This is a genomic window from Pantoea sp. FN0307, from assembly GCF_050113815.1.
GTDB classification, from domain to species: Bacteria; Pseudomonadota; Gammaproteobacteria; order Enterobacterales; family Enterobacteriaceae; genus Mixta; species Mixta alhagi.
Genome location: NZ_JBNJSO010000003.1, coordinates 1 through 115,343, shown reverse-complemented (window position 1 = coordinate 115,343; position 115,343 = coordinate 1). Strand labels below are relative to the sequence as shown.

Sequence of the window (115,343 nt, the reverse complement as noted above, 5' to 3'; positions counted from 1 at the left end):
GTACCTCAAGCTCATGCTCACAGGTCTCAATTTCTTCATCCATCAATGCTTCAACTTCATGCGGACTCATATTGCCGCTGATCATCAAACGCAAATAATCCACCAGAAAATTCATTAGTAATTTATCGGCGATAAGACGCGGATAGTTGGAAAAAAGCGTGCTGTTCTGCGGATCTTCTATATCATTTTCCAGCGCCATCATTCCGTTTTGCCTTGCTTTTGACAGCAATAAAAACATCAGCGCCATTAATTCCATATAAATGGCTTTATTATATTGAGATCCTTTAAACAACAGAGGAAAGGACCTCATGGTGGCAGAAATGGCTTTACCATTGTTACCCACAATAAAGGCACCGACGCCTGCTCCACCGATAATGAGCAGTTCAGTGGGTTGATAAAGCGCACCAAGATGTCCGCCAGATAAAACAAAGCCACCAAAAACAGTGGCAAAAACAACTACATAACCAATAATAACCAGCATGCTGTCTCCTTATTATAAACACGCCTGTTTTTTATATTTATTAATGGTGACTAACGTTTCAGGCGTTAACGTACCTGGATATACAGATACGTTATTCACGATCCTGGTTTCTTACCATCAACGTTATAGTGCAGCGCGCTGGTTAACCGGCAATATCATAAGCTTCACATTTTTTCGCCGCACGTGAAGGCGGACTGCATAAGCTACAGGTAAAAGGATCTTTTGCATGCTCATGGGTAATCACAAAAGCGCCGTGACAGGCAATACATTCCGTACGTCCTATCATGCCACACTCAATAAAACGTAATAATGTCCATGCCCGGGTTAATCCCAGTACCGGTTTTTCCGGGGCTTTAACCGGACACTGTTCCAGATATAAACGGTATGCTTTGATTAATGCTTCAATAGGGCGACAATTTTCAATTTTTTTTATAAAGAGGTAAATATTATAAAACATCGATGAGTGGATATTCTGCTCCCACGACATGAACCACTCCGCAGAAAAAGGCAACATGCCTTTCGGCGGAGGACATCCGCGCAGTTCCTTGTAAAGCCTTAAAAGCCTTCTGCGGCTTAGGCTGATCTCACTTTCCAGCACCTGCATTCTGGCACCGAAAGTAATAAGCTCCATTGCCATCTGAACTTCTTTAATTTCGTCCAGGATACTTTTTTCACTCATGATTGCTAGCTCCGTCAGCAAGTAGAATGGTTTTGCTCGGGAAGTGAGTTGAGCAACTCCGTTGATAAAATAATTCCAGTATGAATTTGTTGTAGCGCATCAATACGCGATGCTTTCGTCAGGCAGTCAATCATCTCTTTATCATCCACGCGCAAACGGCATATCAGTTGGCTGGTTGAAGCCATCTTGATAAGTTGCGGCAGGGTAAGTTCGCTTAGCGTATCAAGAATGGTACTGTCTAATCCCAGACGAAATCCTGCAGCGAACTTATCTTCGCGTATAAGCCTTTGCGCCAAGACTAAATAAGTAAGGTTCAAATCATGTATAGATTGAAGCAGATCGTTAGTATCGGAGCTATGCATATTTATATTCCACATTGGTTTCGTGTTAAATAATCCTGCCAATATTTCAAATATCGGCATTAGAGGAAGGCCAAACAATATGGAATGTCCACTTACTATTTTGCGCAAATCTCAGTGTAAATAAATGGTCTACGCAGCAGGCTAAGTCAAACCAATATCACTAATAAAATTAAAATTATAACTATAAAAGCGTCACTGCTTCTTTAGCATCCGGCAGGCTATTTCCCTGACATTAGCACTTTCAAGACAATTCCTATTTGGATCCCGATTATCATATAATAAATCAACCTTTTTCAAGAACTTTTTAATGTATATTTATTTATAGTGACAATGTTAAACGCAATCAATGCGATAAAGATATCTGCCTCTCGTATTAACGAATCAGTCTAAACCAATCAGCAACAATGAGAGATTTGAATGTTATCACTCGCTTAAAGAAGATAATTAAAATCACTAAAATACTTATCTAATTTAACAATCAAAGCCATCATTGCAAGCGTGCACGTATTCTTTTTATTGCCTGGCTGTGCAACTGGCTTACCCGTGTTTCCGTTATTTCAAGTATTTTCCCGATTTCTTTCATATTTAACTCTTGTTGGTAGTAGAGATTCAACAATACCTGCTCCCTTTCGGGTAGTTTCTTAATCTCATCAGCAATCTTTTTAAGTAGTTTTTGCTGAGTGATTTTATTGAGCGGATTAAACTTTTCATGTTGTATATCAGGTTGTTCGAACCTGTCCGCCAGCTCTTCTTGCAGCTCATCAAGTGAACAGATTTGGCTGACATTAGTATCTGCCAGCATCTGCCTGTAATCACTAAGGGTTATATTCATCTCAGCCGCAATATCCGCTTCTTTAGCGGCTTTGCCAGTGGCTTGCTCAATGCGATGAATCACCCCGGCAATTTCTCTGGCGTTAGTGCGAATACGGCGCGGTACCCAATCACGTTCGCGCAGTTCATCTATTAAAGCCCAACGTATACGCTGTGTAATGTAAGTGCTAAAAACAATGCCTTTTTTAGGATCAAAATGATCGATGGCGTTGAGAAGAGCGATTGCGCCCACCTGAATCAAATCATCCAGTTCCACGGAGGTAGGTAAACGCACCTGCAACCTTAGCGCTTCATGGCGCACCAGGAAAGCATACTTTTTCCATAATGCATTTTTGTCTACCATACCTTCAGGGGTATATAATTCATTCACAATGACATTGTCCATCCTGCCACGGGTATAGTTTAATTATCTTTCATTGGCCAGGGTATATATAGTTCAATAAGGCCGCACAAATTCCACTAATTCCCTACATAAAAACGATTTCCGCACGGCTTATTGGAAAATTATATTACCCTTAACGTTAAAAGTAATTAATTCAAAAGCTTTCCCATTCCTCTACGGGATTAATGTGATCCAGCTCGTTTTTTTTGCGCTGTGTTTCAGGTAAAAGCACAGTGGGTGTTAATAATGGCTGATAGTCTATAGCCGTATAACTTGTTTCATCTTTTAACTTGATATGCGCAACCATACTGCCCAACTGCCCCGCATGCTCTTCCATACTGATTGCCGCCGCTGCCGCCTGCTCGACCATCGTGGCATTTTGTTGGGTAACCGAATCGAGTTCGTTCACCGCCTGAGCAATTTGGTTAATGCCAGAACTCTGTTCGTCGGAAGCGGAAGCAATCTCCGCCATAATATCCGCCACCTGCGAAACTGACTGAATAATATGCTGTATTGCCTTTCCCGCCTGCTCAACTTCCTGCGACCCCGAATGCATATCCGCCACACAGGTATTAATCAGCGAGCGAATCTCCTTCGCCGCATCGGCACTGCGCTTCGCCAGGTTACGTACTTCCCCTGCCACTACAGCAAATCCACGCCCCTGCTCGCCAGCTCGTGCCGCTTCCACCGCCGCATTCAGCGCCAGGATATTCGTTTGATTGGCGATGCTGTCAATCACGCTATTGATATCGTCAATTTGACGTGAGCTGATAATGATCCGATGCATAATGGCATCAAGGCTCTCCATGACCTCACCGCCGTTACGTGCACTGCCGCTGGCGCTTTCAGCTAATTGACGCGCCGTATGCGCATTATCCGCATTCTGTCGCACCGTAATTTTCAGCTCTTCCATACTGGCTGCGGTCTGCTGCAAAGAAGATGCCTGTTGTTCTGTTCGCGAGGAGAGCTCATTATTGCCGCTAACAATTTCCTGCGCTGAAGCGTTAATGCGGCTTACACCATTTCGAATAGACGAGACGGTCATCGTCACCCACTGACGCAATTTCTCCAGTTCAATAAACATCAAGCCGATTTCATTCATCTTGCCCGCAGGGATCTCTTCGTCCAGCTTACCGGTCGCCATAGACTGAAAGGTTTTTACTGTCTCATCCAGACGTCGAAACAGCTCGCGTTTAAGCCACAGGCGCATGCCAATCACCAACCCCAACGCAATAATCCCGGCGCTAATCGCCAGCGTATTGAAGCGGCTGTTGTTGGCGTTCGCTTCCACCTCTATCGTAGTGATTAATGCTTCGAAGCGGGCCCTGTACTGCTTCACTTCGTTTTCAAAAAGGTTGCGAGCGGCGGAAATTTTATTCATTTCGCGAACAGCATTATCAACCTGGTTGATATTTTCCAGTCGCGATACAAGCAGCGCCATTAACGTATCTGCCTGCTGTTTAATTTTATCAACAATTACAAGAGCATCTTGTTGATACGGCTGTGAATAGAAACGCTTTAATTGCTCCTGAGCCAAAGCAAGCGACCGTCGGGCTTCACTAAGCTGCTGTGTCGTTGCCTTTTCTCCTTTGCTGGTGGACAGACTTAACGCGTAAATTTTCTCCAGCAGTCTATTTATTGCCTCATCCGCATCATTCAGAACCGATGCGTTTTCACTGACCTCCATAAAATGTGAAAATTGTTGGCCTGATGTATTGGCGCTGTAATAACCTAAACCCACTATGCCTAATAATAAAAATATCAGGCTAAAGATAGCAATATGAATTCCGGTGGCGATTTTTAAATTATTTAGCATTGATTATCCTTAACCATTCTGCCTGAATTTGTCGTTTTACAGAAAAAAGCCATTATTCCATTAATTTTTCTGTTAAGAGATCACCTTATCATGTTGAATATCGACATTTGTTGCATCGTCTGAAATACCATATATGAGGAGTTTAAGGCGAATTCGGCCATTTTTGATTGACCAATCAGAGTGGTAAAAGTATCGACATCTGCGCCTAACGTTTCCTGCAAAGTGCTTTCAACTTCTATTTTATGCGTGTCAGCGCTGGATCCCAGTATATCTAACTGCTGAAGATTAGTGCCGACCGTAGCCTGTATTTTACCCAGGTTATCGATGTTCTTTTTAATCGAAACGTTAACCTTATCCAGCGTAAGCTGTAATGTTTCACGTCCTGTATCATCTGTTATCGGGGCTTTTAACGCTTCGATCGCGCTGTCCAGGGCGACGAAAAGGTCATCCGACGTGCCGGAGAGAAAAAGATCCTTACCGGTATGGCTAACCTGCATTTCCGTACTGTCGGCCACCACCTGTACAATCGGCGTTGTGCCGCCAACATAGGTGCCATCTTTTGCGAAGGGTTCACTACCGGTGTTATAACCCGCGAAGATATAACGCCCGTTGCTGCTGCGGCTATTGGCCAGGCCCATCAGGTTATTACGAATACCTTCCAGTTCTTTTGCCAGCGCGGCCCGATCTTCCGCTGAATACGTTCCGTTACCACCAGCAACGATTTTCTCTGACAAATTTTTCGTCAACAGCGAGCCAATCGAATTCAGTACTGTGTCCTGTTGCCCCAGCGTATCCTGTGCGTACTGACGCGCGGTTTCATAGTGTTCGATTTTTGCCAGTGTGTTTTGATAAATCACCGCCTGTGATGCGCCGGCAGGATCGTCCGAAGGTTTGAGTAAGGTTTGTCCATATGCCAGCCTGGTAGCAATATTATTAAATTTCGTATTGCTTGTAGACATATTATTTATCTGTTGTTGAAACATATAGAGTGAGCTAATACGCATCTTTTTTCCTTTTTTTCTCGCGGCTTCTGGTGGCCAGAAAAATATTTTTATCGGATATTTAAAATCGTATCAAAGATAGTGGTTGCAGTTTGTAACACCTGAGCATTAGCCTGGTAATACTGGGTATACATCTGCATATAAATAACTTCGTCTGTGGAATTAACGCCCGATATGTCCTGACGCTGCAGAGCAAGCTGATCTTGAACATATCCCGCAACTTGCTGATCGCCTTTCAGGGAATTAACTGAAGAACCCACTGAACTCACCAGGCTGGCATACGCTTCAATTAACGTTGCCTTGCCAATCAGCGCCTCATTTTTAATAGCGATCATATCTTTGATATTTTCGTTATTGCTCTCTGCTTCAGTTTCATCGGAGCTGGAGGCAGCAATTTTATCGCCAGCACCGATCGCTACCGCAATATTTCCAGCTACGCCGCCTGCGGAATTAAAAATAAAGCTGTCGCCTGCCTCAGGCGAGCCCTGTGGCTGAATAGTCATGCCATCAAAAGAGAGTTCGCCCTGCTCGCCGATTTCTGGTGTAATTTTCATGCCGCTGCTGTCGGTGATTAACCAGTCGCTGGCACCCGGCCCTTCATATACCAGAGTGTAATCCTGTACCTTAACCTGTGAAATTTCGTTGAAGCTGATATCAAGCGTGGCATCACCCTGGTTATTACGATTTACCAGGGCTGTTGGATCGACAATAGTGAAAATATCTGTACCAGCTTCGCCATTACTGTCAAAACCGGCTTTATTCACTTCGTTAAAACGATTCGCCATCTGCAACGCCAGCTGATTAAGCTGATCGCGAGCATCAACCAGATCCTCGTTGCGGAATTTGAACAGGCCGCCCAGCTTTCCGCTGCTGATCTTCTCTTCATCCAGCTTGATAGTATTGCCCGACGCGTCGATATAAGACACTTCCAGCTGCGCAGGATTGGCTGCGGAAGGCGCAGCTTCAAACAGGCAGGTACGATCGCCGCTTACCAATGGCAGCCCATTGGAAAGCGCAACATTGACTTCGCCGGTCAGCTGATTTTCATCTACTTTGACGCCGACCAGTTTGCTTAACTCACTCAGCAGCACATCGCGCTTATCAAGCAGGTCTGCGGGCTGTCCGCCGGTTTGAGCATGAGATTTATAGAGCGCCTCATTAACCGTCGCCAGTGCTTTGGCACAGGAGTTAATATCGGTCACGGTCTGGTTAATTTGGGTGTTAGTACTTTTTTCCAGCCCGTTAAGCGTGCGCGAGTTGCTTTGAAACTGATAGGCAGTTGATTTGAATTGCGACATGGCTTCCTGACGCGCGGCCATACTTACCGGGTCGCTACTTATTTTTTCCAGTGCGCCAAAGATATTATTAAGAGAAACGGAAACATTGTTGCTTTTGTCGCCCAGCATATTATCTATTTGACTAAGCTGTTCATAACGACTGGATAAAGTGCTATACGATGTTTGCGCGCCGCGCAACTGATTATTAATAAAACCATCATAAGCACGTTTCACACCGTTAACCTGAACGCCATAGCCAAAGAAGCCGTTTGCTGTTGTTTTCCCCCCTGCCTCGCCCAGAATGATATTCCGACGGCTATATCCCTCTGTAGCAACATTATTCATGTTACTACCCACAACGTTTAATGCTGCCTGGGCGGCACTCAGGCCGCTTTGTGCCAGATACAAGAGATTCATAAATTACCCGCATTCCATGTGTGCGAAATTTCTGAGAAAATCAGAATAAATAGAGCCTATTATATTTATCGGCGTAAATTAAAATCTCTAAAATTTCTACTACTAAAATATTGAGGTCAGATCGACTTTATAAGCATTTGCCGCCTGCGTTAGGTTACTTTTAATTTGTTGAATGATGTCGATCAATTTTTTCGCATATTGTGGGTCGGTTGCATATCCGCCATCCTGTAGCGCTTGCGCTGCCTGTTCCGGCGTTTTAGCCAGCGTAACATTTTGGTAGCGTGAATTATTGATGAGCAATTTGCTATAATCGTGCAACGCATCGGTATAAGAATGGTAAACACGAAATGCCGCCTTCACTTTTTTCGCCACGCCATTGATATATTCTGTTGTGGTTATTTCCGTGGTTTCACCTTTCCAGCCCGGTGTCGCTTTTATCCCAAACAAGTTATAGCTTGGCTGACCATTCTCCCGGGGTATTTCCTTATTTCCCCAGCCCGATTCAAGCGCAGCCTGCGCAAGGATTAATTGATGCGGAATACCCGTCTGACGAGAAACTTCTACCGCAGGCGCTAACAGGCGTGAAATAAATCCGCCGCCTGGCGCGGTCAGCTTCGCTTGCCCGACAGGAACTGCCATGCTGGCGGCAGGCGGTGGGAAGAATATCCGCCCGGCAGGAAGCTGGCGTGAGGAAAATTCAGCTGGCGTACCGCCTGTGGTTGCCGTTGGAACGCCGCCAAGCTGTTGCACCATGACCTCAGCCAGTCCAATTTTCCCGAGAGCCGCCATATCCTGGGACAGCTGCTGATCGTACATAGCGGTAAACATTTCTGACTGCTGCGAGTTAAACAAGCCATCTTTGAAGCTGGCCGCCCGCATGCTCTTCAGCATCATTTGAACAAACAGTCCTTCCATTTGCTGCGCTGCGGCCTGTAAGCCGCGTTGCGCATCCTGTTTGGCCAGATGCTTTAGTGAATCCAGAGATGCGGTGTCAAAAGCGGCACCCTGCATGAAAGCGGTACTTTTCATTAGTTCATCTCCAACTGCGCACGCAAGCAACCCGCGCTTTTCATTGATTGCAGGATCGACATCAGGTCGTTTGGCGTGGCGCCCAGGCCGTTCAGCGCCCTGATAACCGCGTTCAAATCGGCACTGGTATTCACTTTCTGCAAAGCGCCATTCTGCTCACGTAATGAGATTTGCGTATCCGGTACCACAGCCGTTTCGCCTCCGGCCAGCGGCGTATCCGGCTGGCTGACCTGATTGCTGCGGGAAATCTCTACCGTAAGATCGCCCTGCGCTACAGCGCATGCTTCCAGCGTAACGTGGCGGTTGATCACCACAGAACCGGTGCGTGAGTTAACCACCACGCGCGCTTCCCGGGGGCCGGTTTTGACGGAAAGGTTCTGAATACGCGCGATAAAGCGCACTTTTTCCGTATTGTCGCTGGGAGCGAATAACTTGATGACGCGGGCGTTTTCCGCCATTGCGGTGCCTGCGCCGTAGCGATGGTTGATTTCATCACTGATGCGCTGGGCCAGCGCAAAGTCCTCTTCTTTTAGCTGCAGCCTCAGCACATTTTCCAGACCAAACTGCGTCGGCACTTCGCGCTCAACGGTAGCGCCGCCGCTAATGCGCGCGCCGTTGAGCTGGTTAACCTGCACCCGACTGCCGCCGCTTTGCGCGCCTGCGCCGGAAACTAACAGATTGCCCTGAGCAAGTGCATAAATCTGGTTATCCACGCCCTTAAGCGGCGTCATTAACAGCGTGCCGCCGCGTAGACTTTTCGCATTACCCATCGAGGAAACCACCACGTCGATTTTTTCACCGGCGCGGGCAAATGGTGGCAGATCGGCGGTTACCATCACCGCCGCCACGTTTTTTAGCTGCATATTGGTGCCGCTCGGCACGGTAATCCCCAGCTGCGACAACATATTGTTCAAACTTTGCGTGGTAAACGGCGTTTGCATGGTCTGATCGCCGGTGCCATCCAGCCCTACCACCAGCCCATAGCCGAGCAGTGAGTTACTGCGTACGCCCTGTAGCGTCGTCAAATCCTGAATTCGCTCGGCGTAGCCTGGCGGTATCAGCAGCAGGGCCAGGCTAAGACAGAGCCCATGCAGACAAAAGAGGGAAAATGAAATTCTCATAGTCAGCCTGCTAAAAAGGAGAGAAGTTAAGGAACAGGCGCTGCAACCAGCCCATTTGTTGAGCCTCGTTGATGTAGCCGCTGCCGACATATTCAATCCGCGCATCAGCAACCTGCGAAGAGACCACCGTATTGCTGCCGCTGATAGTGCGGGGGTTCACTACGCCTGAAAAACGAATGAATTCAGTACCCTGATTAATGGCGATCTGTTTTTCGCCCACCACTCTCAGGTTGCCGTTTTCCAGCACCTGCTGCACGGTAACGGTAATGGTGCCGCTAAAGGTGTTTCTGGCGGCGGCTCCGCCTTTGCCTTTGAATTCGTTGCTGCCTTTAATAGCCGTTTCTGCACGGTCGCCGCCAAACAGGCCGCTCATAAAGCGCGGCATGGCGCTAAAGCCCAGTCCGGTAGAGCCATCTTTTGAGGCATTAGCAGAAGAGCTTTTGCTGGCACTCACGTTTTCTTTCAGCAAGATGGTTAGGGTATCGCCGATGTTACGCGGTCGACGATCTTCAAACAGGGGCTGGTAGCCGTAATTCATCGCCTGCCCAGCCTGAAATATCGATCCATTGACCGGTCCCGGCATCGTCTGCATCGGGCTGGCGCTGGTTATCCCATCAACCAAAGGTTTATGTGTTATATCCGCGCAGCCTGCCAGCAACGCGCCGGCGATAAACAGCGTTGGCAAGCGAGCTAAGCAGAGAAAGGCAGCACGGTGAGCGGCATCTTGCTGCGCCCCGGACGGCGAAAAGTCAGGCGGATTTATCATGATATTCACTACGTAAGAGCAGATAAAAAGGGCAGCGGCGGTAATGGCTGCAGCCCTGGTCCTTTATCGTCAGAGCTGCGCCAGGCGCTGTAGCATTTGATCGGAAGTGGTCACCGCCTTGCTGTTGATTTCATACGCGCGCTGTGTCTGGATCATATTGACCAGCTCTTCCGCTACGTTGACGTTTGAGGTTTCCACATAGCCCTGTTTCAGTGCGCCCGCACCGTTCATGCCCGGTGTGGTTTCATTCGGCGCGCCGGAAGACTGGGTTTCGCGATACAGATTTTCACCAATGCTCTCCAGTCCGGAATCATTGATAAAAGTTGCCAGCGTCAGCTGACCTACCTGCTGCGGCGCCGTTTGTCCTGCCTGGGTTACGCTGACCAGACCATCACTGCCTATGGTTAGCGTGCCTGCATCCTGCGGCAAGGTAATCGCTGGCTGAATGGGGTAACCATTTGAGGTGACCAGTTGCCCGTTCTGATCGATCTGAAACGCACCGTCGCGGGTATAGGCCGTGGTGCCATCCGGCATCAACACCTGAAAGAAACCCTGTCCGCTGATAGCGACATCTTTCGCATTACTGGTTTGCGTCATTCCGCCCTGGCTATGAATTCGTTCCGTCGCCACCGGGCGTACGCCGGTGCCAATTTGCAAACCAGAAGGGATGGTAGTCTGCTCTGAAGACTGAGCACCCGGCTGACGCAGGGTCTGATAAAGTAAATCTTCAAATACCGCACGCTGGCGTTTAAAGCCGTTGGTGCTCACGTTGGCCAGGTTGTTGGTAATCACATCCATATTGGTCTGCTGCGCTTCCAGACCGGTTTTGGCAATCCATAAGGCGTGCATCATGACGGGCTTCTCCTTGCCTTTATTAACTTACGCTAAGCAGTTGGTTGGCATTTTTTTCGTTATCGTCGACGGCTGAGATCACTTTCATCTGCATATCAAAACCGCGTGCCGTGGCGATCATATCCACCATCGCTTTTACCGGGCTGACATTGCTGCTCTCAAGCGCGCCGGGCATCAGCCTCAGCGCCGGGTCGGCAGGCAAGATCGGGTTTTCATCCACGGTGGGATCGACATGAAACAGGCTGTCATCGCCGTGGCGTAGCAGATAAGGCTGCGCCGTAACCATTTTCAGACGCCCAATCTGGGCCAGTGCGGTTGGCTCATCACCTGCCCCTAAGGCGGTGACAGAACCGTCCGGCGCAATAGTGACCTGTGCCTGCGGCGGAATTTCGAGCGGCCCACCGTCGCCCATCAACGGGTAGCCTTTAACGCGCAGCTGCCCTTCGCTGTCGGCTTCAATATTACCGTCGCGCGTATAGGCTTCGCTGCCGTCCGGAAGCTGAACCGCCAGCCAGCCGTTTTGCGGCATCGCTACGTCCAGGCTGCGACCGGTCTGATTAATCGATCCCATGGTGTAGTCGTTATAGGGCGTGGATTCAGTGGAGAGTACGCGCGTCGCATCCCCAGGACCGTTAACCGGTACCGCACGATAAGCCGTTAGCTGAGCACGAAAGCCGTTAGTAGAGACATTCGCCAGGTTATTGGCCGTTACCGCCTGACGATTTAACGCGGCGTTCGCCGCGCCCATTGCGGTGTAAATTGCACGATCCATGTCAGTCCGCCATTAGCCAAGATTAACCAACGTCTGTAACAATTCAGACTGCGTTTTAATCGTCTGCGAGTTAGACTGATAGTTGCGCTGGAAAATGATCATATTGACCATCTCCTGGCTCAGATCGACATTGGATGCCTCGACCTTATTGCCATACAGGTTGCCCAGGTTGCCGCTGCCGGCGATGCCCACAACCGGCTGGCCTGAGGCCGGCGTTTCGGTCCAGGCGTTATTGCCGCTTGAGGCCAGGCCTCCAGCATTAGTAAAGTTCGCCAGCACTACCTGTCCTAACAGCTGCTGTTGACCATTGCTGTAAGAGGCGATGATTTGACCGCTGTCGCCCACGATAAAGCCATTCATCATGCCCGGCGCATAGCCAGTGGTGCTCGGACTTTCCATGGCCGTCTCGGTGGCCTGCTGGGTCATGCCGGTCATATCCAGCTCGAATTCCAGGGCTTCCGCACCGTTATAAGCTGCACCGGCAATCGGTACCCTCGCCGGATTGGTCGTCAGCTGGCCGGCACTGTCAAAGGCGATATCCATCTGCTGATACTGTGCTTTGCCCGCTTCATCAACCACCGGCGCGGTGGTATCACTGGTATAAATTTTCCATTGATTATTAGCCGTTTTAACGAAGTAAACGTTAATGGTATGGCGGTTACCCAGGCTGTCGTAGGCGTCAACCTGACTGACTGAGTTGTAACTGTTGCTGTCTTTTGGATCGAACGCGATTTCCGGGTCGATAATTTTCGCGCCAGAATCAAGATTCCCTTTCATCGCGCCGCTGTCAGAGGCGCGCGCTGGCATCTGACCGGTTGGGATCTGGATCGGGCCAATCGCCGCACCCGGCTGGATGGTCGGCGGCGTTCCGCTGGCCTGATAACCGGTTAACTGCATGCCCGTATCATTGACGATGTAACCATTTTCATTGGTTTTGAACTGGCCGTTGCGGCTATAAAACACCTGACCGGCCTCGCTCACCAAACGAAAGAAACCGTTTCCCTGAATACCCATATCCAGACTGCCGGTGCCCTGTCCCAGCACACCGTCGCTAAAATTCTGCCTGACGCCGGAAACCTGCACGCCCATACCGATTTGCGAACCGGCAAAAACATCGGCAAATGAGATAGAACCCGATTTAAAGCCGATGGTCTGAGAGTTGGCAATATTATTACCAACAACATCTAAAGCTTGTGAAGCCGCATTCAGTCCGCTAAGACCCTGTGAAAAACTCATACTTAACCTTCCTGGTCGCTAACATTCAACGCTGAAATAGTCATTACTCAATCAAATAAACTTCGCCCAAAGTGGCGCTGCCGCCCAGTCCCAGCTGCAATACCGCACCGGACAAGGTAAAGGAGACGCTTTCTACTTTGGCGTGTTTTAATGAGATAATTTTTGGAGTAGAACCATCCTGATTGGCAGCGGTATAGGAGACTTTATAGATCTCTTTGCCATCAAATCCCGGCTCAGACGGCTGGAAACCGCTTAAATCTTCAAGGGTAAATTTATGCACACCCGCTTCGACATCTTTTAAGTCGGCGGTGTAGACGTTGCCGGACTGGTCGGTTAAGACCACGCTGACTTTATCGACATCATTGTTGACGGAAAAAGCAAAAGTATCGTCCTTAGAGGCGACGCTACTGTCCCCTTCAACATAGATGCCGCGTCCTACCCACTGAGCCGCGTTCATCTGCTGCATACTGTTTACCAGCGTACCGACATTACCGAGCGTACTGTTCAACTGTTGAACGCCTGCAGCGGTATTAAACTGCGCCATCAGCGAAGTAAGCTGATTGTTATCCATCGGATTGGTAGGATCCTGGTTCTGCATCTGCGCAACGAGAAGATTCATAAAATTATTAGTAATATCCTCGATGCTTGAACCATTGCTACTGCTGGGGGCGTTATAGGTACTGGTTACCGGCGAAACGGCCATTTCAACTCTCCTTATTGACCTAACGTCAGCGTTTTAAGCATCATCGCCTTGGCCGTATTCATGACTTCCACGTTGGCCTGATAACTGCGCGAAGCAGAAATGGTATTCACCATTTCGCCCACTACGTTGACATTCGGCATATGCACATAGCCTTTGGCATCTGCCAGCGGATTGCCCGGCTCATAGACCAGACGATCCGGCGCATCGCTTTCAATCACGTCGCTCACCTTTACACCGCCAATTTCCTGGCCAGGCGCCTGATTAACGTGAAAAACAACCTGACGCGCGCGATAAGGCTGACCATCCGGGCCGGCCAGACTATCGGCATTCGCCATATTACTGGCACTGACATTTAGCCTTTTTGACTGCGCCGTCATTGCAGAACCTGAAATATCAAATATGCTGAATAAAGACATAACAATTACCCCTGTGAGATAACACTCATCATCCCTTTAATTTGAGATCCGAGAAGGGTTAAACTGGTTTGATATTTGATGTTGTTATCCACGAAGTTAACGCGTTCACGATCCATATCAACGGTATTGCCATCGGCGCCAGGCTGATCGGGAATGCGATATAATAATTCGTTCCGATTATGCACAGGCGCAGCTGCTGGAATATGTCCTTTTTCCGTCAGGCTAAGGGTTAAAGCGTGCGCCTGATGGCGTTCTTGTACCACAGCCTTTTTAAGCTGCTGAGAAAAATCGATATCCCTGGCTAAATAACCCGGCGTATCGGCGTTAGCGATATTTGATGCTAAAATATCCTGCCTGCGGGTCAGTAAATTCAATGCTTCCTGCTGAAAATATAATGCCTTATCGAGTTTATCCATCATGGAAAGAGTGCCCTTATTTGCTACATAGGGATTAACGCAGAGACTATAAGGTGAATCAGAAATAATCTATACTGCGAAAACAAGACAAATCTCTATCCATTTTATGAAATGATATAAATATCGCCTCAATATTTTTAATAAGCGGCAAAAGCGACATTATTTAGCGCATTAACTTACTTCAGGATAGCGTTACACTACCTTTCCGTAAAACAAGTAAATCACTTTAATCTGATTTCTTTCGCTGCTGGTTGCGTATGAAAAAAACACGTCATATTTGGCGAAGCATAGTATTAACTTTATTTTGTATATTATTTACGTTTGCAGCACAGGCTGATAATAATACGCTAACAGAGAAAATTAATGCATTAGTGAATGACGCATCAAAAAATATAGCAGCCAATGTCACGCGCCATGTAATTTTATTAACCTCTTCTGAAAAATTAGCTGCGCTGTGTGCCGATCCATATCTTTCTTTGAGCGGTAATCAGCGTCTGACCGGCCAGAGAACGGTCATTGCCCGCTGCGGCAATAAAAAGCATTTTCTTCAGGTGCGGATAGAAGCAGAAGGCAGCTGGTGGGTTGCGGCAAGGGATTTAAAAAAAGGCAGTATGCTTGGCCCTGAAGATATCATTCAGCGCAGCGGATCGTTGACGAATTTACCCGCAGATCTCGTTATGCAGCCCAGCGCTCTTCAGGGCGCGGTCTTAACCCGCCCTGTGCGTACCGGCCAGCCGTTAACGAAAAATCAGCTGCGTAAAAGCTGGCGTATCAATCGCGGCGAAGAAACAGACGTGATCGCTTATGGCAACGGCTTTCATATTATGGCCAGAGGAAAAGCGCTTGATAATGCCGCAGTTAACGATCCTGTGCGGGTGCGTATGAAAAGTGGTCAACTGGTAACGGGTAGCGTTAATCACGACGGTAGCGTACGGATAAATTTGTAATTTCATCTTTAGGTATCCGTAAAAACACCGATATTATTAGTAACGCAAAAGGTAAACATCCAGGTTTCGGAGAAAAAATATGAGCATTAACCATACGCTGAAAACGCAACCTGTTACGCCAACCCATGTTCAGCAGGAAGTAAAGCTCGCTCAACGGAATCCGGCTAACAGCGCACCAAAAGAAAATGCCCCGTCTGAAAAAGGCACTGATGTCAAACTCAGCGCCTTAACACAGCAGATCAAAGTCGATGACTCGCGCGATATCAATCTGGATCGCGTCGAAAAAATTAAAGATGCGATTCGTAACGGCGAACTAAAAATGGATTACGAAAAAATTGCTCAGGCGCTGATGCAAAATATTCTCGACGATCGATAAAAGAAACAACGATGCAAACCTTACAGACGACGCTGATTAAACTGCAGGATACGCTTAATGAACTGGACGCAGTGCTGACCGAGGAAATTAAGCAGTTAAGCCACGCTCAGGTTAATGCTGTTGCGCTGCAACAGCTCTCTGATATCAAAAGCAGCCTGTTGGCTACGCTGGCGTGGCATGATGAACAAAGAAAGCAGACAGAAAAAGATCTACAGCTGCAGGCACCCTATGAGCAACAGCCGACGCTGATGGGCCACTGGAACAGGATATTGCAGTCAACCCAAAAAGCACGAGACATGAATCTGCAAGCCAGCCATTTGCTTGATATTCACATGAAGAAAGTGCAAAGCGTCAGCAAAATTTTGAATAAATCCGCCGCGTCGCCCGGGCTGTATACCGCAGGTGGACAGTCCGAAAATAACGGAAAAGCGCGCGCTTACAATATCACTATATAAAAACAATATGACTCTCTTGTGTGACTTGCCAGCTTTCTGACCAGAAAGCTTTTTTTTTGCTATCAAAAATTCAGCAGATCCTAACGGCGGCAGGAAAACTTTCCTTGCCGCTTTTTTATGCCTGCAAATTGGTCCTACCAAAACCAGCTGTTTGTGACTTTTCTTCCATCATTAAATTAAAGCGTTAAGCAAAGATTGCATTCTGTTCACCGCGAGATAAACAATAATTTAACATCTCTATCCCTTTTGGTCAGACCAGCAGCGGGTTATGCCCTGTCTGACGGCGGTATCGCTTTCCGCCGTATCGGATAACAAGGCGTAACGCTCAGGAGAACCGTAAGCATGCAAACATGGCAGCAACTTTACGATCCGCTGGATAATATTTGGCTATCAAGCCTGATTGCCGCGCTTCCCATTCTGTTTTTCTTTTTCGCCCTAACGCGGCTGCGGCTAAAAGGCTATATCGCCGGCACCATTACCGTATTGATCGCGCTGGCTGTTGCCCTGCTGTTTTATCGTATGCCGCTCGATAGGGCGATGGCTTCCGCCGTTTACGGCTTTCTCTACGGTCTCTGGCCTATCGCCTGGATTATTGTTGCTGCCGTTTTTGTTTATAAAATCACGGTGAAAACCGGCCAATTTGAAGTTATTCGTAACTCCATTCTTTCTATTACCGAAGATCAACGGTTGCAGATGCTGATCGTCGGCTTTGCTTTTGGATCTTTTCTGGAAGGGGCCGCAGGCTTCGGCGCGCCGGTGGCGATTACCGCCGCGCTGCTGGTCGGGCTGGGTTTTAAACCGGTTTATGCCGCCGGGCTGTGCCTGATTGTCAATACGGCACCGGTTGCCTTTGGCGCGATGGGTATTCCGATTATTGTCGCCGGGCAGGTCACTGGCATAGATGCGATGGCCATCAGCCAAATGGCCGGACGCCAGCTGCCGCTCCTGACGATGATTGTGCTGTTTTGGGTGATGGCAATTATGGATGGCTGGCGCGGCGTAAAAGAGACCTGGCCTGCGGTAATGGTCTCCGGCGGTTCTTTTGCTATCGCCCAGTATCTGACTTCTAACTTTCTGGGGCCGGAGCTGCCGGATGTGATTTCCGCTCTGGTCTCCCTGCTCTGTTTGACGCTGTTTTTGCGCGTCTGGAAGCCGGTACGCATTTTCCGCTTCGATAATCAGGAAAACGCGGCCGCTTCCGCACGCAGCGCTACCCGATACAGCGCGGCGCAGATTACCCGTGCCTGGATGCCGTTCCTGTTTTTAACCATTACCGTCACGTTGTGGAGTATCCCGCCGTTTAAGGCATTGTTTGCCTCCGGCGGTGCGTTTTACCACTGGGTTTTTACCTTCGCCGTGCCGTTCCTGGATCAACTGGTAATTAAGGTGCCGCCGGTGGTCGACGCCGCCACGCCTTATGCCGCCATCTACAAATTCGACTGGTTCTCCGCTACCGGCACCGCAATCTTTATCGCTGCGCTGCTGTCGATTATCTGGTTAAAAATGCGTCCCGCTCAGGCGGTGAGCGCCTTTACCGAGACGCTGCGCGAGCTGGCATTGCCAATTTATTCTATCGGCGCGGTGCTGGCCTTTGCTTTTGTCTCCAACTATTCGGGCCTCTCCACCACCCTGGCGCTGGCGCTGGCGCATACCGGCAACGCGTTTACCTTTTTTTCACCTTTCCTTGGCTGGCTGGGGGTTTTTCTTACCGGTTCTGATACCTCTTCCAATGCACTGTTTGCCGCGCTACAGGCCACGACCGCCCAACAAATTGGCGTGCCTGAAGTGCTGCTGGTCGCTGCCAATACCACCGGCGGCGTTACCGGCAAAATGATTTCGCCACAGTCGATCGCTATCGCCTGCGCGGCGGTTGGGCTGGTTGGTAAGGAGGCCGATCTCTTCCGCTTTACCGTCAAACACAGCCTGATTTTCACCTGTATTATCGGGGTGATAACTTCGCTACAGGCCTGGGTTTTCCCGTGGATGATCCCCGATGCCGGATGAAATAAGGCTGGCCGATCGGCTGGCAGAGCAGCTGCGTCAGTTTATCGCCGAGCAGGGTTTACAGCCCGGTGCGAGACTGCCTGCAGAGCGGCAGCTGGCGCAGCAGCTGGCGGTTTCGCGCTCTTCGCTGCGTGAAGGGCTACAAAAGTTGATCAGCGAAGGTGTGCTGATGAGCCGACGCGGCGGCGGCAATTTTGTGGCGGCTCAGCGCGACGACTGGCCCTCTGTCCGGCTGGTGATGCCGCTCAGTACGTTGTTGGCTGACGATCCAGGTTATCGCTACGACGTACTGGAAGCGCGGATTGCGATTGAGTCCAGCACCGCCTGGCATGCGGCACGGCGCGCCACACCGGAAGATAAGGCGCATATTCAGCGCTGCTGCCAAATGATGCTGCAGGTCAGCGACCGTGACGATCCTGACCTGGCTGCCCATTCCGACGTACGTTTTCATCTGGCGATCGCTGAAGCATCGCATAACCTGGTGCTGTTGCAGGCGATGCGCGGCCTGTTTGATCTGCTGCAGTCATCAGTCATGCAGAGCCGCCAGCGGATGTATACCGCGCCGGAGATTTTCCGTCAGCTGGCAGTGCAGCATGAAGCGATCTGTCAGGCCATCGTGACAGGCGACGCCGACCGCGCGCGCAGCGTCACTATCCACCATCTTGAATTTGTCGACGCCACCATGCGTAACCTGCATGAAGAAGAGGCGCGACGGGCGCGCAGTATGCGCATTCCGGACAGTAAGCGAGGACAACCGTGATTATCTCATCAGCAAAAGATTACCGTGCCGCCGCCAGGGCTAAAGTACCGCCCTTTCTGTTTCATTACGCTGACGGCGGCGCCTATGACGAATATACCATGCGCCGCAACAGCGAAGATCTGGCGCAAATTGCGCTGCGCCAGCGGATTTTACGCAATATGTCTTCGCTGAGCCTGGAGACCCAGCTTTTTGGCGAAACCCTGTCGATGCCGGTGGCGCTGGCACCGGTAGGGTTGTGCGGCATGTATGCGCGACGAGGTGAAGTACAGGCCGCCAGGGCAGCCGATAAAAAAGGCATTCCCTTTACGCTTTCCACCGTATCTCTCTGCCCGATAGAGGAGGTTGCCCCGGCTATCCAGCGTCCGATGTGGTTCCAGCTTTATGTGCTGCGCGATCGCGGTTTTATGCGCAATGCGCTGGAACGGGCGCAGGCGGCGGGCTGCTCGACGCTGGTATTTACCGTGGATATGCCGGTGCCAGGCGCACGCTATCGCGATGCTCATTCCGGCATGAGCGGTCCAAATGCGGCCATACGTCGCTATATTCAGTCGGCGCTCTATCCGCAATGGGCATGGGATGTCGGGCTGCATGGTCGCCCGCACGATCTGGGCAATATCTCCGCCTATCGCGGCGAACCAACCAAACTGGAAGATTATATTGGCTGGCTGGGCAACAATTTTGACCCGTCGATCTCCTGGCGCGACCTGGAATGGATCCGTGATTTCTGGAAAGGCCCAATGGTGATTAAAGGCATTCTCGATCCGGAAGATGCGCGTGATGCGGTGCGCTTCGGCGCGGATGGCATTGTGGTTTCTAACCACGGCGGACGCCAGCTGGACGGGGTGCTCTCTTCCGCACGAGCGTTGCCAGCCATAGCGGATGCGGTGAAGGGCGAGCTGGCGATTCTGGCCGATGGCGGCGTGCGCAGCGGACTGGATGTGGTACGCATGATCGCGCTGGGCGCGGATACGGTTCTGCTGGGCAGAGCCTTTCTCTATGCGCTGGCGGCAGCGGGCGAAGCAGGCGTGACTAACCTGCTGAATCTGGTTGAAAAAGAGATGCGTGTGGCAATGACCTTAACCGGCGCGCGCTCAATTGCAGAAATCACGCGCGAATCGCTGGTGCAGGCAGTCTCGCCGATGCAGCCGGATGCGCTGGCAAAAGCGGTGGCCAACGGCTAAAGGCGTGATGCCGGAGCCGCCAGCCACAAACGTAAAAGCTCCGCCCTCGGGCGGAGCCTGCAATCAGAACTGCTCCCAACCGCCTGCGGCAGCGGGCGCGGCCTGCTTTTTCGCAGCGACAACGTAGCGTGATTCCTGGGCTACAGCACTACGTGCGGCAACACTCTGCGGGGCCGTTTTGAACACGGCCACCGTCTGTTCCAGCTGCCTCGCCTGTTCTTCCAGCGAAGAGGCCGCAGCGGAAGACTCTTCCACCAGTGCGGCGTTCTGCTGCGTTGTGGTATCCATTTCCGTCATCGCCTGACCGATCTGCGTAATCCCCCGGTTCTGTTCTTCAGAAGCGTGGGCGATTTCATGCATGATGCTGCTCACCTGTGAGACCGAACGGACAATATCTTCCATTGCCTGACCAGCGCTGCTCACCAGACGTGAACCGTTATTCACCTTTTCACCCGCCTGGTTAATCAACGCTTCGATTTCACGAGCCGCCGTTGCACTGCGCTGAGCCAGGCTGCGTACTTCGCCCGCCACCACGGCAAAGCCGCGTCCCTGTTCACCGGCGCGCGCGGCTTCTACCGCTGCGTTCAGCGCCAGGATGTTGGTCTGGAAAGCGATTCCATTAATCACATTGATGATGTCGGCAATTTTGCGCGAGCTGGTGCTGATCTCATCCATCGTGATCACCACATCCTGCACGATTTTACCGCCACGTCCGGCATTCAGCGTAGCTTCCTGCGCCAGACTGCTGGCCTGATGCGCATTTTCCGCGTTCTGTTTCACGGTAGAAGTAAGCTGTTCCATACTGGCAGCCGTTTCTACCACCGCCGCCGACTGCTGCTCGGTACGTGAAGAGAGATCGATATTCCCGGCGGCGATTTCCGCCGAGGCGCGCGCCACGTTATCTACACCCTGACGCACCTGAACGATAATCTCTTTCAGGTTCTGGTTCATGCGGCCTACCGCCTGCATTAACTGGCCTGGCTCATCGCCTCGCTGCGTATCGATATGGGCAGTCAGATCGCCTGCGGCAATTTGGTTGGCTACCTGCAAGGTTTCACGTAACGGCTGGGTAATATTGCGCGTAATTCGCCAGGCGATAATTAACCCTGCGAGCACGCCCAGTATCGCCGCGCCATACATAATGGCATTGGCTTGCGTAATGGTGTTCGTCACATTCGCCATCTGTCCCTCGTAGAGATCGTTGACCGCAGCATTCAGTTTTCCTGCCGTGGCGGTCAACCCTGCGGACTCACTCTCCTGATGAGAAAAAGCAGTCTGATAACTATCCAGCGTTGCGCTCAGGCGCGCCGTATCCAGTATTAACCCGGCAACCCAGCTGGTTTCACCGCTGGTGAGATGGCTTTTCAGCAGCTCGGCACGCTGGGTTACCGCACTGAGCTTATTCACGATATTGGCCTTTTGCGCCTCATCAGGCTTAGCAATGAAGTCAGGCCAGGCTTTTAACGCATGCTGAATAGCACTTTCCAGACGAGAAGCCGCCAGTACGATGCCCGCATCGGTAGCCACCTGGCCAGATAGCGCTTCACTGCTGCGACCATAATCAGCCAGCGTATGAATGTTCATCTCTTTTAACAGCGCGCTACGCTGATTAACGGCGCTGACAAAACTGTCACGCTGCGTAAGGTAGTTTTCTATTACCTGTTTCATCATATCCAGCTTCGCTTTCCCTTCAGGGTGCCAGCTAAACTGGTAAAGCGACTGCCCCAGCTGTTTTACCTGCTGTAAAGCCTGAGTATTCTCAGTACTGTAGCGGCTTTCGCCGGTATATTGATAAAGCGTGCGGTTAAGGCGAGCCACATTAAGCTGCTGCACCATGTTTACGATAATTTGCTGTTTTTGCGCATCCGTCTGGATATTGTCAAAGCCTTTAATACCGGCTCCCGCAATCCCAACCATGATCAATAGCACCAGAATAAAACCAGATGTGAGTTTCTTACCCACGCTCACATTATTAAAACCTGCCACCAACGCCGCCAAACCGCTCATAGCTCACCTTTATGTTAAAAACTGGGACGATGTAGGGTTATCGACTTGGTTAAGCCACGCTTTAGGAAATTTACCAATATAAAGTGAGGTTTTGAGCAAAGAGAGGCCATCAACAGGAGATGAAGCGTTTAATTTCACTTATTGCCGCCAGAAAAGGGCAGTCAGGATAAAAAAGTAAAGTCACTGAATTGTTAAATATAAATAATAAATTTTATAAATAAATATCTTCTGGCATCCCACTGACCTGGCTGTAATGGTGGTCGTCGGGCTGCCAGCAGAGAAGGCGGACAGCCAGATAAAGTTATGTCAGTACACAGTTTGCATCCGGGCGTATCTTTCTGGTCCAGGCCGATCGAGCATTTCACACAGAATAATTTCAATGCCGTTACACAGCGCGCTAAGCGGCAAATCATTAGCCGAAGTGCCAAAGGGATCCTCCAGCTCCTCCGCCAGGGACTCCAGCGACAAAAAGGTAGAGGAGATAAATACCGATATCAGCGGCGTCAGATAATGCACCAGCACAAACGAGCGGTAGCCTGACAGGTGAGCGTCCGGTTTACAATAATTGACGAAGTTGGGGCAGCGCAGAAGAGGAAAAGCGCCCGCGCCGGTGTGCGCAGGCGTAAAGCTTAATATTCGTTGCCGGTAATACGCCCGCGATGACTATCCCAGTTGAAGTTCACCCACAGGCTTTGCCCCAGACGCATGCGGTCCATCACGCGCTCGCCCAGCAGCTTAACCATATTGCTGTGATCGAGGTTGGTCAGCATGCCGGTCGGCCGTTTGGAAGAGGAGCGACGATCAACGATCTGGTTGATAATGACCTTTTCATAGCGTGATTCCGTCTGCATCCCGATTTCATCAATCACCAGCAGATCCACGGTGCTGAAATCGTGCAGCAGATGTTCTTCGGTGCGGTCGCTGTCGCCGTTGAAGGTGCCTTTAATGATCGACATCAGGTCGGCGACCGTCACGATCAGCACGCTTTTACCGCGCAAAATCAGGTGGTTGCCAATCGCCGCGGCCAGATGGTTTTTCCCGGTGCCGGGACGGCCAGAAAACACAAAGCTGGCGATACTGTGATCAAACTCATCAGCATAACGGCGTGCCTGTTCCAGCGCTTTACGTTGCCCTTCGTTTTCTACCCGATAGTTATCGAACGAGCAGTTCATATGCAACTCGCGGATGCCGGATCGACCCAGAATACGCTGCATTTTCATCGCCCGATTTTCACGCGCAATCGCCTCCGAACGCTGGCGACCCTGCTCCTGATTCCAGGCCAACAGCTCTTCGCCGTTCTGGAATTTAGGCTTGATATGGGCCGGCATCATCCGTTGCAGACGGTTAAATAACTCAGCGGGCGTTTTCATTATTCACCTCGGAAACCATCAGGGATTGTGTGATCGGGTTCAGGCAGCTGATTAACATCGCGCTGCGCTCTGCTACCGTTAACTGCCCGGCTCTGCTGGACGCTACGCGCCAGTTTTTGCTGCCACTGCATATGATGGAAAGGACGTCCGTCAGCCTGCCACCAGGTGATAAAGGCGGCCAGCTCGGCGGGCGTAACCGGCTCGCTTAGCGCAATGCCCCAGATGGCGGCCTGGCGCTGAAAATCGGCGTCCGGTCGCCAGCCCGGGTACATCATAAACTTGCCGACCGGCACTGAAACCGGGTGCGTCAGCGTATCATTATAGAGCTGTTCATCCAGCGTCACATCACTTTGCGGCTGGCGTACCGCCGCTTCCAGCTCCAGAAGCTGTGCCAGCCGGTCAGGAGTTACCGCATACAGCACCGGCGCATTATTATCGAACACGGCAACCGCTCCCGCACCTGCAGCAGAAAGCGCGCCGATCGGATCCTGGCGAAACGCGTCGAGGCCAATGACAGTTGAGGTTAAAATCTTGACAGACATGGTGATTTCCGGATTCTGTTGCAGGCAAAACGTAACTGGCTGCCGTAGCCGCCAAAACAGGCGCTATTCTATCAAGTTTAGCGCCTGGAATCGCCTGTTGCTTAATACTGAGACTGCCAGGCGATGCCGATTTTTTCCTGTTTCACGTAGCGTAAATCCCAAAGGTAACGCAGGCTGGCAAGCAGACAAAAACTGTATCCCAGCAGTTCCGTACCCTCCTCCGCCATATTTTTTACCGTGCGGTTATAGCCGTCGAGCATCAGCGTTTCCCACAGTTCATGCATGCCAAACAAACGTGAAAAAATTAAAATTGTCAGTAGGCCCGCAGCCATCATATTCCAGCTGGGATGGTGGAGAAAATGAACCAGCCCTGAGAGCGTAGCGGAGGGATGCAGCACCGCTCGCCAGATGCAGATAAGCGCCACGGATAGCGCCGGCCAGATCCAGGTACCGTGGTGGATGCGATCAAACAGGAAATCCATTTCGCGGATCAGCATACAGGTAAAGAAGCCGCCAATCAGCAACAGGCTGTAGCGCAGATTTTTCTGCCTGAATGCCTGACCAAAGAACATCAGGGCAATCACCGCCAGCTGAATTTCCTGAAAAATTTCGGTAAACGACGTCTCATGCAGCGCGTCGTTCATCCAGTTTACATCAATAAAAACCAACCCCATCATCAACGCAAGAAAGATCGCACAGCCAAAAAAGCCAGCAAATTTTACAGCAATAATTTTTATATCGTCGGACATGAAATCTCCCTGGTAAAGATTAGCGCGCTGATTATATGCGTGCTAAATAACCATATTTCTCATTTCATGCGTTAAAATCGCCGGGCGGCAGCATGATAAGCTGCCAGTCTCGATCAGACTGACCAGACAGGAAGGGACAGATGCAACGATGTGGCTGGGTTTCAACCGATCCGCTTTATCAAACCTATCACGACCGCGAATGGGGCATTGCGCAAACCCAAAGCAGAATACTGTTTGAAATGCTCTGTCTGGAGGGTCAGCAGGCGGGGCTGTCATGGATTACGGTGCTGAAAAAACGAGAAAACTACCGCGCCGCCTTTTATCAGTTCGATCCGCATGCCGTGGCGTTAATGAACGAAAGCGATATCGATCGCCTGATGCAAAACAGCGGGCTGATTCGCCATCGCGCCAAGCTCAATGCCATCGTCACCAACGCGCGCGCTTATCTGGCAATGCAGGAAAACGGCGATGATTTCTCGCGTTTTATCTGGTCGTTTGTTGATGGGCAACCGCAAATCAACCATTTTGCCGATGGCGCCGCCGTTCCCGCCCAGACGCCGGTTTCGCTCGCCCTGTCGAAAGCGCTGAAAAAGCGCGGCTTTAAATTTGTCGGCTCCACCATCTGTTACGCCTTTATGCAGGCCTGCGGACTGGTTAATGACCATATAACGACCTGTTTCCGCCATCCTGATAACCAGCCGCGCTGAATCTTTACAAATCTGAGGAAATTCCTGGATATTTCCTGAAGCACTACGCGGCATAATGACCGCTTTAAGCGGGTGCGCTTGTTAGTTGGTTTTTACAGGATAGAAGATGAAAAAAAATATTATTGCCTTGTCACTGTTATTGAGCGGGGCCGTTGCCCTTTCCGGCTGTACCACTAACCCATACACCGGGGAGTCGCAGGCAGGGAAATCGGGTATCGGCGCAAGTATGGGGGCGCTGGTTGGCGCAGGCGTTGGCGTGCTCTCTTCGTCGAAAAAAGATCGCGGCAAAGGCGCGCTGATTGGCGCAGCTTCCGGCGCAGCGCTGGGTGGCGGCCTGGGTTACTATATGGATGTGCAGGAAGCCAAGCTGCGTGACAAAATGCGCGGCACCGGCGTTAGCGTAACGCGCAGCGGAGATACCATTATTCTGAATATGCCGAATAATGTCACCTTCGACAGCAGCAGCAGCACGCTGAAACCTGCGGGCGCGGAGACGCTGACCGGTGTTGCGATGGTACTGAAAGAGTATCCGAAAACCGCCGTTAACGTGGTTGGCTATACCGATAGCACCGGTACGCGCGCGCTGAATATGCGTCTGTCGCAGCAGCGTGCCGATAGCGTTGCCAGCGCGCTGATCCTGCAGGGCGTTGCCAGCAATCGTCTACGCACCGGCGGCATGGGCCCGGATAACCCAATCGCGTCCAACAGCACGGAAGAAGGCAAAGCGCAAAACCGTCGCGTTGAAATTACGCTTAGCCCGCTGTCATAACACAACTTCAGGGGGCAGGCAGGCCGCAGCCCCCTTTTATCTGTACGCTTTTTCCCTTTTTACCGTTCCTGTCCTGATGCTAACTCCCAACAGTAAGCTGTGTTAGTCTCTCATCGAATTCGCGGAGTGAAGAAAGAGATGAAGCAAAAGGCTATACGCGCCACCATTAGTGATGTTGCCCGGGTGGCAAAAACCGGCAAAACCAGCGTTTCCCGTTACCTCAACGGCGAGCAGCATGCGCTTTCGCCAGATCTGAAACAACGGATTGAGCAGGCGATCGCCGCGCTTAATTATCGCCCTAATCAAATGGCGCGCGGCCTGAAACGAGGGCGCACCCGTCTTATCGGGCTGATTATCGCCGATATTACCAATCCCTATTCAGTGGATGTGCTGTGCGGTATTGAGGCGGCCTGCCGCGCTCATGGCTTTACGCTGCTGGTTTGTAATACCAATAACGAAATCGATCAGGAACAACACTATTTGCAGCTGCTCAGCAGCTATCAGGTGGAAGGTATTGTGGTGAACGCCGTCGGGATGCGCGAAGATGCGCTGAATCGCCTACAGCAGTCGCTGCTGCCGATGGTGCTGATCGATCGCAAAATCCCTGATTTTTCCTGTGACGTGGTCGGGCTGGATAATGCCCAGGCGGCGACCGTTGCAACCGAGCATTTAGTGAAGAACGGCTACCGGGCGTTGCTGTTTCTCAGTGAGCCGCTTGGTCTGGTGAATACCCGTCTGGAGCGCCTGCAGGCGTTCCGCCAGGTTTGTGCGCGTCATACAACCATCATTAGTGAAAATGCAGAGGCAGTGCTCAGCGACGCCAGCGCCATGGATCGTATTATCAATGACTTTTACCAGCGCCATGCTCAACAGCCTGCGGCATTGCTGGTGGCTAACGGCGCGTTGACGCTGCAGGTAGCGCGCTCATTGCGACGGCTGGGCCTGAACTGGGGCCAGCAAATCGGCTTGCTGGGCTTTGACGAACTGGAGTGGGCTGAGCTGGCAGGCGACGGCATCACCACATTGAAACAGCCAACCTGGCAGATCGGCTATGCGGCGCTGGAGCGGGTGATCCAGCGTATTGAAGGCGAAGCCACAACTATTGAAGAGAAGACATTCAGCGGCGAGTTAGTGATTCGCGGCTCCAGCCGTGCTTTAGGTTAATTCATTTTTTACCCCCGCCAGCACAGCTTGTTGCGTCGGGAGCCCCCTTCTGTGACAAATCAGATGATTCGTGGAACAAAATAGCTTACATCGTGAGCGCGATCATAATTCCATACTTTCCAACTTTGCTTTGGAACCGGTTCCAATTAGCTTTTCTTTAGGCGGGTTCACATGCTGTAGCCCCGGAGGAAAAGATGAAACCAGAAATTATTGTCGTGACCGCTGCGTACGGTCATCAAAAAGTTACCGCGCTGGGTGGACAACTGGCGTTATTATCCATCATCGCTGAAGCGGGTGCTGACGGCGTAGAGATCCGGCGTGAACTTTTGGCGGAATCTGAGCTGCAAAGCCTGCCACAGCTGGCTGAAGCCGTTGCTGAACATCGGCTGAAAGCCTCTTATTCTGTTCCCGATGCGCTATTTGTCGAAGGTGGCAAGGTGAATCCACTGCTGGAACGCTATCTGCATGAGGCAGAGCAACTGCGCGCGCAGCGGCTGAAAGTGTCGCTGGGCCCTTATCAGCCGGGCACAGAGATTACGTTGCCTGTCAGCAATGTCAGCCTGGTGGTGGAAAACGATCAGACTGAATACGGTACGCTTGCGGCCATCGCGCCTTTCTTTGAGCAGCCGCATACCCATTTTGAGATGACTTTTGATATGGCCAACTGGCAGTGGACCGGTGATGATGCCATGGCCGCAGCGCGTCGGCTGGCACATTACGTCAGCTATATTCATGTGAAAGCGGCTGTACCTCATAACTGCAGCTGGCGTGCTATTGCACTCGACGATGCCGATAACAGCTGGCGAGAGTTGTTAAACCTGCTGCCCGGTAACGTACCGCGCGGTATCGAGTTTCCGCTCCAGGGTGACGATCTGGTGGCCGTGACGCGCCATTATGTTGACCTGCTGCGTGGGGAGTAAATCATGATTAACCAAAACCAACCGCAGGGCGCGCTGGATGTGGTGACCATCGGTGAAGCGATGGCGATGTTCGTGGCCAGAGAGACAGGCGATCTGGCTGCAGCGGAAACCTTTACCAAACGCATTGCCGGCGCGGAGCTTAACGTCGCTATCGGCCTGGCGCGTCTCGGTCTGAAAGTGGGCTGGGTAAGCCGGGTTGGCGATGATGCCTTTGGCCGCTTTGTTCATCAGCAGCTGGAAAAAGAGGGCATTGACCATCAGCGCGTTACCACGGATAAGCGCTATCCCACCGGCTTTCAACTGAAATCGAAAGTTGAGGATGGCTCCGACCCAATGGTGGAATATTTCCGTAAAGGCTCCGCCGCCAGCCATCTCTCTGTAGACGATTTCGACCGCGACTATTTTGGCGCAGCTCGTCATCTGCATTTAAGCGGCGTGGCGGCAGCCCTTTCCGCCAGCTCGCTGGCGCTGTTAAACCATACGGCGCAGGAGATGCGCGCCATGGGTAAAACCCTTTCTTTCGATCCTAACCTGCGTCCGGTGCTGTGGCCGAGCGAACAGGAGATGGTGAAACAGCTTAATCAGCTGGCCAGCTATGCCGACTGGGTATTGCCGGGCGAAAAAGAGGGCCTGATCCTCACTGGTTACCGCCAGCCAGAGGCGATCGCTGACTTTTATCTCGATAAAGGCGTCAAAGCGGTGATTATTAAAACCGGCGGCGACGGCGCCTGGTATAAAACCGCCTCGGGTGATAAAGCACAGGTTGCAGCCATTCGCGTCGAGAAAGTAGTGGATACGGTGGGCGCAGGCGACGGGTTTGCCGTTGGCGTGATCAGCGCGCTGCTGGAAGGCAAGCCGCTGCCGCAGGCTATCCGTCGCGGCAACAAGATTGGCTCGCTGGCTATCCAGGCGATCGGCGATAGCGAAGGTTTACCGACGCGTGCCGAGCTGGGCGACTACTGAGCGACAAACCCTACGACTCGTTATAACGATGCATGTCGATGACGCCGTCATCAGAATATGCGCCTCAACAGAGGATAAGCTCATGACCAAGCATACAATCGCGCCGAAACGCTGGTGGTATATCATCCCCATCATTTTTATCACCTACAGCCTGGCGTACCTCGATCGTGCAAACTTTAGCTTCGCCTCGGCAGCCGGTATTAATGAAGATTTAGGCATTACCAAGGGGATGTCCTCCCTGTTGGGCGCGCTGTTCTTCCTGGGCTACTTTTTCTTCCAGATCCCCGGCGCCGTGTACGCTGAACGTCGCAGCGTGAAAAAGCTGGTGTTCTGGTGCCTGATTCTGTGGGGGCTTTGTGCCTCGCTGACCGGTGTGGTGAGCAATATCCCGATGCTGGCGGCAATCCGCTTTACGCTGGGCGTGGTGGAAGCAGCAGTAATGCCAGCAATGCTGATTTATATCAGCAACTGGTTTACCAAGTCGGAGCGCTCGCGTGCTAACACCTTTTTGATCCTGGGTAATCCGGTGACCGTGCTGTGGATGTCGGTGGTCTCTGGCTATCTGATCAACGCCTTCGGCTGGCGCGAGATGTTTATTATTGAAGGGCTGCCGGCGGTGCTGTGGGCGGTGTGCTGGTGGTTTTTGGTGCAGGATAAACCCTCTCAGGCAAGCTGGCTGAGCGAAGAGGAAAAAGCTGCGCTACAGGAGCAACTGCGTAAAGAGCAGGAAGGGATCAAAGCGGTACGCAACTATCGTGAAGCGTTTAAATCGCGCAATGTGATTATCCTTTGTATGCAATATTTCGCCTGGAGCATCGGCGTGTATGGCTTTGTGCTGTGGCTGCCGTCAATTTTACGCAACGGTACCGAAATGGGCATGGTTGAAGCGGGCTGGCTCTCTGCCGTGCCATACCTGGCGGCGACGATTGCGATGATTGTGGTGTCGTGGGCTTCTGACCGGATGCAAAACCGTAAACTGTTCGTTTGGCCTTTGCTGCTGATCGGCGCGCTGGCATTCCTTGGCTCATGGCTGGTCGGCTCCAGTAACTTCTGGCTCTCTTACAGCCTGCTGGTGATTGCCGGTGCGGCAATGTATGCGCCTTACGGCCCCTTCTTCGCCATTATTCCTGAAATGCTGCCGCGTAACGTGGCGGGCGGCGCGATGGCGCTAATCAACAGCATGGGCGCGCTCGGTTCGTTTTTGGGTTCATGGATCGTCGGCTACCTTAACGGTGCAACCGGTAGCCCGGCGGCATCCTATATCTTCATGGGCGTGGCGCTGCTGGTGGCGGTATTCCTGACGTTGATCGTTAAACCGGCGGAGAACAAACGCTCCCCCTCGCCCGGGCGCACGGCCAGGCACGCCTGATTAGCCCGTGCGTAAAGGCCGGGCTCGCCCGGCCTCAAACCACCAATCAATCCTTTTCGTTTTACCGCCTGACCGGCGGATGGAGTCTGATATGAAGCCTGAAGTGGTGTTGTACAAAACGTTGCCTGATGATTTACGTGCCCGTCTTGATGCGCACTTTACCGTAACCACCATTAAAGGCCTGACGCCGGAAATCGTAGATGAACATGCGGATCTGTTTGCCCGTGCGGAGGGCATTATCGGTTCCAGTTGTAATGTGGATGACGCGCTGCTGCAGAAAATGCCGAAGCTGCGCGCCGCCTCGACGATTTCCGTAGGCTATGACAATTTCGACGTTGATGCGTTGAACCAGCGCGGCATTGTGCTGATGCATACGCCAACCGTGCTGACGGAGACCGTCGCCGACACCATAATGGCATTAGTGTTAAGCAGCGCCCGTCGTGTGGTGGAAGTCGCCGGGCGGGTTAAGGCCGGTGAGTGGCAACGCAGCATCGGGCCGGACTGGTTTGGCATCGATGTGCACCACAAAAAGATGGGTATTCTGGGCATGGGCCGCATTGGCCTGGCGCTGGCGCAGCGCGCGCATCATGGCTTCGGCATGCCGATTCTGTATAACGCCCGCAGACATCATGAAGACGCTGAAACGCGCTTTAACGCGCAATATTGCGATCTTGATACACTGCTGCAGGAGTGCGATTTTCTGTGTATTAGCCTGCCGTTGACCGAACAAACGCACCATATGATTGGCCGGGAACAGTTGGCAAAAATGAAGCCGAGCGCCATTTTAATTAATGCGGGCCGTGGACCGGTAGTGGATGAGCAGGCGTTGATTGCGGCCCTGAAAGATAAAACCATTCATGCTGCCGGACTGGATGTGTTTGAACAGGAACCGCTGCCAGCCGATTCAGAACTGCTGAAACTGCCCAACGTCGTGGCGCTACCACATATTGGCTCTGCAACGCATGAAACCCGCTACGGCATGGCACGTGATGCGGTAGAAAACCTGATCGCCGCGCTGGCGGGCAAGGTGGAAAAGAACTGCGTTAATCCGCAGGTGCTGCGCTAAGCGAGCCGCTCCAGTAAAAGCGATCGCCCCATGCGATCGCTTGCAACATATTTATTCCACTGCCAGCGGTTTCTCTTCCAGCTGCGGTGCGTTATCGCCCTGTAACGTTTTAACCCGCTGCTCTACTTTTTGCACCGCCTGCGCATCTTTCAGCAGCGTATAGGTCAGGGTGAAGGCCTGAGTTTGCCCCGGCTGAAGCTGTTTTACCCGTCCCTGCTCTTTCTCAATGGTGACCGGATAGGCATAGTTGGTGCCGGGTTCAATACCGGTAACGTAACCCTGTTTCAGGGTATCGGTGTTTTTCCACAACGTCAGCAACGGCAGTTGATGGGTATCAAACTCAATGGCCGCGCCCTTATCGCCTTTACTGTTGATAACCGCCGCCACCGTTTTGCCTTGCGCATCTGCCAGCGGCATCAGGTTGAATACCATCTCATCAAATCCCCTGGTCGGCGCGTCGTAGGTGTTCCAGTTTTTCAGCCCCTGCTTCGCATAATCATTAAAGGGAGAGACACTTTTCACTGGCGCAATAAAGCGGGCATCTTTTTCCAGAATTGGCGTGCCGAAGTTGCTGTGATAGATGATTTGGTAATCCTGCGGATAGTCGCTTTGATTGGTCAACTCATCATGAATGGTAAAGCTGTCGCTGCCAGGGATATAGCGCAGCTCTGTCCAGGTGCTGAAGTTCGCTTTTTTAAAGGTGTGCTCTTTCAGCAGGCCGCGAATACGGATTGCATGTGGCGCATGATCATCAACAACGATCTCAACTCGTGATGCAGGCGTATTTCCCGCTTTGCCGTGCAGCGTATAGAGCATGCCGTCCTTGCTTACCGGATGACCGGTCCATTCAAAGCCGCAGCGCACCATCATTTCGTTAAAGCCATCAAGCCAGCCCAGGCCATTGCGGCTTTCCAGGTTGATATAAGCGGGATTGACCACCTCATCTACCGGCGAATCCCAGCCCATACGCACGCCGTGTCCGTTAACATGCAGCAGATTCATCCCGCGGCTGGGGCTAAGGGTGATAGTCAGCCCATTATCGCTGCGCAGGGTAATCACTTTTGTACCCTCCTGCTTGCCGCCATGCAGAACTTTTTGCTCAATGCTGAAGGGTTGCCCTTCCAGCTTCAGCTGTTGACTGCTGATAGACCAGTTGCCTTTATCCATGCCGCTTTCAGCATCCGTCAGCAACCATGACTGGGCCAGAACAGGTGTGGAAAACAGCATCGATACCGTCATTGCCGCCAGAGTTTTTTTCATTTTTTCATCCTTTAGCTGAATTGATTTAGCCAAACAGCCAGCAGGTTACAAACGGAAGATATGAAAAACAGTGATGACAGTCACCGACAGCGTTTTATCCGCTGTATCAGTCAAAAAATGAGATTGTTAACACATGTTTAGTGATTTTGTTGCAGTTAAGAGAATAAAAAATGTGATCTGTGCATGAAGCAACCTGATACGTTTCAGCTAACACCATCGGCTTCGTTGCTGTATCGGTCAGGTAAGCCGTTTGCATCGGCATTCACCTGACGGTAAGGTAGACCCACACTGCCTATCACAATTGATTTACAGCTATGAGCTTCTCTCTCTTCGGTGACAAATTTACCCGCCATACCGGCATTGCACGTTTAATGGAAGACATGGATGAAGGGTTGCGCACGCCTGGCGCGGTAATGCTTGGCGGCGGTAATCCGGCGCAGATCCCGGCAATGGATGATTATTTTCATCAGCTGCTGCTGCAGATGCACCAGGAGGGAAAACTCACCGAGGCGCTATGCAATTATGATGGCCCGCGCGGCAAAACGCTGCTGCTGGAGGCGCTGGCAGCGTTGCTGCGCGAAGAGCTGGGCTGGCAAATTTCACCCAAAAATATCGCCCTGACTAACGGCAGCCAGAGCGCCTTCTTCTATCTGTTTAATCTGTACGCCGGACGCCGTGCTGACGGCATCAAAAAGCGCGTTCTGTTTCCGCTGACGCCAGAATACCTGGGTTATGCCGACGCGGGACTGGATGAAGATCTGTTTATGGCCGCCCGGCCTAATATTGAACTGCTTCCGGAAGGCCAGTTTAAATATCACGTCGATTTCGACCATTTGTCAATTACCGATGAAGTGGGTCTGATTTGCGTTTCGCGCCCTACCAACCCTACCGGCAATGTCATTACCGATGAGGAGTTGCTGCATCTGGATATGCTGGCGCAGCAGCATGATATTCCCCTGTTGATTGATAACGCCTACGGTCTGCCTTTTCCCGGCATTATTTTCAGCGAGGCGCGTCCGCTGTGGAACCCCAATATTATTCTCTGCATGAGCCTGTCGAAACTGGGCCTGCCGGGCGCACGCTGCGGGATTATCGTGGCGGATGAAAAGGTAATTGACGCCATCAGTAATATGAACGGCATTATCAGCCTGGCACCGGGCAGCGTTGGCCCCGCCATCGCCACAGAAATGATCCAGCGCGGCGATCTGCTGCGGCTGTCGGAAACGGTTATCAAACCCTTCTACCAGCAACGGGTGCGGGAAACCATCAGCATCATTCGTCGCTATCTGCCGGAAGATCGCTGCCTGATCCATAAGCCGGAAGGCGCTATCTTCCTCTGGCTGTGGTTTAAGGACCTGCCCATCACCACCGAGCTGCTCTATCAGCGCCTGAAACAGCGGGGCGTGCTAATGGTGCCCGGCCACTTCTTTTTCCCTGGCCTGGCGCATGACTGGCCGCATATGCACCAGTGTATGCGCATGAACTATGTTCCGGATGGTGAGAAAATTGAGCGGGCCGTAAAAATTCTTGCTGAAGAGATGGATCGCGCCTGGAGTGAGCGGGCGCTGTAATAGCGGCCACCGCGCTCTACCTTATCAGCCATACCTCTCCCTTATGGCTACAAACTCTGTATAGCAAACAGTCAGCTATACGAGTAAGTTAATTAACAATTCATTAACTATGGATAGTGGGAGAGGCAATGTCCGTAAAAGATCTGTTGCTGGCACTTTGTGTTGTTGTCGCCTGGGGCGTTAACTTTGTAGTCATCAAAGTCGGGCTGCATGATATGCCGCCGTTTCTGCTGGCAGCCCTGCGCTTCGCGCTGGTCGCGCTGCCCGCTATCTTTTTTGTGCGTCCCCCTAAAGTTCCGCTGCGCTGGCTGGCACTCTACGGAATTACCATCAGCTTCGGACAGTTCGCCTTTCTGTTTTTAGCTATCAAGCTTGGCATGCCTGCCGGACTGGCTTCACTGGTGCTTCAGGCTCAGGCCTTTTTCACTCTACTGCTTGGCGCGCTGCTGCTGGCGGATAAACTGCGCTGGCATCATATTGCCGGCATGGTTATCGCTTCAGGCGGCATATTTTTGTTAGCCACGACCGCGCATGGCGTTCAGGCCGCCACCGGCGTGACGGTAACCACGATGTTACTGACGCTGGCCGCCGCGCTCTGTTGGGGCATGGGCAATATCACCAATAAGGTCATTATGCGTAACGGTAACGTACCCATTATGTCACTGGTGGTCTGGAGCGCCCTGATCCCCGTGGGGCCTTTTCTGCTTTGCTCATGGCTGTTCGAAGGTCAGGCTGCGATTATGCACAGCCTGGTGCATATCCAGCTACAAACGGTGCTGGCGTTGGTTTATCTGGCATTTATCGCCACTATTATAGGCTACGGCATTTGGGGCACGCTGCTGAGCCGTTATGAAACCTGGCGCGTAGCGCCGCTCTCGCTACTGGTGCCGGTGGTAGGCATTCTTAGCGCGGCGCTGCTGCTGGGAGAGACGCTCTCTATGCGTCAGATTGCTGGAGCCATGATCATTGTGGTCGGTCTGGTGGTTAATATTTTCGGCGGGCGCTTAACGCCGCTGCGTACGGTGCATGCGCAGCGTGATTAATGTTTTGCAGTGTGCAAATACAACAACGCCGCGTTTCCGCGGCGTCAGGTTTGCTTATTAGCTCAGGATTTCGATACGGCGTGGTTTCATCTCTTCCGGCACGATGCGTTCCAGATCGATGTACAACAAGCCGTTTTCCAGGCGGGCGTCGCGTACCACAATGTGATCAGCCAGCTGGAATTTACGTTCGAAATTACGTTCAGCAATCCCCTGATAGAGATATTTACGCTCGTTTTGATCTTCAGGATGTGCGCCACGCACAATCAACATATTGTCATGTGCGGTAATATCCAGTTCGTTCTGTGCGAAACCCGCTACGGCAATCGTGATGCGGTAATGGTTTTCCGCCACCAGCTCTACGTTGTACGGAGGGTAACCGCCGTTGCTTTGGTTCTGGTTAGACTCCAGCAGATTGAACAGGCGATCAAAACCAATAGATGAACGATAGAGCGGAGAAAGGTCAAAGTTACGCATAATACAAAGCTCCTGATTTTCAGCGAGTAGGTTAAACGTAGCCTTCCACGATGGACAGGCTATCTGGTCACGCTGGCAAACCCATTCGGCGAATGCCGCGCTGACCGTAATAAAAAAATGGGGATAGCTAACTATCTTTCAAGGGGGGTTTTGCGATTTTTTTAAGCAAACACCAGAGAATGTCATACACTCAGGGGAAAATGTCGTCATACATCCAGACGAGAGTCACCACAGAGTGACCGGGATTTTCCTCGTCGCAGATAATGAAACTCAGTCAGGCAATCTGCTATGGCTGAAGGGATAAAAAGATGAAAGCGATAATGAAATACCGTTTAGCAGGGCTTCTGGCCTGTAGCCTATTGGTCGGCACCTCCGGCTGCTCCAGCATGATGTCACACACCGGCGCCAGTCAGGGCTATTATCCCGGCACCCGCGCCAGCGCGGAAATGTTGACCGACGATCAAAGCAGCTGGGCGCTGAAGCCGCTGGCACTGGTGGATCTCCCTTTCTCAGCCGTGCTGGATACCCTCCTGCTGCCCTGGGACTATATGCACGCTGACGATAGTCCATCCATCGATTCACCGCGCGCGCGCGTTATAGAAGCAGAGAAGCTGGCGCATACCCAGGAACATCTGGCAGCAGCCGCGCCGTTGGCAATTAACTCAACGCAACCGTAAAAATTTGCCGGTAGCCGTCCAGGTCACGCATAAAGGCGACCTGGCGGCCATCGGGCGAAAACACCACCGCATCGCCTGAAGGCGGCGTTTCACTTCGTGGCGTCAGACGCCGCATCTTTCCGCTGTTGCGCTCGCACACCATTACGCTGTTATCGCAGATAAAAGCCAGCCGATCGCCATCGGGATGCCAGCTAAACGCTGACTGAATATCATGCTCACCGTGCGTGATCTGGCGCGGTTCGCCGTGGCTGGTCGGGATGCCCCATAGCTGTACCACGCCCTGGTCATCACGCATTAAACAGGCAATTTCACTGCCATCCGGCGCGCTACGTAGCCAGTGACGCGGGGTTATCGCCAGCCCAGGGAAACGGCGCTGATGCGTAAAGGTTAAGCGGCGTTGAACGACACCGCGTGGCGGCGCGGGCAAGCTGGTTTCGGTGCCTTCCAGCGGTGCATCGCCCGGCTGAGCGTAATCATTCAGCTTCTCCGGCAGATCGACAATAAATACTTCCGGCACCGTGCTGCCATCGATGGCCCGCGTATCGCCAATAAAAGCAAGCGCCCAGCGCTGACGACAGCCATCCGCCCGCAGATAGCCCTGCTGGCCGATCCAGCCTTCTTCATAAGCGCGATTGATCTCATCGCTGCCGGGCTTTGGCGTGGAGGTGGTTTTGCTGACCAGCACGCAAAAGTGGCTGCCATCATACTCACGCGGATGCTGTTTCACAGGACAAACCGCATGCAGCGGTACGGCAATCCCGACGTTACGCAAATCCTCTTTGCTGTCCCATTCGTGCATCACATGATCGTTATAGGTAAAGCTGATCCGGCTGCCGTCCGGGCTAAAAACGTGAACATGCGAGCCGCCGCGCAGCGCGCCGGGCGTGAAGGGCGGCGTAATATCACAGGCGTCCAGATTTTCCGCCTTGCCGTTTTGAATAATCACGCCACGGCGGTGATGAAAATCATAGCGCCAGCCTGCGTCCGGATGCTCCGGCCCATGAATGCAGGCATAGCGCGGCGGCATATCGGGGCTAACGGTAACCACGCCAACGTGAGCGCCGTCCCGAGCCTGATAGAGGATTTCCGTCGCCCCGCTGGCTACATTCACGCGCTCAATGGTTAAGCCGGTAAAAGAGGCACCGGAAGGGCGCACATCATAAGCCAGCCATTGACTGTCGGCGGTCCAGACGTTGGTATTGGTCAACTGATGATTGCGCGCCGCATGAGTTATCTGTTTTTCCATGGCTTACAGCACAAATTTTTCGATAGCGTGCGCCACGCCATCTTCCGCATTGGTTTTAGTGACAAACTGGCTAATAGCGATCACCGAGTCGATCGCATTGCCCATCGCCACGCCGGTACCTGCATATTCAATCATTGCCAGGTCGTTTTCCTGATCGCCGATAGCCATTACTTCATGCTGCGCCAGATGTAGCTGCTGCGCCAGCGCATGCACGCCGGTGCCTTTATTGACCTTCGGATGGAGGATTTCAAGATAATAAGGCGCGCTTTTCATGATGGTGTAATTCTGCTGCGCTTCTTGCGGCAGGCGGGCAATCGCCGCATCCAACAGTTCGGGATGATCGATCATCATCAGTTTCGGGAAGGTGAGCGAACGCGCCATCTCCTCTACCGCGCGATAGCGCACCGGAATGCCGGTTAAATACGCTTCATGAATGGTGTATTCGCTGATGTCTTTGTTCGGGGTATACAGCGAGGATTTATCCAGCGCCTGAAAATGCACGCCCAGCTCACGCGCCAGCTGTTCAAACTTCAGATAATCGTCAAACGAGAGGGTGGTTTCTGCGACGCAATCGCCATTTACCGCCCGCTGGACCAGCGCGCCGTTATTGGTGATGCAATACTGGCCTTCCTGCTGCAAATCCAGCTCCATCAGGTAGCGTTCCACGCCGATATAAGGACGTCCGGTGGTCAGCACGATATGCACGCCTTTATCACGCGCCTGCCCGATAGCCTGCTTAACGCGCGGCGTAATCTGGTGTTGGGGATTAAGCAGCGTGCCGTCCATATCAATTGCAATCAGTTTTATCGCCATAACGTCCTCGTTCGTTTTTCGGTTTGGTTTAATGCTAGCGCGATCCAGTTCACAATGACCAGTATGACGCAAACTTAGGACGCGCCAGATAAAAAAAACGCCAGTCACAAGGACTGGCGTCAGGCTGCTGAAAACGCTGAACCGGTTAAATGTCGATATTGGCCGCTTTCAAGGCGTTTTCTTCAATAAAGGCGCGGCGCGGCTCAACCGCATCGCCCATCAGCGTGGTAAACAGCTGATCGGCGGCAATCGCGTCTTTAATGGTTACGCGCAGCATGCGACGGCTATCCGGATCCATAGTGGTTTCCCACAGCTGCTCCGGGTTCATCTCGCCCAGACCTTTATAACGCTGTACTGACAGGCCGCGACGCGACTCTTTTACCAGCCACTCCAGCGCCTGTTCGAAGCTCTCTACCGGCTGACGACGTTCGCCGCGTTCGATATAGGCATCTTCTTCCAACAGACCGCGCAGTTTCATGCCCAGCGTACAGATTTTGCGATATTCCGGGCCCTGAATAAATTCGCTATCCAGCGGATAGTCAGTATCCACGCCGTGCGTACGCACACGCAGTACCGGCTCAAAAATATTCAGTTCGCGGTTTTCGCGTACGCTGGCAACATAGGTGCTGCCGTGCGTCTCTGTTTCATTCAGCCGGGCAACCAGCGTATCGATCCACTCGGTGACCGTCTGTTGGTTATCCAGGCTTTCCAGCGTCGGATGGTAAACCAGCGATTTAAGCAGCGCCATCGGGAAACGACGCTCCATACGCTTGATCATGCGCTGCGTGCTGTTGTACTCGGAAACCAGACTTTCCAGCGGCTCGCCGCCCAGCGCAGGGGCACTGGCGTTGGTATGGAGCGTTGCGCCATCCAGCGCAATGGCGATCTGATACTGATCCATCGCCTCATCATCTTTGATGTACTGCTCCTGCTTGCCTTTTTTCACCTTGTACAGCGGCGGTTGCGCAATATAAACGTGGCCGCGCTCGATGATTTCCGGCATCTGACGATAGAAGAAGGTCAACAGCAGCGTACGAATGTGCGAGCCGTCGACGTCCGCATCGGTCATGATAATGATGCTGTGATAACGCAGCTTGTCCGGGTTATATTCGTCACGGCCAATGCCGCAGCCCAGCGCAGTGATCAGCGTTGCCACTTCCTGCGAAGCGAGCATCTTATCGAAGCGCGCTTTCTCTACGTTCAGGATTTTACCCTTCAGCGGCAGAATCGCCTGGTTCTTACGGTTACGACCCTGCTTGGCTGAACCGCCTGCGGAGTCACCCTCCACCAGGTAAATTTCTGAGTGCGCCGGATCACGCTCCTGACAGTCGGCCAGTTTGCCCGGCAGACCGGCCAGATCAAGCGCGCCTTTACGACGGGTCATTTCACGTGCACGACGTGCCGCTTCGCGCGCGCGCGCCGCATCGATAATTTTGCCAACGACGATTTTCGCATCGGAGGGGTTTTCCAGCAGGTATTCCGCCAGCAGCTCGTTCATCTGCGATTCAACTGCCGATTTCACCTCGGAAGAGACCAGTTTATCTTTGGTCTGAGAGGAGAATTTCGGATCCGGCACCTTCACGGAGACTACCGCAATCAGGCCTTCACGTGCGTCGTCGCCGGTGGCGCTGACTTTCGCTTTCTTGCTGTAGCCTTCTTTATCCATATAGGCATTCAGCGTACGCGTCATCGCCGCACGAAAGCCCGCCAGGTGCGTACCGCCGTCGCGCTGCGGAATGTTGTTGGTGAAGCAGTAGATGTTTTCCTGGAAACCGTCGTTCCACTGCAGCGCCACTTCCACGCCGATGCCATCCTTCTCGGTAGAGAAGTAGAACACGTTGGGATGGATAGGCGTTTTGTTTTTGTTCAGGTATTCAACAAAGGCCTTGATACCGCCTTCGTAATGATAGTGATCGCTTTTATCCGTGCGTTTGTCTTCCAGACGGATAGACACGCCGGAGTTCAGGAACGACAGCTCGCGCAGACGCTTGGCCAGGATTTCATATTCGAATTCCACAACGTTGGTAAAGGTCTGATGGCTTGGCCAGAAACGCACGCGCGTACCGGTCAAATCGGTTTCGCCTGTGACCGCCAGCGGTGCCTGCGGCACGCCGTGCACATAGGTCTGCTGATGCACTTTACCTTCGCGACGAATGGTCAGTTCCAGCTTTTCAGAAAGCGCGTTAACTACCGAAACGCCCACGCCATGCAGGCCGCCGGAGACTTTGTAGGAGTTGTCATCAAACTTACCGCCCGCGTGCAGGACGGTCATGATCACTTCCGCTGCCGAAACGCCTTCCTCCGGGTGGATCCCGGTAGGAATGCCACGGCCATCATCCTGCACCGAAACGGAATTATCAGCATGGATGGTAACGGTGATCTCTTTACAGTGGCCTGCGAGCGCTTCGTCGATGGCGTTATCCACGACCTCGAATACCATGTGATGCAGACCGGTGCCGTCATCCGTATCGCCGATATACATTCCCGGGCGTTTGCGTACCGCATCAAGTCCTTTCAGGACTTTGATACTTGAGGAGTCATAAGAATTCGACATCAACGTTTCTCGCTCATTTAATCTTCAGGTTGAACCGCTATTTTACCCTGTTCTACGCGGAACATCTTGCCCTTTTCGTCAGTCATATCGATGACATGATCGGCACCAATAGCACTAACAAAAACCTGGGCATGCGTGGCTTTAAGCCGGTCCGCCAGCAGGCGGCGACGGCTCTCATCCAGCTCGGAGGCAAAATCATCGATCAGGTAGAGGCAGCGGCGTCCGTTTTGCCGGGTAAGAAACTCACCCTGGGCCAAACGCAGCGCGCACATCAGTAATTTCAGCTGTCCGCGAGACAGTAAATCTTCAACCGGCGTCCCCTCGGCGCGAATACGAAAATCGGCCTTATGGGGACCGCTGGCGGTATAGGTCAGCGCCCGGTCGCGCTCAAACTGCCGCTCCAGCAGTTCGGCGTAGTCGCTCTCTTTGTCCCAGCCGCGCTGAAAAGAGAAATCCAGCGCAAACTCCGGTAAAAACTGGCTGCAGGTGGCAGTAATATCCGCCGCTATCGCCGTGCTGTACTCCGCGCGCCAGCGGCTGATCTGTTCCGCCAGCGGCGCCAGTTCACGATCCCAGGGTTCAATTTGCTGGTAGCGCGACACCTGACGCAGCGCGGCATTACGCTGCTTGAGCAAGCGCTTCAGATTGCTCCACGCCAGAAAAAAGCCGGGCGTGTTGTGAAAACAGCCCCAGTCAACGTAGGCGCGACGGTATTTCGGCCCGCCGTTCAGCAGCGTAAAGCCCTCCGGCGTAATCAACTGCATCGGCAGCAGCTGCGCCAGCTCGGCAACTTTATGACCATCGCTGCCGTCAATACGCACCTTGCTGTCGCCGGCACGGTTTTTTGTCAGGCCCACCGCCGTTTCCCGCTCGGTGCCGTCAATCCGACCATGCAGGACAAACGCGTCCTGCTCATGGCGAATAATGCGGCCCGCCTGCAGACTGCGAAACGCGCGCCCGTGCCCCAGCGTGTAGATGGCCTCCAGCACGCTGGTTTTACCGCTGCCGTTTGCGCCAATCAAAAAATTGAAGCCCGGCGCCAGCGCCAGGTCGGCTTGCTCGATATTACGGAAGTCTTTAATCAGCAGGCGGGTTAAAGCCATGAAATAATCCAAAGAGATGGAGTGACAGCAGGCAGCCTTATCTCAAGGCTGACTTTGCTTAGCGCACAGGCAATAAGCAAAGGCTTACTTATCTACAGAATATGGGGATGATCCGGCATTTTACAAGGGCTGGAGCCGCTTTGGCAGCGGGAAAAACACGCTCTGAGCGAATTATTCCAGCCTCTGTTTCCTTGTGCCTGAACGGTTAATCTGGCCGCTGGATAACCTGCTCCAGCGCGCCGGGTTAACTAGAGACGCATCGGCATCACAACATACGCAGCGCTCTGGCTGGCCTCATCCTCAATCTGTACGCTGGAGACGGAGTCTGTCAGCAGCAGACGCACATTTTCGCATTTCAACGCGTTAAGCACGTCCAGCACATAGCTAACGTTAAAACCGATTTCCAGATCGCTGCCGCCGTAGGTAACGTCCAGAATCTCTTCCGCTTCTTCCTGCTCCGGATTGTTCGCCGTAATTTTCAGCTGGTTCTGGCTGATATAGAGTCGCACACCGCGGAATTTTTCATTGGATAAGATAGCGGCGCGCGCAAACGCCTGCTTCAGCAGATCGCAGCCCGCTTCCAGCGTTTTATCCGGGTTTTTCGGCAACACGCGACGATAGTCCGGGAAACGGCCATCAACCAGCTTGGAGGTAAAGATAAAATCGCCGACGTGCGCGCGAATATTGCTGCTGCCGATCTGGATTTGCAGCGGCGTATCGCCACCGTCCAGCAGGCGTACCAGCTCGGAAACCCCTTTACGCGGCACAATCACCGAATGATTCGGCAGCGACTGGCCGACCGGCATAGAGCAGACCGCCAGGCGATGGCCATCAGTCGCCACGGTGCGCAGCTCTTCCCCTTCGGTTTCAAACAGCATGCCGTTAAGGTAATAACGCACATCCTGATGCGCCATGGAGAACTGCGTCGCCTCAATCAGACGTTTCAGCGTCGCCTGCGGCAGGGTAAATTCAACATCGCTCTGCCAGTCATCAAGATTCGGGAAGTCGCTGGCAGGCAGCGTAGAGAGCGAAAAGCGGCTGCGCCCGGAGCGCACCAGCATTCTGTCGCCTTCCAGCACTACGCTGATCTCCGCGCCTTCCGGCAGGCCACGGCAAATATCTAAAAATTTACGCGCCGGTACGGTAGTAGCGCCCGGTTCGTGCGGCTGCGTTAATGCTACGCGCGCCACCATTTCCATTTCTAAATCAGTACCGGTCAGCAACAGACTGCCATCATTCACCTGCAGCAGCAGGTTGCCAAGGATGGGCAGCGTCGGACGGCCACCTAACGGACCGCTCACCTGCTGTAGCGGTTTAAGTAATTGCTCGCGTTCTACAATAAATTTCATAGCGTCAGGAAGATAATGTTCTGATTAAATTTGAAAAATCTTCTTTAATGTCGTGACTTTCTTCACGTAGCTGCTCGATTTTACGGCAGGCATGCAGCACGGTAGTATGGTCGCGACCCCCGAAAGCATCACCGATTTCCGGCAGGCTGTGGTTGGTAAGCTCTTTTGCCATCGCCATCGCCATCTGACGCGGACGCGCAACCGAGCGCGAACGACGTTTAGAGAGCAGATCGGCCACTTTGATTTTGTAATATTCCGCCACCGTTTTTTGGATATTGTCGATGGTGACCAGCTTTTCCTGCAGCGCCAGCAGATCGCGCAGCGCTTCGCGCACAAAATCAATGGTAATGGCGCGGCCGGTAAAGTTGGCGTTGGCAATCACACGGTTCAGCGCCCCTTCCAGCTCACGCACGTTAGAGCGCAGGCGCTTGGCAATAAAGAAGGCGACCTCGCCCGGCAGACGAATATCGTTTTCATCCGCCTTTTTCATCAGGATCGCGACGCGCGTTTCCAGTTCCGGCGGTTCGATGGCAACCGTCAGGCCCCAGCCAAAGCGTGATTTCAGGCGATCTTCCACACCATTGATCTCTTTGGGATAGCGGTCTGAGGTTAAAATAATTTGCTGATTCCCTTCCAGCAGCGCATTGAAGGTATGAAAAAACTCTTCCTGCGAACGCTCTTTATTGGCAAAGAACTGAATATCATCGATAAGCAGCGCATCCACCGAACGGTAATAGCGTTTGAACTCTTCGATCGCGTTATTCTGCAACGCTTTTACCATGTCCTGCACAAAACGCTCTGAATGCATGTAAACCACTTTTGCATTGGGTTTACGGGCAATGATGCCGTTGCCGACCGCATGTAACAGGTGGGTTTTACCAAGGCCGGTGCCGCCATACAGAAAGAGCGGGTTATAGGCGCCGCCGGGGTTATCGGCAACCTGACGCGCCGCCGCGCGCGCCAACTGGTTCGACTTACCTTCGACGAAGTTATCAAAGTTATGTTTGGCGTTAACGTTTGAGCGCCAGGAGCGCTCAGCGGGCGCAGGCACGCTGTCCCAACTGGGACGTGCCGCTGGCGCCGTTGGCGGTATGCTTGCCATCAATGGCGCCGCCACGCTGGCGCTGGTCATGCTCGCCTGCGGCATCGTCTGTACCACCGGCTTGCTGCCCACCTCAAAACGCAGCTGCGGCGCTTCGGTGCCACAGAAGTCATTAAGCAGAGCATTGATATTATGGAGATATTTATCTCTTACCCAGTCGAGTACGAACCGATTCGGGGCATATAAGGCCAGCGTATTGTCGTTCAGTTCAGCCTGTAGCGGACGGATCCACATGCTGAATTCAGTGGCAGGTAGCTCATCCTGCAAACGGGCAAGACACTGTTGCCAAAGCGAAAGTGACACGGCGGACTCCACTCGAACAAAATCGATAAGAAAATAGGCGCTGAAACAGATCAATCATCATTGTTGACGTATGCCAGTGACAGACATACGAACCGCTGTCCGCGGTTGCTCCGATCCCGATCGCAGAGAGGATCGTTAGCGGAAGGGCGGATCATAGCGCAAAGCGAGACAGAGATCTTCACTTTCTACACAGTTTTGATCCATTTTATCCACAGGCATTAAACGAGGCTAAGTTTACTCCAGGCTGAGTGAAACACATGCCGGGATCGCGCTCCTTAATGCAAATTTCTGGCAACCGTCACGTTATTATCGCAACGTTACTGCAAACGATCGGCAGAAGATCCCGTGCGATCCTTGCGCTTTATTATGGACTCCGTATAATTCTCGTCCCGGCGTGATGCGCCTTGTCGATTTCGACAGGATTTGCAGGTCGATTCGGGCAGCAGGCGCGCGCAATAAGCGAAGTAAATTGACTCGGGACTGTACAATTATTACAATCCCGCCTCTTTATTAAAGATACACTGAGGCGTCGGTCGTTTTACTGAAACGGGTACGCGTCACCACGTGAAATTTTTCAAGTTTAGGTAGAAATCGCCATGAAACGCACTTTTCAACCGTCCGTACTGAAGCGCAACCGTTCTCACGGCTTCCGTGCTCGTATGGCAACTAAAAATGGTCGTCAGGTTCTGGCACGTCGTCGTGCTAAAGGCCGTTCTCGTCTGACCGTTTCCAAGTAATAAAGCTAACCCATAAGTGGTTAAGCTCGCATTTCCCAGGGAGTTACGTTTGCTAACTCCCACTCATTTCACTTTCGTCTTCCAGCAGCCACAACGGGCTGGCACGCCGCAAATTACCATACTCGGCCGCCTTAATTCGCTGGGGCATCCCCGTATCGGTCTTACCGTCGCGAAAAAAAATGTTAAGCGTGCGCATGAGCGTAACCGGATCAAGCGATTGACCCGCGAAAGCTTTCGCCTACGCCAACACGAACTCCCTGCAATGGATTTTGTGGTCGTGGCCAAGAAAGGGGTCGCTGACCTCGATAACCGTGCGCTAATGGAAGCGTTGGAGAAATTATGGCGTCGTCACTGTCGCCTGGCGCGCGGCTCCTGATTGGGCTGATCCGCGTTTATCAACGCGTCATTAGCCCTCTTTTGGGACCACACTGCCGTTTTAACCCGACCTGCTCGCAATATGGAGTTGAAGCATTGCGCAGGTTCGGAATGATAAAAGGCAGTTGGTTGACGGTTAAACGCGTATTAAAATGCCACCCTTTAAACCCGGGTGGTGACGATCCGGTGCCGCCAAAAACCGACGATAACAGAGAACATTAACGATGGATTCGCAACGCAATCTTTTTCTCATCGCTTTTCTGTTCGTGTCTTTCATGATCTGGCAAGCCTGGCAAACGGACCACGCTCCGCAGCCGCAGCAGACTCAGACCACGCAAAACACGACAGTAGCCGGTGATGCCGCTAACCAGGGTGTGCCTGCCAGCGGTCAGGGCAAAACGATCACCGTTAAGACTGATGTCCTGTCTTTGCACATCAACACCCGTGGTGGCGATGTGGAACAGGCGCAGCTGCTGACTTACCCGGATAAACTGGGCTCTTCTCAGCCTTTCCAACTGCTGGAAACCACTCCTGCCTTCCTGTACCAGGCGCAGAGTGGCCTGACCGGCAGAAACGGGCCGGATAATCCAAATAACGGCGCGCGTCCGCTGTATAACACCACTCAGGATAGCTTCCAGCTCACTGACGGTCAGAGCGAACTGCGTATCCCGATGACCTTCACCGCAGAGAACGGCGTTGTTTATACCAAGACGTTTGTGCTGAAGCGCGGCGAGTATGCCATCAACGTTGAGTATCAGATCAACAACACCTCACAGCAGCCGCTGGAAGTGGCGATGTTTGGTCAGCTGAAGCAGACGATTGAACTGCCGAAGCATCGTGATACCGGCAGCAATAACTTTGCTTTGCATACTTTCCGTGGCGCGGCGTACTCCACCAGCGACAGTAAATATGAGAAGTACAATTTCGACACTATCGCGGACAACGAAAACCTGAGCGCTACTACCACCAACGGCTGGGTTGCCATGCTGCAGCAATATTTTGCGACCGCATGGGTACCGCGTACCGCCGGTGCGAATACGCTCTATACCAGCAACCTGGGCAATGGCCTGGCGGCAGTAGGCTATAAATCCGCGCCAGTAGCGGTTGCGCCAGGCAGCCAGCAGACGCTGGCCGCTACGCTGTGGGTTGGCCCGGAAATTCAGGACAAAATGGCGGCGATTGCTCCCCATCTTGACCTGACCGTTGACTACGGCTGGCTGTGGTTTATCTCTCAGCCGCTGTTTAAGCTGCTGAAGTTCCTGCACAGCTTTATCGGTAACTGGGGCTTCTCGATTATCGTTATCACCTTTATCGTACGCGGCATCATGTACCCGCTGACCAAAGCGCAGTACACCTCGATGGCGAAGATGCGCATGCTGCAGCCGAAAATTCAGGCGATGCGTGAGCGTTTAGGTGACGACAAGCAGCGTATGAGTCAGGAAATGATGGCGCTGTATAAGTCAGAGAAGGTTAACCCGCTGGGCGGCTGTCTGCCTCTGGTTATCCAGATGCCGATCTTCCTTGCGCTTTATTACATGCTGATGGGCTCGGTAGAGCTGCGTCATGCGCCGTTCGCATTGTGGATCCATGACCTCTCTGCACAGGACCCGTACTATATTCTGCCGATCCTGATGGGCGTAACGATGTTCTTCATTCAGAAGATGTCGCCAACCACCGTCACCGATCCGATGCAGCAGAAGATCATGACCTTTATGCCGGTCATCTTTACGGTGTTCTTCCTGTGGTTCCCGTCAGGTCTGGTGCTGTACTACATCGTCAGCAACCTGGTAACCATTATCCAGCAGCAGGTGATTTACCGCGGGCTGGAAAAACGTGGTCTGCACAGCCGCGACAAGACGAAAGCGTAACGGCCTGAATTAATTCAGTTTCAGGCAGTACCTAACAGGGGCGGATTTTACCGCCCCTGTTTATTTGTTGCCGTCCGGTCATCATAATGAATGTTATTACCGTATTGAGAGAGTTTCCATGAGCCACAGCGATACCATTGTCGCCCAGGCCACACCGCCAGGACGTGGCGGCGTGGGTATTCTGCGTATTTCCGGCAGCAAAGCGGCAGAGGTTGCCCAACAGCTGTTGGGTAAACTGCCGAAACCGCGCTACGCTGATTATCTGCCGTTTAAGGCCGCAGATGGCAGCACGCTCGATCAGGGCATTGCGCTCTGGTTCCCCGGCCCCCACTCCTTTACCGGTGAAGATGTACTGGAGCTACAGGGGCATGGCGGCCCGGTTATCCTCGATCTGCTGTTAAAACGCATTGCTGCGTTGCCCGGCGTGCGCATCGCCAATCCTGGCGAATTCTCTGAACGCGCGTTTCTGAACGACAAGCTGGACCTGGCGCAGGCCGAGGCAATAGCCGACCTGATTGATGCCAGTTCAGAACAGGCTGCCCGCTCGGCGTTGAATTCCTTACAGGGCGCTTTTTCCACGCGTGTTAATCATCTTGTGGAAGCACTTACTCACCTGCGAATCTATGTAGAAGCGGCTATCGACTTCCCGGACGAAGAGATTGATTTCCTTTCCGATGGAAAAATTGAAGCGCAGCTAAACGCCGTGATGCAGGACCTGAACGCGGTACGTGCGGAAGCGCGCCAGGGCAGCCTGCTGCGTGAAGGGATGAAGGTGGTGATTGCCGGGCGTCCTAATGCCGGTAAATCGAGCCTGTTAAATGCGCTGGCCGGACGCGAAGCCGCTATCGTGACCGATATTGCCGGCACCACGCGTGACGTGCTGCGCGAACATATCCATATCGATGGGATGCCGCTGCACATCATTGATACCGCCGGTTTACGCGATGCCAGCGATGAAGTGGAACGTATCGGTATTGAGCGGGCATGGCAGGAGATTGAACAGGCGGATCGCGTTTTGTTTATGGTAGATGGCACAACCACCGAGGCTACCGAGCCTGCGGCGATCTGGCCCGATTTTATTGCCCGTCTGCCATCGTCGCTACCGATTACCATAGTACGCAATAAGGCTGATGTAACCGGCGAAATCCTGGGCCTGACAGAAGTAAATGGTCACTCACTTATTCGCCTTTCCGCCCGTACTGGTGAAGGGGTTGATGTGCTGCGCGATCACCTGAAACAGAGCATGGGCTTTAACGATAATATGGAAGGTGGTTTCCTGGCACGCCGCCGTCATCTCCAGGCTCTGGAGATAGCGGATACTCACTTACAGCAGGGCAAAGCACAGCTGCTGGGTGCCTGGGCGGGCGAGCTGCTGGCGGAGGAGCTGCGTCTGGCACAACAGGCGCTGAGTGAAATCACCGGCGAGTTTACCTCTGACGATCTGCTGGGCCGCATCTTCTCCAGCTTCTGTATAGGTAAATAAGCGCGCCGCTGAAGGTAGCCAGAACTCAGTAACCAAAAAGAGGCCGACGCAGTAACCTGCCCGGCCTCTTGTTATGGCAACATCATCAGAAGCTATACTTTGCGCCCAGCATCAGGCTGGCGTCCTGATAGTGATAACGCCCCTGCTGCAAGGCAATGCTGCCGTTAAGCTGTAAGTTATCACTCACTTTCCCTTCTACGCCGGTTTTAAGCTCCGCCACATTGCGCCCGCTGTTTTGCTGTACCTTGAGCTGATTCAGCCTCACCTGATAAGGATCGCTGTTACGCAGCCAGTTAAGCTCAACATAGGGCCTCAGATCGCTTTCGCCGGGCTGTTTTGATTCCGTTATCCAGCCACGCATCCCAATGCGGCTGATAAAATTATTATTTTTATTGGTGATGCGGGTACCGTTCTGCTCCGTTAAACGTACGGATTTCAGGCCGTTGAAAATAAGCTGCGCATGCGGTTGCAAGTAAAAAGCGTAGCGACGTTGGTTATCGCCCTGCCGCTCCAGCGCCTTCCATGCATACCCACCTTCCAGCGAAGCGCTAATACCCTGCATATGGTAGTTTTCAGTTCGCAGCCCTTCTCCCGCCACATTGCCGGTAAACCAGTTATATTGCAGCCAGCTATCCAGCCACAGTCCGCTATCGCTGTTCTGGTCAGCAAACCAGGTGGCATATGCGCCCAGACTGTAGCCGGAAATAGCGCTATTCGCGGTGTAGCCGCTCAGGGTTGAACGGATATTGGTCGCCTGACGGCCATAGCCCAGCATCGGCCCAATATGCAGTCGTCCCGTATCTGCCGTCATCTGCCAGAGATCGCCGCCTAACTGTACGCTATAGCGATTGCCCTGCGCTTCCAGCGTATCCGCGCTGTAAGCACGATTGTGGCCTGCGGTCTGACGTAGCCACAGGCTGCTGCCGCGTTGCTGGTCGCTCTCGCTCAGGCTGCGGTTACCCAGACGATCGTAAAGACTAAGATTAAATAAGGTGGCGGCGGCTGCGCTGTTAGCGATATAACCGCCTACTTCAGGGCGAAACACCGGCGCTTTATCAGCAGCATGGTTCATGAGATACCAGTTACCGGCACTGGCACCTGTGCCCCGCCCCAGCTGATACTCGTAAGCACCGGCAACAACTCTTCCCTGTTGTACAAACTCACCGGCAGACAAACCGTTAACCTCAATCAGCTTAATTCCATGAAGTGTTTTAGCGCCGACGCCGCCCGCGTTAAGCACCCTGACCTGGGTTGATCCCGAGGTATTACCCTGGACGATCAGCCTGTTGGTCGCTGAGCTATCGTTCCCCAGACGCGTATTAAAAATCAGCGCGCCGTTATTACCAGCATAGTTACCGGCGACAACCAGATCATGGTTAACAACGCCCTGTTTAAAGGCCACGGTGCCCTGATTGATAATATTCTGTACTGAAGAGGCGCGCGGTATGCGCCAGAGGCTCTGAGAATAAACGGCGATATCCGCATTATTAACCGCGCCGGTAAGCTGTGATTGATCCCGTAATATCAGCGAGGCGGTGCTGCCGGGATCGACCTTTACATCACCATTCAGCAGGGTTCTGTTGCTTGCTTCCAGTTCAACATGGGAAGCGGTAACGGTGCCTTTTTTGGCGTCGTTAACCGTAACCACCTTTAACAACTGTTGGTTGCCGCCCTGCAAATAAGCGCCATTGCTGGCCTGCATGTGAAGACGGGCCGCCTTGACGTTGATCGCTTCCTGCTTCACGCCGATCAGCCTGACGTTATCCAGCCGAACCTGACTAAGCTGCGTTGAAGAACCACTGCTGGCGGTAGCCTCGCTTTTCACTGTCAGCACTGGCGCATTTCCTGCGCTGATTAGGGTACTATTATCAATGTTAAGGCTGGCTGCCTGCGTGAACAAAGCGCTGGCATCCTTGCCGTGCGTCATCACCTTTATTCTGCTGCCCTGTACCCTCGCCTGGCTAAAAGCCCCAATACCGGAAGCGGAAGCGCCCTGAGTAGTAATTGTACTGTTGGCGATATCAAGCTGACCGCCCCTGGCGCTGATAGCGCCCCAGCCACGTTCGCCGCTGGTTTTAATAGAGAGATTTTTACCGGCCACCTGGTTTGTTGTATAGATAGCGTAGCTTCCGACGCCGGAGGTGGTTAACGTCACGTTCTTCGCCTTCGCTGTTCCCGCCAGCGCATTCAACGCAATAGAGGCATCGCCAGAAGTTTTCAGCGAAGCATTACTGATCGTTAACTGCGTGTCCTGATTCGGTAGCCAGACGGCATCAGCGTATTTACCAAAAGTGGTATAGCTGCCGCCGTCAGCAATCACGCTGGCGTTCTGATTAATATCTAATGCCCGAACATTATCGCCGGTGGCAATCACATCAACGTTATTCAGCGTCGACAGAGAATTACGAATCAGCAGAGCGTACTCATTTTCAACCTGGATATAACTGTTTGCCAGTGTTGTGCGGGTCAAAGGCCCCCAGTCGCCAATACGTACGCCGCCGCTTTGGCCTTTGGCGATGATGGTTACCCCGTCGGCAATCAATTCGCCAAGATTTTGTTGGATGCCGTAGCTCACCGAACCACCGTCAAGATTAAACTGACTATTGGTAATTCTGGCCGTCGCGTCCGCGCCGTTTAACGTCACGCCTGCCGAAACGGACTTGCCCTTCACATTGACATTTAATCCATCGGCGATCAGAGAGGAGTTATCACGTACCTCGACGCCGTAACCGTTGGTTCCGGACAGCGTAATATCGGTATTCCTGATATTCACTACCGAGCGACCATTGGCAACCACACCATGGGAGCCGCTTTGCCAGGTGCGAATACTGCTGTTAGCCATATCAAGATAACCTGATGAGACATTAAGCGCGGGATAAGCTGCGGCGTTATTTTCAAAGCTGGCCCCGTTGATGGTCAGCGTGCCCTTGTTTTCCACCAGAGCCGCTGAGGTGGCTTCGCTATAAAAGCGCAAAGCAGGGTTAACGACCAGTTCGCTGCCGGCACCAGAGACATGCAGCGGATATGTTCCCGGCTCATACGTGGCGTAACCTGAGGTGACATCTGTGCGGTGCCCGCTGTTTTCATGCCAGGGTGAAACGCTGCTGGCTGAAAAAGGCAGTAGTGTGAGCAGCAGGCAAACATTGCCAGTGCCATCACCGATAAAAGGAAAGCAACGCAAATAATTTCTGCTCATAGTCATTCCTTTGTGTTTTTCCATATATTAAAAAGCCATTAAAAATGCGTCTTTTTCAAACGATAGCGATCTTCGCGCCTGGCAATAATAAAAGTCAAGCCACTATTTCTTACCATTACATATAATTAATAGTGTAAGTTACCGTTCCTGTTAATTCTCCCGGCGTCACTTTTTCCTTTGTTCGGTAATAGGCAGCTCTTAAAGGAACTGTTAATACATGAGAGCTTGATGAAAAGCTGCCTATTTTAAACCACGCATTATTTTCACTTTCAACAAAAGCGCCTGTACTATCCTGATGCAGGATCTGAAATCCAATACCTTCCGCCATGTTTCCGGCACGATTAAAAAAGGGGTAAACGCCATTTCTTTCTAACCCTGCCACCGGCGTACCGCTGAAAGCCATATTAATGGAAAGCGTACTCCATATATTTCCGTTACATTGCAGTGAAACTGAAAAATCGGTGACATGATTATCTGCCCGGCCACTTTGCGGTAGCTCAGCAACATTCAGACCCGGCAATGTTTGATAGATATTTGGTGTGGTTGTATTGCAGGTATATTCAGAGAAAGAGAGCTTTCTGACATTGGTGGCCCAATAATGTATATAACCATAACCCGCATCGCCAATAGAAAACAGGCTTACATCATTGCGAAACGGAGAGATAGCCATGCTCTCACCTGTTTTTACCAGCTCAACACGCACCGGAACGCTGATTTTTGTATAGTTTGAGGTGGAAATGCCCGGCACAAAAACTTTATCGGTAGAGTAGCCACTGTCATAACTTTTACTGACGGCATCCCTTTCGCCATTAATCGTGACAAAGAATGTTAATCCGCTTTTGTTTCCTAACGCATTTGTGGTATTTCCCCGATTGATATATATTTTTGCTTTTTCTGGCCCTGCGATTATGGTGCCCGTATTAAGCTCTTTGGCACACCACAAATCCAGGTTCATAGTGACATCATAAATCGTTGTCCCTATGGGCACCTTGTTAGGTATCTGGTTGGGGAGCTTATTAAAATCAAAGGCGAAAACATTATTAGAGGTATTAGAGTCAGGCGCGCATCGCACGGTTGTGGCATAGCTTGTATGGCAAATAAAACCGGAGGCCGCCAGTAAAATTACATATCCAGTATTGCGCGAGCCTTTTTTTATCAGGTCATTCATGATTTTCTCCCAATTTCAGCGCCAGATTTATCGTACCGCTTTGGCTAACGTTTCTTGTCTGGCAACCGGTGTAGGGTAACGACATGTTGTATTGAACCGCTGGAATTGACGTTGTCTTTTATCTGTTTTTTCCGGCAGGTTAACATCGAATAAACAGGTATAGCGGCTGTGCGGCCCCCAGCTAACCTGTAAACGATTCATGGTCTCCTCAAGGCGGATATACATTTGGCCCCCCTGGGCCACGACACCCACATCGCGTCCATCTTCGGTTTTTACGCTGGCACCAAAAGGCAGGGCTTCGCCGTTTGGCAACTGCGCCTGGATCAATACTGCATTGCCCTGTTTGGTTGGATAATTAACTTTTACTATCGCCCCGGCGCGCGGCACCACCTGCTTAACAGTGGATTCGAGTTCAACATCCAGCGGCATGCCAGTGGGATTAATAGCGATTTTATTGATGCGATAAGGGGTGAGCCAGGGAACCAGCGCATAGCCGGCATCGTTAACGATGACGCCCGGATAACCTTCAATTGATGCGCCCGCCGCGCCTTTGGCCTGAACCACAGCCTGCGTATCACCGGTGTAAGGGCTGGCGACCAGCGCATCCGGTAACAGCACGAAACTGCCATTCATTCCGGCCGTATAAGAGCGATAGCTTTTGCCTTTCGCGTAGCTGGCTTTCAGCTGTGTATTTCTGAAACGATAAGAACCCGATATATTTCCTGAGCTGTCGCCATTATTTTCACGCGCTACGCCAACATTATAATCTAACTGATCTTTTTCACCCAGGACGCCGCTTAACGCCAGCTGCGTAGTGATACCGTCATCACTACGCGTGGTATAGCTGTTAACATATGGTATATGGGATCCCCGCCCCAGCGGCAGCGAGAAAGAGAGAAGATATTGCGTTTCGCTGTAGGAAGCGTTTCTGGCGCGATTAAGGCTGATGCCATAATTAACTAACTTAAAACGATTGGTATAACCCAGCTGGTACTGCACATCGCTGCCCTGCCTGCCCCAGTAATTTTCTACATAACCGCTGGTGTAAATATTGCCGCCGTTCTCGCCCAATTGCTGATTTAACGTAAGAGATAAACGATTCTGAGGACGGTTTAATTGCAGCCCTTGCGCCTGATTCTCTTTCTGGTGGAAATCCACAAGCTGCGTAGCGTTATTCAAGTCCAGATAACCTGAAGAAGAAAACCGGTAGGCAGCCACGGAAATCGTGCTGTTAGTGGTCGAAATGAACTTGCTATAGCTGGCACGAACGCTAATGCCGTTTTGCGCGCTGGTGCCATCATCAAAGCTGGCCCCGGTAGCATCCAGAGCAAAAGCGCCCGCAGGCGTGCTGATGGCTCCGCCGACCAAACCGGCAAGGTAGTCACCGGAGCCCAACAGGCCGCTGTAACCAGTAAGCCAGTTGTTTATCCCGTACTGAAAGGTTGCCTGAAATACTTTAGGCGTATAGCTGAGATTTTGATTGCGCAGGGTTCCCATCAGCAGGCTGTAACGATAGCTGCCAGGGCGGATCATTTCCGAAACGGCCGCATAAGGCACGACAAACTCCGCTTCCCGGCCATCAGATTCCGTTACCGTCACGCGAAGATCGCCGCCATAGCCAGAGGGATAGATATCAATGATAGCAAACTCGCCCGGCGGCACCGTAGTTTCATAAATCAGGGCATTATTTTGCCGAATCTGTACGCGTGCGTTGGTTTGAGCAATACCGCGTACCACGGGAGCATAGCCACGTTGTGAGTCAGGCAACATCTGTTCAGAGGTTGCAAGCCTGACTCCCCGGAACATAAAAGAGTTAAACAGGGCGCCCGAGCTGTTTGCATCGCCGATTAAAATCCGCGCACGTAGTGATGTAATATCCCGCTGCAGGTTATTGCTCAGAACAGAGTAGCTGTTGCCGTTATTTTTACTCCACCTCCACGCGCCAGAATGCCGAAACATCCAGCCATGAATATTAAGGCTACCACCCAACTTGCTGTAAAAAGATTCCGAGCCGAACCTGCCCGAATCCTGTTTAAAGTAGCTGTTATCATAACTGGCATAGAGCGCATTGCTGCCCTCTTCCCATAGCTCAGGATCAACATAGCCGCGTGCGGTTCGGTTAAGCCATGCCTGTGGGATTTGAAGATTAAGGCGCATATCGGCAAGCACCATCTGCGCTTTAGAGGAAGGCTGGAGCGATTCCAGCGCCGTACAGTTACTTTCCTGACGCAGGGCATTCTGCAGCTCTGATGAGAGCTGGCCTGTGCGAAAACCGGTCAGGTTAGCCAGCGCCGGGCTAAAGCAAATCACAGACTCCCCCCTTTTCTCACGGACGGTCACGTTTTCGCGTCCCAACAGTTGATCATTTAAATAGATATCGCTGGCATAGATGCCTGGCGGGATCCTGAACTTGCCGTTAAACCGGGAAATATCGATATAATCCCCGGCAGTCTGATCAAGAAAGATAGGATCAAAAGAAACCTCCGCGCGGGTTGATGTCGAAAGCATACAGAAAATAAGCGCGGTAAAATGCCATGAAATGACGTAATTTCTTTGGTGATGGCAATAATGGTGAAAGAAAGAAAAAAATGACATAAACATACCCTTCATTATGTGAGTTATTTAAGTTAATAAATCTCTCTTTCTATCGTAACGCTGGCCCCGTAATCGTTAATATAAATGTATTTAAACTTACTCAAAGCAAACTTATTACCTTTGAAGGCATAAGTCACTCTGGAGAAAGGGGCGATCATCTTCCCCTCAGCATTAAACGTTTTATTCCCTGAGTTAGCCTCAACTGAAGTAATTGAAACATGGAAAGGGGAACGATTTTCTGCCTCAAGTATGGCTTTTTTATTATCCTTCACTACTCGCCAGATAACCTTTTCTGCAGCCTCAGCCGGAGAGATATCCTGAAGCGATTTCGGCCTGAAAAACAGTTTAATACGAGTACGGATTGCCATTTGCAATAAATTTTCCATCTTACCCGACGGTTTAGGTGGAATATCCAGCACGTTTAACCAAAAAACAGATTCTCTGTCTGCAGGCACATCAAAACCTTCGCCAAGATAATTAATTCGCAGCGTTCGCCCCTGGTGTGGCTCGATGCGAGTTACAGGAGGAAGAAGAATAAAGGGCACCTTAATGTTTTTTATCGCTTGATTCTTATCCCCGCTATCAATCCATGACTGAATCAAAGAAGAATAATCGTTCTGACTCTCCAGACGTACGGTAACCTCACTTTTTTCTTCAGGGTAAATGACGCGCGTACTATTAATTACAATACCGGCCAAAGCAGAGGTTATATTTAACAACAGACCGCAAAAAAGCAGTAAGAGAGATTTTATATTCATTCCTGATGCTATTCCTGAGGGTAAATATCCAAAATGAATAAATGCAAGAGCATAACTCCTGCATTTTTATCAAAGGGCAGGAATAGGCGTTACTGGTAGTCGATAGAATAGGTCACTGACGTTGCCAGTTCACCAGCGGTCGCCTTGCCGGTCGCATAGTAGTAAGCGCTGTAAAGCAGATTGGCTGTACCGGCTGCCGACAACGCAGTCGCGGGATTATTACGCTGGCTGGTGTTACCGACATACACATCATTTTCATCGTTGTCTCGCAGCTGAACCTGAACCTGCTGAGCACCAGAACTGATGGTGTTATTCAGACGTCCTGTTGCAGCATCAACCGTTGGGCCGTGTTCAAAATAGGCACGTACGCTGCCGGTGGCGGGCGTACAACCGGTCAGGTTCATGGTAAAAGCCGTGCGACCTGCCATCTTGCCAGCTTCATTCAGAGCAGAAGTGGAGAGTGAAGGCAGGTTAATAACGGCGTCAGCAGCGCCGCCATTAACTTTTACAGTACAGGTCTGCTGTGTCAGTTTGCCATTGATAGTGATTGTTCCATCCGCCGCACCGGCCGGAAGCACCATGACAGAAACTGTTAACGCAATCGCTGTACCTAATATTGTTTTTTGCATCTTAAACTCCATTTTATTTTTTAATGAAAAATGAATGCCGAGTAAAAAACCGTACAAGTTACTCGCGTGATCAATTAAGCCGAAAAAATAAAATCCATCCCATGAAATTTTATTTAATGACTTATAAATATTTATATCTTTACTGCAGAGGGCATTAACAACTAATGAATAATCGCATTAAGAATGCCCAGTACAGCAACGACGATTAAACATTAAATGAAAACGTTCATTTTCACATTAAAATTTATTTCACTAACTTTTTTCCATGCTAACGTGTGAGGTAAACCAGCATCCGAACCATTAACGCATTTATTATTTCACTTTCAGAAAGAGTATAAATAAACAATTAACACCCCGAGAGGATAGTTTCATGTTATTTTGGAAGCGGCAAAATAAGATTAAACCATTGCTCTGCGGTGGCGTTAAACCATTCGCACGTTTTATCCCAGCCATTTACCATACCGTACATGGTACCGAGCATACTGCCAGCGACGCTGCCGACAATCACGCCGCCAAGATTGCCTATGATTCCTATGCCCAAAATGCCTCCACTATTACCGCCCACCGTAGCCGCTTTTAACAGGCCGGAAGACGCGCCGGTAAAACTGCCAATCACCATAGAGCCTATCGTTTCGAAGAATTCACCGCCTGACACCTGGCTAATTTCATTTAATTCTAAATATCGCACAATCGCTCCTTATTAGCTGTTTCAATTACTGAATTATAAAATCTCAATGACAACGCATTAATAGCATTTATATGCTATTTACTGTAAGGGCATGCAACAATAGTAAACAATCTATTATTGACAGCGCCCTATATTGATGATTTTTACGCGGGCAAACCTATTATTTCCATGAACGATAAATAATTAAATCATTTCCACCACTTATCTACTGACTATTGTTTTTATGTAACAGCGCATACTGGCTTTTATCAACTTCGACTACGCTACCCTGATTTAAAAGAATAATTCTATCCGCGCTACAGATAGTTTCAGGCCGGTGGGCGATGATAATTCGGGTAACAGGCATATTTTTTATTGCCTCATTAATGCTGCGTTCACGATCAACATCAAGATGACTGGAGGCTTCATCAAGAATAAGCAGAGAAGGTTGACGATAAAGCGCCCTTGCCAATAACACGCGTTGAATCTGACCACCGGACAGGGAGGAGCCCATATCCCCTACCAGACTATGATAGCCCATCGGCATGGCCGCGATATCTTCATGTATTTGTGCCAGTTTTGCGGCAGCCTCTATGTTTTCCTGTGCGGGAGAAGCATCAAAAAAGCTGATATTGTCGGCAATGGAACCGGCGAACAGGATATCGTCCTGCATGACGCAGCCAAGACGATCGCGGTAGTTACGCATACCCAGTTTTTTAATGTCGATGCCATTTATTTCTATGCTGCCTGACTCCGGTTTCAACAGTCCCATAATCAGCTTGGCCAGAGTGGTTTTGCCCTGTCCGGATGGGCCGATAATCGCTACTGATTCGCCAGCCGCTACGGAAATAGAGCAATGATGGATAACGTACGGCTCTGTTATCGCATAACGAAAACAGAGATCGTTAATGGTTAACGAAGGTGGCGCACCATCCGCTTTAGTGATGGCTGGTAACCGTGTTTCCATATCAGCCTCCGGCTCGGTTAACACGATATCTGCCAGACGTTCGCCATGCAGACGCAACATAGTGAAATCGATAACAGCATCAACCAGCCCTGAAGCACGCCCAATAAACTGGTCGGAAAAGCTGATAAAAGCGACCAGCATCCCGCTGGTAAAATTGCCTTCCAGTACCTGTAAAGCCGCCATCCATATCAGGACAATCCGCCCGACGCCTGAAATCAAGCTTTGCAAGGTACTAAAACCGATCGACAAGCGCTGTATCGCCACGCCTTTATTCGTGCTTTCAACCAGCGCATTAGCATACGCCGCGACGCGAATTTCCTGTTTGTTATTAAGCTTAACCGCCTTTACGCCGCGAATAGATTCAAGCAGCTGGGATTGTGCCCGCGCCGAAGCGGTAATTTGATCTTCATTGGCCTGACGGAAAGGACGAAATGAAACCCAGCGAATAAGCGTATACGCCACTAACAGCGCGATAACCAGCCACGCCAGCTTGATATTGTAAATAAACAGCATGCCTAACGTGACAATCGCCATTACGCCATCAAGGATCGAACTGATAAAACGTCCGGTTAGCGTGCTTTGTATGGTGCCAATAGAGCCGAATCGTGACAGCACATCGCCCACATGCCGTGATTCAAAATAGGTCATCGGCAGGCCGAGCAAATGCGCACAAACGTTCGCGGTCCATTGCACGCTAAGCAGGCTTGAAAACCAGGTAGTGACCCAGGATCGCAGCGCAGAAACAGAGACGCTTAACAGCGTAACGGCAATAAAGCCGCAGCCCAACAGGGTAAGCAGATCATAGTCCGCCGAGACTAAAACCTGATCCATGACCCATTGCATATAAAAAGGCATCAGAATGCCAAAGAGTTCCAGCGCTACCGACAGAATCAAAATCTGCGCAAAAGCCGAGCGAATACCGGTTACATCACCGATCAGCTTTAGCATGGAGATGGATTGTTTTTCCTGCACGCGGGTAAAGGTGGCACCCGGCAACAGCTCCAGCGCAATGCCGGTGAAGCAGCGGGAAACGTCTTCCATTGGGACATCCCGTCGGCCGATGGCGGGATCGTGAATGGTTATTTTATCTTTCGAGACGCTTTTCAACACCACGAAATGGTTCATTTCCCAGTGCAGGATGCAGGGACGCCGCAGCTTCACCAGCTCATCCAGCTCAAGCCTTAATGCCCGGCCAGCCATTCCCAGCTGATGCGCAATCAACATGACATCGGCCAGCGTTGCGCCCTTAAGCGAAGTGGGAAACCGCTTACGTAACGTGACCATATCAATGCCGTGACCAAAATAGTTGGCAATCATCCCAACACAGGTCAGGCCGCATTCCGTTGCCTGTGTTTGCTGCATAACCGGTAATTTACGGCGCCAGCCAAAGTTAAGTGCTTCTAAAAACTTCATGAATAATACAACTCCCTGTTGTAGTCCCACGGCGGGTTAAATTAATTTCCTGAACGACGACCAAGCGCAAAAAGCGGCTCCAGCACCCATTCATAGAGGCGTCGTTTATCAATCAGGAAATCCGCCTCAAGCGCACTGCCAGGGCGAAGCTTTTCCTTGCGTCCATAAACATTGATGTCTTGCTTATCCAGCTGTACCACCACACGATAATGTTGTTCCTGCACATTGTTATGGCCGGTAAGCGTGGCAACCTCCTGAGGCGACAGCGCAACGCGGGAAACATCAATCACTTTGCCGTACTGCTGACCAAATTTCTGGAAAGGAAACGCCTGATAACGCAGCACCACTTTCTGACCGGGTTGAATGAAACCGATCGCCCGGCTGCTGACCATAATGCGCGCCTGAAGCTCACCCTCGTCCGGCAGCAGTGCAAACAGTGTTTGACCGGCATTCACCATTTGGCCGGTTTTAACCATGACCGATCCCACAATGCCCTGCGCTGGCGCACGTAGCACCACCGATCGCCGGGATTCATTTTCCGCTAACGACTGATCGATTTCTGACAGGCGTCGTTCAATCTCGTTTTGTTTATTACGCACATTCATCGGCAGCTCGCGCAGCTGCTGGCGCGTTTGGGCAAGCTGCTGCTGAATATCAAGCTGCTGACGAGCAATATCCTGTAAGCGCGTTTCGGCATCGATCACCACAGCTTCCTGCTGTTCAACCTGGCTGTTTGAGGCGTAACCCTGTTTGCGCATCAGATTGATTTTTTCCTGTTGCCTGCGCGCCAGCCTGACCTGACGGGAACGCTGACGTTGCTGAACGCTAAGCTGCTCCATCTGGGCGCTTAACAGCCGCTCGCGCTCTTTAAGCCCTTTCATCTCTTCAGCGGCCAGCTTTTCCTGATTGTCTAAATCTGCTTTCAAACGGGTCCGCTGAATATTCAGCTGCTGCGCGACTTTTTCACGTGTAAGACCCAGCGCGGTGTAGACTTCTGAAGAAATGGTGGCGATGGCGTCGCCCTTTTTTACCCGCTGACCTTCTTCTACGGTAATATCGACCACGGTGCCGGTGGTAATTGCCGCAATATTCATAATTCCTTTGGCGGGCAGTAGCTGCCCCGATGCGGTTTCCCGCTTGGTATAACTGCCAAAAACAAACAGCACGGCTATCGCCAGAGTTATCGCTCCTACTAAAGAAACAATTAGCCAGCGATATGGCGGACAATATAAAGCCACGGTGCCGATCATGGTGGTTTTATTCGCCTCTAATGCTTCCTGACGAAATAACGATTCACTCATTCAATTAACGTCCTTGTTTAATTAACGGAGGTTTTTTTATTATCCGCAGCGCAACGGTATTGATCCAACGTTGAATAATCCAGCTCGCCTAACTCCACAGATAGTTTCAGTCTGGCGTTTAAATATTCATATCGCAGTTTTGCCAGTGCCTGTAGTGATTTATAATATTCCTGCTCTGCGTTTAACTCGTCGATGATAGTTCGCAAACCTACTTTTCTGCCATATGCCGTAGAGTTCACTTTGTTTTTTGCCGAAGCTAACGCTTTCTTTTCCGCCAGATACTGATTTTGTCCATTTTTTAATTTAAGCCAGGCGGATTGCGTTTCCTGACGCGCCTTACGACGCGCATTCTCCAGGAGATCCTTTCCCTGTTCGCGACGTCTGACCGCTTCTACAGACTGAGAAATTTGTGACCCGCCAGCAAATAAAGGAATAGAAACATTGATGCCGATGTTACTGGAATGTGTTTTTGACGTGGTGCCGAAAACATAATCAAAAAAATTAAAATCCTCCGCCTTACTCTTACTCCAGTTGGTGCCATAGCCCGCCTGTAATGTCACTACCGGCAGATGCGCGCCATGCGCGGCGATCAGATCGGCTTTGGTTTGTTCCAGTTGAAAAAGCGCGGCGCGGACCTGAAGATTATTTTGTCCGGCCTGCTGCTCCAGGGCTTTAAAATCATCAGAAACCGGAAAGCGCATCACGCATGACAGAACAACCGGCTGAATTTCATCAGGATTACGCCCGGTCAGGCGGGAAAAAATTATTCCGGCCTCCTGCAGATCGTTTTTAGCAGCGATCTCATCCGCTATCGCCCGGTCATAGTTGGCCTGCGCCTCGTCTCGTTCAAGACGTGTGCCTTCACCCACCTTTAACGCAACCTCAGTTTGACTCAGCTGTTTACCATAGGCAGCTTTTGCATTAATGGCGCTCTTTAGTACATCCCTCTGATAAATAACCCGAAAGTAAGCCTCTGCAACGCCGGTAATAAGTTTTTGCTCTGCCAGCATCAGCACAACATCGGCATAGTTAGCTATGGCGTCGCCGCGTTTCCATGCCGCATATTTTGCGATATCAAACAGCGGCTGCGTAAGGCTAAAGCTGTAACTATGACGTGTGACGCCTGCAGCATAGGTGGCTTTAGGCTGATCCTGTTTGGCATAAGAGCCATTCAAACTGATGACCGGCAACAGACTGGCAAAACCCTGCAGCCTTTTTTGGCTATCCGCCCGCTGTGCGTTGCGCGCCGCACTGATTTCACTGTCATAAATGCTGGCTGACAACACGGCTTCCTGCAGTGTCAGGCTATGCCCGCTCCCAGGCAGGATAATCAACGCCGAAAAAAACAAAGCTATTAAGACGTTAACTCTTCTGATGTGCATTATCAAAATCCTTTTCAATAAACAGAAAAAACAAAAGGCTAAATAATATTATTTATGCAGGCGTATTGAATAAGCTCGCTATTAGTATGCACATTAAGTTTTTTCATGGCGTTATACTTTTGCGTAGCAACGGTGCTTACCGCACGGTTTTGTTTTTTAGCGATATTGGATAATGACAGCCCCATAGAATAAAGCTGAATGATCTCCCATTCTTTTGCCGTTAACCGGCTCGATTTTTCAATATCGCTTTCAATAATCGATTTTATATTTTTCGAAACCCAGGCTGTGCTGTGTTTTTTGGTAAACACCTCGCATAGCGCTTTTTTTATTTCGCTAACCGCATCATATTTACTGACAATTGCATCAACACCATAGTTAAGCGTTTTTTTCAGAATTGATAGGTTATTAAACTCCGTATAGAGAATAATTTTAGCCGCTGGAAAACGTTTTTTTATCGCTCTGATTTTTGAAACACCATAGAACTGGCGGCCATCGCTATCGTAAGAGAGGTCGGTGATAATAGCATCTACTCTATGCTGTTCTGTATGTTTAATCGCATGATCTTCGTTTAAAGAGATGCCCGGCAATATATTACAACCTAATTCTTGCTTAAGGTAATTACAAAGAAAATACTGAACAGCAGGGTACTTATCTGATATAGCCAAGTTAATTTTCAACATAGTGATATATCCCGTATCTGTTTACCCGGCAACAGCGGGCTCCATGCGTTTACTCTAATACATAGTGTAAGCACTGGCACCATATGGATTTATTAATGTCTTTTTGCTTAATTATTTGAGGGATTCTAATAACTTTCCTGGTTATTCACAAGGCGCACTTAAGGTAAAGATAAAAGTGAAAATAAGTAAATGGCATATTCAGAATCGATTGATGATGATTGATATTATAAAATATTTAGAAAAATCAATATTCGGACAAATATAATCCGGCTTATTACTGTTGCAGCCTTGTTTAATCTTTAACAATGAAAACAGATTAAATGCGATTACAAGACAATTCTCAATTATCTTTAAAGACCATTCTCAATCAATGCATTTTAATTCGCTTTTTGCGACGCTTACTTATTTACAGGCGTAACTCCCGAAGGCGGTTCTATCTTCCTGGTTGCGCTCGGGGCTAACGCCGTAACATGAGGGTGCATTTCTGCCATACAAAAATCATCTTGGTCAATGAGTGAGCCAGTCGCTAACGTTTTCTGTACCGTTAACTCACAGTAAGGAAGCCAGCATGGCCGTTTCTCTTGATCTTCAGGCGTTAAGCACCCTGTTTACCGAGGCCAGAACCCATAGCCACTGGCAGGATAAAGCGGTCGATTCAGCATTATTGCATCGGCTTTATGAGCTGGTTAGTCTGGCCCCTACCTCAGCTAATGCTTCTCCGGGACGCTTTGTTTTTATTACCAGCGCATCGGGTAAGGAGAAACTGAAGCCTACGCTCTCGAGCGGCAATGTGGAGAAAACGCTGTCAGCGCCAGTCACAGTAATTGTGGCTTCCGACGGTAAATTTTATGATCGGTTGCCAGAACTCTTTCCCTGGGCTGATGCCCGCAGCTGGTTTACCAGCAGCCCGGAGCTGGCTACTGAGACCGCTTTTCGCAACAGCAGTCTACAGGCAGGCTATTTGATTTTGGCGGCTCGCGCGCTGGGCCTGGATGCCGGTCCCATGTCGGGATTCGATGCGGAGAAGGTTAACGCATTGTTTTTTGCACAGACCCACTGGAAAGCCAATATGCTAATCAATCTGGGTTATGGCGAAGCGAGTAAGCTGCACCCGCGTCTGCCTCGTCTGCCGTTTACTGAAGCCTGCCGTTTCGCCTGAAGCCTTATCCGGCACGTTTTAACGCGTCTCCGTGCTTTTTTACCGCACTTATTTAAACCTATTCCGAAAAGCACCCTGTACAAAGTAAAGCCGGGTGCAAAAGCATCGGAAAATTCTTACAATGCAATTGATGATTATCCGACCATTTTCACGGAGCGACAGATGGCAAGTCATTTTGTACGCTGGACGCTTGCCCAAAATCGGGCAGACGTACAGCGTATCCCGGCAGATATAGTGGAACAAGCGCGATTTCTGAACGATAAACGCCGCAGCCGTTATCTTGCAGCGCGTATGCTGCTGGCCGAACTTATGTTGCGTATTTATGGTATGTCCCAGCTTCCCGCCCTTACCACCACCAGCAGCGGCCGTCCTTGTTTTACCGATCCCGACCTGCCCGATTTTAGCATTGCCTACGCTGGTAATATGGTTGGTGTGCTGCTGGCGGAAGAACAGAGTCGTGCCGGACTGGATATGGAAATTGTGCGGGCACATAGCCGTCAGACGCTGGAACATCATCTGCAGTATCTCTCTTCCGGTGAAAAAGCCTGGATTAATGCCCAGCAGGATCCGCTGGAAGCCATTACGCAAATCTGGACGCTGCGACAAAGCGTGCTCAAGCTAACCGGGGAGAACAACGCCTGTGATAGTACTTTGCGTCTGCATCCCGCTTCAGGCCGTTTGCGCTCGCATACTTTTCCCGACATACAGGCGGTATGTGATGTCGAGCCGCTGCTTATTTGGTCCTGCGCCCTGTCTCCTGCAACCAGCCGTTTACGATTGTGGGAAATTGATGAACAGCAGAACTGGAACGCGTTAAGGGATATTGAGATGAATAAAGCGAATATGGGACCGCAGACTTTAAGACTGACCAGTATGCCAACAGAAAGGCAGCTGCAGCCTTAAGCCGCAGCGCCATCTGATTAATGTGAATCAATAAAAGCGATTTTCAGCACGAACAACAGCGCGACTACCACAACACAGGGATTGATTTCACGCCAGCGTCCGGTTCCTGCTTTCATCACACACCAGGAAATGAAACCCAGCGCGATGCCTTCGGTGATTGAAAAGCTGAACGGCATCATGGCTGCAGTTACAAAAGCCGGGACCGCCTCGGTCAGGTCGTCCCACTTTACGCGCGCCAGGCTTGAGGTCATTAATACCCCAACGTAAATCAACGCACCTGCGGCAGCGTAGCCCGGCACCATTGATGCCAGCGGCGACAAGAACATTACCAGTAGAAATAAAATGCCGGTAACCACCGCCATCAGCCCGGTACGCCCACCAACGGAGACGCCTGACGAGCTTTCAATATAGGCCGTTACGGAAGAGGTGCCGATTGCCGCACCGGCAACTGAGCTAACGCTATCCACCAGCAGCGCCTGCTTCATGCGCGGGAATTTACCATCTTTATCGGCCAGCCCCGCTTTATCCGTTACGCCAATCAGAGTGCCGGATGAATCAAATAGGTTAACCAGCATAAAAGAAAAAATCACGCCGGCCATATTGAGCGTAAAGGCACCGCTCAGATCCACCTGTCCGATAACTGAGCTAATCGCTGGGGGTGCAGAAAAAATCCCGTTGTATTTAACGTCGCCCAGCAGCAGGCCAGCCAGCGTGGTAATAACAATGGAAATAAGCACCGCTGCGTGGATATTACGTGATGCCAGCACGGCGATAATAAAGAAGCCCAGCGCGCCCAGCAGAACACTGTGCGAGGATAAGTCGCCTACCGTTACCAGCGTGGCTTCATTCCCCACGATAATACCGGCGTTTTTCAGCCCCATCATGGCAATAAACAGACCGATACCTGCGGTAATGCCGGTGCGCAAAGCAAGGGGAATATTGGCAATCATCCAGTACCGCACGCGGAAGAGCGTCAGCAGCAGCAGACCCGTCGCGCCCCAGAAGATCGCGCCCATGCCTACCTGCCACGAATAACCCATTGCGCCCACTACCACAAAAGCAAAAAAGGCGTTCAGACCCATCGCTGGCGCCAGCGCGACGGGCAGGTTAGCAATAATCCCCATGAGTATGCTGCCCAGCGCGGCGATCAAACAGGTAGTGACGAATACCGCCTGGGTATCCATGCCTGCCGTGCCGAGAATTTGCGGGTTTACAAAGACGATATAGACCATCGTCAGAAAAGTTGTAAAACCGGCAATCAACTCGGTACGCACCGTAGTGCCATGTTCCTGCAGCCGGAACAGACGCTGTAGTAAGCCTTGTTTAGTCATTTGTTACATCCGAACGGGAAAAGAGGTCGCCGCGTATGCTAGCGATTTTGACGCAACAGTACACTGATTTTTCGCAAACGGTTGCGGTTTCCGGCGGGCGGCTGGGTCGCATTTTACGCTCAGTCGGGTAAAGTGGTCTTTTCCCCTGGTAAGGATGAGGCAGAATGACGATTGAATGTCTGTTTTTCGACTGTGACGGAACGCTGGTGGACAGCGAATTGCTCTGTACCCAGGCGTATGTTTCCACCTTTTCCCGCTACGGCGTGCATCTGCCATTACAGCAGATGTTTGAAAAATATAAGGGCGTCAAACTCTACGATATTATCGCTGACGTTAACCAGCAGCATCCGCTTGATGTTGCAGTAGAAACCTTTGAACAAGAATATCGTGCGGAGGTGGCTCGCCTTTTCGACGCACAGCTGCAGCCGATCCCTGGCGCCAGAGCTTTAATGGAGCAGATTAACGTACCGGCGTGCGTGGTCTCTAACGGCACGGTAAAAAAGATGCAGCACTCTCTTGGGCTGACCGGCCTGCTTCCTTTTTTTGGCGATCGCCTGTACAGCGGCTACGATATCGGCCACTGGAAGCCGGATCCACAGCTGATGTTTCATGCTGCTGAGCAAATGCAGGTGCCGATTGAACGCTGCCTGCTGATTGATGATTCAGAGGCAGGGACGCGTGCCGGTATCGCGGCGGGCATCCCGGTTTTCTATTATTGCGCCGATGCGCATAACGCACCGCTCGATCACCCACTGGTTACCCCGTTTGACGATCTGACGCGGCTGCCAGCGCTGTGGAACGCGCGGGGCTGGCATCTTACGCGTTGATTTCTCCGTCCATAAAAAAAGCCTCAACCCTATACCCAGGGCTGAGGCTTTATTTATCAGCCGTGGCCTTTGTATTAATTGCCGTTGCTAACGCCTTTGACCAGCGGTTTTTATCGGTAAGCTCGTCAGTAATGGTCAGCGTGGTGGCAAAAGCATCGTTAATAGATTTTCAATACAAGGCTGGGAAGTAATTACCAGAAGAAGAGATGGCAGCGTTTGAGGCGTGATTTTTTTATTTACACTCTTAAGTCTGCGCTTTATATCTTAAATATCGCCGAACGGTTTTACACGCTGGTATGAAGAAAAGTTTACCCGCATGCCAGACGCGCACTGCGGGTAATCTCAATCAGGCGGGGCTGCTGCCGTTATCATCTCCAGCTAACAGCTTGTCGAGACGGTCGCCGCCGACGTGGCGGAAATCCTGTCCCTTCACAAAATAGAAAATAATTTCGCAAATATTCTGACAGCGATCGCCAATGCGCTCGATCGCGCGGGCGCAGAACAGAGCGGTCAGTACGCTGGGGATCGTACGTGGGTCTTCCATCATGTAGGTCATCAGCTGACGCACAATGCCTTCATATTCCTGGTCGACTTTTTTATCTTCACGATAGATTTCCACCGCCGCACTCAGATCCATACGCGCGAAAGCATCCAGCACATCGTGCAGCATCTGAATAGTATGCCGTCCCAGTGACTCCAGGCTGACCAGTAACGGCTGATGCTGCTGGCTAAACTTTTCCAGCGCCGTGCGGCTGATTTTTTCCGCTACGTCACCAATACGCTCCAGCTCAGAAATGGTTTTGATTATCGCCATTACCAGACGCAAATCGCTGGCCGTAGGCTGCCGCTTGGCAATAATCCGCACGCAGGCCTCATCAATATCCACTTCCATCATGTTGACCTTCTGGTCACCATCAATAACCTGCTTCGCCAGCTCTGCGTCCTGGTTATGCATCGCGGTGATTGCATCGGTGAGCTGCTGCTCAACCATGCCGCCCATTATCATGACCTGGGTGCGGATATGCTCAAGCTCAGCGTTAAACTGGCCGGAGATATGCTTGTTCAGGTTTAAATTGTCCACATCGATCTCCAGTTAACCATAACGGCCAGTAATGTAGTCTTCAGTTTGTTTCTGATGCGGTTTGGTAAACAGCGTGTCGGTATCGCTGAACTCAATCAATTCGCCCAGATACATAAATGCGGTGTGGTCGGAACAGCGTGCTGCCTGCTGCATATTATGCGTAACGATCACCACGGTGTAATCCTGCTTCAGCTCAGTAATCAGCTCTTCGATACGACCCGTTGAGATAGGATCCAACGCCGAGCAAGGCTCATCCAGCAATAGCACTTCCGGACGAATAGCGATACCGCGCGCAATGCACAGACGCTGCTGTTGACCACCGGAGAGGCTATAGCCACTCTGATGCAGCTTGTCTTTGGTTTCATTCCACAGCGCCGCTTTACTCAGCGCCCACTGAACACGTTCATCCATATCGGCACGCGGCAGCTTTTCAAACAGGCGGACGCCAAAGGCGATGTTGTCATAAATCGACATCGGGAAGGGCGTTGGCTTTTGAAACACCATACCAACCCGTGCGCGCAACAGCGCGATATCCTGCGCGTCGGCCAGAATGTTTTCACCGTCCAGCAGAATTTCGCCTTCGGCGCGCTGCTCGGGATAAAGCGCAAACATTTTATTAAAGGTGCGCAACAGAGTCGATTTGCCGCAGCCGGAAGGACCGATAAACGCGGTGACCTGATTACGGGCAATATCCAGATTGATGTTTTTCAATGCATGGAATTTTCCATAATAGAAGTTCAGATCGCGAACCTGAATTTTGCCGGATGTCTGATTAACCATAGTCTTCTCTTTCTCTTAACGCCGCGCCGTTGTCACAACGCGGTAATTAATGTTTTGATTTGGCAAAAATCACGCGCGCCAGGATATTCAGCAGCAGAACGCACAGCGTGATCAGCAGAACGCCAGCCCAGGCCAGGCTTTGCCACTCGGCAAACGGACTCATGGCGAACTTAAAGATGGTAACCGGCAAGTTGGCCAGCGGCTGCATCATGTCGGTGCTCCAGAACTGGTTCGACAATGAAGTAAACAGCAACGGAGCGGTCTCCCCGGCAATACGTGCAATGGCCAGCAGCACACCGGTAATGATGCCGGAAACTGAAGCCTTCAGCGTAATGGAGGAGATCATCTTCCATTTTGGCGTACCCAGCGCATATGCCGCTTCACGCAGGCTATCGGGCACCAGTTTCATCATGTTTTCCGTGGTGCGGATAACAATCGGAATTTGCAGCAGCGCCAGCGCTATCACCCCAGCCCAGCCGGAGAAATGCTGCATCTGCGCCACCACGATGGTGTAAACAAACAGGCCAACTACGATAGATGGGGCGGACAGCAAAATATCATTAATAAAGCGGATCACTTCCGCCAGCCAGGATTTACGACCATATTCCGCCAGATAAATCCCCGCCAGAATGCCCAAAGGCGTGCCAAACAGGGTCGCCCACAGGATCAGCAGGCCACTACCGGCGATGGCGTTAGCCAGCCCGCCGCCAGCCGTATTGGGCGGCGGCGTCATTTCAGTAAACAGCGCCAGCGAAAAGCCATCGAAGCCGCGCGTAATGGTGGTGAAGAGGATCCACACCAGCCAGAACAAGCCAAACGCCATGGTTAATAATGACAGCGTCAGAGCAACTTTATTCCGCAGGCTACGGCGCGCCTGCATTTTACGGCGTGAAGCCGCCAGCTCTGTTCGGGCGTGCATATCCATTGTCGTCATGAACGCGCCCCTTCATTTTTCGTCAGCCGTAAAATCATCAATTTTGAAATAGCCAGTACGATAAAGGTAATCACAAACAGGATCAGGCCCAGTTCCATCAGAGCCGCGACGTGCACACCTGACTCCGCTTCTGCGAACTCATTAGCCAGCGCTGACGTGATACTGTTGCCCGGCATATAAAGGGATACGCTGTCGAGCTGGTAGGTATTACCGATGATAAAGGTTACCGCCATGGTTTCCCCCAGTGCACGTCCCAGCCCCAGCATAATCCCGCCAATCACCCCGTTTTTGGTAAACGGCAGCACGATACGCCAGATCACTTCCCAGGTTGTACACCCAATGCCGTAAGCTGACTCTTTCATCAAAACCGGCGTCTGCTCAAAGACATCACGCATTACTGAAGCGATATAAGGAATGATCATGATGGCAAGGATCACGCCAGCGGCCAGAATACCGATGCCAAAGGCTGGCCCTTCGAACAGCGCGCCAACAAACGGAATGGTGGAGAGGACATTACCAACTGGCGTCTGGAAGTATTCAGCAAACAGCGGCGCGAATACAAACAATCCCCACATGCCGTAAACGATACTGGGGATTGCAGCCAGCAGTTCAATGGCCACGCCCAGCGGACGACGCAGCCAGCCGGGCGCCAGCTCGGTCAAAAACAGCGCAATACCGAAACTCACCGGCACCGCGATCAGCAGCGCAATCAGCGAGGTGACAACCGTGCCATAAATCGGCACCAGTGCGCCAAAATTCTCTGCAGGGGCATCCCACTCTTTATTCCACAGGAAAGAGAAACCAAATTTCTCAATGCTGGGCCAGGAAGAGATAATCAGGGAGATAATGATGCCGCCCAATAACAAAAGCACAACCAGCGCTGCCAGCTTTACCAGCGCGCCGAACAGAATGTCGCCTTGTTTTCCTGGGGCCTTGAATGACGGCCTGGATTCAGCCATAGATTTCTCGACAGATAAAATTCACAGGGGCGGCATTCAGCCGCCCGGATACTGCAGGTCGGCTTTCAGCCGACCCCTGCGACAGTGCAGAGCACTGTTGGAACATGTTACTGGTACAGCGCTTTGCCAGAACTATCTTTGATTTCTGCTTTCCAGGCGGCGCGGATCTGCTCGACCACCGAGTCAGGCAGCGTTGCGTAATCCAGGCTGTTTGCTGTTTTATCGCCGTCTTTATAAGCCCAGTCGAAGAATTTCAGCACTTCAGCGCCTTTTTCTGCATTAGCCTGATTTTTATACATCAGAATGAATGTTGTGGAAGTAATAGGCCAGGCGTCTTTACCTTTCTGGAAAGTCAGATCCTGAGCGAAGGTTTTACTCCAGTCTGCCCCTTTAGCGGCATTACTGAAACTCTCTTCGGTCGGGCTAACGGGCTGACCATCGGCATCTACCAGCTTAGTGTAGGCCAGCTTGTTCTGTTTGGCATAGGCGTACTCAACGTAGCCAATAGAGCCAGGCAGACGCTGAACAAATGCCGCGATGCCATCGTTGCCCTTACCGCCAAGACCTGTTGGCCAGTTAACGGTGTTGCCTTTACCTACCTTCTCACTCCACTCCTGATTTACTTTAGCGAGGTAGCTGGTGAATACGAAGGTTGTACCGGAGCCGTCAGCGCGACGTACCACGGCGATATTGGTTTCAGGCAGTTTCACGCCCGGGTTCAGCTTAGCGATAGCCGGGTCGTTCCATTTTTTGATTTTGCCGAGGTAAATATCACCCACGGTCTGACCATCCAGCGTCAGCTGACCAGACTGGATACCCGGCAGGTTTACCGCCAGTACCACGCCGCCAATCACGGTAGGAAACTGGAACAGGCCATGTTTTTGCAGATCTTCATCTTTCATTGGCGCATCGGACGCACCAAAATCAACTGTTTTCGCGATTATCTGTTTAACGCCGCCAGAGGAGCCAATGCCCTGGTAGTTAATTTTACTGCCGGTCGCTTGTTGATAATCCGCTGCCCACTTGGCATAAACCGGAGCCGGGAAGGTACCGCCTGCGCCAGTAAGATCGGTCGCTGCAAAAGCAGAAACCGCGCTCAGCGAGAGGGTGGCGGCAACAAGTTTGGCTACGGTGCTACGCATCAGTGTCATATTCCCTCCAGGGGAGTAAAGGTCAGGGTGTATGCCGTTGTAGTAAGGATTAGTATTGCTGCAGGAGGGAAAATAGGACAGTTTAGTGACAGCGAGATGTACTTAATATGACAGTTTTGTGACGAAGGCAAAACGTACAGCGTGGATTCGTTCACAACTTTGCTCAGGGCTGCGAAAGAAAACAGGCAGGCAAGCAAAATAACGAAGCGGATGCCGATCGGATGGATGAAAGTCGCTCAGATAAAAAAGCGAGCTTTAACAATCACTGAAAAATGTACGGCAGGAAATAGTTGCTATTCATTTATCAATCACTGGAAACAAAAAAACCCGCTCAGGGCGGGTTTTTATCACTAACGCTTAACTGCTCAGGCTGTTGCCGTCATCGCTATCGTAAGGGTTAGCGAGGTCATCAACGCTTACAGCGCGACAACGTTGGTCGCTGAAGGGCCTTTAGCGCCGTTCTCGATAGAGAACTCTACTTTCTGGCCTTCATCTAAGGTTTTGAAATCATTGCTCTGGATAGCAGAGAAGTGTACGAATACATCTTTGCTGCCGTCCTGAGGAGTGATAAAGCCAAAACCTTTCTCAGCGTTGAACCATTTTACTAAACCAGTCATTTTATTAGACATTGATATTTCCTTACTTGTTTTTTGAGCCACTCTTGGTGACGAATATGGTCTGCTTTGCAGATTTTTACTTATGGGGCACTTAGGAGGAGCTCACGAGGAAGGATATCAATAGATAACGCTTGAACTGAGGACTGCTTTACTAAAACTGCTTACATAAGGTCTGTGTTTCAAACCGATGACGCTATACTAGCCTGGGTCCGATCCACATTGCAAGCTTTAACTTCACTAATATTAAACAGGCACAGAGTAACGGCCTTATCAGCCTGTCATCGCTCAAAAGTAAAAGAGTGGCTTAACAAAAGTAACAACGTTTAACCGCAGCCGTGATTGATGTTGCGCCTGTAAAACCATGCGCGCTGAACGCGGCGGCACTGGCTGGCTCATCCGCCAGGCAACCTGATTCTTTAAAGGCATGGTTCCTTTCATAAACGCCGATCGTCGCGCGTCGGTACATCCAGGAAATTAGAAATGATCTCAGAACCAGGTACCCCCACGCTGGATCAGCTGCGGGTTTTTCTTACGGTAGTCGAAACGGGCAGTTTTGCTGGCGCGGCCCGCAAGCTGTATCGCGCCACATCCGTAGTGAGTTATTCAATCGCTAATCTGGAAATGCAGCTGGGGGTTACTCTGTTCGATCGCAAAAGTACCCGTAAACCACAGCTAACTGAGGCGGGTCATGCGGTACTGGCTGAAGCCAGAACGATTTATAACGGTGTCGACGGGCTACGCGCCAAAGTTCGCGGCCTGTTGCAAGGTTTGGAAGCTGAGGTTCATCTGGTATTAGATGTAATGTTGCCTGGCGAACGAGTGGTGGATGCGCTTAAGGCTTTCCGCGAGCGCTTCCCAACCGTCTCTTTGCATTTGCAAATTGAAGCGCTGGGCGGGGTAATGCAGCGGGTTCTTGAACGCAGCGCAACGCTGGGGGTTAGCGGCCAGCTCGCTAAGCGCGTCGATGGTCTTGAGCGTATTAGCGCCGGAAAGGTGACGTTGATCCCGGTGGCGGCGCCTACTCATCCGTTGGCAGCAAAACATCCGCAGAGGCCTGGCGCAGGTCGGGAGCATGTGCAACTGGTCCTGACGGATCGATCCACGCTCACGCAGGGCCAGGAGTTCGCAGTAGTAGGTACACATACCTGGCGGCTGGCGGATTTAGGTGCCAAACATATTCTTCTGCGTGAAGGTATCGGCTGGGGCAATATGCCTGAACCTATGGTGCGTGACGATCTGGCCAATGGCCGCCTGGTTCCTCTAACGCTTCCTGACTGCCCGGGCGGCGATTACGGATTTGATGTCATTTACCGTAACGACTCGCCGCCAGGCCCGGCGGCAACCTGGCTGGTCTCCCGCTTCTGCGAACAGGTCGCAGAATGACCATGCTATTCACAGGCTGGCATCAAGCACCCGTTTGCCGCGAGTATGACCATCCATAACCCGACTCAATGCAACCTTAGCCTGGCTTAAAGGCACAACCTCAACATCAATGGTCAATGCGCCGTTAGCAAACAGGGCAGCAATCTGCGCCAGTTGGCTTCCGTCCGAACGCGTGGCGAAGTGTTTGCCCACTACGCCCGCCGCTTCCGCTATCGCCTGATCCGGTGGTGTGACGGTTGAGACCAGCACGCCGCCCGCTTTAATTAATGACCATGAGCGAGTCTGCGTCTCGTCCCCCACCAGATCCAGTACAACATCGACCTTCTCACTCACTTTTTCGAAAGAGGCCTGGGTATAGTCAATCACTTGTTCAACCCCAAGCGTTTTAAGGTAGTTTTCATTATGTGCCGATGCGGTAGCGATCACCCTGACACCAGCAATGCGTGCCATCTGCACTGCCATGCTTCCGAGGCCACCAGCGGCACCATGGATAAGTAATGTCTGACCAGGCTTAATCTTTGCGTGCTCATGCAGCGCCTGCCAGGCCGTCAGGGCTGCGGCCGGTACACCGCTGGCCTGTAGCGCAGACAAACGTACCGGGCGATGCGCTAATCGATCGGCCATCGCGAGAGCCTGAGTGGCATAGCCGCCTGTGATACCGATAAACCCAAAGACCTCATCGCCTGCCTTAAATTGCTGCACCGCTTCACCGGTTGCAATAACGCGTCCGGCAACTTCTACGCCAGGCGTGTAGGGCGGCTCAAGCGGAACAAAGGCTTTCATGGCGCCAGAGAGAAGCTTCCCGTCAATGGGATTAACGCCGCTGCCCGCTACCTCCATCAGAACCTCGTTCTGGCCAGGAACCAGCGCCGGAAGCTCCTGTAAAAAAAGCTCATCGGTTTTACCGTAATGCATTGCGCGTATCGCTTTCATGATGTTCTGCCTTGTCGTTAGTCATAGACTTACCCCTTTGGTAAGCCGCGGTAAGATCATCATGCGCGCAATCTGCTTAACTAAAAACCCACCTAATTTCGATGTTTAGGTTCTACAAAATAGAACAATGAAAGATCAGAGCGTAGCGAAATGCAGTAGGTTATCCGGGTATAGTGAGCCGTTACTTGCTGGTCAGAGAAGAACACAGGTTCTTTTACGGAGAAGCATTATGTTTCCTGAGCGCTACCTTAAACAAACAGTGATGCATGCCCGGCAAGGCGACGTTCTTCTGCGCCAGGGAGAGCAGCAGGGAAATATTTTTTTCCTGCTGCAAGGGATCGTTCGCGCGGTGCATGTCTTGCCAGATGGCACCGAACGGGTAAAAGAGTTTTATTTTGCCGGAGAATACTGTTTTCTCTACCTTAGCTGGCTGGCCAGAGTGCCGTCCCGCTACAGCTTACAGGCGATCGCGCCCTGCTCGTACCAGCGACTGCCGCTGGCTTACCTTGATACCTCGGAAGGCGCAGAGCTGGCTGATGCTCTGTTACGCCAGCAGCTTATTTATAAAGAGCGTAAAGAAGAAATGATGCTTTTGCATGCGCCGGAAAAACGCTACGCCTATGTGCTTGAGCATTTCCCTGAATGGAGTAAGCGCCTGACTCAGCGTGAACTGGCCAACTATATTGGTATTACGCCTGTCAGCCTTTCGCGCATACGACAACGCATTAACAAAGGTTAATGCGCCTTCCTGGCGCTTCTTTCATCCTCTTCTTTTGAATGAAGAAGAGGAAAAACCGTGTCTGTCTTTATGCTTTCGCAGCTTATCGCTGGCGGCTCATTTGTTTGCGACTTGGTGGCTTTTTTTCTGCCCGGACGCGTGGCGGTGCTGCGCCTGTTGGCGCTTTCTACCGCTCTGCTTGCAGCGCATTTTGCTTTGCTGGAGCAGAAAAGCGCAGCCGCGATGATGCTGTTAGCCAGTTTCAGATATGTTATTGCGAGCAGGACAACAAACCCAGCCATCGCCGGGTCCTTCTGCCTGACCGCGATAATCTGCACGATTCTGACATGGCGTGATGCCATCGATCTGCTTCCGCTAGCGGGCAGCCTGTTAATGACGCTGGCCGCCTTTAAACAGGATCGGGTAAAGCTCAGGCTTTATACTCTGGCGGGCAGTCTGTTCTGGCTGACCAATAATCTGCTATGCCATTCTCCGGTAGCCGCAATGATGGAACTCACTTTTATCAGCAGTACGCTGGTTTCGCTTTACCGCATTTATCGTACGCGGCTCAGCATTCAGCAGCGGTAAGATTGATATCACCGGGAAGGGCGGTTTTGACTGGCGTCAGGGACGTGGAATAAGAGTCAATGCGGAAAAGGCCGCCAGCGGCGGCCTAACAGGATTATCTGGCAATAATAAAACGTGCGTTATCATCCATATAAGTTTTCTCACCAGCTGGCGCGTTGATGGAACCAAAGTTCATATGCCCTCGCAGCAGCCAGCTCTCCGGGATATTCCAGGTGCGCTGCACATCAGCATCAACCAGGGGGTTATAGTGCTGTAGATTAGCGCCAATTCCTTTTTCCGTCAGCGCCAGCCAGACCGCATACTGGGCGATACCGGTGCTGTGTTCAGACCAGACTGGAAAGTTATCCGCATAGGAAGCAAACTGTTCCTGCAGGCCTTTTATAACTTGCTGATCCTCAAAGAACAGCACCGAGCCAGCCGCCGCCGCAAAGCCATCTATTTTATCTGAAGTGCCCTGAAAATTTTCTGGCGGAACAATTTTTCTTAATTGTTCGCGGGTTAATTCCCAGAACCGATGGTGTTCCTGCCCCAGCAGGATCAATATCCGGGAGCTTTGGGAATTAAATGCCGAAGGCGCCTGCCTTACTGCTTCTTTAATCGTCTCGATAATCTCATCTTCTGCCAGCGTCAATCTGTTACCGAGGGCGTAAACTGTCCGGCGGTTTTTAGCCAGCGCTAAAAAGCCCTCAGCATGCTCTTGCACACTCCCGGTCATCGGATTAGAACGCGCCTGCGGAGCTGAATGTTTCGTTTCGGTAAAAAAAGATGAAAAAGCACTCTTGATGATGTTCATGTTTACACCTGCTTTTTTATGCTCTTTTCGGCCGTGCTGACAATTCAGTAAATGGCGGCAGAAGAGAGAAAGACCGTCCGGCGCTGAAAAGGGTGCCCTTACAAGGCACTCTCTCTCCAGCTCATTTTTATTTGCTGAGTACTGCCGTTACGTAAGCGCCATTGTTAACGCGCGCGCCGGTAATTTTATAGGAGGCACCAGCCTGAACTGCCTGAGCGGCGATCTTTGCTTCAGCACTATCCAGGGTAGCGGCGGTGGCGCTAATACTTTGAGCAAAACCGCCAAAGGAGATAAGAGACAAAACTGAAACAGCAACGGCGTTTTTAACCAGTGATACCGCTGAATCTGCAACGAAATTCTTGATGGATTTCATGATAATTTCCTCAACATGTTTTATACGCTATGAGGCAATCAGCCTCGATAAGAGAAAGGATACTCATGTACAGAGGCGATTAAAAGCTGAGCTATTTGCTAAAATCAATCAAAAATTATGAAAGAGATCGCAGGGTATTTTATCTCCCGAACGCGGTCGCAGCTGGCGCTGCGTTTACGTAACGCATAAAAAAATCCGGCATGCTGTTAACAGCATTACCGGATTTTTCATTTTACCGTTTCAGGTCAACGTAACGTTAAAGCGGCCTCGTCCGTGGCTGCTTTATATAAGATACGCCTTATTCCACGGTAACCGATTTCGCCAGGTTACGCGGCTGGTCAACGTCGGTGCCTTTGATCAGCGCAACGTGATAGGAGAGCAGCTGTAGTGGCACGGTATAGAAGATCGGTGCGATAACCTCTTCTACATGCGGCAGGGAGATAATTTTCATGCCTTCACTGTCGTTAAAGCCCGCATCCCGATCGGCAAACACATACAGCAGGCCGCCGCGTGCGCGTACTTCTTCAATGTTGGACTTCAGCTTCTCCAGCAGTTCGTTGTTCGGCGCAACGACAATCACCGGCATATCGGCATCAATCAGCGCCAGCGGGCCATGTTTCAGCTCGCCAGCGGCGTAGGCTTCCGCATGAATATAAGAGATCTCTTTTAGCTTCAGTGCCCCTTCCATGGCGATGGGATACTGATCGCCACGGCCAAGGAACAGCGCATGATGTTTATCAGAGAAATCTTCCGCCAGCGCTTCAATCAGCTTATCCTGCGCCAGCATCTGCTCGATACGGCTCGGCAGCGCCTGCAAAGCATGGACAATATCATGCTCTACCTGTGCATCGACGCCTTTCAGGCGACCAATTTTCGCCACCAGCATCAGCAATACCGTCAACTGAGTGGTAAATGCCTTGGTAGAGGCCACGCCGATCTCCGTTCCGGCTTTGGTCATCAGCGCCAGGTCAGATTCACGTACCAGTGAAGAGCCGGCAACGTTGCAGATAGCCAGCGAGCCCAGATAACCCAGCTCTTTCGACAAACGCAGCGCCGCCAGCGTATCCGCCGTTTCGCCCGATTGCGACAGCGTAATCAACAGGCTGTTTTTACGAACGGCGGATTTGCGATAGCGAAACTCAGAGGCGATCTCCACATCGCAGGGCAGGCTAGCCAGTGACTCGAACCAGTAACGCGCCACCATGCCCGAGTTATAGGAGGTACCGCAGGCGATAATCTGGATATGCTCTACCTGACTCAATAGATCGTTGGCGTTGGCACCCAGCTCAGAAAGATCAACCTCGCCATGACTAAAGCGCCCACTCAGGGTGTTTTTGATCGCGTTAGGCTGTTCGTAAATTTCTTTCTGCATGTAATGACGGTAGCCGCCTTTGTCGCCAGCGTCATACTGCACGGTGGATTCAATCTCGCTACGCTTGACCGGCGCGCCTGCACGGTCGATGACGGTGATTTCACGACGCGTAACTTCGGCAATATCGCCCTCTTCAAGGTAGATAAAGCGACGGGTTACCGGCAGTAGCGCCAGCTGATCGGAGGCAATAAAGTTTTCGCCAACGCCGCAGCCGATGACCAGCGGGCTACCTGAACGAGCCGCTACCAGCAGTGAAGGATCGCGGCTGTCCATAATCACCATGCCATACGCACCGCGCAGTTGAGGAATAACGCGCTGTACTACTTCGCGCAGGCTGCCGCCCTGTTTCTGCTCCCAGTGCACTAAATGCGCCACCACTTCCGTATCAGTTTCCGAAGCGAAGTGATAGCCGCGTTCGATCATCAGCTCACGCAGCGGCTCATGGTTTTCGATGATGCCGTTATGCACAATCACGATATGTTCAGAAACGTGCGGGTGCGCATTTACCTCAGACGGCTCGCCGTGGGTTGCCCAACGGGTATGCGCGATCCCGGTGCCGCCAATCAGCGGATGCTGCTCAGCCGCCTCAGCCAGTTTCTGTACCTTACCAACGCGACGCAGGCGCGTAACGTGCCCTTGTCGATCCACCACCGCTAAACCTGCGGAGTCATAGCCGCGATACTCCAGGCGGCGCAAGCCTTCCAGCAGTATCTCTGCGATATCACGTTGCGCAACCGCGCCAACAATTCCACACATAGTTGTATTCCTGACTCATGGCGCTCATGCGCCCAGCGTTGTCATCTGACCTGATATACCAGCTTTGCTGGTTCCCCGAGCCTTGTAGAGAGTGGGGGTTATTGTTTTATATTTTCTTTTTAACCGGGCGTTGCCAGCCCGATTTCTGAATCTGTTCTTTGCGGTTGTAAACCAGCCCACCGGCGGTTACATCCTGCATAATGGTCGTGCCCGCTGCGATGGTAGCGCCGCTGGCGACCGTTACCGGTGCCACCAGCTGCGTATCTGACCCTACAAACACATCGTCGCCGATAAGGGTTTTTGATTTATTAGCGCCGTCGTAGTTGCAGGTAATGGTGCCGGCGCCAATGTTCACGCCAGATCCGATTTCAGCATCGCCCAGGTAGCTAAGATGGCCAGCCTTCGAGCCTTTACCCAGCCTCGCTTTTTTCATTTCAACAAAGTTGCCGACGTGTGCGGCTTCACCCAGTTGGCTGCCCGGCCGCAGGCGCGCAAACGGCCCAACGGTACAGGAGACATCCAGTACAGCATCTTCAATAACGCTGTACGGGCTGATTTCACAACCGTCGCCGATCACGCTGTTTTTGATCACGCAGCCAGCACCGATTTTCACGTTGTTGCCCAGCGTGACTTTACCTTCAAGGATAACGTTCGTGTCGATTTCCACATCGCGGCCATGCTGCAGCTCGCCGCGCAGATCAAAGCGCGCCGGATCACGCAGCATCACGCCTGCCAGCAGCAGTTTTTCCGCCTGCTCAGCCTGATAAATCCGCTCCAGCGTCGCCAGCTGCAGACGATTATTAACGCCTTCGGTTTCGCTAATGCGAGACGGCTGAACGGTTGCGATATGACGTCCTTCCGCCGAAGCCAGCGCAATAATATCGGTAATGTAGTATTCGCCCTGAGCGTTGTCATTGGTGAGCTGGCTTAGCCAACGTTTCAGATCGCCGCCGTTAGCAACCAGAATGCCGGTGTTGATCTCAGAAATCGTCAGCTGCTCCGGCGAGGCATCTTTCTGCTCAACGATGCCGGTTACCTCACCGTTTTCACGCACAATGCGTCCATAGCCGGTGGGGTTATCCAGCGTCACGGTTAACAGGCCGATTCCGCCCGCAGGCTTTGCTGCACACAGACGCGCCAGCGTATCCACGGTGATTAACGGTACGTCGCCGTACAGCATCAGGATATCTTCGTCATCGGCAAAGAAAGGGGCGGCCTGCTGCATCGCATGCCCGGTTCCTAATTGCTCAGCCTGCAGCACCCAATTCAGCGCATCATCACCCAGCGTGGCTTTCAGCCGATCGCCGCCATGACCGTAAACCAGATTAATTGCGCGCGCACCGACACCTTTTGCCGCATCGATAACGTGTTGAACCATGGGTTTTCCTGCCAGAGTATGCAGGACTTTAGGAAGATCGGAATACATGCGTGTTCCCTTGCCGGCAGCAAGGATCACCACACTCATTGCGCTGTTAGACATAGCCATCCTGATAGAATTTTTACAGAGGAAAGTTAAACGGTTTCGCCCTGAGATTACTACATTTTTCTCCTGGCGAAATTAACCGGCTTTCCGATTATTACCACGGCAAAGAATGCACCGCCGTTGATGATAAATACAACGAAAAAAGGCGATTTTTAGCCGCTTAATTTTAGCTGTGTAGCAAGAGAGGAAAGGGGCAGGGGGATGATAAAAAAATGCCAGCCCGTTTGGGCTGGCATGATTAGCTGCTGTTAAGCCTGATTACATCGCTTTTTTAGTGAGTTCGATGACGCGCAGCTTGGCAATGGCTTTCGCCAGCTCTGCCGAAGCCTGAGCATAATCCACGTCGCCATGTGCTTTGTGAATATGCTCTTCCGCTTTGCGTTTTGCTTCCAACGCACGCGCTTCATCAAGATCGGTGCCGCGAATCGCCGTATCAGCCAGCACGGTAACCGTACCTGCCTGTACTTCCAGCACGCCGCCGGAGAGATAGATATACTCTTCTTCACCGTGCTGTTTAACGATGCGCACCATGCCAGGCTTAATGGCGGTCAGCAGCGGCGTATGGCCAGGGAAAATACCCAACTCACCTTCGCTACCTGACACCTGAATTTTCTGTACCAGTCCGCTGAACATCTGCTGTTCTGCGCTGACAACATCCAGGTGATAAGTCATAGCCATTTTCAACCTCCCGGAAAACGACCCCGCGCCGTTTCAGGCTGAGCGGCTTTGCTTGATCCGGATCGCCGTCTTAAGCCAGCGATCCGGGATATCTGCTTGCCACCCTGCGCCTTAATCAGGCTGGGGAAGTTATTACAGTTTCTTCGCTTTTTCCACGGCTTCTTCGATGGCACCAACCATGTAGAAGGCCTGCTCTGGCAGGTGATCGAACTCACCGTCCATAATGCCTTTAAAGCCACGGATAGTGTCTTTCAGCGAAACGTATTTGCCCGGAGAACCGGTGAATACTTCTGCCACGAAGAACGGCTGAGACAGGAAGCGCTGAATTTTACGTGCGCGAGCCACCAGCAGTTTGTCTTCTTCAGACAGTTCGTCCATACCAAGGATGGCGATGATGTCTTTCAGTTCCTGGTAACGCTGCAGAATAGACTGCACGCCACGCGCCGTATCGTAGTGCTCCTGACCTACAACCAGCGGATCCAGCTGACGGCTGGTGGAATCCAGCGGGTCAACGGCCGGGTAGATACCCAGAGACGCGATCTGACGGCTCAGAGTAACGGTAGAGTCAAGGTGGGCGAAGGTGGTCGCCGGAGACGGGTCAGTCAAGTCATCCGCAGGTACGTAAACGGCCTGTACAGAGGTGATTGAACCCGTCTTGGTGGAGGTAATACGCTCCTGCAACACACCCATCTCTTCCGCCAGCGTCGGCTGATAACCTACTGCAGACGGCATACGACCCAGCAGCGCGGATACTTCAGTACCGGCCAGGGTGTAACGGTAGATGTTATCGATAAACAGCAGAACGTCACGGCCTTCATCACGGAATTTCTCCGCCATGGTCAGACCGGTCAGTGCTACGCGCAGACGGTTGCCCGGCGGCTCGTTCATCTGGCCATAAACCAGCGCAACTTTATCGATAACGTTAGAGTCGGTCATTTCGTGGTAGAAGTCGTTACCCTCACGAGTACGCTCACCCACACCGGCAAATACCGAGTAACCTGAGTGCTCAGCCGCGATGTTACGGATCAGCTCCATCATGTTTACGGTTTTACCTACGCCCGCACCACCGAACAGACCCACTTTACCGCCCTTAGCGAACGGACACATCAGGTCGATAACCTTGATGCCGGTTTCCAGCAGTTCCTGCGAGTTTGACTGATCTTCGTATGAAGGCGCTGCGCGGTGAATAGAGGCGATCTCTACGGCACCACCGTCTTCATCTTTCAGCTCGCCTTTCATATCGATCGGCTCGCCAAGCACGTTCATGATACGGCCCAGGGTAGCTTTACCCACCGGTACCTGAATCGGCTTTTTAAGATCAGTGACTTCCAGGCCACGTTTCAGGCCGTCAGAAGTACCCATAGCGATGGTACGAACCACGCCGCCGCCCAGCTGCTGTTGAACTTCCAGCACCAGACGCGCATCACCATTTTTAACCTCAAGGGCGTTGTACACCTGCGGTACAGCGTCCTGAGGGAACTCGACGTCAACTACGGCGCCGATGATCTGGACAATCTTTCCAGTTGCCATCTTGAATCCTCTACCTAATTCGTTTCTACCCATCGTCATGGTCGTCGCAGCGTCGATCGCGCGTTACGCTCAGCTGATCGGTCAACCTGTCGACAGCCGCGCCAGTGACGGGGTATACCTGGTTAAACCGCGGAGGCCCCCGAGACGATCTCGGTAAGTTCCTGGGTGATGCTGGCCTGACGAGCCTTGTTGTATACCAACTGCAGCTCTTTGATCAGGTTGCCGCCGTTGTCGGTCGCCGCTTTCATCGCCACCATACGTGCGGCCTGTTCGCTGGCCAGGTTTTCCACAACGCCCTGATAAACCTGAGATTCGACATAACGACGCAGCAGGGTGTCCAGCAGCGATTTCGGATCCGGTTCGTACAGGTAATCCCAGGTTTTTTTCTCTAACTCTTCTTCCCCTTCCGCTGGCGGTAACGGCAGCAGCTGGGTAACGGTTGGAGTCTGGGACATGGTGTTGTTAAATTTGTTGCTGACCACATACAGCTTGTCGAGACGACCTTCGTCATAGGCCTGCAGCATGACTTTTACCGGGCCAATCAGTTCTGACAGGGAAGGGTTGTCACCCATGCCGGTCACCTGCGCCACGACATTGCCACCTACGGAACCAAAGAAAGCCAGCCCCTTAGAACCGATAATCGCCAGATCGCTCTGAACGCCTTTATCAGACCAGGCTTTCATCTCTGCCAGCAATTTTTTGAACAGGTTAATGTTCAAACCACCACAAAGCCCGCGGTCGGTAGAAACGACCAAATAGCCGACGCGCTTAACGTCGCGCTCTTCCAGGTAAGGGTGCTTGTATTCCAGATTACCTAACGCAATGTGACCAATCACTTTGCGCATGGTTTCTGCATACGGACGGCTGGCCGCCATGCGTTCCTGCGTTTTACGCATTTTGGAGGCGGCGACCATTTCCATCGCTTTGGTGATCTTCTGCGTGTTTTTCACGCTTCCGATCTTGGTACGTATCTCTTTTGCGCCGGCCATTAGCTTCTCCTCAAAGCCTTGCGGCCTGCCTTTTCAGACAAGCCGCCAGACATTACCAGGACTGGGTTGCTTTAAACGTTTCGAGGAGGCCTTTCAGCTTCTCTTCGATTTCGTTGTTGTAGTTACCAGTTTGGTTGATTTCCTGCATCAGCTCGGCGTGTTCGCGATCGGCATACGCCAGCAGCGCAGCTTCAAAGCTACCGATTTTCGCCAGTTCGACGTCATTCAGGTAACCACGCTCAGCGGCGAACAGCACCAGACCCTGTTGGGCAACGGACATCGGCGCATACTGTTTCTGCTTCAGCAGCTCGGTCACTTTCTGACCGTGGCTCAGCTGTTTACGCGTCGCATCGTCCAGATCGGAAGCGAACTGGGAGAAGGCTGCCAGTTCACGATACTGTGCCAGCGCGGTACGAATACCACCGGACAGTTTCTTCACGATCTTGGTCTGTGCAGCACCACCAACACGGGATACGGAGATACCCGGGTTAACAGCCGGACGAATACCGGAGTTGAACAGGTTAGATTCCAGGAAGATCTGACCATCGGTAATAGAGATTACGTTGGTCGGAACGAACGCGGAAACGTCACCCGCCTGCGTTTCGATAATCGGCAGAGCGGTCAGTGAACCGGTTTTACCTTTAACTTCACCTTTGGTAAACGCTTCAACATATTCGGCGTTTACGCGGGAGGCACGCTCCAGCAGGCGAGAGTGGAGATAGAACACGTCACCAGGGAACGCTTCACGACCCGGCGGACGACGCAGCAGCAGAGAAATCTGACGGTAAGCAACGGCCTGTTTAGACAGGTCATCGTAAACGATCAGTGCATCTTCGCCACGGTCACGGAAGTATTCACCCATTGCGCAGCCTGCATACGGAGACAGGTATTGCAGCGCAGCGGATTCAGAAGCGGAGGCAACCACTACGATAGTGTTAGCCAGCGCACCGTGCTGTTCCAGTTTACGCACCACGTTAGCAATGGTGGACGCTTTCTGGCCGATAGCCACGTACACGCATTTGATGCCGGAGTCGCGCTGGTTGATGATGGCGTCGATAGCCAGAGCGGTTTTACCGGTCTGACGGTCGCCGATGATCAGCTCACGCTGGCCACGGCCGATTGGAATCATCGCATCCACAGATTTGTAGCCAGTCTGAACCGGCTGATCAACGGATTGACGATCGATAACGCCCGGCGCGATAACTTCAACCGGAGAGAAACCATCGTTTTCAATCGGGCCTTTGCCGTCGATAGGTTCGCCCAGGGTGTTAACCACGCGGCCCAGCAGGCCACGGCCAACCGGAACTTCCAGGATACGGCCGGTGCATTTAACTTTCATGCCTTCGGCGAGGTCAGCATACGGACCCATAACCACTGCACCTACGGAGTCGCGCTCCAGGTTCAGGGCGATAGCGTAGCGGTTGCCCGGCAGCGCGATCATTTCACCCTGCATCACATCGGCCAGGCCGTGTACGCGGATGATGCCGTCGCTGACGGAAACAATAGTACCTTCGTTGTGAGCTTCACTCACGACATTGAACTGAGCAATGCGCTGCTTGATCAGTTCGCTGATTTCGGTGGAATTCAGTTGCATATGCTCCAGTCCCCTTAAGACTGCAAGACGTCTGCCAGACGCTCAAGACGGCCGCGTACGCTACCGTCAATGACCATATCACCCGCCTGGATGATAACGCCTGCCATTACAGACTTATCGATTTTGCAATTCAGCTTAACTTTGCGTGACAGACGCTTTTCCATTGCGGCGCTGATTTTAGTCAGCTGCTCGTCGCTCAGCGCACTGGCAGAGATGACATCCACTTCCGCGGTCGCCTCCCAGGCGTCACGCAGGTGGATGTACTGCTCCAGTACTGCTGGCAGCGCGGACAAACGTCCGTTCTCTGCCATAACCTTGATAAGGTTCTGACCTGCTTCGTCGAGTTGGTCACCACAGACTGCGATGAACGAGGCAGATAAGGTTTCCGGTGCCAAAGCACCGGAAAGCAATTCGGCCATCTGTTCGTTGCGAGCGACTTCTGCAGTGAACGTCAGCATTTGCTGCCAACGTTCAATGCTTTGATGCTCAACGGCAAAGTCAAAAGCTGCTTTGGCGTAGGGGCGAGCTACAGTAATTAGTTCAGACATCAGCCCCTCCCTCCTTACAGTTCAGCGACCAGTTTATCTACGATGTCGCTGTTAGCAGCTTCATCCACGGAACGTTCGATGATTTTCTCGGCGCCGGCCACAGCCAGCATCGCGACTTGCTTACGCAACTCTTCACGAGCACGTTTACGCTCGGCGTCAATTTCCGCCTGCGCCTGTGCCACGATCCTGTTACGTTCCTGCTCAGCTTCAGCTTTCACTTCGTCCAGGATCTGAGCGCGGCGTTTGTTCGCCTGCTCGATGATAACCTGAGCTTCTTCTTTGGCTTTTTTCAGCTGGTCGGTCGCAGTTGCCTGTGCGAGATCCAAATCTTTTTTGGCGCGTTCTGCAGAAGCAAGGCCTTCAGCGACTTCTTTCTGGCGCTTTTCGATGGCAGCCATAATCGGCGGCCATACGTACTTCATGCAGAACAGGACAAACAGGACGAACGCGATGGCCTGGCCGAGGATTGTTGCGTTAAGGTTCACAGCACAATGCCTCTTGTTAAGTTAACTTACTCTGCCGTTATCAAAGACAACCTGCAGAATCTGCTCATCGTCTGAGGCTTATCGCTCCAGGCCGATGAACTCTCGTTTGGCCCTGTCGCTTAACCCGCGACAGCAAACATCACGTACAGACCCAGACCTACAGCGATCATCGGGATTGCATCCACCAGACCCATAACAACAAAGAACTGCGTACGCAGCAGAGGGATCAGATCCGGTTGACGCGCAGCGCCTTCCAGGAATTTACCTCCGAGGATGCCGATACCGATCGCAGCACCGATTGCCGCCAGGCCCATCATCACAGCGGCAGCCATGTACAGCAGATCCATATTCAGGTTTTCCATGACAGTCTCCAGTTTGTTTCAGTTAAAACGCAGTAGTGTTAATAAAAAATCAATGTTCTTCGGATGCCATCGACAGATAGACAATCGTCAAGACCATGAAAATGAAAGCCTGCAGCGAAATGATCAGGATGTGGAAAATGGCCCAAGGCACACTCAGAACCCACTGTGACCACCACGGCAACAGACCCGCAATCAGGATAAAGATCAGTTCACCCGCATACATGTTGCCGAACAGTCGCAGACCGAGAGAGACCGGTTTAGACAGCAGGCTTACCCCTTCCAGAATCAGGTTGATGGGAATGAAAAGCGGATGATTAAAGGGTTGCAAGGTCAGCTCTTTAGCAAAACCACCAACACCTTTCATTTTGACGCTGTAGAACAGGATCAAAATAAAGACGCCCAGTGCCATAGAGAGCGTGACGTTTACGTCAGCGGACGGCACCACGCGTAGCGCAGGCAGACCAAATACATGCTCACCAATATATGGCAGGAAATCGATGGGTAGCAGATCCATAAAGTTCATCAGGAAAACCCAGACGAAAATGGTCAGCGCCAGCGGGGCGATAAGTTTGCTTTTACCGTGGTACATATCGCGGACGTTACCGTCAACGAAACCCACCACCAGCTCAATAGCCGCCTGTAATTTCCCCGGAACGCCGCTGGTGACACTATTGGCCACTTTGCGGAACAGTACCAGGAAAATCAGACCCAGCACCACGGAGAAAAACATGGAATCAATATTTAATACCCAAAACGTCGCCGGAGCGTCGTGCGGATTCACCAGCTCGAAAGTACGCAGGTCCAACTGAAGGTTATTCAGATGGTGACCTATGTATTCTTGCGGAGTAGAGATTTCTCCTGCAGCCATGATGCCTCTTACCCTTTGTTGTTAATTACAGCCGGTGCCACAATCTGAACCACCAGCACCGATAACCAGGTTAACCCAACCGGCACAAATACCGCGTCAAGCACGCCCAGCGCCAGAATGAGCAATAAAATGGTGACAAACACTTTCACCGCTTCACCGAGCGCGAAGCTCCAGGCTATACGCCCTTTTGCAGGGGCTTGCGCGCCCAGGCGCCAGGCCAAAATCACAAACAACACGTTTGGCAGCCAGGCTGCCAGTCCACCTGCGATGGCAGATGCGCCCCACGTGAAATCTTTAAGGGCAAAACAGAGCGCGCCGATAACGAGCAAAGTCGCCAGCTGCCATAGCAGCACGGTCCGGGCTAATTTCACACTGTAAAGAGACACTGACATGACGCTGAAATTCTCCTGCCCCGATCGGGGTATGTCGCGTGTCGTATAAAACTGCCTTTGCTCTTTTGAGTCAAGCAGCAAAAAACGAGCAAATTATACGGGCCGCACCTGCGATTTCAATCGATAAGTAGCGAAAAGGTGAACAATTATTTAAATTTCTTTCCACAGCCCTATTTTTGAAAAGTCGCTTTCTGCGAAAACCAACTGTGTATTACAACAATTCCGTCAAATTTCCGCTCACAAAGCGTGCGTTAGATCACAATTCATTAATATATTGCTGACGAAATATGCAGGATTAATCTTAGAAAACCTGCATAACTAAATATTAAAAACGTTATCATTCAACAACATAATAAAAGCAAAATGATATTATGCCCTGAAGAACAATAAAACGCCTAATTTGACATCGCGATTAAAAATTTCGACAACAATATATCGTTACTTTGGTTGAGTGATAAAGTCGATATATTTTCAACAGTGACTATTTATCGCGGTTTTGCTCAAAGATAAGGTGATCACCTTGATAAACATTTGTAAATTTAACGTTAAATATTACAAAAAGTTTCAGATAATGACTACTGGGTCATTTAACGTGAATGCAACAAAAGTGGCCGGGGAATCGTAAAAATAAACAGAATCAAACGGCCATTTTTTAATCAGGGCAACCGCGATAAAAGCGCCATCAGGTGACCACCGGATGGCACGAAGAGCTAAAGCGTCTCAATAATGACCAGATGACGCTCACCTTCCAGCTGTGGAACCTTCAGCGCCACCACATCCATAACCTTAAACTGAGGCGGCAAAGCTGCGATTTCTTCCGCTGGATGCTGCCCTTTTAGCGCATAGAAGCGCCCTTCCCTGCCAGGGAGGTGGTGACACCAGTTCACCATGTCGCTCAGTGAAGCAAATGCCCGGCTGATGACGCCGTCAAAAGCGGGCTCGCCGCTGAAGTCTTCCACACGACTCTGTACTGGCTCGATGTTCTGTAAGCCGAGCGAGAATTGAACCTGGCGCAAAAACCTTATGCGCTTGCCAAGGCTATCCAGCAGCGTGAAATGAGCATCGGGACGTACAATCGCCAGGGGAACGCCGGGTAATCCCGGACCGGTGCCAACATCGATAAAGCGGTTCCCGATAAGAGAAGGGTTAACCACAATGCTGTCGAGAATATGGCGCACCAGCATCTCTTGCGGATCGCGAACCGAAGTGAGGTTATAGGCCTTATTCCACTTATGCAGCAGTTCAACATAGCCAATCAGCTGCTGTTTTTGCTGATCGGACAGAGAAATGTTGGCTGCGCTGAGCAGCTGAGTCAGTTTATTAATCACAAGATATTCCAGTTGCTAAAAGCGGGCAGGCGGAGAAGTCACCGCGATCTTGCTCTGCCAGCCGCGAGCGGTCGCCGATGAAAAAATAAGGCGGTTTCCCGCCTTATTATCAGGCGCTTTTACGCAGCAAGCCCTGTTTTTTCAGATAAATAAGCAAAATAGAGATGGCTGCCGGGGTGATACCGGAGATACGTGACGCCTGTCCAATCGAGCCGGGTTTATGATCGTTTAGTTTGGCGATCACTTCATTCGACAGTCCGTTGACGTTGCGATAATCCAGATCCACCGGCAACAGCGTGTTTTCATTGCGCTGCTGGCGATCTATCTCTTCCTGCTGGCGGGCAATATAACCTTCATACTTAACCTGGATCTCAACCTGTTCGGCCGCCTGCGGATCGGCCAGCGCCGGGCCAAAGCCTTCCAGCTCCATCAGGCGCTGATAGGTCATCTCAGGGCGACGCAGCAGATCTTCTCCGCTCGCCTCTTTGGTCAGCGGCGTATTCAGTGCTGCATTTACCTGCTCAACATCAGCAGATTTAGGATGAACATGAATATCACGCAGACGCTGGCGTTCCAGTTCAATGCTTTCCAGCTTTTGATTGAAGCGTGCCCAGCGGGCGTCATCAACCAGTCCCAATTCACGAGCGGTTTCCGTGAGACGCAGATCGGCGTTGTCTTCGCGCAGCATCAAACGATACTCGGCACGTGACGTAAACATACGGTACGGCTCTTTGGTGCCCAGGGTGCACAGATCGTCAACCAGTACGCCAAGGTAGGCCTGATCGCGACGCGGAGCCCAGGTCTCTTTCTCGGCAGAAAGGCGACCGGCGTTCAAACCTGCCAGCATGCCCTGTGCAGCAGCTTCTTCGTAACCGGTGGTGCCGTTGATCTGACCGGCAAAAAACAGGCCCTGAATGAATTTGCTTTCCAGCGTCGGTTTTAAGTCGCGCGGATCGAAGAAGTCGTACTCAATCGCATAGCCCGGACGCACAATCTTCGCATTTTCCATGCCCTTCATTGAGCGCACGATTTGCATCTGTACGTCAAACGGCAGGCTGGTGGAAATTCCGTTCGGATAAATTTCGTTGCTGGTCAATCCTTCCGGCTCAAGGAAGATCTGATGAGCGTTGCGATCGGCAAAGCGCATCACTTTATCTTCGATCGACGGGCAGTATCGCGGACCGATCCCTTCGATTACGCCAGCATACATTGGGCTACGATCGAGGTTATTGCGGATCACCTCATGCGTTTGCTCATTGGTATGGGTGATGTAGCAGGGAACCTGCTGCGGATGCTGCGAAGCATCGCCCATAAACGAGAAAACCGGCATTGGATCGTCGCCATACTGCGGAGCCAGTACGCTGAAATCGATAGTGCGGGCATCAATGCGCGGCGGCGTACCGGTTTTCAGACGACTGACGCGTAGCGGCAATTCACGCAGGCGTCGCGCCAGCGGAATAGACGGTGGATCGCCTGCACGACCGCCGCTGTAGTTATCAAGGCCGATATGAATTTTTCCGTCGAGAAAAGTTCCGACCGTCAATACAACGGCACGAGCGCGGAATTTAAGTCCCATCTGGGTAACGGCGCCAACCACCCGATCGTTTTCTACGATCAGATCCTCTACCGCCTGCTGGAAGATCATCAGATTGGGCTGATTCTCCAGCGCAGTGCGTACTGCCTGACGATAAAGTACCCGGTCAGCCTGAGCGCGAGTGGCGCGGACAGCGGGTCCTTTGCTGGCGTTTAGTATCCTAAACTGGATGCCGGCACGATCGATCGCGCTGGCCATCAGGCCGCCCATCGCATCCACTTCTTTCACCAGATGTCCCTTTCCGATGCCGCCGATCGCCGGATTACAGGACATTTGCCCCAGCGTATCGATGTTATGGGTTAACAGCAGCGTTTGTTGACCCATCCGGGCCGCAGCCATAGCGGCTTCAGTGCCTGCATGACCACCGCCAATGACGATGACGTCAAAAGGATCGGGATAAAACATGGGAAATACCTCGTTAGTGTTCGATCAGGGATCATTGCCCTGGGCCGTGGATTCTACTCAAATTCATAGCGTGACGAAAGCGTCGGGATCGCAGGGTATTTAATAGAAGATCTTTATTCTTTAAAGGATCTCTTTGTTAGATCTCTTATTAGGATCGCCGTTTTCTGTGGATAAGGTCTGCTTTGAGAGTCAGATCAATCAGTTGATAAGGATCGTTTGCTGTGAATGATCGGTGATCCTGATCCGTATAAGCTGGGATCTAAATGGCGAGTTATGCACAGAGCAAAAAAGCAACACTGGTTATACCTTGGATAACTACCGGTTATCAGACCCTTTCAAGCCTAGTTATCCACAGTTTACTGAAGGATCCTGGGATAAAAAGAGTGGAAAAAACTGGGGATCGACCGAAAAAAGGGCGGAGATCCCAGCTTTGATCGTGCCTTTTACAGGAGTGAGCGCCAGTTCTCTAACCAAACCTCTGCCGGATCTTCCGGGATCTCATGTTCCAGGACATTAATTTCCAGTCGTTCGCCGATGCGTTTTGCTCCCAGGCTAACGATCAACTGCTCAAACTGCTTGATCGCACCGCAAAAAAGATCGTATTCGCGGTTGCCAATGCCCACTGCGCCAAAGCGCAAGCCGGAGAGATCCGGGCGCTGCTGTTCCAGCGCTTCATATAAAGGCTGCAAATTATCGGGTAATTCGCCTGCGCCATGAGTGGAACTGACAATCAGCCACAGCCCCTGCAATGAAAGTTCGTCCAGCGCCGGGCCGTGCAGCGTCTCGGTTGAAAAGCCCGCTTCTTCCAGCTTGTCAGCCAGATGTTCAGCAACATATTCCGCACTGCCAAGAGTGCTGCCGCTAATAAGAGTGATATCTGCCATGGTGCGATCCTGCAACGCGCTGTCATCGAGAGCGAGCATTGTACGCTGTGATCAGGTTGGGATCTACCTGTGGAAAACAGGAAGATTAATGTGGGTTAATGCGTGGATCCGCCTGTCCGGCGCGGTTCCACGATCGGGATAAGTTTATGCACAGATCAGGGCTTGATGGTGCGCATGATCGGGTTCTGTAAGGAGATCAGCGTCTCGGTAGACTGGATTTCGTCAATGGTCTGGATCTTGTTGATAAGCACTAACTGCAGGGCATCGATAGATCGGCACATCACTTTAATAAAGATGCTGTAGTGACCCGTGGTATACCAGGCCTCCACCACTTCATCCAGCGCTTCCAGTTTGGCCAGCGCCGCCGGATAATCGCGGGCGCTTTTTAAAATGATGCCGATAAAGCAGCAGACGTCATAGCCCAGCCGTTTGGGGTCGATCTCTACCCGTGTGCCTTTGATAATGCCGGCCTGACGCATTTTCTCCACCCGTACATGAATCGTGCCGGGACTGACATTGAACTGTTTGGCCAGTTCGGCATAAGCGGTACGGGCATTGTCCAGCAGCGCATTAAGGATACCGCGATCCAAATTGTCGAGTTGTAGCGTTTCTGCCACGGTTAGGCTCCACGGTTGGTTAAGTATTAAAGAGAAGAATAATTCGCTGAGCCGAACAAAAAGTTGCCCGACTGACATGAGGCATCCTACCGTTGCCGACGAGGAAAGCAAAGGCAATCTACCGGTGACGCTAACGCTTCCAGCGACGCAGCAGGCGCTGCTTCAGACCGGTATCGAAGCGCCAGATATAATCGAAAATACGCAGAATGCCTGGCTTACCATGTGCCGACAGGGCGACGGCATGAAAGCGCTGCTGATGCTGCTGTTGGTGATGTTTGATCGTTTTGATCAGCCCATCCGGCAGCCGCTGGGCAATAAAATCAGACAGGATCACCGCATCCGCTTCCCGCCACGCTTCTCCCTGCAAACGTTGCAGCACCGCCTCCAGACAGGCGGCGAGATCGGTACCGCCGCGAAAGCGCTGGTTAAGGAAGCGAATCGCCTGAGCGATACCATCTTCCGCCGTTAGTTCATAGCCCACCACCTCATGCGCAAACAGCATGATATAGCAGCGACGTTTGTCAGCCAGCGCCACTTTGAGCAGGGCCAGACAGAACGCTTTTGCGCAGCGTTCATTAAAGCCGCCCATTGAGCCGGAGGTATCTACGCAGACAATAAAGGGACCGCGCGGACATATTTCCTGTTGCTGATGTTTAACCGGGCGCTGGGTTACTTTTTCATGCCAGCTTTCACCCTGCAGGCGATAGGTCAGCAGACGTTTCTCAACCAGGCGCCGGTAAAATTCCAGCTCCAGCTCGCTGATCCCCAGCGTTGCCAGTTCGGCAGGCAGCAGCCGCAGCACATCTTCGCTCTGATGCAGCCCGTTAACCTCCTCCGGCACGCTGGCAGGCTCGCGCATCTGCTGACGCAGCGCTTCCGGCGGTGCCTCTTGTGCCGGAACCGCTTTTGCGGCGCGACTGCGGCCCAGTTGCTGCGCCAGCTTCATCAGCTCTGGCTGCCCGGCCAGGAACTCGCCATATTCCACCAGCCGCTGATAATCGTGGTGCTGTAACGGCGCGGCGCTCATATCCCACAGACGGCCTGCGCAGGACTCCTGGTTTTCTGACAGTAACGGCGCCAGCTGCCCGCTAAGGGCCATACGTTGCTGCAGTTCAGCCAGCAGCGCTTCCCGCTGTTCCTCTAACAGCTGCTCATTCAGCGTCATGGTTTGCAGCGTCAGACTGAGTCGCCAGCGCTGAAGAAACAGCATGTGCTGCGCCGGGCTTAACCGCTGGCGATCGCTGTTGTCCGCCAGCATTCGGGCCTGTTCCGCAAAAGGCGAAGCCAGTTTTTCGAGGTCGTTGAGCAAAGTAGGCAATGCGGCAGTAAAATGCGGTGGGTCAAGTGTTTGATAGTGCTGAAACAGTTTAAACTCCTGATTCAGTGTAGCAGGCACCGGCGCTGCCTTTAAATGCGCGATGATTTCCGCTCTGCGGCCTGGCATTTCACGCATCAGCGCCTGCTTCATGCCGGGAAAGCTTTCAAAAAACAGTACCAGCTGCGGCGAAGCCATTAGCACAATCACCAGATCTTCGATCAGGTCTCCTTCGCTAATCGACAGCAGCGCGTTGAGCGTATCCAGAGAGATCATCGTCTGGCTTGTTTTAGCTGTTCAGCCACATCCTGCAGGCTATTTTCAATACGGGCCAGCCAGTCGTCGCTGATAAACAGACAGCGCTGATGCTGAGTAAAGAGAGCGCGTTGGTTACGCAGCTGCTCTTCCAGCGCGTCCAGCGCCTCGCTGATTTCCGCCGGTAGCGCCGCATGATCGAGGTCTCCGGGCAACGCCAGCCGGGACGATTGCAGGCTGACGTCGCGCAGCACCAGGCAATCGCTGCTGTCTACCTGCAAATCCAGCGTCTGGGCGAAACCGATGCCGTTCAGTTTACCGCGCACCTCGCCCCCTTTTTGCAGCCACTGTTGCAGGGCATCGTGGGCAATGGTCACATGAGTAACCTGCATCTCATGCAGGACCAGCGGCTGCTGCAGCATTAACGTCAGTATCTCTGCGGTAAGCGAAGCAGGGAGTTCATAGTGCGCTTTGCGGCTAAATCTCCCGCCATGCTTCTTGAGTTGAATTGCCCGATCAAGGCTTTGCTGCTGCGCCAGCGTCAGATGACGCGCTTTAATGCGCTGTAGCTGAATAAGCATCGACTGCTGCTGCCAGGCCTGCTGCGTCATTAACGTGTCGATTTCGCGATCCAATAGCGTCATTGAGGAGAGATCGTGCCACAGGCAATCTTTTAACAGGATCAGATCCACCGGCGCGATAGCCTGGCGGCCGCTGAAAAAGGCGCTGGCCTGCAGCAAATGGATCGCTTTTTTCCAGCGTCTGTCAGAGATATAAGGCGCATCCGGTAACGCTTCCAGCCGCTGACGCAGTTGATAAATCAGTTCGAATACCGGCTCCGGCAGTGCCATCTGCATGATACTGGCCTGCCACTGCTGATACTCTTCATCACTAATGCACAGCGTGCTGTCTACAGGATTCGCGTTTTCATCCTGCTGGTGGATTAACATATTCCGGAAATTTTGCTTTTCATGGACGTTATCCAGCCACAGACGTATCAGCATTCGGTCATAGAGCGCTTCCAGCCCGCTGTTTGCTTCAGGCAGTTCGTTGGAGGCGGTGACCAACAGCCGCATGGGTATCGTTTCTTCGCCATCGCCGTTACGGAAGCGTCGTTCATTGATAGCGGTCAGCAGCGTGTTAAGGATTGCAGGGCCCGCTTTCCAAATCTCATCCAGAAAAACGATTTCCGCATCGGGAAGGTAACCTTTGGTAAGCCGTTGATAACGGCCTTCATCTTTCAGCGCCTGAATGGAAAGCGGGCCGAACACCTCTTCCGGCGTGGAGAAACGCGTCATCAAATATTCAAACGCGCGCGCATGTTGGAAAGCGAATTTCAGGCGGCGGGCAATCAAACTTTTGGCAATGCCAGGCGGACCAAGTAAAAAAACGCTTTCTCCGCTAAGTGCCGCCAGCAAACAAAGGCGAATAGCATGATGACGTTCATATAAGCCTTTTTCTAACGCATTGCTGAGACGAGAAATTCTTTCGGCCAGTAAATGTGGTTGAGCCATAATCAGTCAATTATCCTGTTACTACTGCACACGCAATACCCGATTAGCGAGCGCAAACACTACTGACTATCATGCTTGAATGCGTTGATAGTCGTCAGCTTTTTTATCGTGAAACGGTGAAGCGGCGCTTTTAGTGCTTAAAGATGTCAAAAGCTGCCCAGACTCAGGGGTGGGTTTTTGCAGAAAATTAGGCATACTGTGCGCTTTTTGATGGCTTGAGCCGTGCGCAGAGATGCGTTACTTCGCTCCAACAAAAGATGACATTATGAGCTCTGATAAGAAGCAGCCTCTCGCCGCAGTAACGCTGGCGGCAATAGGTGTGGTTTACGGGGATATTGGCACCAGTCCGCTTTACACCCTACGCGAGTGCCTGTCCGGGCAGTTTGGCTTTGGCGTAGAGCGAGGAGCCGTATTTGGCTTTTTATCGCTGATTTTCTGGTTGCTGATTCTGGTGGTGTCGCTGAAATATATTAGCTATGTCATGCGTGCCGACAATGCCGGAGAGGGGGGAATACTCACGCTGATGTCGCTGGCAGGCCGCAATACCGGCGGACGCGCGACCGCCGTGCTGGTCATTATGGGGCTGATTGGCGGCAGTTTTTTTTATGGCGAAGTCGTAATTACGCCTGCTATTTCAGTGATGTCGGCCATTGAGGGTCTTGAAATCGCAGCGCCTTCGCTGGATGCCTATATTGTGCCGCTGTCGATTACCGTGCTGACGCTGCTGTTTATTATTCAGAAGCATGGCACCGGCATGGTCGGCAAGCTGTTTGCTCCGGTAATGCTGCTGTGGTTTGGCGTACTGGCGGTGCTGGGCGCGCGCAGCATTTTTCATAACCCGGAAGTGCTGCAGGCGCTGAACCCCAGCTGGGCGGTGCATTTCTTTCTTGAATATAAACAGGTCTCTTTCTTTGCGCTGGGCGCGGTGGTGCTGTCGATAACCGGCGTGGAAGCTCTGTATGCGGATATGGGACACTTCGGTAAAATACCGATTCGTCTGGCCTGGTTTAGCGTTGTTCTTCCGTCACTGGTGCTGAACTATTTTGGTCAGGGCGCGCTGCTGCTGGAGCATCCGGAAGCGATTAAAAACCCCTTTTTCCTGCTGGCGCCGGACTGGGCGCTGATTCCCATGTTGATTCTCGCTACATTAGCCACGGTTATCGCCTCACAGGCGGTGATCTCTGGCGTGTTTTCTCTGACGCGTCAGGCGGTACGTCTGGGTTATCTGCCGCCGATGCGCATTATTCATACTTCAGAAGAGGAGTCCGGCCAGATCTATATCCCGGTGATTAACTGGCTGCTCTACTATGCGGTGCTGATTGTGATTATCAGCTTCGAACACTCCAGCAATCTGGCGGCGGCTTACGGTATCGCCGTGACCGGAACCATGATCCTGACGTCGATTCTGGTCTGTACGGTGGCGGTTAAAAACTGGCACTGGAACCGTCTGTTGGTGGGAGCAATCCTGTTAGGGCTGTTGTGTATTGATATTCCGCTTTTCTCGGCCAACCTGATTAAAGTTTTTTCCGGCGGCTGGCTGCCGCTCTGTCTGGGGCTGGCGATGTTTGTCATCATGACCACCTGGAAAAGCGAACGTTTCCGGTTGCTGCGCCGCATGCATGAGCACGGCAACTCCCTTGAAGCGATGATTGCCTCGCTGGAGAAATCGCCGCCAGTGCGTGTGCCGGGCACTGCGGTTTATATGTCGCGCGCGCTGAATGTTATTCCCTTTGCACTGCTGCATAACCTGAAACATAACAAGGTGCTGCATGAACGCGTGGTGCTGCTGACGCTGCGTACCGAAGATGCGCCTTACGTACATAATATTCGCCGTGTGACCATTGAGCAGCTTTCGCCGACCTTCTGGCGCGTCGTAGGCAGCTATGGCTGGCGGGAAACGCCCAATATGGAAGAGATTTTCCATCGCTGTGGTCTGGAAGGACTTAACTGTCGTATGACAGAAACCTCCTTCTTTATGTCACACGAATCGCTGATCATCGGCAAACGTCCCTGGTATCTGCATCTGCGCGGCAAGCTGTTCCTGGCGCTGCAGCGTAACGCGCTGCGCGCGCCCGATCAGTTTGAGATCCCGCCGAATCGGGTGATTGAGCTGGGCACGCAGGTAGAAATCTAGCGCGATAATCTGAGGGCGGTTACGACGGCTTTTGGGTAAATAAATAGGTGAAAAACGTGCCTGCGCGAAGGATTTCAGGCCGATCGTAAAGACGCAAAAAGCGTCATCCCTGACAGCTCGGCCCGCGCCGTCCATGGCGCGGGACGCTTTACTCTTCTGCCTGAACTCCCCGCGCTTTGCATTTCCGCGTGGTCTGAAAATGTGGTACATCGATTTTTTATGGCTATTTAATATCATCCATAAAGACATCCATATTTTTCTTACGGCAGATCGAACGTCACGCTGAAGCCGCCTTGTGGTCGATTCGCCAGCCGCATCTGCATGCCATGTATCGCGGCGATATGCTGCACGATCGATAACCCCAGCCCGCTGCCTGATTTCTCCTGCCCTGACGGACGGTAAAAACGTTCGCCGATGCGCTGTAGCGCCTCTTCACTGACGCCAGGCCCGTCGTCGCTAATCTCCAGCTGTTGTTGACGCAGCGTCAGCGTCACCGTGCCGCCGCGACGTCCGTAACGGATGGCATTATCCAGTAGATTACGCAGCAGCAGCGAGAGCAGCAGCGCATGACCCTGACAATGGATCGCGTCGCCCGCCTGGTTTTCCAGCCGCAGGGTAATGCCGGCTCGCTGCGCGACGGCATCCTGCTCTACAATCGCTCGCTGCATTAGCTGCGCCAGATCAACGATTTCACTTTCCACCAGCGACCGCTGCGCATCCAGGCGAGAGAGCGTTAGCAGCTGATCCACCAGCCGCGTTGCGCGATCGATCCCGGCATCCAGATTAATCAGCGCATGTTGACGCATTTCAGCATCGTCATGCGCCAGCTGTACCACTTCGCTTTGTACCTTCAGCGCCGCCAGCGGGCTGCGTAGCTCATGGGCAGCATCAGAGGTAAAACGCCGTTCGCGTTGCAGCATCTGATGAATCCGTGAAAACAGATCGTTCAGCGCATCGACCATGGGCTTCACTTCAGACGGCAGCCTGGTTGCGCTAAGGGCGGCGGCATCATCCGGTGAGCGGCGCTGAAGCTGGTGGGCAATCTGTTTTAACGGTGCCAGCTCGCGTTGCAGCAGCCATAGCAGCAGGATAAGCATCAGCGGCAACGCAAACAGCCATGGCAGCAGCGTGCTGCGTACCACCGCGCCGGCCATTTCATCACGATATTCCCACTCCTGACCCACCACCACCACATACTGCCCATCGGGCGTATTCAGCCACACCATGCGCCAGAGGTCGTTATCGTCGCGCAGCTTACCGTCGCGAAAACCGCGATAATTGGGCTCAAAAAGAAAATATTTACCCTTGTCGCCGTCGTCAAACACCCGCTTTCCCACACGATTAAAAATGGCGAAAGCCAATGCATCGTCCTCCTGTTGGCCACGATGATCGGACAAGACCTTTTTTGTATCCGGCAGGGCGGAACGGCTCAGATCTGTGGGATGAAGCGTAATTAGCCGCTTAGCAAACAGCATCTGTTGCGTATCAAACAGCTCGTTAATGGTATGACGTGCCTGGAACCAGGCGCTGACGCTCGCCGCTCCCCAGCAGATCGCTGTTAGCAGCAAAAAGCCGCTCATCAGCCGGGCACGCAGGCTCATCTGTTTCATGGCGTTGCCCCCAGCGTATAGCCCACGCCATGCACCGTACGAATAGCAGCGCTGCCCAGCTTTTTACGCAGATGGTGAATATGTACTTCTACCGCGTTACTGGAAACATCCTGATCCCAACTGTAAAGCTTCTCCTCCAGCTGCGCCCGCGTCAGCACCCGTCCCGCATTGAGCATAAACAGCTCCAGCAGCGCCAGCTCGCGCGGTTTCAGTTCGATCAGCACATTATCCAGCGTGACGGTACGCGCAGCGGGATCCAGCGTCAGCGCGCCGTGGGTTAAGGTAGGCTGTAGCTGGCCGTGGCGTCGACGGATCAGCGCCTGCAGGCGTGCCGCCACCTCACTCAGCGCAAAAGGCTTGCAGAGATAATCATCCGCGCCCTGCTGCAATCCTTCTACTCGCTGCGCCACCGCATCGCGCGCGGTTAAAATCAGTACCGGAATATCTTCGCCGCGGCTACGCCAGCTGCGCAAAATATCCATACCGTCGCGCTGTGGCAGGCTGAGATCCAGCACAACGGCATCATAGGTGGCTGACTTCAGCGCCGCCATTCCCTGCTCGCCATCTATTATCCAGTCAACGCTAAAACCCAGCTTGCCCAGCCCGGCTTTGATGCCATCACCAATTAAACGATCGTCTTCAATTAACAGAATACGCATGGGGTTTCCCCGATCTCTCTCACTGTCGCCGTTATACGGAAAAAACGCTTCGCTTGTACAGAAGAAGGGGGCAAATGTTGCGACCAGATAACAAACGCATAAAAAAATGGTGCCACTTAAGATCCTGTTAAGAACCCTGTGCTGTACTTAGAAGCATCTATCCGAGCCATTAACAAACGAGGGAAATTCAATGAAGCAGCATGTTGCAATGGTTGCGATTGTCGCTCTGTTCACAATGCCGGCACTGGCGGCGCAGACCGGTGGTTTTGTCGATCCGAACGCACCGAAAACTCAGACTCAGACTCAGAAAGGCGGCTTTAAAGGTCCACAAAATGTGGTCACGGTAAAAGAAGCCAAAGAGATGAAGGATGACAGCTGGATTACCGTACGCGGCAATATTGTTAAGCGCCTCAGCGACGATGACTATCTGTTCCAGGATACAACCGGCACACTTTCAGTGGAGATCGATGAAGCAGACTGGAAAGGCCAGAGCGTAAGTCCTGGAGATAAAGTTGAGCTACAGGGCGAACTGGATAAAGCTTTTAACGATGCGCAGCTGGAAGTTAAACAGGTACGTAAAATCCAGGGTTAAGCATTAGCGTTCAGCTGCTGCGTTAGCGTATCCAACAAATGCTGCAACGTTGGCGAACGATCCCAGCGTCGCCAGGCCAGCGCAATATCGGTGGTCAGCGACGCTTCCTGACAGGGATGGAAGCTGATATCAGGCATTGCGACGCAGCTGAGCGATTGCGGCACCAGCGCAAAGCCAAACCCGGCTGAAACCATGCCGATAATCGAGGAGAGCTGCGGCGCATACGGCCCGGTTTGCGGCTGAAAGCCCGCCCGTACACAGGCGCTGATAATCGACTCATACAGACTGGGCGCTATCTCCCGTGGAAACATTACTATTGGCGTATCGCTGAGCTGACTTAGCGAAATTTCCTGCTTTGTGCTGAGCGGATGAGCGTTATGCAGGACAATTTGCATCTTTTCGCTGGCGATCAGCTTGAGGTTAAAGGCCTTGCTGGTTTCACAGGGCAGGCGAACAAAAGCGGCATCCAGTAATCCCTCCTGAAGATCCTGCATCAGTGAAGACATACTGGCCTCACGTGGCAACAGCGTTACCGAGGGAAACTGTTGTTGAAAAGTCTGTAGCAGGCGGAAAATATCCTGATGAAAGGCCACCGAGCTGGCAAAACCCAGCGACAGCTTACCCGTAACGCCCCGCGCAATGCCTTTCGCTTTTTCCAGCGCATGTCCGGTTAAATCAAGGATCTGACAGGCATCCTGATAAAACGCCTCCCCGGCCTCGGTGAGTTCCACGCCTCGCGTCAGCCGCTTTAGCAGCGGCGTCCCTATCTCTCGCTCCAGACGCAATATTTGCTGGCTTAACGGCGGCTGAGAAATCCCCAGCATCTCAGCCGCGCGAGTGAAGTTACGCGTCTGCGCAACGGCGACGAAATAACGAAGATACCGTAGTTCCATATCTAAAACGTCTCAAAGTGAAGGGCTTTCTGTATTGGATTCTCCCACTGAATCGCGCGAACATATAGTTAAACAGTGTTAACCTTTTGTGCGGAGGGGAGAATCATGTCACATTCTGTAACTGATTGTTCGTGCGAGAAACAGCTTGCTGAAACCATCAGTGTGCTGCGCGAAGAACAACCAGAAAGCGTAATCTATCAGACCTCGCTGATGAGCGCTCTGCTGAGCGGCGTTTATGAGGGTTCGAAAACCATTGCCGATCTGCTGAAGAAAGGAGATTTCGGCCTGGGAACCTTTAATCACCTTGATGGTGAGATGATCGCTTTTAACAGCAACGTATATCAACTCCGCGCCGACGGCAGCGCCAATGCGGCCCACCCTGATCAACGTACGCCGTTTGCCGTAATGACCTTTTTCCGTCCGCAGTATCAGCATCGTTTTAGTGGCGTTGCCGATCGCGATGCGGTGCATGAAATCATTAATCAGCAGATCGCATCCGATAACCAGTTCTGTGCGTTGCGCATTGATGGTCGTTTTCACCAGGTTCAGACGCGTACCGTGCCCTGCCAGCATCGTCCTTATAAACCGATGATGGAGGCTATTGAACAACAGCCAACCTTCCATTTTAACCAGCGCGATGGCGTATTGATCGGCTTCCGCACGCCGCAGTATATGCAGGGCATTAACGTAGCAGGCTATCACGAACACTTCATTACTGATGACCGTCAGGGCGGCGGCCATGTGCTCGATTATAGCCTGGAGTCTGGCGTACTGACCTTCGGTGCCATTAGCAAGCTGGTAGTGGATCTGCCGGACGATCGTGATTTCTTACAGGCCAATCTCAACCCGGACGATCTCGACAGCGCCATTCGCGCCGTAGAAAGCTAAATCCCGCCACAGGAGAAAAAATGAAAAGCGATATGCAGAAAGAATGGGCGCACGGCGCCGATTTGGTTGTCGCCCAGCTGGAGGCGCAGAGTGTTAAACAGGTGTTTGGTATTCCCGGCGCTAAGGTTGATAAAGTTTTCGACTCGCTGGTGGACTCCTCTATTCAAACCATTCCGGTTCGCCATGAAGCCAACGCCGCTTTTATGGCCGCAGCGGTAGGGCGTTTAACCGGTAAAGCGGGCGTGGCGCTGGTTACTTCCGGCCCCGGTTGCTCTAACCTGATCACCGGCATGGCGACGGCAACCTCTGAAGGCGATCCGGTGGTGGCGCTGGGCGGCGCGGTAAAACGTGCGGATAGCGCCAAGCTGGTGCATCAAAGCATGGATACCGTTGGTATGTTCCGTCCGATCACCAAATATGCGGTAGAAGTGGGCGCGCCGGATGCGCTGGGTGAAATCCTTGCCAACGCCTTTCGCTATGCAGAGCTGGGTCGCCCTGGCGGCGCGTTTATCAGCCTGCCGCAGGATATCGTGGATGGACCGGTACGCGGTAACGTGCTGACGCCAGCAGGCGAGCTGCTGCTTGGCTCTGCGCCAGACTGCGCCATTAACCACGTCGCTGATAAAATCGCGAAAGCGAAAAACCCAATTATCCTGCTCGGCCTGATGGCCAGCCAGCCGAAAAATGCCAAAGCGCTGCATCGTCTGCTGGAACGCAGCCATATTCCGGTCACCAGCACCTATCAGGCAGCCGGTGCCGTATCGCAATCGCATTTCTCACGCTTTGCCGGTCGTGTGGGACTGTTTAATAACCAGGCGGGCGATCGCCTGCTGCTGCAGGCAGATCTGATTATCACTATCGGCTACAGCCCGGTGGAGTATGAACCTGCGAAATGGAACAGCGGTAACGCCGAGCTAGTGCATATAGATGTACTGCCTGCGGAAACCGACAACTGTTATCAGCCAGATGCCGAACTGATTGGTGATATCGCCGCCACGCTGGATAAGCTGGCCGCACGTATTGAGGCGCCGCTGCATCTTAGCCCTGAATCCGCAGATATCCTGAAAGATCGTCAGCAGCAGCGTGAGCTGCTGGCGATGCGCGGTCACCAGCTGAACCAGTTTGCCCTGCATCCGCTGCGTATAGTGCGCGCGATGCAGGACATCATTAACAGCGACGTGACGTTGACTGTGGATATGGGCAGCTTCCATATCTGGATTGCCCGTTACCTTTACAGCTTCCGTGCCCGCCAGATCATGATCTCCAACGGTCAGCAGACCATGGGCGTTGCGCTGCCGTGGGCGATTGGCGCGTGGCTGGTGGATCCGAGCCGTAAAGTGGTATCGGTCTCCGGCGATGGCGGTTTTATGCAGTCGAGCATGGAACTGGAAACGGCGGTGCGCCTTGGCGCCAACGTGTTGCACATCATCTGGGTCGATAACGGTTACAACATGGTGGCGATTCAGGAAGAGCAAAAATACCAGCGTCTTTCCGGCGTGACGTTCGGCCCGATCGATTTCAAAACCTACGCAGAAGCCTTTGGCGCAGCAGGATTCGCGGTGGAAAGCGCCGATCAGCTGGAGCCAATATTGCGCCAGGCGATGGATGTACAGGGACCTGCTGTGGTTGCGGTGCCGGTAGATTATGCCGACAACCCCAAACTGATGGGGCAGCTGCATCTGAGCCAGATCCTGTAATACCCCTTTATCAACTCAGCAAGGAGCAGTTATGGAAAGCAAAGTTGCATTAGTGACCGGTTCCGGTCAGGGCATCGGTAAAGCCATTGCCCTGCGGCTGGCGAAAGATGGATTTGCCGTCGCGGTAGTGGATTACAATGCGGAAACCGCACGTCAGGCTGCCGAGGAGATTACGCGGCAGGGCGGTAAAGCCATTGCGCTGCAGGCGGATGTCTCCGATCGCGATCAGGTATTTGCGGCAGTTGAGCAGGCCCGGCAGCAGCTGGGTGGATTTGATGTAATCGTCAATAACGCGGGCGTTGCGCCTACCACGCTGATTGAAGATATTACGCCGGAAATCGTCGATAAGGTTTACAACATCAACGTGAAAGGGGTTATTTGGGGCATTCAGGCGGCGGTCAAAGCCTTTAAAGCGCTGGGGCACGGCGGCAAAATTATCAATGCTTCTTCGCAGGCGGGCCACGTAGGGAACCCGGAGCTGGCCGTTTACAGCTCCAGCAAGTTTGCCGTACGCGGTCTGACCCAGACAGCCGCACGCGATCTTGCGCCGCTGGGCATTACCGTAAACGCCTATTGTCCCGGCATTGTAAAAACGCCGATGTGGGATGAAATCGACCGTCAGGTTTCAGCTGCTGCAGGCCAGGCTCCGGGATACGGCACCGCTGAGTTTGCTAAACGCATCACGCTGGGCCGTCTTTCCGAACCGGAAGATGTTGCTGCCTGCGTCGCGTTCCTGGCAGGCCCGGATTCCGATTATATGACCGGCCAGGCGTTGCTTATTGATGGCGGTATGGTCTTCAGTTAATCCGCTGATACGGGCCTTAACCGGCCCGTTTCTTTACCTAAATCAAATTTCCTCACCCGCCAGCGAAACGTTTCGATAGCGATCACAATTCTGTTACCTTTCTGTTGTCAACACCCCCGATTTTTCTGAAACTCCGGTTTGGCGAAACGTTTCGCTCAGGAGCGCATCATGAAAAAAGGCACCTTACTTAACGCGGAAATTTCTACGGTTATCGCTCGTCTTGGGCACACCGACAGCCTGACAATTGGCGATGCCGGACTGCCCATTCCCGCTGGCCCGCAACGGATCGATCTCGCGGTAACGCATGGCATACCCAGCTTTTTACAGGTCGCGCAGGCTGTTACGCACGAAATGCAGGTGGAAAGCGCCATTATTGCTGAAGAGATCCGTACGCATAACGCCAGGCTGCACGACGAACTGATCGCGCTGCTGGAAGTGCTGCAACGTCAGCAGGGCAATGACATCACTATCGCCTATGTTCCTCATGAACAATTCAAAACTTTAACGCAACGGAGCCAGGCGGTCATTCGCAGTGGGGAATGTACGCCCTACGCGAATATTATCCTGACCGCCGGCGTGACCTTCTGAGGCTGCTATGCAACCGCTACTGCAACTAAAAGGCATCGAAAAATCATTCCCGGGCGTAAAGGCGTTAAATGGCGCTGCGCTTTCCGTTTATCCAGGCCGGGTGATGGCGCTGGTAGGCGAAAACGGCGCGGGCAAATCCACCATGATGAAAGTGCTGACCGGTATCTATAAACGTGATGCCGGATCGTTGCAGTGGCTGGGTGAAGAGACGCACTTCAGCGGGCCGAAAGCGTCACAGGAAGCAGGCATCGGCATTATCCATCAGGAGCTGAACCTGATCCCACAGCTCTCTATCGCCGAGAACATTTTCCTGGGCCGCGAGTTTGTTAATGGTTTTGGCCGTATCGACTGGAAAAAGATGCACGCCGAAGCGGATGCGTTGCTTAAACGCCTTAATCTGCGCTTTAACAGTCATCGCCTGGTGGGCGACCTCTCTATCGGCGACCAGCAAATGGTTGAGATTGCTAAAGTTCTCAGCTTCGAGTCAAAAGTGATCGTGATGGATGAACCCACCGATGCGCTAACCGATACCGAAACAGTATCGCTGTTTCGGGTGATCAACGAACTCAAAGCGCAGGGCTGTGGCATTGTTTATATCTCTCATCGCATGAAAGAAATTTTTGAAATTTGCGATGACGTCACGGTTTTCCGCGACGGTCAGTTTATTGCCGAGCGCAGCGTCGATACGCTAACAGAAGCCTCGCTGATTGAAATGATGGTGGGACGCAAGCTGGAAGATCAATATCCACGGCTGGATAAAGCGCCAGGTGAAATTCGCCTGCAGGTAGAAAACCTCAGCGGGCCGGGTATTGATAATGTCAGCTTTACGCTGCGCAAAGGCGAAATCTTAGGGGTGTCCGGACTCATGGGCGCTGGCCGTACCGAGCTGATGAAAATGCTGTACGGCGCGCTGCCGCGTAGCGCCGGCAAAGTGGTATTAAACGGGCGCGAAATTAACGTTCGTACACCGCAGGACGGCCTGGCTAACGGCATCGTTTATATTTCGGAAGATCGTAAACGCGACGGCCTGGTGCTGGGTATGTCGGTGAAAGAGAACATGTCACTAACCGCGCTGAGCTATTTCAGTAACGGCGCCGGCGCGCTAAAGCACAGCGCCGAACAGCTGGCAGTCAGCGATTTTATTCGTCTGTTTAATATCAAAACGCCGGGTATGGAGCAGACCATCGGCCTGCTTTCCGGCGGTAATCAGCAGAAAGTCGCCATTGCCCGCGGTTTGATGACGCGACCCAACGTACTGATCCTTGATGAGCCCACGCGCGGCGTGGATGTCGGCGCCAAGAAAGAGATTTATCAGCTGATCAACCAGTTTAAAGAGGAAGGGCTGAGCATCATTCTCATCTCTTCTGAAATGCCGGAAGTGCTGGGAATGAGCGATCGCATTCTGGTTATGCATGAAGGCCGCCTGAGCGGCGAGTTTTCCACTGAACAGGCCACGCAGGAAGTCCTGATGGCTGCCGCCGTAGGCAAGCAACACAGCGAGGAGTTAGCACATTTATGAGTACCCAAACCTTACCAGCCCGCCGCCGCTGGTTCAGCAAGGCCTGGCTGCTGGAACAAAAGTCGCTAATTGCTCTGATTGTGCTGATTGCCGTCGTTGCCAGCCAGAGCCCGAACTTTTTTACCGTTAATAACCTGTTCAATATTCTGCAGCAGACCTCGGTAAACGCCATTATGGCGGTAGGTATGACGCTGGTTATTCTGACCTCCGGCATCGACCTTTCCGTTGGCTCGCTGCTGGCGCTAACCGGCGCGGTAGCGGCATCACTTGTCGGGCTGGAAGTTAATGCGCTGCTGGCCGTGGCCGCTGCACTGGGGCTGGGGGCAGCGATTGGCGCGGTTACCGGCACCATAGTGGCGAAGGGCAAAGTGCAGGCCTTTATCGCCACGCTGGTAATGATGTTGCTGCTGCGCGGCGTGACCATGGTTTATACCGACGGAAGCCCGGTGAATACCGGCTTTAATGAGAATGCCGATCTGTTTGGCTGGTTCGGTATTGGTCGTCCGCTGGGGATCCCGACGCCGGTATGGCTGATGGCGGTGGTGTTTTTGGCAGCCTGGTACATGCTGCACCATACGCGTCTGGGGCGTTACATCTATGCATTGGGCGGCAATGAAGCGGCAACCCGTCTCTCCGGGATCAATGTTAATCGCGTAAAAGTGATCGTCTATGCGCTAAGCGGCATGCTGGCAGCGCTGGCGGGCACCATTGAAGTGGCTCGCCTCTCCTCGGCGCAGCCAACCGCAGGCACCGGCTATGAGCTGGACGCCATCGCAGCGGTTGTGCTGGGTGGAACCAGTCTGGCTGGCGGCAAAGGACGCATTATGGGCACGCTGATCGGTGCGCTGATCCTTGGCTTCCTGAATAATGGTCTTAACCTGTTGGGCGTTTCTTCCTACTATCAGATGATCGTCAAAGCGGCGGTGATTTTGCTGGCGGTGCTGGTGGATAACAAAAGCAGTAAATAGCGCTTACCTCTAAGGATATAAAGATGAAAATGAAAAAACTCACGGCAATTGCAGTACTGCTTGGCGCTACGCTTAGCGCCAATGCACTGGCTAAAGATACCATCGCGCTGGTGGTTTCAACCCTGAATAACCCCTTCTTTGTCTCGCTGAAAGATGGCGCGCAGAAAGAAGCCGATAAGCTGGGTTACAATCTGGTGGTTCTGGATTCACAAAATAACCCGGCGAAAGAGCTGGCAAACGTTCAGGATCTGACCGTTCGCGGCACCAGGTTGCTGCTGATCAACCCAACCGACTCAGATGCGGTGGGAAATGCAGTTAAAATGGCAAACCAGGCCAATATTCCGGTGATTACCCTGGACCGCGTAGCGGCGCAGGGCAAAGTGATTAGTCACGTGGCGTCAGATAACCGCTTCGGTGGGAAAATGGCCGGTGACTTTATCGCGAAGAAACTGGGTGAGGGCGCAAAAATTATCGAGCTGCAGGGTATTGCCGGGACTTCCGCCGCGCGTGAACGTGGTGAAGGTTTCAAACAGGCTGCCGATGCGCATAAATTCCAGATCCTGGCCAGCCAGCCTGCCGACTTCGATCGTACCAAGGGCCTGAACGTTATGCAGAACCTGCTGACGGCGCATCCGCAAGTGCAGGCAGTGTTCGCGCAAAACGATGAAATGGCGCTGGGTGCGTTACGAGCATTGCAAACTGCCGGTAAATCTGATGTGGTGGTCGTGGGCTTCGACGGTACCGATGATGGGGTTAAAGCCGTAGAAGGCGGCAAACTGGCCGCGACCGTGGCGCAGATGCCGGAGAAAATTGGTCAGGTAGGCGTACAGATCGCTGATAAAGCGTTAAAAGGCGAGAAAGTACAGGCTATCAATCCGGTCGATCTGAAGCTGGTCACCAAATAACAAAGAAAAGCATGGCAACGCGCCACCGTTCAGGTGGCGCACTTTTCTGGATGAACCCCGAATGACGCAATCCGCTAAACTCGCTGTACTTGGCAGTATTAATGCCGATCATATTCTTAATTTGTCACAGTTCCCGCGGCCCGGCGAAACGGTGATCGGGAAACAGTACCAGGTGGCTTTTGGCGGTAAAGGCGCAAATCAGGCGGTGGCCGCTGGCCGCAGCGGCGCAGATATCGCTTTTATCGCCTGCGTGGGTGCTGATGATATTGGCGAACGTATTCGTCAACAGTTAGCTGCTGACCGCATCGATACCTCTCCTGTTTCTGTGATTGACGCCGCCACGACTGGCGTAGCGCTTATCTTTGTTAACAGCGAGGGCGAAAACAGCATTGCTATTCATGCCGGGGCGAACGCTGCGTTGACGCCAGAGGTTGTGGCGCAACATCAACAGGTCATTGCCGATGCTGCCGCATTACTGATGCAGCTGGAGTCACCGTTGGAAAGCGTGCTGGCGGCGGCGAAAATTGCCCGGCAGCATGGGACGCGCGTGATCCTTAATCCCGCGCCGGCGACTGTTTTGCCGGATGAGCTGTTGGGGCTGGTGGATATGATCACCCCAAATGAAACCGAAGCGGAAATGCTGACCGGCATTGCGATAAAAAGCGATGAGGATGCGGCCCGCGCCGCCGCCGTGCTGCATGAAAAAGGCATCGCACAAGTGCTGATCACGCTCGGTAGTCGTGGCGTCTGGCTTAGCGAAGAAGGTGCAGGGCAGCGCATTCCTGGCTTTCGCGTTCAGGCTGTGGATACCATTGCCGCCGGAGATACCTTTAACGGCGCGTTGATTACCGCACTGCTGGAACAGCAGCCGATGCCGCAAGCGGTGCGCTTTGCCCATGCGGCGGCAGCGATTGCCGTAACGCGTTCCGGCGCGCAGCCATCCGTGCCCTGGCGCGAAGAGATTGACCGCTTTTTACAGCAGCAGGGGTAAGCGGATTGGCTACCATGAAAGATGTCGCCCGTTTAGCGGGCGTCTCGACCTCAACGGTCTCGCACGTTATTAATAACAGCCGCTTTGTAAGTGAAGCGATCAAAGAAAAAATTGAAGCGGCCATTCTCGAGCTAAACTATGCGCCCTCGGCCCTGGCGCGCAGCCTGAAGATCAACCAAACCCACACCATTGGTATGCTGCTTACCGCCAGCAGTAACCCTTTTTATGCTGAAGTGGTGCGTGGCGTGGAAAACAGCTGCTATGAACGCGGCTACAGTTTGGTGTTATGTAATACCGAAGGTGATGAAGAACGCATGAATCGCAGCCTTGAAACGTTGCTGCAAAAGCGTGTTGATGGTTTGCTCATCATGTGTACCGAAAGTCATCTGCCTTCTGCCGATATCCTGACGCGTTACCCTGGCATTCCTTCGGTAATGATGGACTGGGCGCCCTTCGACGGCGGCAGCGATATTATTCAGGATAATTCACTGCTCGGCGGTGAGCTGGCGGCCAACTATCTTATTGCGCGCGGCTATACGCGTATCGCCTGTATTGCCGGGCCGCTGGATAAAACCCCGGCGCGGCTGCGGCTGGAAGGGTTTAAACAGGCGATGACAGCAGCCGGCCTGCCTTTACCGCCAGAGTATGTCATTAATGGTGATTTTGAATTCCAGGGCGGTTTCAACGGCATGAACGCATTGCTGGCCTGTAAATCACGCCCGCAGGCGGTATTCACCAGCAATGATGCGATGGCCGTTGGCGCGTATCATGCGCTCTATCAGGCGGGGTTACGCGTCCCTGAAGATATGGCGGTGATGGGATATGACGATATTGAACTGGCGCGCTATATGACGCCGCCGTTAACCACAATTCATCAGCCAAAGGATGAACTGGGCGAGCTGGCCATCGATACGTTAATTCATCGGCTCAAATCGCCCGGCGGCAGTCAGCAAAGGCTGGTGCTGACGCCGGAGTTGATTGAACGTCAGTCAGTCGCGCAACGTTAAGCCTTTTTACGGCGCTTTTCACGATCGCTAATCAGGTGACGGCCATCACCTGGTTTTAACAGCATAAATACCAGCGCCGACAGAACGGTGACCACGCCCATGGTCAGGAACGTCGAGTGGAACTGTTCAACCGTAGTGCCGCCAAAGTTCTCATAGAAGCGCAGTACCGCAGCGCTCACCGCGACGCCGAAACCGATCGCCAGCTGCTGCGTTACCGCTAACATACTGTTGCCGCTGCTGGCATTTTCATCGGTAAGATCGGCCAGCGTAATGGTGTTCATGGCGGTAAACTGCGTTGACATCGCCATCCCCAACAGAAACAGCGGCAACAGCAACACGTAAATCTGTTCGCCCGGTGACTGCAATGCAAAGCTGGCAATAAACAGGCCGATAATTGCGGTAATGGCAACCAGCGTAGTGCGATAGCCCAGCCTGCGTAACACGCTGGTTACCGTCGATTTCGCCAGCATAGAGCCAATCGCCGTCGGTGCCATCATACAGCCTGCGATAATCGCTGAGTAACCAAAGCCCACCTGCAGCATTAGCGGCATAAGAAAAGGAACGCATCCGGTGCCCAGTCGGGAAGCGACATTTCCCAGGATGCCGATTGAAAACGTGCGGGTCTTAAACATTGGCAGGCTAATTAGCGGGGTGGGATGACGTCGCGCGTGCGCTATATAAAGCAGCAGTAAAAGGATACCACTCAGCAGAACGGCAACAGCAATGGTACTGGCGACAATTTTCTCTCCGAATAACTCAATGCCGCATGAAAGCAGCACCAGGCCGAAACCGAACAGGATAAAGCCCAGCGAATCGAAGCGACGACGCGGCGTTGTAAAGTCCGGCATATATTTGCGTGCGTAGACAATACCAAGAATGCCGATAGGGATGTTTATCAGGAAGATCCAGTGCCAGGAGGCATAGGTAACTAAAATGCCGCCAAGCATAGGGCCGACCACGGGACCGACCAGACCGGGCAAGGTAACAAAGTTCAGCACCGGCAATAGCTCGCTGCGCGGATAGGCCCGTAATAAAGCAAGGCGTGCCACTGGCATCATCATTGCTCCGCCAACGCCCTGGATAATACGCGAGATGACCAGCACCATGAGCGAGCCGGAAAGCGCGCAGATCAAAGAGCCAAAGGTAAAAAGAGAGACAGCAACGATAAAAACCTTACGGGTACCGTAGCGATCGGCCAGCCAGCCGCTGACTGGAATCAACATCGCCACCGTCAGGGTATAGCTGATAACCGCAGACTGCATAGCAAGTGGAGAACGCTGGAGACTGTTGGCGATAGCCGGGAGAGCGGTATTCAATATTGTTGCGTCCAGTGACTGCATGAAAAAAGCCATCGCAGCAATCCAGGGAAGCCCGGCCATACTGCGCGCAGATTTGATCATTAAGCATCCTTCTTCTTTATTGTTTAGGTGGCCAACAACAAAATCGGCAGAGAAATAGAGAATAGCATCAGCCGAAGCCGGGCACTTCGCCAAAAACGGGCAAAACAACGCGGAGTTCTGGTTGCGAGATATACAATTAGCGGTGTTTATTCAGGCTATTGGCGAAAAAAGAAACGCTTGGCTATTTTTTTTTAAATTAGCACTTGCGAGCTTCAGAGAACTCCCTATAATGCGCCTCCACTGACACGGCACAGCGGCTTACGCAGCGTCGAGTCAGGCGATTCAGCAAGATGAATCGCCGGAGAAAAACTTCTGAAAAAGAAGTTGACTCTGAAAGAGGAAAGCGTAATATACGCCACCTCGCGACAACGGTATCAGGTACCGGTCGCACCGCTCTTTAACAATTTATCAGACAATCTGTGTGGGCACTCACGGACGGGATATCGCAAAAACTATTGCAGTATCAAGTCTCAGAGTGAACACGTAATTCATTACGACGTTTTTCTTTGAGCATCAGACTTTTAAATTGAAGAGTTTGATCATGGCTCAGATTGAACGCTGGCGGCAG

107 protein-coding genes and 1 pseudogene (1 of these 108 running past the window's edge) are annotated in these 115,343 nt (G+C 52.2%); 38 read left to right on the top strand and 70 right to left on the bottom strand.

Features of this window, described 5'->3' with window-relative positions; all coding sequences use genetic code 11:
- The 16 genes from motA to flgB all read right to left on the bottom strand — a co-directional run.
- A protein-coding gene (motA, locus tag ACQE3Z_RS11030) for a flagellar motor stator protein MotA (protein WP_426973828.1) crosses the window boundary here: on the bottom strand, positions 1 to 481 show its 5' portion. It extends 407 nt beyond the left edge of the window; the window shows 481 of its 888 coding nt (coding positions 1-481); the start codon lies at positions 479 to 481; its stop codon lies beyond the left edge, outside the window.
- A gap of 142 nt (positions 482 to 623) precedes the next feature.
- Positions 624 to 1,160, bottom strand: a complete 537-nt coding sequence (flhC, locus tag ACQE3Z_RS11025; RefSeq protein ID WP_426973827.1) for a flagellar transcriptional regulator FlhC — start codon at positions 1,158 to 1,160, stop codon at positions 624 to 626.
- A 14-nt stretch (positions 1,161 to 1,174) separates the two neighbouring features.
- Positions 1,175 to 1,522 carry a flagellar transcriptional regulator FlhD gene (gene flhD, locus ACQE3Z_RS11020; protein ID WP_426973826.1) on the bottom strand — a complete coding sequence of 116 codons (348 nt, stop codon included), beginning with the start codon at positions 1,520 to 1,522 and terminating at the stop codon, positions 1,175 to 1,177.
- Between the two features lie 487 nt (positions 1,523 to 2,009).
- Positions 2,010 to 2,723 carry an RNA polymerase sigma factor FliA gene (locus ACQE3Z_RS11015; RefSeq protein ID WP_426974071.1) on the bottom strand — a complete coding sequence of 238 codons (714 nt, stop codon included), beginning with the start codon at positions 2,721 to 2,723 and terminating at the stop codon, positions 2,010 to 2,012.
- Between the two features lie 166 nt (positions 2,724 to 2,889).
- Positions 2,890 to 4,551, bottom strand: a complete 1,662-nt coding sequence (locus ACQE3Z_RS11010) for a methyl-accepting chemotaxis protein (protein ID WP_426973825.1) — start codon at positions 4,549 to 4,551, stop codon at positions 2,890 to 2,892.
- 80 nt (positions 4,552 to 4,631) lie between these two features.
- Positions 4,632 to 5,555 carry a flagellar hook-associated protein FlgL gene (gene flgL / locus ACQE3Z_RS11005; protein WP_426973824.1) on the bottom strand — a complete coding sequence of 308 codons (924 nt, stop codon included), beginning with the start codon at positions 5,553 to 5,555 and terminating at the stop codon, positions 4,632 to 4,634.
- 47 nt (positions 5,556 to 5,602) lie between these two features.
- Positions 5,603 to 7,246, bottom strand: coding sequence for a flagellar hook-associated protein FlgK (gene flgK, locus ACQE3Z_RS11000; RefSeq protein ID WP_426973823.1), 1,644 nt, complete (start codon positions 7,244 to 7,246; stop codon positions 5,603 to 5,605).
- A gap of 102 nt (positions 7,247 to 7,348) precedes the next feature.
- Positions 7,349 to 8,275: a flagellar assembly peptidoglycan hydrolase FlgJ gene (gene flgJ / locus ACQE3Z_RS10995; protein ID WP_426973822.1), complete on the bottom strand. Its 927-nt coding sequence runs from the start codon at positions 8,273 to 8,275 to the stop codon at positions 7,349 to 7,351.
- On the bottom strand, positions 8,275 to 9,396 hold the full coding sequence (locus tag ACQE3Z_RS10990; protein WP_426973821.1) for a flagellar basal body P-ring protein FlgI: 1,122 nt from the start codon (positions 9,394 to 9,396) through the stop codon (positions 8,275 to 8,277). The genes flgJ and ACQE3Z_RS10990 overlap by 1 nt, the downstream gene beginning before the upstream one ends.
- Before the next feature lie 10 nt (positions 9,397 to 9,406).
- Positions 9,407 to 10,162, bottom strand: coding sequence for a flagellar basal body L-ring protein FlgH (locus ACQE3Z_RS10985; RefSeq protein WP_426973820.1), 756 nt, complete (start codon positions 10,160 to 10,162; stop codon positions 9,407 to 9,409).
- 69 nt (positions 10,163 to 10,231) lie between these two features.
- Positions 10,232 to 11,014 (bottom strand): flagellar basal-body rod protein FlgG, encoded by a 783-nt coding sequence (gene flgG / locus ACQE3Z_RS10980; RefSeq protein WP_426973819.1) that lies wholly within the window; start codon positions 11,012 to 11,014, stop codon positions 10,232 to 10,234.
- A 22-nt stretch (positions 11,015 to 11,036) separates the two neighbouring features.
- Positions 11,037 to 11,786: a flagellar basal body rod protein FlgF gene (locus ACQE3Z_RS10975; protein WP_426973818.1), complete on the bottom strand. Its 750-nt coding sequence runs from the start codon at positions 11,784 to 11,786 to the stop codon at positions 11,037 to 11,039.
- Between the two features lie 12 nt (positions 11,787 to 11,798).
- On the bottom strand, positions 11,799 to 13,022 hold the full coding sequence (gene flgE / locus ACQE3Z_RS10970; protein ID WP_426973817.1) for a flagellar hook protein FlgE: 1,224 nt from the start codon (positions 13,020 to 13,022) through the stop codon (positions 11,799 to 11,801).
- 43 nt (positions 13,023 to 13,065) lie between these two features.
- Positions 13,066 to 13,725, bottom strand: a complete 660-nt coding sequence (locus ACQE3Z_RS10965; RefSeq protein WP_426973816.1) for a flagellar hook assembly protein FlgD — start codon at positions 13,723 to 13,725, stop codon at positions 13,066 to 13,068.
- An 11-nt stretch (positions 13,726 to 13,736) separates the two neighbouring features.
- On the bottom strand, positions 13,737 to 14,141 hold the full coding sequence (flgC, locus tag ACQE3Z_RS10960; RefSeq protein WP_250651311.1) for a flagellar basal body rod protein FlgC: 405 nt from the start codon (positions 14,139 to 14,141) through the stop codon (positions 13,737 to 13,739).
- 5 nt (positions 14,142 to 14,146) lie between these two features.
- Entirely contained in the window at positions 14,147 to 14,560 is a 414-nt protein-coding gene (gene flgB, locus ACQE3Z_RS10955) for a flagellar basal body rod protein FlgB (RefSeq protein ID WP_426973815.1), read from the bottom strand.
- A gap of 254 nt (positions 14,561 to 14,814) precedes the next feature.
- Between flgB and flgA the strand changes: the two genes are divergently transcribed.
- From flgA to lldD, 6 genes are all read left to right on the top strand, one after another.
- Positions 14,815 to 15,504: a flagellar basal body P-ring formation chaperone FlgA gene (flgA, locus tag ACQE3Z_RS10950; protein WP_426973814.1), complete on the top strand. Its 690-nt coding sequence runs from the start codon at positions 14,815 to 14,817 to the stop codon at positions 15,502 to 15,504.
- Positions 15,505 to 15,583: 79 nt separating this feature from the next.
- Positions 15,584 to 15,880: a flagellar biosynthesis anti-sigma factor FlgM gene (gene flgM, locus ACQE3Z_RS10945; RefSeq protein WP_426973813.1), complete on the top strand. Its 297-nt coding sequence runs from the start codon at positions 15,584 to 15,586 to the stop codon at positions 15,878 to 15,880.
- 11 nt (positions 15,881 to 15,891) lie between these two features.
- Positions 15,892 to 16,335: a flagella synthesis protein FlgN gene (locus ACQE3Z_RS10940; protein WP_426973812.1), complete on the top strand. Its 444-nt coding sequence runs from the start codon at positions 15,892 to 15,894 to the stop codon at positions 16,333 to 16,335.
- A 342-nt stretch (positions 16,336 to 16,677) separates the two neighbouring features.
- A complete protein-coding gene (lldP, locus tag ACQE3Z_RS10935; RefSeq protein WP_426973811.1) occupies positions 16,678 to 18,339 on the top strand; it encodes an L-lactate permease in 1,662 nt (553 codons plus the stop codon).
- Positions 18,329 to 19,099 carry a transcriptional regulator LldR gene (gene lldR / locus ACQE3Z_RS10930; protein WP_426973810.1) on the top strand — a complete coding sequence of 257 codons (771 nt, stop codon included), beginning with the start codon at positions 18,329 to 18,331 and terminating at the stop codon, positions 19,097 to 19,099. Before lldP ends, lldR begins: the two co-directional genes overlap by 11 nt.
- Positions 19,096 to 20,280 carry an FMN-dependent L-lactate dehydrogenase LldD gene (lldD, locus tag ACQE3Z_RS10925; protein WP_250651304.1) on the top strand — a complete coding sequence of 395 codons (1,185 nt, stop codon included), beginning with the start codon at positions 19,096 to 19,098 and terminating at the stop codon, positions 20,278 to 20,280. Before lldR ends, lldD begins: the two co-directional genes overlap by 4 nt.
- A 63-nt stretch (positions 20,281 to 20,343) precedes the next feature.
- On the opposite strand, the gene ACQE3Z_RS10920 is transcribed toward lldD, so the two are convergent.
- From ACQE3Z_RS10920 to ACQE3Z_RS10900, 5 genes and pseudogenes are all read right to left on the bottom strand, one after another.
- Positions 20,344 to 22,287 carry a methyl-accepting chemotaxis protein gene (locus ACQE3Z_RS10920; RefSeq protein ID WP_426973809.1) on the bottom strand — a complete coding sequence of 648 codons (1,944 nt, stop codon included), beginning with the start codon at positions 22,285 to 22,287 and terminating at the stop codon, positions 20,344 to 20,346.
- A 301-nt stretch (positions 22,288 to 22,588) separates the two neighbouring features.
- Positions 22,589 to 22,803, bottom strand: a pseudogene (locus ACQE3Z_RS10915) (bestrophin family ion channel); the annotation flags it as partial.
- Between the two features lie 113 nt (positions 22,804 to 22,916).
- Entirely contained in the window at positions 22,917 to 23,657 is a 741-nt protein-coding gene (gene dnaC, locus ACQE3Z_RS10910; RefSeq protein WP_085069096.1) for a DNA replication protein DnaC, read from the bottom strand.
- Positions 23,657 to 24,199, bottom strand: coding sequence for a primosomal protein DnaT (gene dnaT, locus ACQE3Z_RS10905; protein WP_426973808.1), 543 nt, complete (start codon positions 24,197 to 24,199; stop codon positions 23,657 to 23,659). Before dnaT ends, dnaC begins: the two co-directional genes overlap by 1 nt.
- Positions 24,200 to 24,300: 101 nt before the next feature.
- Entirely contained in the window at positions 24,301 to 24,948 is a 648-nt protein-coding gene (locus ACQE3Z_RS10900; RefSeq protein WP_426973807.1) for a hypothetical protein, read from the bottom strand.
- A 140-nt stretch (positions 24,949 to 25,088) separates the two neighbouring features.
- Here ACQE3Z_RS10900 and ACQE3Z_RS10895 point away from each other — a divergent pair, with 140 nt between their 5' ends.
- From ACQE3Z_RS10895 to ghrB, 7 genes are all read left to right on the top strand, one after another.
- Positions 25,089 to 25,655, top strand: coding sequence for a DNA-3-methyladenine glycosylase I (locus ACQE3Z_RS10895; protein ID WP_426973806.1), 567 nt, complete (start codon positions 25,089 to 25,091; stop codon positions 25,653 to 25,655).
- Positions 25,656 to 25,761: 106 nt separating this feature from the next.
- Positions 25,762 to 26,424: an OmpA family lipoprotein gene (locus tag ACQE3Z_RS10890; RefSeq protein WP_426973805.1), complete on the top strand. Its 663-nt coding sequence runs from the start codon at positions 25,762 to 25,764 to the stop codon at positions 26,422 to 26,424.
- A gap of 138 nt (positions 26,425 to 26,562) precedes the next feature.
- Positions 26,563 to 27,588, top strand: a complete 1,026-nt coding sequence (locus ACQE3Z_RS10885) for a LacI family DNA-binding transcriptional regulator (RefSeq protein ID WP_426973804.1) — start codon at positions 26,563 to 26,565, stop codon at positions 27,586 to 27,588.
- A 194-nt stretch (positions 27,589 to 27,782) separates the two neighbouring features.
- Positions 27,783 to 28,508 (top strand): sugar phosphate isomerase/epimerase family protein, encoded by a 726-nt coding sequence (locus ACQE3Z_RS10880; protein WP_426973803.1) that lies wholly within the window; start codon positions 27,783 to 27,785, stop codon positions 28,506 to 28,508.
- Positions 28,509 to 28,511: 3 nt separating this feature from the next.
- Positions 28,512 to 29,471: a sugar kinase gene (locus ACQE3Z_RS10875; protein ID WP_426973802.1), complete on the top strand. Its 960-nt coding sequence runs from the start codon at positions 28,512 to 28,514 to the stop codon at positions 29,469 to 29,471.
- 82 nt (positions 29,472 to 29,553) lie between these two features.
- Positions 29,554 to 30,840 (top strand): MFS transporter, encoded by a 1,287-nt coding sequence (locus ACQE3Z_RS10870; RefSeq protein ID WP_426973801.1) that lies wholly within the window; start codon positions 29,554 to 29,556, stop codon positions 30,838 to 30,840.
- 91 nt (positions 30,841 to 30,931) lie between these two features.
- Positions 30,932 to 31,906 (top strand): glyoxylate/hydroxypyruvate reductase GhrB, encoded by a 975-nt coding sequence (gene ghrB / locus ACQE3Z_RS10865; protein WP_426973800.1) that lies wholly within the window; start codon positions 30,932 to 30,934, stop codon positions 31,904 to 31,906.
- Between the two features lie 51 nt (positions 31,907 to 31,957).
- On the opposite strand, the gene ACQE3Z_RS10860 is transcribed toward ghrB, so the two are convergent.
- Entirely contained in the window at positions 31,958 to 33,166 is a 1,209-nt protein-coding gene (locus ACQE3Z_RS10860) for an aldose 1-epimerase family protein (protein ID WP_426973799.1), read from the bottom strand.
- 314 nt (positions 33,167 to 33,480) lie between these two features.
- Here ACQE3Z_RS10860 and ACQE3Z_RS10855 point away from each other — a divergent pair, with 314 nt between their 5' ends.
- Together ACQE3Z_RS10855 and ACQE3Z_RS10850 are read left to right on the top strand one after the other, a co-directional pair.
- Positions 33,481 to 34,737, top strand: a complete 1,257-nt coding sequence (locus ACQE3Z_RS10855; RefSeq protein ID WP_426973798.1) for a valine--pyruvate transaminase — start codon at positions 33,481 to 33,483, stop codon at positions 34,735 to 34,737.
- 128 nt (positions 34,738 to 34,865) lie between these two features.
- Entirely contained in the window at positions 34,866 to 35,780 is a 915-nt protein-coding gene (locus ACQE3Z_RS10850; RefSeq protein WP_426973797.1) for an EamA family transporter, read from the top strand.
- A gap of 57 nt (positions 35,781 to 35,837) precedes the next feature.
- Here ACQE3Z_RS10850 and ibpA read toward each other — a convergent pair whose 3' ends face one another.
- The gene (ibpA, locus tag ACQE3Z_RS10845) at positions 35,838 to 36,254 is read right to left on the bottom strand and encodes a small heat shock chaperone IbpA (RefSeq protein ID WP_085069121.1); all 417 of its coding nucleotides are present in this window, start codon (positions 36,252 to 36,254) and stop codon (positions 35,838 to 35,840) included.
- 308 nt (positions 36,255 to 36,562) lie between these two features.
- On the opposite strand from ibpA, the gene ACQE3Z_RS10840 reads away from it, so the two are divergent.
- Positions 36,563 to 36,931: a YceK/YidQ family lipoprotein gene (locus ACQE3Z_RS10840; protein ID WP_426973796.1), complete on the top strand. Its 369-nt coding sequence runs from the start codon at positions 36,563 to 36,565 to the stop codon at positions 36,929 to 36,931.
- Here the strand turns inward: ACQE3Z_RS10840 and ACQE3Z_RS10835 are convergent.
- The 6 genes from ACQE3Z_RS10835 to dnaA all read right to left on the bottom strand — a co-directional run bounded on the left by ACQE3Z_RS10835 (position 36,912) and on the right by dnaA (position 45,401).
- Complete coding sequence (locus tag ACQE3Z_RS10835; protein ID WP_426973795.1) at positions 36,912 to 38,177, bottom strand: DUF3748 domain-containing protein; 1,266 nt, start codon at positions 38,175 to 38,177, stop codon at positions 36,912 to 36,914. The genes ACQE3Z_RS10840 and ACQE3Z_RS10835 overlap by 20 nt on opposite strands.
- A gap of 3 nt (positions 38,178 to 38,180) precedes the next feature.
- Entirely contained in the window at positions 38,181 to 38,990 is an 810-nt protein-coding gene (yidA, locus tag ACQE3Z_RS10830; protein ID WP_426973794.1) for a sugar-phosphatase, read from the bottom strand.
- 145 nt (positions 38,991 to 39,135) lie between these two features.
- The gene (gene gyrB / locus ACQE3Z_RS10825; protein ID WP_426973793.1) at positions 39,136 to 41,544 is read right to left on the bottom strand and encodes a DNA topoisomerase (ATP-hydrolyzing) subunit B; all 2,409 of its coding nucleotides are present in this window, start codon (positions 41,542 to 41,544) and stop codon (positions 39,136 to 39,138) included.
- A 17-nt stretch (positions 41,545 to 41,561) separates the two neighbouring features.
- A complete protein-coding gene (gene recF / locus ACQE3Z_RS10820) occupies positions 41,562 to 42,647 on the bottom strand; it encodes a DNA replication/repair protein RecF (RefSeq protein ID WP_085069131.1) in 1,086 nt (361 codons plus the stop codon).
- Between the two features lie 248 nt (positions 42,648 to 42,895).
- Positions 42,896 to 43,996: a DNA polymerase III subunit beta gene (gene dnaN, locus ACQE3Z_RS10815; RefSeq protein WP_085069133.1), complete on the bottom strand. Its 1,101-nt coding sequence runs from the start codon at positions 43,994 to 43,996 to the stop codon at positions 42,896 to 42,898.
- 4 nt (positions 43,997 to 44,000) lie between these two features.
- Positions 44,001 to 45,401, bottom strand: coding sequence for a chromosomal replication initiator protein DnaA (dnaA, locus tag ACQE3Z_RS10810; RefSeq protein ID WP_426973792.1), 1,401 nt, complete (start codon positions 45,399 to 45,401; stop codon positions 44,001 to 44,003).
- 596 nt (positions 45,402 to 45,997) lie between these two features.
- Here dnaA and rpmH point away from each other — a divergent pair.
- From rpmH to mnmE, 5 genes are all read left to right on the top strand, one after another.
- Positions 45,998 to 46,138 carry a 50S ribosomal protein L34 gene (gene rpmH / locus ACQE3Z_RS10805; protein ID WP_003849659.1) on the top strand — a complete coding sequence of 47 codons (141 nt, stop codon included), beginning with the start codon at positions 45,998 to 46,000 and terminating at the stop codon, positions 46,136 to 46,138.
- A 16-nt stretch (positions 46,139 to 46,154) separates the two neighbouring features.
- The gene (rnpA, locus tag ACQE3Z_RS10800) at positions 46,155 to 46,514 is read left to right on the top strand and encodes a ribonuclease P protein component (protein ID WP_038629327.1); all 360 of its coding nucleotides are present in this window, start codon (positions 46,155 to 46,157) and stop codon (positions 46,512 to 46,514) included.
- Positions 46,478 to 46,735, top strand: a complete 258-nt coding sequence (gene yidD / locus ACQE3Z_RS10795) for a membrane protein insertion efficiency factor YidD (protein WP_085069137.1) — start codon at positions 46,478 to 46,480, stop codon at positions 46,733 to 46,735. The genes rnpA and yidD overlap by 37 nt, the downstream gene beginning before the upstream one ends.
- Before the next feature lie 2 nt (positions 46,736 to 46,737).
- Positions 46,738 to 48,381 (top strand): membrane protein insertase YidC, encoded by a 1,644-nt coding sequence (yidC, locus tag ACQE3Z_RS10790; RefSeq protein WP_426973791.1) that lies wholly within the window; start codon positions 46,738 to 46,740, stop codon positions 48,379 to 48,381.
- Between the two features lie 118 nt (positions 48,382 to 48,499).
- A complete protein-coding gene (gene mnmE, locus ACQE3Z_RS10785) occupies positions 48,500 to 49,864 on the top strand; it encodes a tRNA uridine-5-carboxymethylaminomethyl(34) synthesis GTPase MnmE (RefSeq protein WP_426973790.1) in 1,365 nt (454 codons plus the stop codon).
- Between the two features lie 85 nt (positions 49,865 to 49,949).
- On the opposite strand, the gene ACQE3Z_RS10780 is transcribed toward mnmE, so the two are convergent.
- From ACQE3Z_RS10780 to ACQE3Z_RS10735, 10 genes are all read right to left on the bottom strand, one after another.
- Positions 49,950 to 53,060, bottom strand: coding sequence for an autotransporter outer membrane beta-barrel domain-containing protein (locus tag ACQE3Z_RS10780; RefSeq protein WP_426973789.1), 3,111 nt, complete (start codon positions 53,058 to 53,060; stop codon positions 49,950 to 49,952).
- Positions 53,061 to 53,175: 115 nt separating this feature from the next.
- The gene (locus tag ACQE3Z_RS10775) at positions 53,176 to 54,228 is read right to left on the bottom strand and encodes a fimbrial protein (protein WP_426973788.1); all 1,053 of its coding nucleotides are present in this window, start codon (positions 54,226 to 54,228) and stop codon (positions 53,176 to 53,178) included.
- Between the two features lie 27 nt (positions 54,229 to 54,255).
- Positions 54,256 to 56,823 (bottom strand): fimbria/pilus outer membrane usher protein, encoded by a 2,568-nt coding sequence (locus ACQE3Z_RS10770; protein WP_426973787.1) that lies wholly within the window; start codon positions 56,821 to 56,823, stop codon positions 54,256 to 54,258.
- Between the two features lie 32 nt (positions 56,824 to 56,855).
- A complete protein-coding gene (locus ACQE3Z_RS10765) occupies positions 56,856 to 57,581 on the bottom strand; it encodes a fimbria/pilus periplasmic chaperone (protein WP_426973786.1) in 726 nt (241 codons plus the stop codon).
- 89 nt (positions 57,582 to 57,670) lie between these two features.
- Complete coding sequence (locus tag ACQE3Z_RS10760) at positions 57,671 to 58,210, bottom strand: fimbrial protein (RefSeq protein WP_426973785.1); 540 nt, start codon at positions 58,208 to 58,210, stop codon at positions 57,671 to 57,673.
- 373 nt (positions 58,211 to 58,583) lie between these two features.
- Complete coding sequence (locus ACQE3Z_RS10755; RefSeq protein WP_426973784.1) at positions 58,584 to 58,898, bottom strand: hypothetical protein; 315 nt, start codon at positions 58,896 to 58,898, stop codon at positions 58,584 to 58,586.
- A gap of 205 nt (positions 58,899 to 59,103) precedes the next feature.
- Positions 59,104 to 61,257 carry a peptidase domain-containing ABC transporter gene (locus tag ACQE3Z_RS10750; RefSeq protein WP_426973783.1) on the bottom strand — a complete coding sequence of 718 codons (2,154 nt, stop codon included), beginning with the start codon at positions 61,255 to 61,257 and terminating at the stop codon, positions 59,104 to 59,106.
- A gap of 41 nt (positions 61,258 to 61,298) precedes the next feature.
- Entirely contained in the window at positions 61,299 to 62,558 is a 1,260-nt protein-coding gene (locus ACQE3Z_RS10745; protein WP_426973782.1) for an HlyD family secretion protein, read from the bottom strand.
- Between the two features lie 17 nt (positions 62,559 to 62,575).
- Entirely contained in the window at positions 62,576 to 63,892 is a 1,317-nt protein-coding gene (locus ACQE3Z_RS10740) for a TolC family outer membrane protein (RefSeq protein ID WP_426974070.1), read from the bottom strand.
- Positions 63,893 to 63,978: 86 nt separating this feature from the next.
- Entirely contained in the window at positions 63,979 to 64,620 is a 642-nt protein-coding gene (locus tag ACQE3Z_RS10735; protein ID WP_426973781.1) for a LuxR C-terminal-related transcriptional regulator, read from the bottom strand.
- A 568-nt stretch (positions 64,621 to 65,188) separates the two neighbouring features.
- Between ACQE3Z_RS10735 and ACQE3Z_RS10730 the strand changes: the two genes are divergently transcribed.
- Together ACQE3Z_RS10730 and ACQE3Z_RS10725 are read left to right on the top strand one after the other, a co-directional pair.
- Positions 65,189 to 65,779, top strand: a complete 591-nt coding sequence (locus ACQE3Z_RS10730) for a malonic semialdehyde reductase (protein ID WP_426973780.1) — start codon at positions 65,189 to 65,191, stop codon at positions 65,777 to 65,779.
- A 162-nt stretch (positions 65,780 to 65,941) separates the two neighbouring features.
- Positions 65,942 to 66,682: a 4'-phosphopantetheinyl transferase family protein gene (locus tag ACQE3Z_RS10725; RefSeq protein WP_426973779.1), complete on the top strand. Its 741-nt coding sequence runs from the start codon at positions 65,942 to 65,944 to the stop codon at positions 66,680 to 66,682.
- A 17-nt stretch (positions 66,683 to 66,699) separates the two neighbouring features.
- On the opposite strand, the gene ACQE3Z_RS10720 is transcribed toward ACQE3Z_RS10725, so the two are convergent.
- Positions 66,700 to 68,013, bottom strand: a complete 1,314-nt coding sequence (locus ACQE3Z_RS10720; protein WP_426973778.1) for an NCS2 family permease — start codon at positions 68,011 to 68,013, stop codon at positions 66,700 to 66,702.
- 164 nt (positions 68,014 to 68,177) lie between these two features.
- On the opposite strand from ACQE3Z_RS10720, the gene yieH reads away from it, so the two are divergent.
- Positions 68,178 to 68,840: a 6-phosphogluconate phosphatase gene (gene yieH, locus ACQE3Z_RS10715; protein WP_426973777.1), complete on the top strand. Its 663-nt coding sequence runs from the start codon at positions 68,178 to 68,180 to the stop codon at positions 68,838 to 68,840.
- A gap of 346 nt (positions 68,841 to 69,186) precedes the next feature.
- On the opposite strand, the gene phoU is transcribed toward yieH, so the two are convergent.
- The 6 genes from phoU to cspG all read right to left on the bottom strand — a co-directional run bounded on the left by phoU (position 69,187) and on the right by cspG (position 74,374).
- Positions 69,187 to 69,921, bottom strand: coding sequence for a phosphate signaling complex protein PhoU (gene phoU, locus ACQE3Z_RS10710; protein WP_085069149.1), 735 nt, complete (start codon positions 69,919 to 69,921; stop codon positions 69,187 to 69,189).
- Between the two features lie 12 nt (positions 69,922 to 69,933).
- Entirely contained in the window at positions 69,934 to 70,701 is a 768-nt protein-coding gene (gene pstB, locus ACQE3Z_RS10705) for a phosphate ABC transporter ATP-binding protein PstB (protein ID WP_250651272.1), read from the bottom strand.
- Positions 70,702 to 70,747: 46 nt separating this feature from the next.
- On the bottom strand, positions 70,748 to 71,635 hold the full coding sequence (pstA, locus tag ACQE3Z_RS10700) for a phosphate ABC transporter permease PstA (RefSeq protein WP_426973776.1): 888 nt from the start codon (positions 71,633 to 71,635) through the stop codon (positions 70,748 to 70,750).
- Positions 71,632 to 72,594: a phosphate ABC transporter permease PstC gene (pstC, locus tag ACQE3Z_RS10695; protein WP_085069155.1), complete on the bottom strand. Its 963-nt coding sequence runs from the start codon at positions 72,592 to 72,594 to the stop codon at positions 71,632 to 71,634. Before pstC ends, pstA begins: the two co-directional genes overlap by 4 nt.
- 107 nt (positions 72,595 to 72,701) lie before the next feature.
- Entirely contained in the window at positions 72,702 to 73,745 is a 1,044-nt protein-coding gene (pstS, locus tag ACQE3Z_RS10690) for a phosphate ABC transporter substrate-binding protein PstS (RefSeq protein ID WP_426973775.1), read from the bottom strand.
- A 416-nt stretch (positions 73,746 to 74,161) separates the two neighbouring features.
- A complete protein-coding gene (gene cspG, locus ACQE3Z_RS10685; protein ID WP_085069158.1) occupies positions 74,162 to 74,374 on the bottom strand; it encodes a cold shock protein CspG in 213 nt (70 codons plus the stop codon).
- Between the two features lie 468 nt (positions 74,375 to 74,842).
- On the opposite strand from cspG, the gene ACQE3Z_RS10680 reads away from it, so the two are divergent.
- The gene (locus ACQE3Z_RS10680) at positions 74,843 to 75,745 is read left to right on the top strand and encodes a LysR family transcriptional regulator (protein ID WP_426973774.1); all 903 of its coding nucleotides are present in this window, start codon (positions 74,843 to 74,845) and stop codon (positions 75,743 to 75,745) included.
- Positions 75,746 to 75,754: 9 nt separating this feature from the next.
- Here the strand turns inward: ACQE3Z_RS10680 and ACQE3Z_RS10675 are convergent, their stop codons facing one another.
- Positions 75,755 to 76,678, bottom strand: coding sequence for an NADP-dependent oxidoreductase (locus tag ACQE3Z_RS10675; protein WP_426973773.1), 924 nt, complete (start codon positions 76,676 to 76,678; stop codon positions 75,755 to 75,757).
- A gap of 229 nt (positions 76,679 to 76,907) precedes the next feature.
- Between ACQE3Z_RS10675 and ACQE3Z_RS10670 the strand changes: the two genes are divergently transcribed.
- Both ACQE3Z_RS10670 and ACQE3Z_RS10665 read left to right on the top strand, forming a co-directional pair.
- Positions 76,908 to 77,417, top strand: a complete 510-nt coding sequence (locus ACQE3Z_RS10670) for a Crp/Fnr family transcriptional regulator (protein WP_426973772.1) — start codon at positions 76,908 to 76,910, stop codon at positions 77,415 to 77,417.
- Positions 77,418 to 77,474: 57 nt separating this feature from the next.
- A complete protein-coding gene (locus ACQE3Z_RS10665; RefSeq protein ID WP_426973771.1) occupies positions 77,475 to 77,984 on the top strand; it encodes a YgjV family protein in 510 nt (169 codons plus the stop codon).
- A gap of 94 nt (positions 77,985 to 78,078) precedes the next feature.
- Here the strand turns inward: ACQE3Z_RS10665 and ACQE3Z_RS10660 are convergent, their stop codons facing one another.
- From ACQE3Z_RS10660 to ravA, 19 genes are all read right to left on the bottom strand, one after another.
- Positions 78,079 to 78,699 carry a nitroreductase family protein gene (locus ACQE3Z_RS10660; protein ID WP_250652792.1) on the bottom strand — a complete coding sequence of 207 codons (621 nt, stop codon included), beginning with the start codon at positions 78,697 to 78,699 and terminating at the stop codon, positions 78,079 to 78,081.
- Positions 78,700 to 78,904: 205 nt separating this feature from the next.
- Positions 78,905 to 79,150, bottom strand: a complete 246-nt coding sequence (locus tag ACQE3Z_RS10655; RefSeq protein ID WP_426973770.1) for a DUF1471 domain-containing protein — start codon at positions 79,148 to 79,150, stop codon at positions 78,905 to 78,907.
- A 298-nt stretch (positions 79,151 to 79,448) separates the two neighbouring features.
- Complete coding sequence (gene glmS / locus ACQE3Z_RS10650) at positions 79,449 to 81,278, bottom strand: glutamine--fructose-6-phosphate transaminase (isomerizing) (RefSeq protein ID WP_426973769.1); 1,830 nt, start codon at positions 81,276 to 81,278, stop codon at positions 79,449 to 79,451.
- Positions 81,279 to 81,384: 106 nt separating this feature from the next.
- Complete coding sequence (glmU, locus tag ACQE3Z_RS10645) at positions 81,385 to 82,758, bottom strand: bifunctional UDP-N-acetylglucosamine diphosphorylase/glucosamine-1-phosphate N-acetyltransferase GlmU (RefSeq protein WP_426973768.1); 1,374 nt, start codon at positions 82,756 to 82,758, stop codon at positions 81,385 to 81,387.
- A 261-nt stretch (positions 82,759 to 83,019) separates the two neighbouring features.
- On the bottom strand, positions 83,020 to 83,439 hold the full coding sequence (locus ACQE3Z_RS10640) for a F0F1 ATP synthase subunit epsilon (RefSeq protein WP_085069175.1): 420 nt from the start codon (positions 83,437 to 83,439) through the stop codon (positions 83,020 to 83,022).
- A gap of 132 nt (positions 83,440 to 83,571) precedes the next feature.
- Positions 83,572 to 84,969, bottom strand: a complete 1,398-nt coding sequence (gene atpD / locus ACQE3Z_RS10635) for a F0F1 ATP synthase subunit beta (RefSeq protein ID WP_426973767.1) — start codon at positions 84,967 to 84,969, stop codon at positions 83,572 to 83,574.
- A gap of 122 nt (positions 84,970 to 85,091) precedes the next feature.
- A complete protein-coding gene (gene atpG / locus ACQE3Z_RS10630) occupies positions 85,092 to 85,958 on the bottom strand; it encodes a F0F1 ATP synthase subunit gamma (protein ID WP_085069179.1) in 867 nt (288 codons plus the stop codon).
- A gap of 52 nt (positions 85,959 to 86,010) precedes the next feature.
- The gene (atpA, locus tag ACQE3Z_RS10625; protein WP_085069180.1) at positions 86,011 to 87,552 is read right to left on the bottom strand and encodes a F0F1 ATP synthase subunit alpha; all 1,542 of its coding nucleotides are present in this window, start codon (positions 87,550 to 87,552) and stop codon (positions 86,011 to 86,013) included.
- A 14-nt stretch (positions 87,553 to 87,566) separates the two neighbouring features.
- Positions 87,567 to 88,100, bottom strand: coding sequence for a F0F1 ATP synthase subunit delta (atpH, locus tag ACQE3Z_RS10620; RefSeq protein WP_085069181.1), 534 nt, complete (start codon positions 88,098 to 88,100; stop codon positions 87,567 to 87,569).
- A 14-nt stretch (positions 88,101 to 88,114) separates the two neighbouring features.
- Positions 88,115 to 88,585: a F0F1 ATP synthase subunit B gene (gene atpF / locus ACQE3Z_RS10615; RefSeq protein ID WP_085069183.1), complete on the bottom strand. Its 471-nt coding sequence runs from the start codon at positions 88,583 to 88,585 to the stop codon at positions 88,115 to 88,117.
- A gap of 119 nt (positions 88,586 to 88,704) precedes the next feature.
- Positions 88,705 to 88,947, bottom strand: a complete 243-nt coding sequence (gene atpE, locus ACQE3Z_RS10610; protein WP_038629267.1) for a F0F1 ATP synthase subunit C — start codon at positions 88,945 to 88,947, stop codon at positions 88,705 to 88,707.
- A 49-nt stretch (positions 88,948 to 88,996) separates the two neighbouring features.
- Positions 88,997 to 89,815 (bottom strand): F0F1 ATP synthase subunit A, encoded by an 819-nt coding sequence (gene atpB, locus ACQE3Z_RS10605; protein WP_085069185.1) that lies wholly within the window; start codon positions 89,813 to 89,815, stop codon positions 88,997 to 88,999.
- Between the two features lie 8 nt (positions 89,816 to 89,823).
- Positions 89,824 to 90,207: a F0F1 ATP synthase subunit I gene (gene atpI / locus ACQE3Z_RS10600; RefSeq protein ID WP_085069186.1), complete on the bottom strand. Its 384-nt coding sequence runs from the start codon at positions 90,205 to 90,207 to the stop codon at positions 89,824 to 89,826.
- 710 nt (positions 90,208 to 90,917) lie between these two features.
- A complete protein-coding gene (gene rsmG / locus ACQE3Z_RS10595; RefSeq protein WP_426973766.1) occupies positions 90,918 to 91,535 on the bottom strand; it encodes a 16S rRNA (guanine(527)-N(7))-methyltransferase RsmG in 618 nt (205 codons plus the stop codon).
- Positions 91,536 to 91,644: 109 nt separating this feature from the next.
- Complete coding sequence (gene mnmG / locus ACQE3Z_RS10590) at positions 91,645 to 93,534, bottom strand: tRNA uridine-5-carboxymethylaminomethyl(34) synthesis enzyme MnmG (protein ID WP_250651262.1); 1,890 nt, start codon at positions 93,532 to 93,534, stop codon at positions 91,645 to 91,647.
- A 443-nt stretch (positions 93,535 to 93,977) separates the two neighbouring features.
- A complete protein-coding gene (gene mioC / locus ACQE3Z_RS10585) occupies positions 93,978 to 94,418 on the bottom strand; it encodes an FMN-binding protein MioC (protein ID WP_426973765.1) in 441 nt (146 codons plus the stop codon).
- Between the two features lie 155 nt (positions 94,419 to 94,573).
- Complete coding sequence (asnC, locus tag ACQE3Z_RS10580) at positions 94,574 to 95,035, bottom strand: transcriptional regulator AsnC (protein WP_085069191.1); 462 nt, start codon at positions 95,033 to 95,035, stop codon at positions 94,574 to 94,576.
- Positions 95,036 to 95,165: 130 nt separating this feature from the next.
- Complete coding sequence (viaA, locus tag ACQE3Z_RS10575) at positions 95,166 to 96,626, bottom strand: ATPase RavA stimulator ViaA (RefSeq protein ID WP_426973764.1); 1,461 nt, start codon at positions 96,624 to 96,626, stop codon at positions 95,166 to 95,168.
- The gene (ravA, locus tag ACQE3Z_RS10570) at positions 96,623 to 98,119 is read right to left on the bottom strand and encodes an ATPase RavA (RefSeq protein WP_426973763.1); all 1,497 of its coding nucleotides are present in this window, start codon (positions 98,117 to 98,119) and stop codon (positions 96,623 to 96,625) included. The genes viaA and ravA overlap by 4 nt, the downstream gene beginning before the upstream one ends.
- A gap of 265 nt (positions 98,120 to 98,384) precedes the next feature.
- Between ravA and kup the strand changes: the two genes are divergently transcribed.
- Positions 98,385 to 100,253 carry a low affinity potassium transporter Kup gene (gene kup, locus ACQE3Z_RS10565; protein WP_250651258.1) on the top strand — a complete coding sequence of 623 codons (1,869 nt, stop codon included), beginning with the start codon at positions 98,385 to 98,387 and terminating at the stop codon, positions 100,251 to 100,253.
- 260 nt (positions 100,254 to 100,513) lie between these two features.
- Here the strand turns inward: kup and qseC are convergent, their stop codons facing one another.
- Together qseC and qseB are read right to left on the bottom strand one after the other, a co-directional pair.
- Positions 100,514 to 101,863, bottom strand: coding sequence for a quorum sensing histidine kinase QseC (gene qseC, locus ACQE3Z_RS10560; RefSeq protein WP_426973762.1), 1,350 nt, complete (start codon positions 101,861 to 101,863; stop codon positions 100,514 to 100,516).
- The gene (qseB, locus tag ACQE3Z_RS10555; protein WP_426973761.1) at positions 101,860 to 102,522 is read right to left on the bottom strand and encodes a quorum sensing response regulator transcription factor QseB; all 663 of its coding nucleotides are present in this window, start codon (positions 102,520 to 102,522) and stop codon (positions 101,860 to 101,862) included. Before qseB ends, qseC begins: the two co-directional genes overlap by 4 nt.
- 190 nt (positions 102,523 to 102,712) lie before the next feature.
- Here qseB and ACQE3Z_RS10550 point away from each other — a divergent pair, with 190 nt between their 5' ends.
- Positions 102,713 to 103,114, top strand: coding sequence for a YgiW/YdeI family stress tolerance OB fold protein (locus ACQE3Z_RS10550; RefSeq protein WP_426973760.1), 402 nt, complete (start codon positions 102,713 to 102,715; stop codon positions 103,112 to 103,114).
- On the opposite strand, the gene ACQE3Z_RS10545 is transcribed toward ACQE3Z_RS10550, so the two are convergent.
- Positions 103,111 to 104,007 (bottom strand): LysR family transcriptional regulator, encoded by an 897-nt coding sequence (locus ACQE3Z_RS10545; RefSeq protein ID WP_426973759.1) that lies wholly within the window; start codon positions 104,005 to 104,007, stop codon positions 103,111 to 103,113. The two genes, ACQE3Z_RS10550 and ACQE3Z_RS10545, sit on opposite strands and share 4 nt — an antisense overlap.
- A 105-nt stretch (positions 104,008 to 104,112) precedes the next feature.
- Here ACQE3Z_RS10545 and budA point away from each other — a divergent pair, with 105 nt between their 5' ends.
- From budA to rbsR, 9 genes are all read left to right on the top strand, one after another.
- Positions 104,113 to 104,895 carry an acetolactate decarboxylase gene (budA, locus tag ACQE3Z_RS10540; RefSeq protein ID WP_426973758.1) on the top strand — a complete coding sequence of 261 codons (783 nt, stop codon included), beginning with the start codon at positions 104,113 to 104,115 and terminating at the stop codon, positions 104,893 to 104,895.
- A gap of 20 nt (positions 104,896 to 104,915) precedes the next feature.
- The gene (gene alsS / locus ACQE3Z_RS10535) at positions 104,916 to 106,592 is read left to right on the top strand and encodes an acetolactate synthase AlsS (RefSeq protein WP_426973757.1); all 1,677 of its coding nucleotides are present in this window, start codon (positions 104,916 to 104,918) and stop codon (positions 106,590 to 106,592) included.
- Between the two features lie 31 nt (positions 106,593 to 106,623).
- Positions 106,624 to 107,397 (top strand): (S)-acetoin forming diacetyl reductase, encoded by a 774-nt coding sequence (locus ACQE3Z_RS10530; protein WP_085069206.1) that lies wholly within the window; start codon positions 106,624 to 106,626, stop codon positions 107,395 to 107,397.
- Between the two features lie 168 nt (positions 107,398 to 107,565).
- Entirely contained in the window at positions 107,566 to 107,985 is a 420-nt protein-coding gene (gene rbsD / locus ACQE3Z_RS10525) for a D-ribose pyranase (RefSeq protein ID WP_426973756.1), read from the top strand.
- Between the two features lie 7 nt (positions 107,986 to 107,992).
- Entirely contained in the window at positions 107,993 to 109,504 is a 1,512-nt protein-coding gene (gene rbsA / locus ACQE3Z_RS10520) for a ribose ABC transporter ATP-binding protein RbsA (RefSeq protein WP_426973755.1), read from the top strand.
- Entirely contained in the window at positions 109,501 to 110,472 is a 972-nt protein-coding gene (rbsC, locus tag ACQE3Z_RS10515) for a ribose ABC transporter permease (protein ID WP_085069212.1), read from the top strand. Before rbsA ends, rbsC begins: the two co-directional genes overlap by 4 nt.
- Positions 110,473 to 110,495: 23 nt before the next feature.
- Positions 110,496 to 111,377: a ribose ABC transporter substrate-binding protein RbsB gene (gene rbsB, locus ACQE3Z_RS10510; RefSeq protein WP_426973754.1), complete on the top strand. Its 882-nt coding sequence runs from the start codon at positions 110,496 to 110,498 to the stop codon at positions 111,375 to 111,377.
- A gap of 61 nt (positions 111,378 to 111,438) precedes the next feature.
- Positions 111,439 to 112,368, top strand: a complete 930-nt coding sequence (gene rbsK / locus ACQE3Z_RS10505; protein ID WP_426973753.1) for a ribokinase — start codon at positions 111,439 to 111,441, stop codon at positions 112,366 to 112,368.
- Positions 112,369 to 112,373: 5 nt separating this feature from the next.
- A complete protein-coding gene (rbsR, locus tag ACQE3Z_RS10500; RefSeq protein WP_237172462.1) occupies positions 112,374 to 113,375 on the top strand; it encodes a ribose operon transcriptional repressor RbsR in 1,002 nt (333 codons plus the stop codon).
- Here rbsR and mdtD read toward each other — a convergent pair.
- Entirely contained in the window at positions 113,372 to 114,775 is a 1,404-nt protein-coding gene (gene mdtD, locus ACQE3Z_RS10495; RefSeq protein ID WP_426973752.1) for a multidrug transporter subunit MdtD, read from the bottom strand. The two genes, rbsR and mdtD, sit on opposite strands and share 4 nt — an antisense overlap.
- Between the last annotated feature and the right edge of the window lie 568 nt (positions 114,776 to 115,343).

Bases quoted from the DNA above. Each gene is read 5' to 3' on its own strand.
- flhC (WP_426973827.1), bottom strand. From the start codon at position 1,160: ATGAGTGAAAAAAGTATCCTGGACGAAATTAAAGAAGTTCAGATGGCA.
- flhD (WP_426973826.1), bottom strand. From the start codon at position 1,522: ATGCATAGCTCCGATACTAACGATCTGCTTCAATCTATACATGATTTG.
- ACQE3Z_RS11010 (WP_426973825.1), bottom strand. From the start codon at position 4,551: ATGCTAAATAATTTAAAAATCGCCACCGGAATTCATATTGCTATCTTT.
- flgL (WP_426973824.1), bottom strand. From the start codon at position 5,555: ATGCGTATTAGCTCACTCTATATGTTTCAACAACAGATAAATAATATG.
- flgK (WP_426973823.1), bottom strand. From the start codon at position 7,246: ATGAATCTCTTGTATCTGGCACAAAGCGGCCTGAGTGCCGCCCAGGCA.
- flgJ (WP_426973822.1), bottom strand. From the start codon at position 8,275: ATGAAAAGTACCGCTTTCATGCAGGGTGCCGCTTTTGACACCGCATCT.
- ACQE3Z_RS10990 (WP_426973821.1), bottom strand. From the start codon at position 9,396: ATGAGAATTTCATTTTCCCTCTTTTGTCTGCATGGGCTCTGTCTTAGC.
- ACQE3Z_RS10985 (WP_426973820.1), bottom strand. From the start codon at position 10,162: ATGATAAATCCGCCTGACTTTTCGCCGTCCGGGGCGCAGCAAGATGCC.
- flgG (WP_426973819.1), bottom strand. From the start codon at position 11,014: ATGATGCACGCCTTATGGATTGCCAAAACCGGTCTGGAAGCGCAGCAG.
- ACQE3Z_RS10975 (WP_426973818.1), bottom strand. From the start codon at position 11,786: ATGGATCGTGCAATTTACACCGCAATGGGCGCGGCGAACGCCGCGTTA.
- flgE (WP_426973817.1), bottom strand. From the start codon at position 13,022: ATGAGTTTTTCACAGGGTCTTAGCGGACTGAATGCGGCTTCACAAGCT.
- ACQE3Z_RS10965 (WP_426973816.1), bottom strand. From the start codon at position 13,725: ATGGCCGTTTCGCCGGTAACCAGTACCTATAACGCCCCCAGCAGTAGC.
- flgC (WP_250651311.1), bottom strand. From the start codon at position 14,141: ATGTCTTTATTCAGCATATTTGATATTTCAGGTTCTGCAATGACGGCG.
- flgB (WP_426973815.1), bottom strand. From the start codon at position 14,560: ATGATGGATAAACTCGATAAGGCATTATATTTTCAGCAGGAAGCATTG.
- flgA (WP_426973814.1), top strand. From the start codon at position 14,815: ATGAAAAAAACACGTCATATTTGGCGAAGCATAGTATTAACTTTATTT.
- flgM (WP_426973813.1), top strand. From the start codon at position 15,584: ATGAGCATTAACCATACGCTGAAAACGCAACCTGTTACGCCAACCCAT.
- ACQE3Z_RS10940 (WP_426973812.1), top strand. From the start codon at position 15,892: ATGCAAACCTTACAGACGACGCTGATTAAACTGCAGGATACGCTTAAT.
- lldP (WP_426973811.1), top strand. From the start codon at position 16,678: ATGCAAACATGGCAGCAACTTTACGATCCGCTGGATAATATTTGGCTA.
- lldR (WP_426973810.1), top strand. From the start codon at position 18,329: ATGCCGGATGAAATAAGGCTGGCCGATCGGCTGGCAGAGCAGCTGCGT.
- ACQE3Z_RS10920 (WP_426973809.1), bottom strand. From the start codon at position 22,287: ATGAGCGGTTTGGCGGCGTTGGTGGCAGGTTTTAATAATGTGAGCGTG.
- dnaC (WP_085069096.1), bottom strand. From the start codon at position 23,657: ATGAAAACGCCCGCTGAGTTATTTAACCGTCTGCAACGGATGATGCCG.
- dnaT (WP_426973808.1), bottom strand. From the start codon at position 24,199: ATGTCTGTCAAGATTTTAACCTCAACTGTCATTGGCCTCGACGCGTTT.
- ACQE3Z_RS10900 (WP_426973807.1), bottom strand. From the start codon at position 24,948: ATGTCCGACGATATAAAAATTATTGCTGTAAAATTTGCTGGCTTTTTT.
- ACQE3Z_RS10895 (WP_426973806.1), top strand. From the start codon at position 25,089: ATGCAACGATGTGGCTGGGTTTCAACCGATCCGCTTTATCAAACCTAT.
- ACQE3Z_RS10890 (WP_426973805.1), top strand. From the start codon at position 25,762: ATGAAAAAAAATATTATTGCCTTGTCACTGTTATTGAGCGGGGCCGTT.
- ACQE3Z_RS10885 (WP_426973804.1), top strand. From the start codon at position 26,563: ATGAAGCAAAAGGCTATACGCGCCACCATTAGTGATGTTGCCCGGGTG.
- ACQE3Z_RS10880 (WP_426973803.1), top strand. From the start codon at position 27,783: ATGAAACCAGAAATTATTGTCGTGACCGCTGCGTACGGTCATCAAAAA.
- ACQE3Z_RS10875 (WP_426973802.1), top strand. From the start codon at position 28,512: ATGATTAACCAAAACCAACCGCAGGGCGCGCTGGATGTGGTGACCATC.
- ACQE3Z_RS10870 (WP_426973801.1), top strand. From the start codon at position 29,554: ATGACCAAGCATACAATCGCGCCGAAACGCTGGTGGTATATCATCCCC.
- ghrB (WP_426973800.1), top strand. From the start codon at position 30,932: ATGAAGCCTGAAGTGGTGTTGTACAAAACGTTGCCTGATGATTTACGT.
- ACQE3Z_RS10860 (WP_426973799.1), bottom strand. From the start codon at position 33,166: ATGAAAAAAACTCTGGCGGCAATGACGGTATCGATGCTGTTTTCCACA.
- ACQE3Z_RS10855 (WP_426973798.1), top strand. From the start codon at position 33,481: ATGAGCTTCTCTCTCTTCGGTGACAAATTTACCCGCCATACCGGCATT.
- ACQE3Z_RS10850 (WP_426973797.1), top strand. From the start codon at position 34,866: ATGTCCGTAAAAGATCTGTTGCTGGCACTTTGTGTTGTTGTCGCCTGG.
- ibpA (WP_085069121.1), bottom strand. From the start codon at position 36,254: ATGCGTAACTTTGACCTTTCTCCGCTCTATCGTTCATCTATTGGTTTT.
- ACQE3Z_RS10840 (WP_426973796.1), top strand. From the start codon at position 36,563: ATGAAAGCGATAATGAAATACCGTTTAGCAGGGCTTCTGGCCTGTAGC.
- ACQE3Z_RS10835 (WP_426973795.1), bottom strand. From the start codon at position 38,177: ATGGAAAAACAGATAACTCATGCGGCGCGCAATCATCAGTTGACCAAT.
- yidA (WP_426973794.1), bottom strand. From the start codon at position 38,990: ATGGCGATAAAACTGATTGCAATTGATATGGACGGCACGCTGCTTAAT.
- gyrB (WP_426973793.1), bottom strand. From the start codon at position 41,544: ATGTCGAATTCTTATGACTCCTCAAGTATCAAAGTCCTGAAAGGACTT.
- recF (WP_085069131.1), bottom strand. From the start codon at position 42,647: ATGGCTTTAACCCGCCTGCTGATTAAAGACTTCCGTAATATCGAGCAA.
- dnaN (WP_085069133.1), bottom strand. From the start codon at position 43,996: ATGAAATTTATTGTAGAACGCGAGCAATTACTTAAACCGCTACAGCAG.
- rpmH (WP_003849659.1), top strand. From the start codon at position 45,998: ATGAAACGCACTTTTCAACCGTCCGTACTGAAGCGCAACCGTTCTCAC.
- yidD (WP_085069137.1), top strand. From the start codon at position 46,478: ATGGCGTCGTCACTGTCGCCTGGCGCGCGGCTCCTGATTGGGCTGATC.
- yidC (WP_426973791.1), top strand. From the start codon at position 46,738: ATGGATTCGCAACGCAATCTTTTTCTCATCGCTTTTCTGTTCGTGTCT.
- mnmE (WP_426973790.1), top strand. From the start codon at position 48,500: ATGAGCCACAGCGATACCATTGTCGCCCAGGCCACACCGCCAGGACGT.
- ACQE3Z_RS10780 (WP_426973789.1), bottom strand. From the start codon at position 53,060: ATGAGCAGAAATTATTTGCGTTGCTTTCCTTTTATCGGTGATGGCACT.
- ACQE3Z_RS10775 (WP_426973788.1), bottom strand. From the start codon at position 54,228: ATGAATGACCTGATAAAAAAAGGCTCGCGCAATACTGGATATGTAATT.
- ACQE3Z_RS10770 (WP_426973787.1), bottom strand. From the start codon at position 56,823: ATGTCATTTTTTTCTTTCTTTCACCATTATTGCCATCACCAAAGAAAT.
- ACQE3Z_RS10765 (WP_426973786.1), bottom strand. From the start codon at position 57,581: ATGAATATAAAATCTCTCTTACTGCTTTTTTGCGGTCTGTTGTTAAAT.
- ACQE3Z_RS10760 (WP_426973785.1), bottom strand. From the start codon at position 58,210: ATGCAAAAAACAATATTAGGTACAGCGATTGCGTTAACAGTTTCTGTC.
- ACQE3Z_RS10750 (WP_426973783.1), bottom strand. From the start codon at position 61,257: ATGAAGTTTTTAGAAGCACTTAACTTTGGCTGGCGCCGTAAATTACCG.
- ACQE3Z_RS10745 (WP_426973782.1), bottom strand. From the start codon at position 62,558: ATGAGTGAATCGTTATTTCGTCAGGAAGCATTAGAGGCGAATAAAACC.
- ACQE3Z_RS10735 (WP_426973781.1), bottom strand. From the start codon at position 64,620: ATGTTGAAAATTAACTTGGCTATATCAGATAAGTACCCTGCTGTTCAG.
- ACQE3Z_RS10730 (WP_426973780.1), top strand. From the start codon at position 65,189: ATGGCCGTTTCTCTTGATCTTCAGGCGTTAAGCACCCTGTTTACCGAG.
- ACQE3Z_RS10725 (WP_426973779.1), top strand. From the start codon at position 65,942: ATGGCAAGTCATTTTGTACGCTGGACGCTTGCCCAAAATCGGGCAGAC.
- ACQE3Z_RS10720 (WP_426973778.1), bottom strand. From the start codon at position 68,013: ATGACTAAACAAGGCTTACTACAGCGTCTGTTCCGGCTGCAGGAACAT.
- yieH (WP_426973777.1), top strand. From the start codon at position 68,178: ATGACGATTGAATGTCTGTTTTTCGACTGTGACGGAACGCTGGTGGAC.
- pstB (WP_250651272.1), bottom strand. From the start codon at position 70,701: ATGGTTAATCAGACATCCGGCAAAATTCAGGTTCGCGATCTGAACTTC.
- pstA (WP_426973776.1), bottom strand. From the start codon at position 71,635: ATGACGACAATGGATATGCACGCCCGAACAGAGCTGGCGGCTTCACGC.
- pstC (WP_085069155.1), bottom strand. From the start codon at position 72,594: ATGGCTGAATCCAGGCCGTCATTCAAGGCCCCAGGAAAACAAGGCGAC.
- pstS (WP_426973775.1), bottom strand. From the start codon at position 73,745: ATGACACTGATGCGTAGCACCGTAGCCAAACTTGTTGCCGCCACCCTC.
- cspG (WP_085069158.1), bottom strand. From the start codon at position 74,374: ATGTCTAATAAAATGACTGGTTTAGTAAAATGGTTCAACGCTGAGAAA.
- ACQE3Z_RS10680 (WP_426973774.1), top strand. From the start codon at position 74,843: ATGATCTCAGAACCAGGTACCCCCACGCTGGATCAGCTGCGGGTTTTT.
- ACQE3Z_RS10675 (WP_426973773.1), bottom strand. From the start codon at position 76,678: ATGAAAGCGATACGCGCAATGCATTACGGTAAAACCGATGAGCTTTTT.
- ACQE3Z_RS10670 (WP_426973772.1), top strand. From the start codon at position 76,908: ATGTTTCCTGAGCGCTACCTTAAACAAACAGTGATGCATGCCCGGCAA.
- ACQE3Z_RS10660 (WP_250652792.1), bottom strand. From the start codon at position 78,699: ATGACCGGGAGTGTGCAAGAGCATGCTGAGGGCTTTTTAGCGCTGGCT.
- ACQE3Z_RS10655 (WP_426973770.1), bottom strand. From the start codon at position 79,150: ATGAAATCCATCAAGAATTTCGTTGCAGATTCAGCGGTATCACTGGTT.
- glmS (WP_426973769.1), bottom strand. From the start codon at position 81,278: ATGTGTGGAATTGTTGGCGCGGTTGCGCAACGTGATATCGCAGAGATA.
- glmU (WP_426973768.1), bottom strand. From the start codon at position 82,758: ATGTCTAACAGCGCAATGAGTGTGGTGATCCTTGCTGCCGGCAAGGGA.
- ACQE3Z_RS10640 (WP_085069175.1), bottom strand. From the start codon at position 83,439: ATGGCTATGACTTATCACCTGGATGTTGTCAGCGCAGAACAGCAGATG.
- atpD (WP_426973767.1), bottom strand. From the start codon at position 84,969: ATGGCAACTGGAAAGATTGTCCAGATCATCGGCGCCGTAGTTGACGTC.
- atpG (WP_085069179.1), bottom strand. From the start codon at position 85,958: ATGGCCGGCGCAAAAGAGATACGTACCAAGATCGGAAGCGTGAAAAAC.
- atpA (WP_085069180.1), bottom strand. From the start codon at position 87,552: ATGCAACTGAATTCCACCGAAATCAGCGAACTGATCAAGCAGCGCATT.
- atpH (WP_085069181.1), bottom strand. From the start codon at position 88,100: ATGTCTGAACTAATTACTGTAGCTCGCCCCTACGCCAAAGCAGCTTTT.
- atpE (WP_038629267.1), bottom strand. From the start codon at position 88,947: ATGGAAAACCTGAATATGGATCTGCTGTACATGGCTGCCGCTGTGATG.
- atpB (WP_085069185.1), bottom strand. From the start codon at position 89,815: ATGGCTGCAGGAGAAATCTCTACTCCGCAAGAATACATAGGTCACCAT.
- atpI (WP_085069186.1), bottom strand. From the start codon at position 90,207: ATGTCAGTGTCTCTTTACAGTGTGAAATTAGCCCGGACCGTGCTGCTA.
- mnmG (WP_250651262.1), bottom strand. From the start codon at position 93,534: ATGTTTTATCCCGATCCTTTTGACGTCATCGTCATTGGCGGTGGTCAT.
- mioC (WP_426973765.1), bottom strand. From the start codon at position 94,418: ATGGCAGATATCACTCTTATTAGCGGCAGCACTCTTGGCAGTGCGGAA.
- viaA (WP_426973764.1), bottom strand. From the start codon at position 96,626: ATGATCTCTCTGGATACGCTCAACGCGCTGCTGTCGATTAGCGAAGGA.
- ravA (WP_426973763.1), bottom strand. From the start codon at position 98,119: ATGGCTCAACCACATTTACTGGCCGAAAGAATTTCTCGTCTCAGCAAT.
- kup (WP_250651258.1), top strand. From the start codon at position 98,385: ATGAGCTCTGATAAGAAGCAGCCTCTCGCCGCAGTAACGCTGGCGGCA.
- qseC (WP_426973762.1), bottom strand. From the start codon at position 101,863: ATGAAACAGATGAGCCTGCGTGCCCGGCTGATGAGCGGCTTTTTGCTG.
- qseB (WP_426973761.1), bottom strand. From the start codon at position 102,522: ATGCGTATTCTGTTAATTGAAGACGATCGTTTAATTGGTGATGGCATC.
- ACQE3Z_RS10550 (WP_426973760.1), top strand. From the start codon at position 102,713: ATGAAGCAGCATGTTGCAATGGTTGCGATTGTCGCTCTGTTCACAATG.
- ACQE3Z_RS10545 (WP_426973759.1), bottom strand. From the start codon at position 104,007: ATGGAACTACGGTATCTTCGTTATTTCGTCGCCGTTGCGCAGACGCGT.
- budA (WP_426973758.1), top strand. From the start codon at position 104,113: ATGTCACATTCTGTAACTGATTGTTCGTGCGAGAAACAGCTTGCTGAA.
- alsS (WP_426973757.1), top strand. From the start codon at position 104,916: ATGAAAAGCGATATGCAGAAAGAATGGGCGCACGGCGCCGATTTGGTT.
- ACQE3Z_RS10530 (WP_085069206.1), top strand. From the start codon at position 106,624: ATGGAAAGCAAAGTTGCATTAGTGACCGGTTCCGGTCAGGGCATCGGT.
- rbsD (WP_426973756.1), top strand. From the start codon at position 107,566: ATGAAAAAAGGCACCTTACTTAACGCGGAAATTTCTACGGTTATCGCT.
- rbsA (WP_426973755.1), top strand. From the start codon at position 107,993: ATGCAACCGCTACTGCAACTAAAAGGCATCGAAAAATCATTCCCGGGC.
- rbsC (WP_085069212.1), top strand. From the start codon at position 109,501: ATGAGTACCCAAACCTTACCAGCCCGCCGCCGCTGGTTCAGCAAGGCC.
- rbsB (WP_426973754.1), top strand. From the start codon at position 110,496: ATGAAAATGAAAAAACTCACGGCAATTGCAGTACTGCTTGGCGCTACG.
- rbsK (WP_426973753.1), top strand. From the start codon at position 111,439: ATGACGCAATCCGCTAAACTCGCTGTACTTGGCAGTATTAATGCCGAT.
- mdtD (WP_426973752.1), bottom strand. From the start codon at position 114,775: ATGATCAAATCTGCGCGCAGTATGGCCGGGCTTCCCTGGATTGCTGCG.